This window comes from Rathayibacter sp. PhB179 (assembly GCF_004345345.1).
GTDB lineage: Bacteria > Actinomycetota > Actinomycetes > Actinomycetales > Microbacteriaceae > Rathayibacter > Rathayibacter festucae.
Window position 1 is genome coordinate 1 of sequence record NZ_SLVD01000001.1, and the last position, 111,535, is coordinate 111,535.

Genomic DNA, 111,535 nt, shown 5'->3' on the forward strand with positions numbered 1-111,535 from the left:
CGCCTCTGCCACGAACAACGAACCCGCGACTACCGCGACACCCACCTCGCCGACGGCAAAACCAAGAAAGACATCCTCCGCCTCCTCAAACGAGCTCTCTGCCGCGAACTCTTCCCCCTCCTCTGCCGACCTTGACAAATAGAAGCTTCGAGATCCACACACGTCAGGAGGGCGAGCCTGCAGACCCACCCTGCTGATGACGGTGGGTCTCGATACGCCCCTGCGGGGCTACTCGACCAGCATGCACTTCCCCGCGGGCTACTCGGCCGGCATGCACATCCCTGCAGGCTGGTCAGCCGGCATGCGCATCCCTGCGGCCTACTCGATCGGCATGCACATCCCTGCAGGCTGGTCAGCCGGCATGCGCATCCCTGCGAGCTACTCGGCCGGCGTGCACATCCCTGCGGGCTGCTCAACCGGCATGACGGCGGGATCGCGTGCTCGTCCTCGTCACCTGCCGGCGGAAGGCGTCGCCGCTCGATCGCGGTGGCGGAGGGCTAGGGATTCGAACCCTAGAGACATCTCTGCCCACCAGTTTTCAAGACTGGCTCCATCGGCCGCTCGGACAGCCCTCCCTGCCGCTCCCCGCGGGGAGAGACAGTCGATGGTAACCGACGGCCCGCGCGGCGCGGGAGCGGCGGGCGCCGCGTCGGGTCAGCGCAGGTCGGCGAGGGCGACGGCGACGCCGTCCTCGTGCACACCGGGGAGGATCGCGGAGGCGACCGCGAGGACCTCGGCGGGCGCCTGCCCCATCGCCAGGCCGGCGCCGTGCTCGGCGGCCCAGGTGAGCATCTCGATGTCGTTGCGGCCGTCGCCGAGCGCGACCACGTCGCTCCGCTCGATGCCGAGGCGGTTCCGGACCAGCTCGAGCGCGGTCGACTTGTTGACGCCGTGCGGGGCGATGTCGAGCCAGGCGGTCCAGCCGATGGCGTAGCTGACCTGGTGCAGGCCCATCCGCTCGACGAGCTCGGTGAACTCCTCGATGCCGGTGCCGGGCGAGATGACGACCACGCGGGTGGACTGCACGCCCAGCAGCTCCTCGAACGGGACGTGCACCGTCTCGGCGCCCATCACCGCTCCGCCGGGGAAGGCCTCGGTGTAGGAGAAGGCGCCGTCGGCGTCCTCGACGGCGTAGTGCGCGTCGGGCAGGTGCCGGCGGATGGTCTCGAGGACCTCGGTGGGGTCGAAGGTCTCGACGACGTCGGGGCGGTAGCCGCCCTCCGCCTCGGGGTCGCGGCGCAGGGTGACGGCGCCGTTGCAGCAGATGACGAACTCCGGAGCGATGCCCAGGCGCGCGACCACGGGCAGCGTGGTCGACGGCGAGCGGCCGGTCGCGAGCATGACCTCGTCGCCCTGGGCGACCACCCGCGTGATCGCGTCGACGACCGCGTCGGTGATGGTGCCGTCCTCGTGCATGACGGTGCCGTCGATGTCGAGGGCGATGAGGCGGCGGCCGGCGCTCATGCGGTGCGGACCGGCTCGAGGACCTCGAGGCCGCCCAGGTGCGGGCGCAGCGCCTCGGGGACGAGCACCGAGCCGTCGGCCTGCTGGTGCGTCTCGAGCAGGGCGACGATCCAGCGGGTGGTCGCCAGCGTGCCGTTCAGGGTGGCGACGGGCGCCGTCTTGCCCGACTCGGTGCGGTACCGGGTGTCGAGGCGGCGGGCCTGGAAGGTGGTGCAGTTCGAGGTCGACGTCAGCTCGCGGTAGGCGTCCTGGGTGGGCACCCAGGCCTCGACGTCGAACTTGCGCGCGGCGCTCTGGCCGAGGTCGCCCGCGGCGACGTCGATGACGCGGTAGTGCAGGCCGAGGCTCTGCAGCACGCCCTCCTGGTGGGCGAGCAGGCGCGCGTGCTCCGCCTCCGCGTCCTCGGGCAGCGTGTAGACGAACATCTCGAGCTTGTTGAACTGGTGCACCCGGATGATGCCGCGGGTGTCGCGCCCGCCCGAGCCGGCCTCGCGGCGGTAGCAGGTGCTCCAGCCGGCGTAGCGCTTCGCGCCGCCCGCGAGATCCAGGATCTCGTCGGCGTGGTAGCCGGCGAGCGCCACCTCGCTGGTGCCGGTGAGGTAGAGGTCGTCGTCGCGGAGGCGGTACACCTCGTCGTCGTGCTCACCGAGGAAGCCGGTGCCGTCCATGATCTCGGGGCGCACCAGCGTCGGCGTGATCAGCGGGGTGAAGCCGGCCTCGAGGGCGCGCTCCAGGCCGAGGTTCATCAGCGCGATCTCGAGACGGGCGACGAGGCCCTTGAGGAAGTAGAAGCGCGCGCCGCTGACCTTCGCGCCGCGCTGCATGTCGATGCCGTCGAGCAGCTCGCCGATCTCGAGGTGGTCGCGGGGCGCGAAGTCGAAGACCGGGCGCTCACCCACGGTGCGCACGAGCTCGAACTTGTCCTCGCCACCGGCGGGAACGCCGTCGATGATCGGGTTGGCCAGCCGCTTCACGAGCGAGCCGAAGCGCTCGTCGGCCTCGGCGGCCTCCTGCTGCGCCTGCTTGGCGGCGGCGGCGAGGCGCTGCGCCTCGGCGACCAGGGCCGCCTTCTCGTCCTTCGGCGCCTTCGCGACGGTCTTGCCGAAGGCGTTCTGCTCGGCGCGGAGGCGCTCGGCCTCGGTGATCGCGGCCCGGCGTGCGCGGTCGGCCTCGAGGGCGTCGTCGACGAGCTCGACGGAGTCGCCGCGCGCCTCCTGCGAGCGCTTGAGGACGTCCGGGTTCTCGCGGAGAAGTACGGGATCAATCACCCCAGCAGTTTAGAGGGGCCGGGAGGCGCGCCTGAGGATCGGCCGGGCGGACCGAACCGGCGGGGCCGGGGCTGCGAACCACTTCTGCGCCACCTCCCCCGACGGACGGCGCCGGCCCCCTCCGTTCCCCCGCGAGAGGGTCGCAGCTCTCCACCGCAGCTCCCGACCTCACCCCGAGAGGCCCCGCCATGACTCCCCGACCCCCGACCGTGCGCGTCGAGCGCTCCGGCCCCGTCGCCCGCCTGATCCTCGACCGGCCCGACGATCTCAACGCGCTCGACCTCGACACGGCTCTGCAGCTGGTGCGCGCCCTGATCACGCTGAACGCCGACGCGGGCTGCACCGTCCTCGTCGTCGAGTCCGCGGGTCGCGCGTTCTGCACCGGCGGCGACGTCTCGGCGATCCTGGGCGCCGACCGGCCCGACCAGTACCTCCGCGACCTCGCAACGACCGCGGGCGAGGCCTTCCGCCTCCTCGGCGAGAGCAGCGCCGTCGTCGTCTGCGCGATCGACGGCATCACCGCGGGAGCCGGGATCGCCTTCGCGCTCGCCGCCGACATCGTCGTCGCGACGCCCGCCGCCACCTTCGTCAGCGCCTACGGCGACGTCGGGCTGGTGCCGGACTGCGGCGTCACGGCGACCCTGCCCGCGACGATCGGCCGCCGCCGCGCCCTGGACTTCGTGCTCTCCGGCCGCTCGGTCCGCGCCGCCGAGGCGCTCGAGTGGCAGCTGGTCACCGAGGTCGTCCCCCGCGCCGAGCTCGCGGCCCGCGTCGACGAGCGCGTCCGAGCGCTCGCGGCCCGCCCGCCGCTGGTGGCCGCCGCCGCCAAGCGACTGCTGACCACCGAGCCGCTCGACCTGCGCGAGCGGATCGAGGAGGAGACCGACACCCTCGTCGAGCTGCTCTCCACCGAGCGCACCCGCGCGCTGCTCGAGGCCGAGCACGAGCGGCAGCAGCGCCGCCGGGCCCGCAGCAGCATCGCGGCCTGACCGGTGACCCCCGTCAGGACCGGGCGACGAGCCCGCCGAGATCGCGGATCGACGCCGCCCCCGACTGCTGCAGCATGACCCGGAACTCGCGGTCGAGGAGTCCGAGCAGCCCGGCGACCTCGTCGGCGCCGCCCACGGCGAGCGCCCACATCAGCGGCCGCCCGACGAAGACCGCGCGGGCCCCGAGCGCGAGCGCCGCGAGCACGTGCCGACCCGTGCGCACCCCGCTGTCGATGTAGACCTCGGCGTCGGCGCCGACCGCGTCGACCACCTCGGCGAGCGCCCCGACCGCGGTGATCGAGCCGTCCATCCACCGGCCGCCGTGCGTCGAGACGACGACCCCGGAGGCGCCCGCGTCGACCGCGCGACGGGCGTCCTCGCCGCGCAGCACGCCCTTCACCAGGACCGGCAGACCGCTGACCGAGCGGAGCCGGCCGATGTCGTCGAGTCCCGGGTTCGGCACGGGACGGCCGAGGACCAGGGCGCGCTCCTGCTCGGTCAGATTGCCGAGCCTCGCCTTGCCGGGGATCTCCGGCCAGGTCAGCGGCTCGATGCCGGGGCGCTCGCCGCGCAGCACCGGCATCTCGACCGTGAGCATCAGAGCGCGGGCGCCGTGCTCAGCGGCCCGCTCGACGAGCGCGTGCGTCACGTCGCGGTCCGCGAGCAGGTAGACCTGGAACCACCACGGCGCGCCCGCCGTGGCGATCCGCTCGAAGGGCAGCGCCGTGTTCGTCGAGACGCCGAGGAGGGTGCCGGCGCGCGCCGCCGCCTCCGCCATCGCGATCTCGCCGCGCGGATCCGCCGCGTTCTGCTGCGCCATCGGCGCGATCAGCACGGGGCCCCGCACCTCGGTGCCGAGGACCGAGGTCGTGGTGCCGCCGTCGAGCTCGCCTCGCAGCGCCGCCGGCCGGAAGCGGATCGCGTCCCAGGCCGCGAGGTCGGCGTCGCGCTCCGAGCGGCCGCCCGCGACGGCGCCGTAGTAGTCGGCGACGAACCAGGGCAGCACCTCGCGGGCGCGCTCCTCCAGCTCGGCGACGAGTCGGCGGGTCGGTGCGCTGTCGGCTGTCATGGGCGGCCTCCCCTTCGAGGGCGCCGGTGCGGCGCGGGGGCGGGGCCGGGAGGCTCCGCCGCGGCTCGACTGTACCCGCGAGCGCCGCCCTGCGATCGGAGAGGCGCCGCGCTGCCTTCTCGGCTACGGTGGTCCCTGCGAAGGGGAGTAGTTCCCACCGTCCGCCGAGCGGACGACGAGGCGCGTCGACATGCTGGTCCGGAGAGTCCCGGACCCGGCACGCCACCCGGATCCTCGCGGAACCGGGCGAACGAGACCTTCGGCCAGTCGACACGTGTCCTGGCCGGTCCTCTCGCGCGGGTCGGCCGGGGTGCCGAAGCCCAGGAGATCCCATGGCGACCACCGCCCGAGACACCCCTTCCTCCCCCACTCCCGTGCAGATCCGCCGCTGGCGGCGCTACCTCGCCGACGAGCTGGCCGAGGCCGCGAGCTATCGCGATCTCGCCGAACGCCGCTCCGGCGAGGAGCGCGAGATCCTGCTCGCCCTGGCCGCCGCTGAGGGCCGGCACGAGGAGCACTGGCGCGAGCTGCTCGGGCCGGCCGCCGAGCCGCAGCCCCGGCCGGACCTGCGCACGCGGCTGCTCGGCTTCCTGACCCGGCAGTTCGGCTCGGTCTTCGTCCTCGCGCTGATCCAGCGCGCCGAGGCCCGCTCGCCGTATGCCGACGACGACGATGCGACGGAGGCGATGGCCGCCGACGAGCGGATCCACGGCGAGGTCGTCCGCGGGCTCGCCGAGCGCGGCCGCAATCGGCTCTCGGGCACCTTCCGCGCGGCGGTGTTCGGCGCCAACGACGGTCTGGTCTCGAACCTGGCGCTCGTCCTCGGCGTCGGCGCGAGCGGAGTCGGCACCGGGGTCGTCCTGTTCACCGGCATCGCCGGGCTGCTCGCGGGCGCGCTCTCGATGGGCGCCGGCGAGTTCGTCTCGGTGCGCTCGCAGCGCGAGCTGCTCTCCGCCTCCTCCCCCGACCTCGACACCAACCACGTCGTCCCCGACCTCGACGTCGACGCCAACGAGCTCTCGCTCGTCTACCGCGCCCGCGGGCTCTCGCAGGAGGACGCGGACGCCCGCGCGGCCCGGGTCTTCGCGGGACTGCGCGGCGGCGCGGCGCCGACCTCGCCGATCACCATCGGCGGAGTGAAGGCCGACCCGTCGGTCGACGAGTACGAGTCGATCGGCACCGGCATGGGCGCGGCGCTGTCGAGCTTCTGCTTCTTCGCCTCGGGAGCGATCATCCCGGTCCTGCCGTACCTGCTCGGGATGTCCGGGCTGGCCGCGGTGGTCCTCGCATCGGTCCTCGTCGGCCTGGCGCTGCTCGCGACCGGCGCGATCGTCGGCCTGCTCTCCGGCGCGCCGCCCCTGGCGCGCGCCCTGCGCCAGCTCGGCATCGGCTACGGTGCGGCGCTCGTCACCTACCTGCTCGGGCTGCTGTTCGGCGCGTCGGGGGTGTAGAGAGGTTCGCACGGGAAGTGCCGGCGACGATGGGTCTCGATACGCCCCTGCGGGGCTACTCGACCAGCATGGCTGCGGCCGTCTCTTCCAAGGAGATCCCCTCTCCGCCGGAGGTGCGGGCGTCAGACGGTCGTCGCCTCGGACTCGGTCTCGACGTCGTCGGAGGGCGCCTGCTTCGCGGGCCTGGACCGCCAGCGCAGTGCTGCGACGCCCATCGCCAGCAGCAGCGCGAACGGCAGGCTGCCCAGCAGCGGGATCGAGGCGTAGTAGGTGATCTGGCGCTGGATCCACTCCGGTGACGGGGTGTCGGAGTCGCCGTAGTACGACGCGGGCGGCGAGGAGTAGCCGCTGTAGAGCAGCGCGACGCCGAGCACGCTGCCGGCCAGCCCCGCGAGCAGCAGGGCGAGCAGCCAGGGGTTCCGCCAGAGCGGCGCTGACGGCTCCACGGCGACCTCGACGCGGCGGACGGACGTCTCCTCGGGCGCGGGATCGGCGAACGGCTCCCGGTCCAGTGCCGCGTCCGAGGGCAGCCGGGCGGGTGCGCTGATCGGAGTGCCGCTCTCGGCCGCCCGCCGCGAGCGCCGGCTGTCGGCCGTGGTCGCGATGTCGGCGAGCGCGGGCGGCCGCCGACGCGCGATCCCCTCCGGTGCCGTCACCGGCCGGGCGAACGCGCGCTCGTCGCCGCGCACCCGGTCCACTCCCCCGGCGAAACCCCGCTGAAAGGCGGCGTCGTACCGCGGATCGACGCGCTCGCGCTCGGCTCCGCCTCGTTCAGTCATCGTCGACCTCCGGTTCGCTGCCGAGGATCCCGCGCAGCCAGTCGCGGGCCTCGATGAACACCTCGTCGTCGTAGCGTCGCACGTACGAGACCGGACGGCGATCCGCACGGGGATACGAGCCGAGGAAGATCACCCGCGGACTGAAGCGGCGGAGCCCCAGAAGGGCGTCGGCGACCCGCTCGTCGTGCACGTGGCCGTCGAGGTCGATGACGAAGCGGTAGCGGCCGAGGGCGTCGCCGATGGGCCGCGACTGGATCATGCTCAGGTTCACTCCGCGGGTCGCGAACTGCTCCAGCATGTCGAGCAGCGCTCCCGGGGCGTCGGAGGGCAGCTCGACGATCAGGCTGGTCTTGTCGGCGCCGGTGGCCTCGGGCAGCTCCCGCGAGCGGGAGACGTGGACGAAGCGGGTGACCGCGTTCGGGTTGTCGCCGATCCGCTCCGCGAGAACCTCGACGTCGTGGTGGGCGACGATGCCCGGCGGCGCGATCGCGGCCTGCGCGGGCGAGCCCGCGAGCAGGTCGATCGTGGCCTGCACGTTGCTCGACGCCGGCAGGTGCTCGTGGCTCGGGATCGTCCGGTCGAGCCACCCGCGGCACTGGCCGTAGGCGACCGGGTGCGCGGCGACGATCCGCACGTCCTCGAGCCGCGCGCCCGGGCGGCCGACCAGGATGAACGACACCGGCACGAGGTACTCGCCGACGATCCGCACGCCCGGGATCCGCGCCAGCGCGTCCTGCGCGGCCGTCACCCCGCCCTCGACCGAGTTCTCGATCGCGATCACCGCGCCGTCGCTGCGCCCAGAGACCAGGTCGTCGAGCGCCTCGCCGACGTTCCCGACGCTCCGCCAGACGTGCCCGCGCGCCTCGGGCACCTGCGCGAGCGCCGCCTCCGTGAACGTGCCGGAGGGCCCGAGATAGCTGTAGGTGCGGGGGGCGGGGGCGGTGTCGGGGACACCGTCGGAGGCGCGGTCGGGCATGGCGGACAGCCTAGCCAGCGCCTGTCCAGCCGGTATCGCGGCCCCGGCGCGACTGCCACTATGGACCCCATGACCGATCGCGCAGGGAAGCCGGCAGAGGCCTCCGATCTCATCGACGTCGAGGCCCTCGTGAGGGCGTACTACGAGAAGAAGCCGGACGTGTCCGACCCCTTGCAGAAGGTGGTCTTCGGCACCTCCGGGCATCGCGGCTCGTCGTTCGACACCGCCTTCAACGAGGACCACATCGCGGCGGTGACCCAGGCCATCGTCGAGTACCGGACGAACGAGGGCATCACCGGGCCGCTCTTCATCGGCGCCGACACCCACGGCCTCTCGCGCCCCGCGCTGACGACGGCGCTCGAGGTGCTGGTCGCCAACGAGGTGCGCGTGCTCGTCGACGAGTTCGACGACTACGTGCCGACCCCGGCGCTCAGCCACGCGATCCTCCGCTACAACAACGACCCGTCGCACACCGACCGGGCCGACGGCATCGTGGTCACCCCCTCGCACAACCCGCCCCGCGACGGCGGCTTCAAGTACAACCCGCCGCACGGCGGCCCCGCCGACTCCGACGCCACCGCCTGGATCGCGAACCGCGCCAACGAGCTGATCGCCGACGGCAACCGCGACGTGAAGTCGGCCGAGCCGAGCGCCGTCGAGACCTACGACTACCGCACCCACTACGTCGCTGACCTGAAGAACATCATCGACATCGACGCGATCAAGAAGGCCGGGGTGAAGATCGGAGCCGACCCGCTGGGCGGCGCCTCGGTGCACTACTGGCAGCTGATCGCCGAGATGTACGAGCTCGACCTGACGGTCGTCAACGGCGAGGTCGACCCGGCCTGGGGCTTCATGACCCTCGACTGGGACGAGAAGATCCGGATGGACCCGTCCTCCCCCAGCGCGATGGCCTCGGTCGTCGCCCGGGCCGGCGACTACGACATCCTCACCGGCAACGACGCCGACGCCGACCGCCACGGCATCGTCACGCCCGATGGCGGCCTGATGAACCCCAACCACTACCTGGCGGTCGCGATCGACTACCTGTACCGCCACCGCTCCGGTTGGCGCGAGGACGCGGCGATCGGCAAGACGCTGGTGTCGTCCTCGATCATCGACCGGGTCGCGGAGTCGCTCGGCCGCCGCCTCTGGGAGGTGCCGGTCGGCTTCAAGTGGTTCGTGCCCGGGCTGGTCGACGGCTCGGTCGGCTTCGGCGGCGAGGAGTCGGCGGGTGCGTCGTTCCTCCGCTTCGACGGGACCGTCTGGACCACCGACAAGGACGGCATCCTGCTGGCGCTGCTCGCCTCGGAGATCGTCGCCGTCACGGGCAAGAGCCCCTCGGCGCTGTACCGCGAGCTGACCGAGCGCTTCGGCGACCCGGTCTACGAGCGCGTCGACGCGGTGGCCACGAAGGCTCAGAAGGCGGCGCTGGGCAAGCTCGACGGCGACGCTATCTCGGCGACCACCCTGGCCGGCGAGGAGATCGTCGCCAAGCTCTCGAAGGCCCCCGGCAACGACGCGGCGGTCGGCGGCGTCAAGGTCGTCACCGAGAACGCGTGGTTCGCCGCGCGCCCCTCCGGCACCGAGGACGTCTACAAGATCTACGCCGAGTCCTTCCGCGGCCTCGACCACCTGCACGAGGTGCAGGCCGAGGCCCGCACCATCGTCGACGCCGCCCTGGGCTCCTAGCCCGCGCGCCGCCCGCGGCTCGCTACCGCTGAGTCGCCCGAGAAGGCTCGTTCCCCACCCCGGGAACGAGCCTTCTCGGGCGAGTCAGTGCTGCAGCGCCGCGCGCACCTGGGCGACGACGGAGGCGAGGTCGGCGAGGTCGTCGCCGGTGAGCTCGATCACGGTCCAGCCGGCCGCGCGGAGGCGGCGGGCGCGGGCGACGTCCCTGCGCCACTGGCCGGGCTCCGAGCGGTGGTAGTCGCCGTGGTACTCGATGATCAGGCGGGCCGTGGCGATGCACAGGTCGACCCGACCGAGGAAGGCGCCCGATTCGTCACGGATCTCGACGTTCGCCTCGAGACCCTGGATGCCTGCGAGCACGAGCGCGACGCGGACCTGCGACTCGGGCCGCGACTCCGCGCGGCCGTCGAGCAGCCCGAGGGCTCGACGCAGGCGCGCGATCCCGCGTCGACCCGGGTGCCGGGCGAGCGCGGCACGCAGGGACTCCTCGCCGACGAGACGCCGGTGGAGGAGATCGTCGCCGACAGCGACGAGGTCCGCCAGCTCGAGGACGGCACCGAGGTCGCACCAGGTGCGGGCCGGAGTGGTCAGCGCGCCTCGCTTGCCGAGGACGATGTCGACGTCGCGATCGACCGTGAGGCTGCGGCCCGCCAGCCCTCGCGCGTGCGGCGCCCTGGCCGGTGCGACGACGGCGACGTCCAGGACGGCGCGCTGCTCCCAGCACCGGTCGAGCGGAGCGCCCCACAGCAGCGCCGCGGTCGGCCCGCAGACGAAGACGTGGTCGCCGAGCCGGTGCTGCACCGCCGCACAGCGATCCGCGAGCGTGACGGCCGGAGCCGACGATCTGACTCCGTAGGCCGGCGACGAGAACTCCGCCGACCGCATCCGCGCCCGCGACAGCCCCGCGGCGCTCCCCTCCGCCACCCTGAAGAGGCCCTCCGGCCCGTCGCCACTCACCGCGCCATGCTGGCGCCCCTGAGCGACCCGTGCGTCGAGTTGTCCACAGGCACCACTGACTCGCCCGAGAAGGCTCGTTCTCGGGGTGGAGAACGAGCCTTCTCGGGCGACTCAGCGGGTGACGGCTACCAGCGGGGGTGGACCGTAGGGCGGAAGTGGGTGTCGTAGAGGGCGTTGACGGCCTCCATGAAGGCGGGGCCGAGGGGGGCGGCGTCCGCGGCGGTGGCGTTCGCCTTCGCCTGCTCGACGGAGCGGGCGCCGGGGATGACGGCGGTGACGCCGTCCTGCTGGATGATCCAGGCCAGCGCGGCGGCGGCGGGGGCGAGGCCGTGGTCGGCGGCCAGGAGGGAGAACTCCTGAGCGGCCTCGACGCCGGTCGCGAAGTCGACGCCGGAGAAGGTCTCGCCGACGTCGAAGGCGGAGCCGTCGCGGTTGTAGGTGCGGTGGTCGTCGGGTGCGAAGGTCGTCTCCGTCGTGTAGCGGCCGCTGAGGAGGCCGGACGCGAGCGGGACGCGCGCCAGGATCCCGACGCCGGCCTCGCGGGCCGCCGGCAGCACCGCGTCGAGCGGCTTGAGGCGGAACGCGTTCAGGATGATCTGGACGCTCGCCACGTTCGGCCGCGCGATGGCGGTGAGCGCCTCCTCCGTGCGCTCGACCGAGACGCCGTAGTGCGCGATGGCGCCCTCGTCGACCAGGGTGTCCAGTGCGTCGAAGACGGCGTCGTCGGAGTAGACGGAGGTCGGCGGGCAGTGCAGCTGCACGAGATCGAGCGTGTCGACGCCGAGGTTCGAGCGCGAGCGGTCGGTCCAGGCGCGGAAGTTGTCCAGCACGTAGTTCGCGGGGACCTGCTCGACGCGGCGGCCCATCTTCGTCGCGACGAAGACGCCCGCGTCGGGGTGCGCGGCGCGCCAGGCGCCGATGGTCCGCTCGCTGCGGCCGTCGCCGTAGACGTCGGCGGTGTCGAAGAGGGTGACGCCGGACTCCGCCGCGGCGTCGAGGATCGCGAGGGCGTCGCTCTCCGCGACGTCACCCCAGTCGGCACCGAGCTGCCAGGTTCCGAGGCCGACGACGGAGACGGGCGCACCAGTGCGGCCGAAGATTCGAGTTTCCATTCCTCCACCGTAGGTGCGGCCGGAGGATGCGAGCAGCCCCTTGCGCGTGCCCTACCGTCGGAGCATGAGCCTCGTCGTCCTCGGAAGCGCCAATCTCGATCACGTCCACCGGGTCGCCCGCATCCCCGCGCCCGGCGAGACCGTCCTCGCCCTCGACTCCCGCACCTTCCCCGGCGGCAAGGGGCTCAACCAGGCGGTCGCCGCCGCCCGCACGGTCGCGGGCAGCAGCTTCGTCACGAGCCTCGGCCGCGACGCCGCGGGCGACGAGCTCGCGGGGCTGCTGGCGGAGGAGCCGCTCGAGCTGCACGCGCGCCGCGGCGGCGAGCGCACCGGCACGGCGCAGATCACGGTGGACGACGCGGGCGAGAACGCGATCGTCGTCGACTCCGGGGCCAATGCCGCCTTCACCGACCTGACCGCGCAGGAGGAGGCGCTGATCGCCAGCGCCTCGGCGCTCCTGCTGCAGCTCGAGATCCCGGTCCCGACCGTGCTGGCGGCGGCGCGGGCCGGCCACGCGGCGGGGACCACCACGATCCTCAACGCGGCGCCGATCGGCCCGCTGCCCGAGGAGCTGCTCGCCGAGCTGGACGTGCTGATCGTCAACGAGCACGAGGCGCGCGAGCTCGGCGCGGAGCGCGGCATCGCGGCGGCGGACGACACGGCCCTCGCCGTCGCCCTCACGGCGCTCGTCCCGGTGGTGCTGGTCACCCTCGGTGCGGACGGCGTCGTGGTCGCCGTCCGCGACCAGGAGCCGGTGCGCGCACCGGCCTTCCGCGTCTCCGTCGTCGACACGACCGGCGCGGGCGACACCTTCTGCGGCGTCTTCGCGGCACGGCTCGCGAGCGGCGGCGAGAGGCTCGACGACCCGGCCGCACTGGTCGAGCTCGTCCGCTGGGCGACCGCCGCCGCGGCGATCTCGGTCACCCGGGCGGGAGCGGCGGTCTCGACGCCGACGGCCGCCGAGACGGAGGCCTTCCTCGCCGAGCACGGCGCCTAGCGGCGGCACCCTCAGCGACGACGCGCTTCAGCGTCAGTCGACGGAGGCGATCCTGACCGCGATGCGCGCGCGGCGCCCGGGGTGCTCGCGCCGGCACCACTCGCGCACCGCGGAGCCGACCGCGCGGGCGATGTCGGGCGCCGACGACTCCGCGGCGACGCAGACCTCCGCGGACACCGACACCTCGTCGCCGAGGACGCGCACGAGCACCGGCTCGGCGAAGGTGCCGCCGGAGACCGCACCGAGCGGGCCGTCGGCCGGATCGACGGTGGCGGGCGTCAGCGCGCCGGCCGCGTGCGCGAGGACGTCGCGCACCTGGCCGCGCGCCGGGACGAGCATCGCCACTCCCACGAGGGCGCGGATCTCGGCGGTGAGCACGGCGGCCGCGCTCGGCGCGGATCCGCCGAGGGCGACCGCGGGGACCAGCAGGGCCGGAGGGACGGGGATCGGCTCGGACCCGCTCACGACTCCTCCCCTCCCGGCACGTAGACGTCCTCGACGCGCACGTCGATCGTCGAGACGCGCAGCTCGGTCTGGGTGAGCAGCCGCGAGTGGATGCGCTCGCGCACCTGCTGGGCCGCGTCGGCGATCGGCACGCCCCAGAACACCGAGATCGTCACCTCGACCGCGATGTCGGCACCCGGATCGGCGACGTCGCCCTGCAGCCGGCAGCGGCCGACGAGGACTCCGGAGACGCTGTCGCCCGCCTCGCGGACGATGCCGCGGACGGCGCCCTCGGTGATCGTCAGCTCGACGTCGGGGTCGGTGCTCGCGAGCGGGATGTCGCGTCCGGCCCGCGCCTCGCGCCGCACCTGGGTGAGGATCGAGCCGAACCAGCTCTCGGTGGGCGCGGGCAGGTGCGCCGCGTCGTCGTCGATCAGCGCACCGGAGAGCGCGCGGACGCGCTCGAGGGCGCGCAGCGTGCGCCGGTGCTCCGGCGACTCCTCGATGGCGGGGTCGTAGGGCAGGCGGCCCCGGTCCAGGTAGTCGCCGAGCTCGTCGATGCCGATCGCGTCGGCGGAGCCGTCGTCCGGCTCGGCGTCGGCGTCGTCCGCGACCAGCGGCACGGGCAGCGGCAGCACGGCGTCCTCGCCGGTGCCGGGCAGGCCGGGCGTCCCGCCGGGCGTCTCGTCCGGGATCATCGCGCCGACTCCTTCATCGCGCCGACTCCTTCTCCGCGGGCCCTCATCGCCAGTCCTCCATCGCCACGACCAGCGACTCCCGTGCTCGGGCGAGCTTGCCGCGGACGGCGGTGGCGGTGATGCCGAGGTGCTCGGCGATCTCACTGTACGACTCGCCGCCGACCTCGCGGAGCAGCCAGCACTGCCGCTGGGTCTCGGGCAGCTCGGCCAGCGCCTGGGCGAGAGCGCGCATCGCGTCGCTCTGCTCGACCGACTCGAACGGCCCGGGCTCGCGCGCCGGCGGGTGCTCGACGGCGTCGACGTCGTCGACCGGCTTGCGCTGGCGGAGCAGGTCGACGCTGGAGCGGCTGACGATCCGCATCATCCAGCTCCGCACGCTCGCCGGCTCCTGGAGCTGCGGGAGCTGGGCCCAGACGGTGATCAGCGCGTTCTGCACCGCGTCGGAGGCGTCCGCCTGCGAGCCGGTCAGCCGCCAGGCGTAGGCGCGGAGGATCGACTGGTGCCGCTTGACCAGCACCTCGAACGCGCGGACGTCGCCCTCGGCGGAGCGCTCGGCGAGGAGCGCGTCGCTCGCCGTCTCCAGACCGGGCATGGGACTCCTCCAGCGGGCACCGGCTCGAGCCGGCATCGACCATCAGGTGACTATCAGGAAAAACTCCGGATCGCACCGTGACGAATCCCCGTCGGGCTCCGTCTCACTCATGAAAGCACAGCCCGACGGGAAATCCGCCGGACTCCCCGACCCCGGCCGCGCACCACCAGCGGCCGACGACACGCACAGGAGTCACCATGAGCGACAGCACGCGCACCCCCGCCACCCCCGTTACCCCCACCGCCCCCCGCGTCGACAAGGCGTCGGTCGACACCGTCACCAGCCTCGGCAACAGCGCCGCCTCGGGCACGGCCCAGGGCCGCACCGTCATCGACGACGCCGTGATCGCCAAGGTCGCCGGCATCGCCGCGCGCCAGGTGCCCGGCGTCTTCGCCCTCGGCAACAACGCCGCCCGTGCCTTCGGCGCGATCCGCTCGGCCGTCGGCGGCAACGACCACGCCCAGGGCGTCAGCGTCGAGGTCGGCGAGACCCAGGTCGCCGCCGACGTCACCCTCGTCGTCGAGTACCCGGTGCCGATGCAGTCGGTCGCCGACCAGGTCCGCGCCGCGGTCTCCGAGGCCATCACCGAGCTCGTCGGCATGTCCGTCGCCGAGATCAACGTCGCCATCGTCGACGTGCACATCCCCGGTGAGGACAAGGGCGACACCGAGACCGAGAGCCGCGTCCGATGAGCGAACCCCGCACCCCCGCCCCCGCCCCGGCCGGCCGCAGCACCACGCTCGGCCTCGTCGTCGGCGCGATCCTCGCCTTCGCCTCCCTGCTCTTCGGCTTCTGGGGCTTCGTCCTCACCGCCGTGTTCATGGCGCTCGGCGTCCTGATCGCGCGGATGCTGGACGGCTCGCTCGACGTGCGCAGCCTCGTGGACGTGTTCCGCGGCCGCACCACCTCCCGCTAGGAGTCGCCGTGACCGCACTCGACCAGCGTCCCGGCGAGCGGACCGCTCCGTCGGAGCCGGGGACCGTCACCATCTCCGTCCGCTCCCTCGAGCGGATGGCCGTGGCGGTCGTCCACGAGGAGCTGGGCGTCGAGGTCTCCGCGATCCGCGTCCGGCTGTCGGACGACAGCGGCGGCCTCGCGCTCGCCGTCTCCGCCCCGGTCCTGACCGAGGGCGCTTCCACCGCCGAGGGGAGCCTGCTCGATCGCCTCCACCGCGACCGGGCGGCCATCGCCTCCCGGATGGGCGCGCTCACCGGCCGCACCGTCAGCCGCGTGGACATCCGCGTGACCGGCACCCGCACCCCGACCCGAGCCACGAGGAGAGTCGCATGAGCCCCGCAGCCACACCGCGCGACGCGGCACCGGACGCGCGCTACCGCCGCTACCTGCGCCGCGAGACCCACAGCTCGCGCTCGGCCGCCCAGATCGTCGTGCTCGTGCTGATCATCCTGATCGCCGCGTACGTCGGAACGGAGGCGGTGCTCGCGATCTTCGGTGCCGCTCCGCTGCTGCTCGCTCCGTCCGCGCTCCTCGGCGCGATCGTCGGCGTGACCGATCTCGCCTCCGGCGCGATCATCGGCATCGCCGTCGGCACTGCGGTGCTGGCGCTGATCCTGCTGGTGCTCGCCCTCGCCCCGGGGGCCCGCGCCCGCCACACCGTGGCGGACGACCGGCTCGCCGTCGTGATCGACGACGGCGTGATCGCCTCCTCCCTCGCCCGCTCGGCCCGCTCGGCCGCCCGGTCGCGTCGCGAGGACACCCGCGCCTCGATCGGCCGCCGCACCGCCGTGATCGAGGTGACCCCCTCCTCGGGGATCACCGTCGACCGCGACTCCGTGCAGTCCGCGGTCGACGACGAGCTGAGCCGCATCGCGGCGACGCCCGCCACCCGCGCCACCGTCCGCATCTCCGAGTCCGGGAGGATCTGATGACCACGAGCAACCGGTTCGTGAACCGCCTGATCCTCTTCCTGGTCGGCCTGGTCCTCGCCGCCGTCACCGCAGGCCTGGTCCTGATCGCCGTCTCGCAGCCGGTCCGCGACGCGGTCGCGGACTTCGCGGACGGCCAGGGCGCGGCCCTCGTCTCCCGCATCTCGCCGGAGGACGGCACCGCCTGGAGCGACGCGGCCGTGCTGTGGCCGCTCTACGCGATCCTCGGCATCTGCCTGCTGGGCATCGTGCTCGCGATCGTCCTGATCTCCGCGCACGGCCACGGCCGCACGAGCACCGTCCTCACCGACGCGGGCTCGTCCAGCGGGGTCGCCGGAGAGGTCGAGATCGCCACCGGCTTCGCCGAGGACGTGCTCGAGAACGCGCTGGCCGGCCGCACCGACCTGATCGACGTCACGGTCTCGGCGTACCGCCACGGCTCGTCGACGGCGCTCAAGGTCCGGGTCCTGCCCCGCGGCGGGGTCTCACCCCGCACGGTCGTGGACGCCGTGCACCAGGAGGTCCTGGAGCTCGATCGCCTGCTCGGCGCGCGACTGCCCGTCGTGCTCGAGGTCGCCTCGAGCGCCCGGGCCGGGTTCTCCAAGGAGGACCGGGTCGCCTGACCCGCGAGCGCCCGCGCTCGCCCACCACTTCCTCCGGCGGCCGTCGCCGGAGGACGAACCGAATCGAACGGAAGGAGCCCCTCATGGGTGCTGACGACAAGATCCGCAACGCGGCCGAGAACCTGCTCGGCAAGGCCAAGGAAGCGGCCGGCAAGCTGACCGACAACGAGAAGCTCGAGGCCGAGGGCAAGGCCGACCAGACCAAGGCGCACACCAAGAAGGTCGGCGAGGACGTCAAGGACGTCTTCAAGAACTGACGCCCTCGTCGAACGACGAAGAGGCCGCCTGTCGCTGATGCGACGGCGGCCTCTTCCGCTGTGTCCGGGCTCCCTGCGGAGTCCTGGGCTCGCGGCCCCGGGGTTCCGGCTCAGACGCTCCAGAACATGATGCGTCCGGCCGAGGCCGAGTCGATGCTCTGGTCGAGGTTGTCGGCGGTGTGCGAGGAGTAGAGGATCGTGCTCCCCTTCACGCTCGTGACGACGCCGGTGTGGTCCCAGTCGCCCGAGCCGTCCCAGTCGAACTGCACGACGTCGCCGGGCTTGACCTCCGAGCGCTGCGCGTTCGTGAGGGGCGTCGCCCGCTCCGGGTGCGCGGCCAGGTAGGAGTTGAAGGCGGTCGAGGAGGCCCAGGCCGAGCTGTAGCCGCCGGTGCGCGAGTAGCTCCACTCGCCGTCCATCTCCCAGCCGCGGGCGATCAGCGACTGCGAGGTGAAGTTGACGCAGTCGTTGCCGCCGATGACGCCGTACTGCGCGGAGTTGTAGTCGGACCAGTAGGTCTGCAGGTAGTCGAGCTGCGACGCGAGGCGGCTGGCCTCGAGCGCGGCGGCGGCCTTCGCGGCCTCGATCGCCGGGTCGGGCGTGTAGGCGAAGGTGATCGCGGAGGCGACGACCTTGGTGGTCGCGAGGACGCCGGTGGCGGTCGGGCTGGGCGAGGCCGTCGCGGTGGGGGCGACGAGCTCGGCGGGCTGCGCCTCGGTGGCGGCGGCGGCCGGCGTCGCGGTCGGAGCGGCGGTCGCGTCGGCGGCCGTCGGAGTGGCCGCCGGAGTGGCCGTGGTCGCGGTCAGCGGCTCCTCGGTCGGAGTCGTGGTGTCCACGGCGGGCTGCACCGTCTCGACCGGCGTGCCGTCCACGGTCGCGGCGGCGACGGAGTCCGTGACGGCGTCGAAGGTGATCGGCGCTCCCCCGGCGTCGAAGAAGGCGACGGGGACGACACCCTCGGTCTCGCCGTCCGCGGGCGGAGCGGTGACGGTGATCTGGTCGGGGTTGTCGACGGTGACGCTGCCCTCGGCGTCGCCGAAGCGGACCGTGGCGACGGAGTCGAGGTTCGAGCCGGCGATGGTGACGCTCGTGCCGCCGGCGACGGTGCCGGTGGTGGTCGAGACGCTGCTGAGCACCACGCGGGCGTCGGCCGTGGTGGCCGGCAGCACGGTGACGGGAGCGGCCGTCACGGTCGAAGCGGCGGTGGAGGCGGTCGCCGACTCGGCGTCGGCGGAGGCGCCGACGGTGAGGCTCACGCCGGAGGCGGCGGCCACGAGGACGAGCCCGCCCGACATCGCCAGCACGAGGTGCCGGCGCGAGGGGCGGAAGAAGGAGGAGCCGCGACGAGCGGGCTCGACGCGCTGGCGGTGCCCCTCGGCGGCGCGACGGTCGCGGCGGGAGGGGAAGACGTCGCCGCTGGCGGGGTGCAGCGGCGCTCCGGCGGAGGGGCGGATGCCCTCGGCGGCCGGCGCGAGCGCGGCGGGAGCGAGGACGGCCGGGTCCGGGGCCTCGACGGCGGGGGCGGCGGCAGCGGCAGGAGCGGCGACCGGAGTCGCGCGGACGCGGCCCTCGCGCTCGCGCGCCTCACGGCGGGTCAGCGGCGGTGCGAGCTGAGCGTCGGCGGGGGCGACCTCGGCGGCAGCGGGCACGGTGGAACGGGTGGAACTGTGGGGCACAGGGGAACTCACGGGTCGGTGCGCACGGGGGCGGGGGCGTGCGGGATTTCAGGGGGAAGCGGCCATGTCACCACGCGGGAGTCGGAGTCCCCTAAGGGCGACCTCCGAAAGCACTCCGAGTAACGGTACGGTAACAACGCCCGTCTGTCACGTCCGGTTCTGATCACGGCCGCCTCCGCAAGCCCTTGCGGGCCGATTTCCGGACACATCCGGATGTCCGAACGGACACGCCTTCAGCCCTCGCGCCGCTCGATCCTGCGAACGGCCGCACGCCGCCGGTTGTGCAGCCACCCCCAGCTGGAGAAGTTCCGGGCGTAGAAGATCCAGATCCCCGGGATGGTCGGCAGACCCTCCTCCGCCAGGCGCGCGTTGATCCGTTGCCCGTCCTTCCCAGTGCCGTCGCTCTCGGCGAAGACCGATTGGAGGCGAACGAGCACGTCGGAGGAGAACGGATGTCCGGCGATCGCGGCGTCGATCACCTCCAGGTCGCGCTGCAGCTTCTCCCGCGTCGGTCTCCGGAGCACCGCGCTTCCCTTCCGCCTCTCGGCCACGCGGGCGGGAACCCCTCCCGCCCGCGTCTCAACAGGCTTGTCACCCTCCAGCGGATGCGCCGACAGCTCCCAGTCCGTTCGAGCGCAGGGCAGGCTCGCCGACGGACGACGGGCGGGTTCAACCCCGATGCCGCTCGATCTTCCGCACGGCCGCGCGCCGCCGGTTGTGCAGCCACCACCAGCTGAGCGAGTACCGCAGCGTGGAAGCTCCGATCGTCTGAAGTTCCGGCAGGCCCTGCTCACGGAGTCGCGCGCTGATCAGCTCCTTGTCCCCGTCGCCGTCCTCGATGACGGCGAAGGCGCGCGTGATCGGCTCGGACCTGAAGGGATGCGCTGCAATGGCGTCATCGATCGAGCGGAGCTCACGCAATAAGCACTCAGGTGAACGTCGGCGGAACACGCTCCGGCCCTACTTTCCCCTGAGGCAGACCATGATCGCGGACGAGCGCTTCGAGGAGGCGTGCAGCGGGAACGTCATGAGATCTCCTTCGATCGAAAGCGAGCCTGCCTCGCTTTGAAGGAGAGGTTAGGGACGTGCTCGTTCGAACGGAAGGCGTGGCGCGGGATGCCCGACAGGGCGCGCCGGGATGCGCGAGGAGGTGATCTCGAGCCCGCCGATCAGCCGACCGGGGGCGCGCTAGGAGACCGTGCCCGGCGCGTAGTCGGGGGCGTCCGGCAGACCGAACAGGCGCTCGAGGGTCGGGATGCCGGCGTCGTGCAGGTGCTGCGCGAGCTCCACGCCGATGTAGCGGAGGTGGTACGGCTCGGACTCGTAGCCGGTGATCGGCGTGGTGTCGGGCTTGTAGCGGACGAGGAAGCCGAAGCGGTGCGCGTTCGCGCCGACCCACTGGCCCTCGGGGGTATCGCCCCAGCAGATCTCGAGCGCGCAGGTCCCCGAGGAGCCGACGACGTCGACGGCCCAGCCGGTCTGGTGCTCGCTGTGCCCCGGGCGCGCGCTGGTCGCGTCCGCTCCGGCCTGGCCGCGCGAGGACACCCAGCCGGCGTAGACGCTGACCTGGGTGTCGTAGGAGCGGTAGGCGCTCTGCACCGCGAGCGTCAGGCCGGCCTCGCTCGAGGCCGCCGCGAACATCGGCACCAGCGCGTCCGCGGTCGCCTGGCGCATCGGCTGGCGGTTGACGTAGCGGACGTCCGGGGAGACGAGGTCGGCCGGCACGTAGTCGACCGGGTTCAGGGTGCGGAGCTTGTTGACGACCACCCAGATGCTGGCCGGGTCGTCGTTCGAGTGGGCGGAGAGGTCGATCCCCGGCGTCGCGGTCGGCGTCGGCGTGGGCGTCTCGGTCGGGGTCTCGACCGGAGCGGCGCTCGCCGTGGCGGAGGCGCCGGCCGACGCGCCCGGGGTGGCACTCGGAGTCGCGGACGCGGTCGGAGCGCTCGCGCGCCCCGCACCGAGGGCCGCGTTCACGCCCACGGCGGCGATCCCGGCGGCCACGGCGACTCCCCCGATCACCAGGGCTCGGCGCCGTACGGGGCGCCCGTCGGGGGCCGGGTTCTCGTCCGAGGTCATGCTCCGAGCCTACGCGGGGCCCCGTTCGCGCCCGCGGAGAGCCCTGTCAAGCACTGAGGGGTGTATCCGTTCAGCACTGCTCCTCCATGGGGGTGTCGAATATCCTCAAAGGATTCACATAAGCAGACCCCCTAGCTTGAGTGACAGCCTCGGCGACCGCGCGCATCCGCCCCCTCGGATGAGCCGCCCACCGGTCCCGATGACGAGAGGACCCCATGCTGCGCCCCCTGCACGTCCGAGCAGTCCCCCTCCCCGCCCTCGCCCGCGCGATCGAGCTGCCCGACGGCGACGTCCCGCCCGTCGAGGTGACCGGGATCACGCTCACCGCCTCGGACGTCGAGCCGGGCGACCTCTTCGTCGCCCTCGCCGGCGTCCACCGCCACGGCTCCGACTTCGTCGCCGAGGCCGCCGAGCGCGGCGCCGTCGGCGTCCTCACCGATCCGGCCGGCGAGTCCGCCTCGCGCGCCACCGGTCTGCCCGTGCTGGTCGTCGACGACCCGCGGGCCCGCCTCGGCGCCGTCGCCGCCGTCGTCTACGCGACCACCGAGCGCGCCCCCCTGCTCCTCGGCGTCACCGGCACCAACGGCAAGACCTCGACGGTGCACATGCTCGAGGGGATGCTCCGCCAGCTCGGCGTCGTGCCGGGCCTGAGTTCCACGGCCGAGCGCCACATCGGCGACACCTCGGTGACGAGCGGGCTGACCACTCCCGAGGCCACCGAGCTGCACGCTCTCATCGCCCGGATGCAGGAGGAGGGCGTCGGCGCCGCGGCGATCGAGGTCAGCGCGCAGGCCCTCACCCGGCACCGCGTCGACGGCGTCGTCTTCGACGTCGCGGCGTTCACGAACCTGAGCCACGACCACCTCGACGACTACGGCGACATGGACACCTACTTCGCCCAGAAGGTGCAGCTGTTCCAGCCCGACCGCTCCCGCCGCGCGGTCGTCTCGCTCGACTCGCCCGCCGGGCAGCGGGTCGTGGCGGAGGCGGGCGTGCCCGTCACCACGATCACCTCGCTCCCCGACGTCGACGCCGACTGGCGGGTGAGCATCCTCGAGCAGGAGTTCGGCCGCACCCACTTCCGCGTCGAGAACCGGGAGAACCGGGCGATCACCACCTCCGTCCCGATCATCGGCTCGCACATGGCGGCCAACGCCGCCCTGGCGATCGTGATGCTGATCGAGGCGGGCCGGCCGATCGGCGAGATCCGCGCCGCCCTGCACCGCGACGGCGGCCTCGACGTCTCGCTCCCCGGCCGCACCGAGCGCGTCTCGGGCGAGCGCGGCCCCACCGTCTACGTCGACTTCGGTCACAGCGCCGACGCCTTCGCTCGCACGCTCGAGGCGGTCCGCGAGGTCACCCCCGGCCGCGTGATCATGGTCTTCGGCGCCGACGGCGACCGCGACGCGCTGAAGCGGCCCGCGATGGCCGAGGCGGCGGTCTCGGGCAGCGACGTGCTGGTGATCACCGACCACCACCCGCGCTTCGAGGATCCGGCGTCGATCCGAGCCACGCTGCTGGCGGCGGCTCGGGCGGCGCGTCCCGACGGCGAGATCCACGAGGTCGACGACCCCAAGCGGGCGATCCGCGTCGCGGTGTCGCTGGCGCACGAGGGCGACTCGATCCTCTGGGCGGGACCCGGGCACCAGAACTACCGCGATATCGAGGGCGTGCGGACGCCGTACTCGGCGCGAGCGGAGGCGCGGGCGGCGCTCCGCGAGGCCGGCTGGGCCGAGGCGGGGGTGCCGGCGCACAGCTGATCGCCGGCGCTCCGGGCCCTCGATCGCCGGCGCTCCGGGCCCTCGATCGCCGGCGCTCCGGGCCCTCGACCGCCGGCGCTTCGGACCCTTGATCGGCGGCACTCCCGGACCCTGATCGACGGCCTCGGACCGCGGATCGGGCGGTCCCCTCTGAGATCCTCCACAGGCTCGCCGGAAGCAGTGCCGGTGAGCTCGCACGCGGTGTAACTTTGCGCAGCACGCAACGTTTGCGGCGGTCCGCCGTGCCCTGGCGGCGTCCGCCAGACAAGGGGACCCCCGTGACCGATTCCGCCCGCCCGCCCGCGACCGCCGCCTCCCCGTCGGGCGCGATCATGACGCACCGCCAGATCCTCTTCGTGATCTTCGGCCTGATGGCGGGGATGTTCCTGTCCTCGCTCGACCAGACCATCGTCGGCACGTCGATGCGCACCATCGCCGACGACCTCGACGGCCTCTCGCAGCAGGCCTGGGTCACCACCGCGTACCTGATCGTCTCGACGATCGCGACGCCGATCTACGGCAAGCTCTCCGACATCTTCGGCCGCCGCCCGCTCTACCTGATCGCGATCGTCCTGTTCCTGATCGGCTCCCTCCTGGCCGGCTTCGCGACCTCGATGCTCGGCCTCGCCGGCTTCCGCGCGGTGCAGGGCCTCGGCGCCGGCGGACTGATGTCGCTCGCCCTCACCGTGATGGGCGACATCCTCCCGCCGCGCGAGCGCGCCAAGTACCAGGGCTACTTCCTCGCCGTCTTCGGCATCTCGAGCGTCGTCGGTCCGCTGATCGGCGGGCTCCTCGCCGGCACCCCCGAGATCCTCTTCATCACCGGCTGGCGCTGGGTCTTCCTGATCAACCTGCCGATCGGCGCCGTCGCGCTCTTCATCGTGGTGCGCTTCCTGCACCTGCCCAAGCCCGCCGCCCGCCGCTCCGTGCGGATCGACTGGTGGGGCGCCGCGCTCGTCATCGTCGCCGCCGTCCCGCTCCTCCTGGTCGCCGAGCAGGGCCGCGAGTGGGGCTGGGGCTCGCCGATCGCCTGGGTCTGCTACGTCGTCGGCGTGCTCGGCATCGTCGGCTTCATCGCCGCGGAGCGGATGATGGGCGACGACGCGCTGATCCCGCTCAAGCTCTTCCGCTCGCCGACCTTCTCGATGGCGACCGTCCTGGGCGTGCTCGTCGGCTTCGGCATGTTCGGCGGCATGATGGCGCTCCCGCTCTACCTGCAGCTCGTCAACGGCGCGACGCCGACCGAGTCCGGCTTCCTGATGCTGCCGATGATCCTCGGCCTGATGATCGCCTCGATCGTCTCGGGCCAGATCATCTCGCGCACCGGCCGCTACCGCGCCTTCCCCATCCTCGGCACCTTCCTGATGTCGGCGGCGTTCTTCTACCTGTCCTTCGTCTCGATCGACAAGCCGGTGATCTTCGTGATGGGCGGCATGCTGCTGCTCGGCCTCGGCCTCGGCCAGATGATGCAGACGCTGACCCTCGCCTCGCAGAACTCGGTCGACACGGCGAACATGGGCGTCGCGACCAGCGCCTCGACGTTCTTCCGCCAGATCGGCGGCACGCTGGGCACCGCGGTCATCTTCTCGGTGCTGTTCAGCCGCATCCCGGAGACGATCGCCGCGGCGTTCAAGAACCCGACGATCGCTGCGAACCTGCAGGCCGCCGCCTCGGACCCGACCATCGCGGCCGACCCGGCCAACGCCGGCATCCTGAAGCTGCTGCAGTCGCAGGACTCGTCGGCGATCGGCTCCGCACTCGACGGCGACACCTCGTTCCTGAACACGGCGAACGACGCGCTCTCGGCGCCGTTCCTCACCGGCTTCAACGACGCGACGGTGACCGTGTTCCAGGTCGCGCTCGGCGTGGTCCTGCTCGCCTTCGTGCTCTCCTGGTTCCTGAAGACCCCGCCGCTGCGGGCGAAGTCGGCCATGCAGGAGGCTCACGACCTCGCGAACGAGGACGCCGCGGCCGAGCTGCGCCGCACCGACCCGCAGATGGCCGCCCGCGCCGGTGCCGATCTCGCCGCCGGGAGCATCGAGCCCGACGTGCGGACCGACTCCGTCGCCACGGCGCCCCGGCGCACGGAGGACGGCGACCGGCGGGCCTGAACCCTCCGACTGCCTCGGCAGCCACCCCTGACGGCCCGGACGCCTCGGCGTGCCGGGCCGTCGGCGTTCCCGGAGCCACGCCACCGCCCGCTGTGCGGCCCGGCCCACCGCCCACCCCGCCAGCGCGGTGAGAGAGCGCTCCACCGGGATGGTCGTAGGATGACGGGACAGCCGCCGAAGGAGTCCGCAGTGACCGTTCCCCCCTCCCCCGCCTCGCCGACCCTGCCGGAGCAGATCGCCCTGGCCGAGCGCCTCGCCGCGCGCGACTGGCCCGCCGGCTTCCTCTGGGGCTCCGCCACCGCCGCCGCGCAGATCGAGGGCGCCGGCCACGAGGGCGGCAAGGAGGACAGCATCTGGGACGCCTTCTCCCGCGTCCCCGGTGCCGTCGCGAACGGCGACACCCCCGAGGTCGCCGTGGACCACTACCACCGCATGCCCGCCGACGTGCAGCTGATGAAGCGCCTCGGCCTCGACTCCTACCGCTTCTCGGTCAGCTGGTCGCGGGTGAAGCCCGGCGACCGCGCCGTCAACACCGAGGGACTCGACTTCTACTCCCGCCTCGTCGACGAGCTGCTCGGCGCCGGCGTCCTGCCCTGGCTGACCCTCTACCACTGGGACCTCCCGCAGGCCCTCGAGGAGACGGGCGGCTGGACGAACCGCGACACCGCCCAGCGCTTCCGGGACTACGCGGAGGCCGTGCACGCGCGCCTCGGCGACCGCGTGGCGCACTGGACCACCTTCAACGAGCCGTTCTGCTCGACCCTGCTCTCCTACGGCGCCGGGATCCACGCGCCCGGCGTGATCTCGCAGCAGGCCGCTCTCGCCGCCGTGCACCACACCCACCTCGCGCACGGGCTCGCCGTCTCGGCCCTGCGCGAGCTCGGCGCACAGAACCTCGGCATCACGCTCAACCTCTCCAACGCCGTCCCCGACGACCCGGAGGACGAGGTCGACCTCGACGCCGCCCGCCGCTTCGACGCGCTGCAGAACCGCATCTTCCTCGACCCGCTGCTGCTCGGCGAGTACCCCGAGGACCTGCTCGAGGACGTCGCGGGCCTGGGCCTGGACGAGCTGATCCAGGACGGCGACCTGGCGACGATCGCACAGCCGCTCGACTTCCTCGGCGTGAACCACTACCACGACGACAACGTCTCCGGGCACCCGCTGCCGGCCGGCGCGGAGGACTTCGCCCAGGCCACCGAGCGCGAGGTCGGCTCGCCGTGGGTCGGCTCGGAGTCGATCACCTTCCCCTCGCGCGGCCTCCCCCGGACCGCGATGGACTGGGAGGTGCACCCCGACGGGCTGCGCTACCTGCTCACCCGGCTGGGCCTGGAGTACGAGAACCTGCCGCCGCTCTACGTCACCGAGAACGGCGCCGCGTACGACGACGTCGTCGAGGACGGCCGCGTGCACGACGTCGACCGCACGCAGTACGTGCTCGACCACGTCGAGAAGGTCGCCGACGCGATCGACCAGGGCGCCGACGTCCGCGGCTACTTCGTCTGGTCGCTGCTCGACAACTACGAGTGGGCCTGGGGCTACGAGAAGCGCTTCGGCATCGTCCGCGTCGACTACTCCAGCCAGGAGCGGCTGATCAAGGACTCGGGACTCGTCTACTCGCGCCTCATCGGCGGCGCCGCGGCCGAGGCGCTGGACTAGACCGTGTCCGAGGGGATCAGGGGAGGCGGGCGCTCGCCGACGCTCGAGGCCGTCGCCGCGCGGGCAGGCGTCTCCCGCGCCACGGTCTCGCGGGTCGTCAACAACGCGCCGCAGGTCGCCGCCGAGATCGTCGCCGCCGTGCAGAAGGCCATCGCCGAGCTCGACTACGTGCCCAACCGGGCCGCGCGGATGCTCGCCTCCCGCCGCACGCAGTCCATCGCGCTGATCGTGCCGGAGTCGACCGCGCGCGTCTTCGCCGACCCGTTCTTCGCCGCGATCGTGCAGGGCGCCGCGATGCGCCTCGCCGACACCGACTACACGCTCTCGATGCTGATCGCCTCGGAGACCAGCGGCGAGAAGACCCGGCGCTATCTCCTCGGCGGCAACGTCGACGGCGCCCTGGTCGTCTCGCACCACTCCGGCGACCACTCCTACGCCGCGCTGTCGAACTCGCTGCCGATCGTCTTCGGCGGCCGGCCGCTCTCGCCGGACGAGCGCGACTCCTACTTCGTCGACGTCGACAACGCCGACGGGGCCGCCGTCGCGACCGCGCACCTGATCGCGGGCGGCTGCCGCCGCATCGCGACCATCGCCGGCCCTGCCGACATGCCGCCGGGCGTCGACCGGCTGATCGGCTGGCGCAGCGCCCTCACCGACGCGGGGCTCGACGACTCGCTCGTCGAGTGGGGCGACTTCTCGCCCGAGAGCGGCACGGAGGCGATGCGCCGCCTCCTCGAGCGCGACCCCGCCATCGACGGGCTCTTCGCCGCCAACGACCAGATGGCCGTCGGCGCCTACGCCGCGCTGCGCGAGGCCGGCCGCCGCGTCCCCGAGGACGTCGCCGTCGTGGGCTTCGACGACGACATCTTCGCCCGCTCCGCGGTGCCCGCCCTCAGCACCGTCCGCCAGGTCCCCGTCGAGCTCGGCGCCCGCATGGCCGAGCTGCTGACCGCCCGCATCGAAGGCGCCGACGTCGAGCACCGCACCCTGATGCCCACCGAGCTGATCGTCCGCGCGAGCTCCTGACCGCGCCCGCTCTCCTCCCCTCCTCCTCGCCACTCTCCAGAAGTTGTCGTATTCGATGGCCGAGTACGACAACTTTCGAGGACCCGGCGGAGTGAGTGAGCTCTCGGTGAAGGCAGGGCGGGTCATGGCCGCCAGCCGTGCGCCATCAGGGCGGCCCGGATCTCGGCGACGGTGCGCGCGCGGTCCCGCTCGAGGCCGTCGGCGCGGACCACGACCTGGATCCAACCCGCCAGCTGGAGCGCCAGGGAGCGCTCGCGATCGCGCGCATACTGCGCATCGTTCGTCTGGTGCTGACGGCCGTCGTACTCCGCGAGCACCTTCCACCGGCGGAAGACGAGGTCGCCGATCGCGATGAGCCGGCCGCCGACCGTGATCTCGACGTTGACCTCCGGGGCGGGGAGTCCTGCCTCGCGAACCAGCGATCGCAGGGCCGTCTCCCTGCAGGAGGCGGCCGCGGTCGAGACGAGCCGCAGCACGCTCTCGAGCCGTCTTCGTCCGGGCCCGTGGTACCCGTTCACTCGGTCCTGCAGGTCGGAGAGTCCCGCGTACGGACGCGGATCGACCTCGTCCGGGTAGCGAGGCACGAGGAGGAGGTGATCGGCGGCGGCCAGGAGGTCGCGGTCGGGAAGGAGCATCCCGAGCGAGACCCATGTCGACGCCGCATCGGCCACCGGCAGTCCGAACCTCGTGGACACGGCGACGTTCTGCGGCAGAAGGACGTGCCCGACGACGCCCCGAGTCCGCGGCGGTCGCCGCGGGGAGAACGTAGCGACGTGGATCGGATCGTCCTCCGGCCGTCGGAAGGGAAGCGGCACCGACCAGAGCTCGGCCGCCGTCAGATGCGAGAAGAACTGCCCCGGACGCAGTCTTGGCCGGTAGGCCAGAGCACGCTCGACGTGCGTCACCGGCATGACGCGTGTCCTCACTCCGTGGAACGGGCTCGCCAGTCGCGGCGACCGCAGTTCGCCGTCCGTCGCGCCTTCGCGCAGGGCCGCACGGCGGGTGAACGCTCCGAGATCGATGTCCGTCATGCGCCGATCGTGCTGCACCCGAGCCGACGCCATGGCTCCGTTCCCTCCGACCGACGGACAACTCCCTCCGGCCGCCCCTGTGGAGGACTACCGCCCCGACCTCTCCTCAAAAGTTGTCGTACTGGGCGCTCCTCTACGACAACTTCTGGAGAGCGGATCCGCACGCCGACGAGGTGGCCATCAGGTCCGCAGAAGTTGTCGTAGGGGGTACGCGAGTACGACAACTTTTGGAGAGGGGGCGGCGGGCGTCAGAGGTACAGCGGCTCCGGGTCGTGGGCGGCGAAGCGGCGGCGCATGACGGCGATGGCGTCGGCGTGCTCGTCGACGAGGACGAAGCGGCGGCCGAGGGCGTGGGCGACGGCGCCGGTGGTGCCGGAGCCGGCGAAGAAGTCGAGGACGGCGTCGCCCTCGCGGCTGGAGGCCTGGACGATGCGACGGAGCACGCCCTCGGGCTTCTGGGTGGGGTAGCCGGTCTTCTCGCGGCCGGTGGGCGAGACGATGGTGTGCCACCAGACGTCGGTGGGGCGCTTGCCGCGCTCGGCCTTCTCGGGGGTGACGAGGCCGGGCGCCATGTACGGCTCGCGGTCCACGGCGGCGGAGTCGAAGTGGTAGCCGCGCGGGTCCTTGACGTACACGAGGATCGTGTCGTGCTTGGTCGGCCAGCGCTTGGTGGCCTTGGCGCCGTAGTCGTAGGCCCAGATGATCTCGTTGAGGAAGCACTCGCGGCCGAACAGAGCGTCCAGCAGCACCTTGGCGTAGTGCGCCTCGCGGTAGTCGAGGTGCAGGTAGAGGGTGCCGTCGTCGGCGAGCAGGCGCCAGGCCTCGGCGAGGCGCGGCTCGAGGAAGGACCAGTAGTCGTCGAAGCGGTCGTCGTAGCGGAGGAGGTCGCCGCGGATCCGCTCGTAGCTGCGGCCCTTGAAGCCCGAGATGGTCCCGGTCGCCGAGCGGACGGAGGTGGTCGACGTCCGCACCTGCGCGCGCCCGGTATTGAACGGCGGATCGAGGTACACCACGGTGAAGGACCCGTCCGCGAGCAGCGGCAGGACCTCGAGGTTCTCGGCGTGGATCACCGCGCTCCGGGTCGCCGGGACGCCGTCCGCGATCTGGATCGTCCTGGGCACTCCGCAATGGTGTCACGGGGGCGGCGGCCCCTCCGACACGGCGCCGACCCCTCCGACACGCCCCGGCGGGCGGGTGCCCGGGCCGCCGCGGGCCCCGGCGTAGAGTGACGCGATGATCTCCGAGGTGCGCCACGACGAGGACCGGTCCCAGTACACGCTGTGGGTCGACGGCGAGAACGTCGGCCTCGCCGACTACGCGGTCCGCGGCGCGGACGTGGTCTTCCTGCACACCGAGATCGCCCCCGAGCACCGGCACGAGGGCCTCGGCGACCGCCTGGTCGAGGCGGCCCTGGACGACGCCCACGAGCGGGGAGCGCACGTCGTCCCGCTCTGCCCGTTCGTCGCCGACTTCATCGCCGAGCACCCGGACTACCAGGAGCTCCTCGCGAGCTGAGCGGAGCGGAGCCCGCGCCCCGGAGGGCGCCCCGCCTCACGGCACCCGGCGCAGCCACTCCGGCGTCGAGTACTTCGACGTCACGAGCTCCTCGGCCTCCGCGTACTCCTCGGCCGTCAGGTCGCCCGCGGTCCCGCCGTGCAGCTGGACGAACGTCGCCTTCATCCGCTCGATGATCTCGGCGCGGCTGAGCCCGGTCTGGCTGCGCAGCGGATCGACGCGCTTGACCGCGGAGGCGATGCCCTTGTCGGAGAGCTTCTCGCGCCCGATCCGCAGCACCTGCACCATCTTCTCGGCGTCGATGTCGTAGCTCATCGTCACGTGGTGCAGGACGGCGCCGGAGCCGAGCCGCTTCTGCGCCGCTCCGCCGATCTTGCCGGAGGGCGAGGTGATGTCGTTGAGCGGCTGGTAGACCGCGTCGATGCCGAGCGACTGCAGCGCGCTGACGGCCCACTCGTCGAGGAAGGCGTAGGAGTCGGCGAAGGTGAGGCCCTGCACCAGGTCGCCGGGCACGTAGAGCGAGTAGGTGACGACGCTGCCCGCCTCCATGAACATCGCGCCGCCGCCGGAGATGCGGCGGACGACCTCGACGCCGTACTTCTCCGCGTTCTCGAGGTCGACCTCGTTGCGCAGCGACTGGAAGCTGCCGATCACCACGGCGGGCTGGTCCCACTCCCAGATCCGCAGCGTCGGCTCGCGGCGCCCCTCGCCGACGGCGGCGGTGAGCACCTCGTCGAGCGCGAGGTGCATCGACGGCGAGACCGCCTTCGCGTGCACGATCCGCCAGTCGTAGTCGCGCCAGCTGGTCGCCTTCTGCAGCGAGCGACGGATCGCCACCGCGACGGCCTCGGGCGTGAAGCCGAGCAGCACGGCGTCGGCCGGCAGCGCCTGCCGGATGGCCGCGGCGATCGTCTTCGCGTCGCTCTCGGCGGGGAGCCCCACGACCGCGCGGTCGATGTCGTCGAGCGCCGTATCGGGCTCGAGGAAGAAGTCGCCCGCGAGCCGGAAGCCGGCGAACCTCCCGTCGACGACGTCGAGGTCGACGACCACGAGCTTTCCACCGGGGACCTTGTACTCGCCATGCATGACGTCAGCCTAGGCCGGAGGAGCGACGTCCTCCCCTGCCGCCGGGAAACGGTCGTCGAGCCAGCCGACCAGGTCCGCCGTGACCTCGACGCGGTTGAGCTCCTGGAACAGCTCGTGCCGCGCCTCCGGGTAGACCCGCACGCTGACGTCGGTGTAGCCGGCCCGGCGGCGGTAGGCCTGGGCGAGCGCGCGCACCGAGCGCTCGCCGCCGAGGGTGTCGTCCGCGCCGACCACGAGCAGCAGCGGCAGCGGGTGCTCGGGCCGCCGGGCGGGCCGGCCGATCAGCCGGAGCGTCTCGCGCAGCCCGATCCGCTTCGCGAGCGGAGTGGTGAAGGTCAGCGGGTCGTCGTGGAAGAGCTGCCAGACCGCCGGGTCGCGCGAGAGCCACTCGAGCCCGAGCCCGCCGGGCACCCGGTGCCGGCGCGCCAGATCGCCGGCGTTCATGAAGCCGGGGAGGCGGTAGGCCGTCCCGCTGAGGATCAGGGCCGCGTAGTCGGCGGAGCGGTGGTCGACGATCCGCTGCGCCATCAGCGAGCCCCAGGAGTGGCCGAGGAGGACGATCGGGACGCCGCAGTTCTCGCCGGCGAGTTCGCGGGTGAGCCGATTGATCGCCTCCTCCGCCGCGCGCAGACCGCCCGGGCCGAGCCGGCCGAGCTCGGCGACGTCGCCGCCGTGCTGCTCGAGGCCGGTGCGCCCGTGTCCGCGGTGGTCGTCGGCGGCGACGGCGTAGCCGGCGTCGACGAGCGCCTCGGCGAGCTCGACGTAGCGGCCGGAGTGCTCGCCCACGCCGTGCGCGATCTGCACGATCGCCCTCGGGCGCGGGTGCGACCACCAGCGCCAGTGGATGGTCACGCCGTAGGCGTCCTGGAAGGTCCTGTCGACCGCGGTGCCGGGCATGGGACCAGTGTGGCCCCCCGGCCGCTGAGCGCGAAGACGAGCGGAAGAACTGAGAAGATACTCACGATCCGTCGGACAACGGTCCCGCCCGCCCGCCGGATCGCTAGCGTTCTACCGCCGTGCGGAGCCCCCACGACCGTCCCCATCCCCCTTCTCGAGCGAGGCCAGCCCCCACATGACCGTGTCGCCCCTGATCTGGACCCTGACGATCGTCTTCATCGTCCTGCTCCTGCTCTTCGACTTCTTCTTCCACGTGCGCAAGGCGCACGAGCCGACCCTCAAGGAGTCGGCGCTGTGGTCGGCCCTCTACGTCGGCATCGCCGTGCTCTTCGGGGTCGGCGTCCTCGTCTTCGGCGGACCGACCCCGGGCTCCGAGTACTTCGCCGGCTACATCACGGAGAAGGCGCTGTCGGTGGACAACCTCTTCGTCTTCCTCATCATCATGGCGAGCTTCAAGGTGCCGCGCGCCGACCAGCAGAAGGTGCTGCTCTTCGGCATCGTCTTCGCGCTGATCGCCCGCACCGGGTTCATCTTCCTCGGCGCCGCGCTGATCAACTCCTTCGCCTGGATCTTCTACCTCTTCGGCCTGATCCTGCTGCTGACCGCCTTCAACCTGGTGAAGCCCGGCGACGAGCACGCCGGCGACAACGTGATGGTCCGCCTCGCCAAGCGCGTCTTCAAGACGAGCGACCAGTACGACGGCGACAAGTTCTACACGCACATCGACGGCAAGAAGGTCCTCACGCCGATGATCCTGGTGATGGCGGCGATCGGCGGCACGGACATCCTGTTCGCGCTCGACAGCGTCCCCGCGATCTTCGGCCTCACCAGCGACGTCTTCCTGGTCTTCACCGCCACGGCGTTCTCGCTGCTGGGCCTGCGCCAGCTCTACTTCCTGATCGACGGCCTGCTCGACCGCCTCGTCTACCTCAGCTACGGCCTCGCCGCGATCCTCGCCTTCATCGGCGTGAAGCTGATCCTGCACGCGCTGCACGAGAACAACCTGCCGTTCATCAACGGCGGCGAGCACGTCGAGGTCTTCGAGATCGGCACCGGCCTCTCGCTCACCGTGATCATCGGAGTCCTGGCCGTCACGGTCGTCGCCTCGCTGGTCAGCCCGAAGGGCCGCCGCATGGCCGCCGAGGCCGCGGAGCGCAAGCGCCTCGCCGCCGAGACCGGAGCGGACGTCGAAACGGGGCACTGAGTTCGTCGGTGCGCCGCACGGCGGCGCACCGCGGTCGGCTCGCGACGGCGGTCGCGTCCCGCAGAGCGTGGTACCGCCGGCTAGCACGATTCGCTGACACGCGAATCGCACGTTCGCCTCGTGGGCATCGCCGATTCTGAAGGCCCCTGGATCCGATCCGGGGGCCTTCTTCGTGCCGCTACTTCGCTCGGTACCTGTGCTCAGGGCGGCCGGTGGTGCCGTAGCTGAGGGTCATCTCCACCAGGCCGCGGCCGGCGAGGCCCGAGAGGTAGCGCTGGGCGGTCGCGCGGGAGATGCCGGCGCGCTCCGCGACCTCGAGGGCCGACAGCTCCGCGCCGGACTCGGCCAGCCGCGCCAGCACCAGCTGCTCCGTCGCCGAGCGGGAGGGCTGCGCCGCCGCCGCGTCGCCCGAGTGCAGGATGCGCAGCGCCCGCTCCACCGCCTCCTGATCGGCGACCCGGTCCTCGCGCAGCACGTTGCGGAAGCGCACGTAGGCGTCGAGGCGCTCGCCGAGCAGCCGCGCGTCGAACGGCTTGATCAGGTAGCCCAGCGCCCCGGCGTGCAGGGCCTTCCGCACCGTCGCCCCGTCGGAGGCGGCGCTCACCACGAAGGCGTCCGTCTCCAGCTCGCGCAGCAGCGCGATCCCGCTCAGGTCCGGCAGGTGCACGTCGAGGAGCAGCAGGTCCGGCGCGTGCTCGAGCACCGCGGCCCGCGCGGCCCGGGCGGTGTGCACCGGCGGGAGCGCCCGCAGGCCCTGCCGGGTGTCGACCAGATCGGCGTGCAGCTGCGCCACCCGGAAGTCGTCGTCCACGACGAGCACGGTCCGCTCCTGCTGATCCGGGGTCATCGGTCCTCCTCCTCGCGCTCGAGCCGTTCGTCCTCGTCGGGCGGCCGCACCGCGCCGGGCAGTCGCGCGCAGAGCACCGCTCCCGCCGAGGCGCCGCCCGCGTCCGCCAGCCAGACCTCGCCGCCGCGCCGCGCCGCGACCTCGCGGCAGAGCGGCAGCCCGAAGCCGCGGCCGTGCACGCGGTCGTCGTCCTCGTCCACCGCGCCCGGCCCGCGCGCGAAGAGCGACTCCGGATCGGCGACGCCGTCCCCCGAGTCGGCGACCGTCACGAAGAGCGCGTCCCCGTCGTCCAGCAGCTCGACCTCGACGAACCGGACGTCCCGGCTCCCCTCGACCGCCGCGCGCACCGCGTTGTCGACCAGATTGCCGACCACGGTCGCGACGTCCTCCGGCTCGATCACCGTCCCGCGCACCAGCGTCTCCTCCCCCAGGGTCAGCAGCACGCCGCGCTCGGCGGCCTCGATCCCCTTCGCCCCGACCAGCGCCTGGAGGTAGGGCTCCTGCAGCCGGTCGGCGTGCTGCACCGGATACTTCAGCGGCCCGCGGGTCAGCACCTCGTCGAGGTACTCTCGCGCGGACCCGGTGCGGCCCGCATCGAGCAGCCCGGCCACCACGTGCAGCCGGTTGGCGAACTCGTGCCGCTGCACCCGCAGCGCGTTGGTCATCGCGCCGACCGCGTCGAGCCGCCGGCTGAGCGCGGCGAGCGCCGTGCGGTCACGGAGCACCACCACGACTCCGAGATCGCGGTCGCCCCGGGTCACCCTCCGGATGTCGACGTAGACGATGCGCGAGCGCACGACGAAGCCCTCCTCGCCGGTCCGGCGGGAGGGCTCGCTCGAGGCGAGGGCCGCGGCGATCGCGTCGGCGAGCGGCTGCGGCAGCCCGAGATCGCCCAGCGCCCGCCCGTGCAGCGCGCGCCCGGTGGGATCCTCCGAGCCGAGGATCGCCGCGGCACGGGCGTTGCAGACGCCGACCCTCCCGTCGCGGTCCAGGGCGAGCACCCCCTCGTCGACCCCGTCGAGCACGGCGGCCTGGTCCTGCACCAGCGCAGTGAGCTCCTCCGGGGCCAGCCCGAGGGTGAGCCGCAGCAGCCGGCGCCGGATGAAGACGGAGGCGACGGCCGCGAGCACCAGCCCGGCGAGCGCCGCCGCGAGCACGCCCAGCAGCGCGGTCGGCAGATCGTCGAAGACGCTGGAGCGGGCGAAGCCGATGCTCACCTCGCCCACCACGCGGGAGTCGTCCGGCCCGTACACCGGCACCTTGGCCCGCGCGGACTCGCCGAGCGTCCCGGTGCCCCACGACACCGACTCCCGCCCCGCGAGCGCCTCCTCCGCACTCGTCGAGACGACCTCGCCGAGCCGCTCGGGGTCGGGGTGCGCGAGCCGGATGCCGCGGTCGTCGGTGATCACCACGAAGAGTGCGCCCGTGCGCTCCTCGATCGCCTCGGCGGCGGTCTCGAGTGTCCCGCCCTCCAGCTCGGCGCGCGACGGCACGGCCGGGTCGGCGGAAGAGGCGGCGACCGCGTCGCGCACGTCGGCGTCCTCGGCGACGGTGCGGGCGATGGCGAGCGCCGTCTCCTCCGCCTCGCCCTGGAGCTGCTGCACGCTCAGCGCGGTGACGAGGCCCGCGCAGACCAGGACGGCCGCCGTGACCGTCGCGAGCTGCAGCACGAGCACGTGGGTCGCGAAGCGCATCGAACTCCTCGTCGTCGAGACGGTCGGGCCGGCGGGGCTGGTCGGGCTGGTCGGGCTGGTCGGGCTGGTCGGGCTGCGCAGAATGCGCAGAACCCACACTATGCGCAGATCGCGCGCTAATGAGCGATACCCGGGCCGGGCGGCCGCGGCTGCCTAGTGTGTCCACGACCTGGAGAGCCCGCCGCGGGATCCCGGACGCACGACGACGAAGGAGTCAGCAGTGTTGGTAGTACTCGGATTCACGATGATCCTGGCCTTCATGGCCCTGATCATGACCAAGCGGCTCACGCCCATGGTCGCCCTGATCGTCGTCCCGACGATCTTCGGGCTCTTCGCCGGCGCCGGTCTCGGCATCGGCGACATGGTGCTCGAGGCGATCGGCAGCCTCGCCCCCACGGCCGCGCTGCTGATGTTCGCGATCATGTACTTCGGCATCATGATCGACGTCGGCCTGTTCGACCCGCTGATCCGCTTCATCGTCCGCGCGCTCGGCGACGACCCGGCGAAGGTCGTGCTCGGCACGGCCCTGCTCGCCGGCGCGGTCTCGCTCGACGGCGACGGCTCGACCACCTTCATCGTGACCACCGCCGCGATGCTGCCGATCTACCTCCGGCTCGGGATGAACCCCGTCGTCCTCACCTGCGTCGCCGGCCTCGCCAACGGCACGCTCAACATCGTCCCCTGGGGCGGCCCCACGGTGCGCGCCGCCGCGGCGCTGCAGGTCTCGCCGAGCGAGATCTTCGTGCCGATGCTGCCCTCGCTCGCGGTCGGCCTCGCCGTCACGCTGGTCTTCGCCTGGTTCCTCGGACTCGGCGAGCGCCGCCGCCTCGGCTCGCTCGCCCTCGCCGAGCCGATGCTCGAGCAGGAGCTCGTCGGCGCCGGCTCGTCCCGCGGCGGCGCGGCCCGCTCCGGCGCCCGCGCCGGCGGCCTCGCCGCCCTCACCGGCGGCATCCGCACCGTCGCCCGCGAGCGCTTCTCCTTCCTCCGCGGCCCCGAGTCGCTGCGCGGCGCCCAGGTCGCCGTCGCCGCTCGCGTCCAGGCCGACGACGCCGACACCGCCATGGCCGACACGATGCTCGACCCCGAGCGCGAGACGCTCCGCCCGAAGCTGATCTGGGTCAACCTCGTGCTGACCCTCGCCGTGATGACCCTGCTGGTCGCCGACGTCCTCCCGCTCCCCTACGTCTTCATGGTCGGCTCCGCGGTCGCGCTGCTGATCAACTTCCCGAAGATGAAGGACCAGGCGTCCGAGATCGTCAAGCACGCGCCGAGCATCGTCGGCGTCGTCTCGATGGTCCTCGCGGCCGGCGTGCTGATCGGCGTCCTCAACGGCACCGGCATGGTCGACGCGATGGCCGAGTGGGTCGTCGACGTCATCCCGCCCGCGCTCGGCCCGTTCCTCGCCGTGATCACGGGCGTGCTGAGCATCCCGATGACGTTCTTCATGTCGAATGACGCCTTCTACTACGGAATCCTCCCGGTGCTCTCCGAGAGCGCCGCGCAGTACGGCATCGACCCGGTCGAGATGGCCCGCGCCTCGATCACCGGCCAGCCCGTCCACCTGCAGAGCCCGCTCGTGCCGGCGATCCTGCTGCTGGTCTCGCTCGCCGCGGTCAACCTCGGCGACCACCACCGCAAGGTCCTCTGGCGCGCGGTGATCGTGTCGCTGGTGATGCTCGCGGTCGGCGTGCTGGTCGGCGCGATCCCGTTCGGCTGATCCGGGGACCTGGCGTCAGCCCAGCAGCGGCGCCAGGTTCTCCGTCCAGACGTCGAAGCCGAGCTTCACGATCAGCGCGCCGACGACCACGAGGAACGCGATCCGGATGAACCGGCTGCCCTTCGCGACCGCCATCCGCGAGCCGAGGTAGGCGCCCGCCACGTTCGCGAGGCCCATGAACAGCCCGAGCACCCAGATCACGTGGCCGCCCGGCACGAAGTACAGCAGCGCACCGAGGTTCGTCGCGACGTTGACGATCTTCGCCTTCGCGCTCGCGAGCAGGAAGTCGTAGCCCAGCGCCGTGATCAGCGCGATGATCAGGAACGTCCCCGTGCCGGGTCCGATCAGCCCGTCGTAGAACCCGATGACGAGCCCGAGCACCCCCGCCGTCACCAGGTGCCGGCGCCCTGCGTGCTTGAGCGCGGTGACAGCGCCCATCGCCGGCCGCGCGATCGTCACCACGGCCACGACGATCAGGGCCACGACGATGATCGGCTTGAAGACGGAGGCGGGCAGCAGCCCCGCGAGATTCGCTCCCCCGTAGCTGCCGGCCAGAGCGACCGCGGCCATCGGCAGTGCCGTCCGCAGGTCCGGCCTCGCCCGCCGGTAGAAGGTGATCGCGCTCGTCGTGGTCCCGAAGATCGAGGCGAGCTTGTTGGTCGCGAGCGCCTGCACAGGCGAGATGCCCGGCACGAGCAGCAGGGCGGGGAGTTGGAGCAGGCCGCCGCCGCCCACCACCGCGTCGATCCAGCCGGCGGCGAACGCGGCCAGGATCATCAGCAGGATGACGGGGAGGGCGAGGTCCTCGGTGAACGTCAGCATCGGTCGGAAGCGTATCCGGCCGCCGCCACCCCCTCGACCCGGGCGTCGCGCCACCCTAGGGTCGGCGGCATGCGATTCGGACTCTTCATCCCCCAGGGCTGGCGCCACGACCTCGTCGGCATCGATCCCGCCGACCAGTGGCGCACCATGCGCGACCTCGCCCAGCACGCCGACGCCGGCCCGTGGGAGTCGGTGTGGGTCTACGACCACTTCCACACCGTCCCGGTGGTGACGGAGGAGGCGACCCACGAGGCCTGGACGCTGATGGCCGCGTTCGCCGCCGCCACCTCGCGGGTGCGGCTCGGCCAGATGTGCACCTGCATGAGCTACCGCAACCCCGCGCACCTCGCGAAGATCGCGACCACCGTCGACATCGTCTCCGGCGGCCGCGTCGAGATGGGCATCGGCGGCGGCTGGTACGAGCACGAGTGGCGCGCCTACGGCTACGGCTTCCCGCCGATCGCCGAGCGCCTCGGCCGCCTCGACGAGGGCGTGCAGATCATGCGGCAAGCCTGGACCGAGGGCGTCTCGACGCTCGACGGCCGCTACTACCAGGTGGACGGCGCGGTGAACCGCCCGCTCCCCCTGCAGGAGGGCGGGATCCCGCTGTGGGTCGCCGGCGGCGGCGAGAAGGTGACGCTGCGCATCGCGGCTCAGTACGCGCAGTACACGAACTTCGCGGGCGCCCCGGAGGCGTTCGACCACAAGAGCGCCGTCCTCCGCGGCCACTGCGAGCGACTCCGCACCGACTACTCCGCGATCACCCGCAGCTCCAACTACAACGTGATGATCGCCGAGTCGGAGGCGGAGGTCGAGAAGGGCCTGCAGCGCCTGGAGGAGCGCGTCACCCCCGCCCTCGGCGCCGAGGCGGCCGCGGCGTTCGTGGCGGAGTACCGCAGCCCCGACGCCCTCGCGGTCGGCACCCCCGCGCAGATCGTCGACCGCCTCGGCGACATGCGCGACCGCGGCATGGACTACGCGATCACGTACTTCCCGGACGCCGCCTACGACCGCTCCGGCCTCGAGCTCTTCGAGCGCGACGTCGTCCCGCACCTGGCCTGACCCGCGCCGTCGATCCGTCGCGAACGGCTCACGCCACACGGGCGAGACGACCTTTCCCGACGGATCGGCACCGCGCCTACGCCTCGCTCGCGCGGTCCGCAAGTCCCTGCGTCGGGGCGGGCCGCCCGCCTACGGTCGAGGCATGGACGCACAGGACATCCGCTGGAACGACGAAGCCCGCGACAAGATCCTCGAGGACTCGGACAGGGTCCTCCGCGAGGCGGTGCTCGACCTCGCGAAGACCAAGAAGGGCGAGCCCTGGGAGGACGTCTTCGCCGAGCTCAACGCACGACTGAAAGATCAGTTCATCGACTTCGAGCCCGGCCCGGACCTCCGCAAGTACGCCGAGGCCGTCTCCGCGGGAGAGATCGAGTCGTGAGTGCCGACGACGGCGACACCGGCCGAGCCGTGGACCCGGCGCTCGCCGACGAGCTGGCCTCGATCCGCGCCGTCGGCGAGGGCCGCCGCGGCGACGCCGCCGACGAGTCGGACGTCGAGCACGGCGACCCGCAGACCGTCGAGCAGGTCGAGCAGGAGCTCAAGGGCGGCCTCGACCTCGACTGACCGTCAGTGACATGCGGAAGGCCCGCTCCCCCGTTGAGGGAGCGGGCCTTCTTGCGTGCTCGGGTGACTACGCCGAGAGGCGCTCGTAGTCGGTGTAGCCCTCGGCGCCACCGCCGTAGACGGTCTCCTGGACGAGCTCGTTCTCGGGGTGGCCGCCCTGCCAGCGCTCGACGAGGTCGGGGTTGGCCATGACCGGGCGGCCCACCGCGACGGCGTCGGCGTGGCCCTCGGTGATCAGCGACGTCGCCTCCTCGCGGGAGGTCGGGCTGCCGAAGCCGCTGTTCGCGACGAAGACGCCGCCGAAGCGGGTGCGCAGGTCCTGGACCAGCTCGCCGGCGGGCTCGGCGTGCAGGACGCTGAGGTAGGCGAGGCCCAGCGGCGCGAGGCCGTCGACGACCGCCTCGTAGGTGGCGCGCACGTCGGCCTCGTCGGTCTCGACGACGTCCTGGATGTTGTGCGCGGGCGAGAGGCGGATGCCGACGCGGCCGGCACCGATCTCCTCGGCGACCGCGCGGGTGACCTCGACCACGAACGCGGCGCGGGCGGCGGGGCTTCCGCCGTAGGCGTCGGTGCGGACGTTGGACACCGGCGAGAGGAACTCGTGCAGCAGGTAGCCGTTGGCTCCGTGCACCTCGACACCGTCGAAGCCGGCATCGACGGCGCGGCGGGCACCGGCGACGAACTCGTCGCGGACGGTGGCGAGCTCCTCGGTGGTCAGCGCGTGCGGCACCGGGAACGGCTTCTTCTCGCCGCTCGGGACGCGGACCTCGCCGTCGATGGCGACGGCGCTCGGCGCGACGATGCGGTCGGTGCCGGTGACGTCGGTGTGCGTGACGCGCCCGCCGTTCATGACCTGCATCACGATGCGGCCGCCGGCGGCGTGCACGGCGTCGGCGACGCCCTTCCAGCCCTCGGCCTGCTCGGCGGTGACGATGCCGGGCTGGCCCGGGTACGCCTTCGACTCGGCGCTCGGGAAGACGCCCTCGCTGATGATCAGGCCGAGGGAGGCGCGCTGGGCGTAGTGCTCGGCGATGAGGGCGCCGGGGACGCCCTGCTCGTCGGCGCGCAGGCGCGTCATCGGCGCCATCACGAGACGGTTCGGCAGCTCGAGGTCGCCGGCGGTGAGGGGGGAGAAGGGATCCACGGATCGCCTTTCGATCGGAGAGCGGGGGGAGGGCACGTCACCGTTCCCGGGACGCACCCCGGAGGCAACGGCGCCCAGCGCTCGCGCATTCCGCCTCCCGGCGTTCTCCCACCCGCGGTGCGCGGGCCGGCCGGGCGTCGCGCGACAGCACTCCACGCCAGACGGCTCCTCGGCGAGCCGGTCGACCTACGGTTGCGCCGTTCTCTGCACCAGATCAACGAGGAGTCGTGCAATGAAACGATCGACCGCTCTCTGTCTCGCCGCGGCGCTGGTCGTCGTGGGTGGAGCAGCCGTTCCCACTGTGATGAACGCTCTCGAGCGCTCCGAGTTCCAGACTTCGGTGGAAGCTCACATCTACACGGCGAATGCGAAGTGCCAGCTCGTCCGCATCATGCCCAACGAGACGATCGGCTACATCGAGGGCTACGGCGAGGGGAACACCGAGGCGTCCGCGAGGTCGAGCGCTTCAAAGGATGTGGACAGTCTCGTGCCTGAAGGACACTACAAACGGCACTGCTCGTACTCAGGAATCGGCCGCCGTGGTGGCGGAGGTCGATTCTGATCGCCGTTGCAGACACTGAGAACGACGACTCCCGCGACTGACCACTCGATCACGCATCGTCGACCGGCCTGGCTCTGAAGACTCCGGACCCCGGTGCGCACTGCCCACCTCTCCGCTCTCCCCTCTCGGACAGCCCTCGCTCGGGTGACACCCGGGCTGTCTACACTCGGGAGGCGAACGACGAGGGAGTGCGCGATGCCGAACGATTCATCCCCGACGAGGGCCGCGGCCCGCCAGGGCGCCCGCCGATCGCCGATCGCAGCGCTCCTCGCCCTGCTCGCCGCCGCCGCACTCGCGCTCGTCCCTGCCGCCGGCGCCGCGGCCGAGCCGCCCGCGACGCTCGGCTCCTCCGTCGTCCTCGACTCGGCCGGGGTCCTCGACTCCGCGGAGATCGGCGACATCGAGGCCGCCTCCGCCCAGCTCTACCAGGAGCACAGCGTCCAGCTCTTCGTCGCCTACGTCGACACCTTCACCGGGACCACCGGCAACGAGCGCTGGTCGGACGCGACCGCCGAGCTCAACGGACTCGGCACGAACGACGTCCTCCTCGCCGTCGCGGTCGAGTCCCGGCAGTACCAGGTGTCCGTCGACAACGGCTTCGCCCTCGACGCCGGCCAGGTGTCCGCGCTGGAGACCGACGACATCGAGCCCCAGCTCGTCGACGGCGACTGGGCGGGCGCCGCGGTCGCCGCCGCCCAGGGCATCGGCACCCGCCTCGACGCCCCGAGCGCGGGCGAGTCGCTCGGCTCCGGCCTGCTGGTGGTCCTCGCCGTGCTGGCGGCGCTGGTCGTCGTCGGCGTGATCGTCTGGCTCCTCGTCCGCCGCGCGCGCCGCCGGAAGGCCGCCGAGGCCGTGGAGGCGTCGATCGACGAGCTCGCCACCCGCGCCGGCTCCGCCCTCGTGCACGCCGACGACGCCGTGCGCACCAGCGAGCAGGAGGTCGGCTTCGCGGAGGCGCAGTTCGGCTCGGACGCGACCGGCCCCTTCCGCGAGGCGCTCACGACCGCGAAGCGGCTCCTCGGCGAGGCCTTCGCCCTCCAGCAGCGGCTCGACGACGCGGAGCCGGAGACCGACCAGGAGCGCCGCGACGGCTACGGCCGGATCCTGCAGCTCTGCGCCGACGCCGAGCAGGTGCTGGACGAGAAGGCGGAGGCCTTCGAGGAGCTCCGCGCCCTCGAGAAGAACGCCCCGGAGGTGGCCGCCCGCCTCACCGCGCGCACCGCGGAGGTCCGGGCCCGCCTCTCCCCCACCCGCGCCCTGCTCGCCGACCTCTCCACCCGCTACGCCCCGACGGCGATCGACGACGTGGAGGACGACGCCGACCAGGCCGAGGACCGCCTCCGCTTCGCCGACGACCAAATGACCGAGGCGCGGACGGCCCTCACCGCCGGCGACTCGGGCCGCGCCGCCGTGCTCCTGCGCGCCGGCCAGCAGGCGGCGGAGCAGGCCTCGGGCCTCCTCGACGCCGTCGCCACCCGCTCCACCGATCTGCAGGAGGCGGAGCGCACCCTCGCCGGGCGGGTCGCCGAGATCCGCGCCGACGTCGCCCAGGGCCGCACGATCGTGGCGGCGGGCGACTCCGCCGACGCCGCGAGCGCGCCCCTCGTCGCGAACGTGCAGTCCGCGGTCGCCACGACGGAGGCCGCCCTCGACGCCGTGGAGCGCGACGCCGCCGCGAGCCCGCGCGACCCGCTCGCGCTCCTGGAGCGCCTCACCGCAGCCGACGCCACCATCGACGCCGCGGTCGGCGGCTACCGCGACGCCCAGGCGCAGCGCGAGCGCCAGCGGGCCGCCCTCGCCGCCGAGATCGGCGCCGCCCGCAGCCGCGTCTCCGCCGCGGAGGACTTCATCGCCGCCCGGCGCGGAGCCGTCGGCTCGCAGGCGCGCACCCGCGTCGCCGAGGCCGCGCGCTCGGCGGAGTACGCCGCGCAGATCGCGGCCACCGACCCGGCCGAGGCGCTCGCCTCCGCCCAGCGCGCCTCCGCCCTCGCGCAGCAGGCGCTCCAGGCCGCCCGCTCCGACGCGAGCGCCTACTCCGCCCCCGGCCTCGGCGGCGGCTACGGCGGCAACACCACCGGCGCCTTCCTCGGCGGCATCCTCGTCGAGTCGCTCTTCGGCGGCGGCGGCCGGCGCTCCGGCTACCGCTCCGGCGGCTTCGGCGGCGGCGGCTTCGGGGGCGGTGGCGGCTTCGGCGGCGGCGGCTCCCGTCGCTCCTCCGGCGGCGGCTTCGGCGGCGGTGGCGGCGGAGGCCGTCGCGGCGGCGGCGGACGCTTCTGACCCGCTCCGGACCACCCGCTCGATCCGACGACCCCGCTCACAGACCCCGGGCCCGCATCCGCTCGGCCCCCGCCCGCAAGCACCTCACCCAAGGAGAGACAGCATGGCCCAGAAACAGTCGATCTTCGGCCGCATCGCGCAGCTCGCGAAGGCCAACATCAACGCGCTCCTCGATCAGGCCGAGGACCCGCAGAAGATGCTCGATCAGATGGTCCGCGACTACACCGACAGCATCCGCGACGCCGAGGCCGCCATCGCGCAGACCATCGGCAACCTGCGCCTGCTCGAGGACGACTACCGCGAGGACGTCCAGAACGCCGACGAGTGGGGCGGCAAGGCCCTCGCCGCGAGCCGCAAGGCCGACGAGCTCCGCACCTCCGGCAACGCCGGCGACGCCGACAAGTTCGACGCGCTCGCCAAGGTCGCCCTGACCCGCCAGATCCAGTCCGAGAAGGAGGCGAAGGACGCCGAGCCGACCATCGCCTCGCAGACCGAGGTCGTCGACAAGCTCAAGTCGGGTCTCAACCAGATGCGCGAGAAGCTCCACCAGCTCTCTTCCAAGCGCGACGAGCTGATCGCGCGCTCGAAGACCGTCGAGGCCCAGTCGCAGGTCCAGGACGCGATCAAGAGCATCGACATCATGGACCCGACCAGCGAGGTCAGCCGGTTCGAGCAGAAGATCCGCCGCGAGGAGGCCCGCGTCCGCGGCGCCGAGGAGCTCGCCTCCTCGAGCCTGGACGCGCAGTTCGAATCGCTCGAGGACCTCGGCGAGATGACCGAGGTCGAGGCGCGCCTGGCCGCCCTCAAGTCGGGCCGTCCGCAGGACTCGATCGGCTCCTGACCGCGCGGGGAGCTCCGGGCCGACGATCGCCTGGTCGGCCCGGAGTTCTCCTCATCGCATACCCCCTCCGGCATGCCTCTCGAAGACTGGCAATCGCCCTGATGCGGGGCCGCGCGGCACCCCATAGTGTTGACCTCGGTCGCCCCGGAACCCGGTTGGCCGCAGCCTCGTCCGGCCCCTACCGACGCGGTGAACACCATGAGCGGACCCGGACCTCCCGGGGATCGCTCACCGAGCGGCCGTCGACGAGGACGGCCACCCCGAACGAGCGAGGCGCCGATGAGCACCCCCACCGCACTGTCCGACGGAAACACCCCCTCCGCCCCCCGGGTCGAGACCTCCCCCCGGGTCCAGGCCTCCCCCCGCGTGATCCGCACCCGCCCGCGCGGCGAGGGCAACACGAATCCGACGACCGAGTACTCCGGTCTGCTGAGCACCGTCCGCGACGCCGGGCTCCTCCGCCGCCGCCGCGGCTTCTACTACATCCTCTTCTCCGTGCTGACTCTCGCCCTCGGCGGCATCGTCACCGGCTTCGTCCTGCTCGGCGACTCCTGGTTCCAGCTGCTGCTCGCCGCCGCACTGGGCATCGTCCTCACCCAGTTCGCCTTCCTCGCGCACGAGGCCTCGCACCGCCAGGTGTTCGAGTCCGGCAAGGCCAACGACGTCGCCGGCCGCACGCTCGCGAACCTCGTCGTCGGCATCAGCTACTCCTGGTGGATGAACAAGCACAGCCGCCACCACGCCAACCCGAACGTGCTCGGCAAGGACCCGGACATCGTCCGCGACGTCGTGTCGTTCACTCCGGAGGACGCGGCCCGCTCGCGCGGCGCCTACGCCTGGCTCACCCGCCGTCAGGGCTACGCCTTCTTCCCGCTGCTGCTGCTCGAGGGCATCAACCTGCACCTGCACGGCTTCCGCACCGTGTTCGGCAAGGGCAAGGTCGACAAGCGCTGGGTCGAGATCTCGATGCTGGTCGCCCGCGTCGGCCTGTACCTCGCCGTCGTCTTCTGGGCGCTGCCGCTCGGCATGGCCTTCGCCTTCGTCGGCGTGCAGATGGCCGTCTTCGGCCTCTACATGGGCGCCTCGTTCGCCCCGAACCACAAGGGCATGCCGATCCTGCCCAAGGAGGCGCGCGTCGACTTCCTGCGCCGCCAGGTCCTCACCTCGCGCAGCATCCGCGGCAACTGGTTCAACGACTACTTCATGGGCGGCCTGAACTACCAGGTCGAGCACCACCTCTTCCCGAACATGCCCCGCCCCGCCCTGCGCGAGGCCCAGGTCATCGCCAAGGAGTACTGCGCGACGCACCAGATCCCCTACACCGAGACCTCGCTGCTCGAGTCGTACGGCATCGTCGTCCGCTACCTCAACCGCGTGGGCCTCTCGGCCGGCGGCGATCCGTTCGACTGCCCCGCCGCGGGCGCCTACGGGCGCTGACCCGCCGCTCCGCACCGCAGCAACGGCGAAGGCCCTCCCCTCCGAGAAGGAGGAGGAGGGCCTTCGCCGTTCCGCTCGTCAGTTCGCGGAGCAGAGGATGAGCGTGCTCGACACGTTTGCCGCGGTCTTCGAGCCGGTCCCGCTGTAGCCGGAGGGCAGCGTCGAGACGGCGTTCAGCTGGAAGGCGACGCTGATCGAGAGCGTCGTGCGGAGGGCGATGGTCGCTCCCGCTGCCAGCGGGGCGGTCAGCGTGATCTGACGGGACGTGTTGCTCAGCACGTTCACGGTGGCCGTGCCTCCCGAGACCGAGAAGACGCCGATGTTGGCGACCCCGGAGCCGGTGATGAGGACGGTCGTGCCGGTCGGCAGCGGCTCCGTGGGGCCCGCCTGCAGCAGGAAGCCGGGACCGATCAGGCCGAGGGTGCCGCAGGTGCCGCGGAGCGCGTAGGCGCCGAGATCGACGATCGACGCCGCAGCGGACGGGGTGGCGACGGCGACGGCGACGACCGGCACGGTCCACGCGGCGGCCGCGGTGACGGAGCGGCGGGTGACCAGGCGGTCGGAATCGGGGCGGGGCGAGGAGTCGTGGGTCACGGTGTGGCCTTCCGGTCGAGGTGCGCGGGCTTCGGCGCCACACCGGCGACGGTGACGGGTGGTCCGGCTCGATGCTCGCGAGAGGCGCAGGCCGGCGCCAGCGCCCGGAGCCTGTCCCCCGTCAGTGGGACGGCGTTCGATGGCAGCCGCTTCCGGGCGAGACGCAAGGGGCTTCCGGGCGCGGAGGAGGCGTCCTAGCGTTGCCCCATGAGCAGCTCCGAGAACGACATCGAGACCACCCCCGTCGACCCCGAGGAGACCACCGGCAGCGCCGGCACCGGGAACCCCGCCGGACTCGACGAGGTGGGCAGCCCGTCCCCCGATGGACCCGACGGCGTCGGCGCCGCGGGCGAGGAGCAGAACCCGCCCCTGCCCGACTGGGGACCCACCGACGGCGTCCACGGCACCGACGCGGAGACCGCCGACGGCACCGACGCGTCGGGCACCGCCGGGCACTGACCGCCCCTCCGCAGGGCCCTCGCACCTCCCCTCCGGCACCGCGCCGGCCGGGAAGCGCGGGGGCCCTGCGCCGTCCCTCCGTGTTCGCCGGAACGTCGCCGGAGGCCCCCGCCGGCGGCCCTACACTGGCGCAATGCAGCCGAACGAACGCGCTCTCCGCGTGATCTCCTACAACCTCCGGGAGCACCGGGCGCACGGCGAGATCGCCCCTCTCGCCGCCCGGCACGACGTCGACGTCCTCTGCCTCCAGGAGTGCGACACCACGAAGCTCCCCCAGGAGCTCGGCGATCTGCGGCTCGCCTCGGTGACCGCGCGCAACCGCCTCGGGCTCGCCGTCTACTACTCTCACGCCCGCTTCGAGCTCCTCGGCAGTGCCGCGTTCGAGCTCAGCAAGTCGATGCACGACCGGGTGATGTCCCCCGCTCACGAGCGCCTGCTCGCCGTCCGGCTCGAGGACCGGGAGGGCGGATCGATCGCCGTCTCGTCCTTCCACGCGGCCCCGCTCTCGGCCGGCAACGCGCTGCGCCGGAAGCAGATCGGCGAGGCGCTCGACCGCCTCCGCGACTACGCCCCGGACACCCCGTCGCTGATGGTCGGCGACTACAACTACCCCTGGTTCTTCCGCGGACTCGACCGCAAGATGACGCGGAACGGCTACCTCGTGTCGCGCAGTGATTCCCCGACCTACGCGCGGTACCGCTACTTCAGCGGGCACTTCGACTTCGCGATCAGCGACTCGGTGCGGATCGAGCGGGTCTCGACCCTGCCGCAGGGCGTCTCCGACCACCTCCCGGTGCTGGTCGACGCGCACTACGACGTGCGCGCCGCATGACCGGTCGGGCTCCCAGGGGCAGCCTCGGTAGGCTCGTCGAGTGACGACCCTGATCCTCGCCCGGCACGGAGAGACCGTCTGGCACGCCGAGAACCGCTACGCGGGCTCCTCCGACATCGCGCTGACCCCGCTCGGCCAGGATCAGGCGGCGACGCTCGCCTCCTGGGCCGTCGACGCCGAGCTCGACGCGGTGTACTCCTCCACCCTCGTCCGCGCCGTGCGCACCGCTGTGCCCGCCGCCCGGGCCGCCCACCTCGAGGTGAAGCTCGACCCGGCCCTCGTCGAGGTCGACTTCGGCCAGGGCGAGGGGCTGACGAACGCCGAGATGGAGAAGCGCTTCCCCGACGAGTACCGCGCCTGGGTCGCCGCGCCCGCGATCCAGCCGATGCCCGGCGGCGAGTCCGGCCTCGACGCCGTCGCCCGCGCCAACACGGCGCTCGCCCGCATCCACCGCGACCACCCGGACGGCCGCGTGCTCGTCGTCGCGCACGGCACCCTCATCCGGCTCCTGCTCTGCGCCTACCTCGGCATCAATCCCGAGACCTACCGGCACACCTTCCCCTCGGTCGACAACGTGTCGCTGACGACCCTGCTCTGGGACGAGACCGGTGTCGGACTGCTCGGCTACAACGTCCCTCCCGTGCAGAAGCAGCGGCGCTCGAGCTGAACGCCGTCCCGCCCGCCCGGGCGAGCGCGGGGTCGATCGGCCTCGTGCTCGGCTCGATCGCGAGCGTGCAGCTCGGCGCGTCCTTCGCCGTCCTGCTCTTCCCCGCCGCCGGGCCGATCGGCACGGTGACCCTGCGACTGGTCTTCTCCGCGCTGGTGCTGCTCGTCGTCTGCCGGCCGCGGATCCGCGGCTACTCGCGCTCGGACTGGGCCACCGTCGGCGCCTACGGCCTCGCCCTCGGCGGGATGAACGCCTGCTACTACGAGGCGATCGCCCGGATCCCGCAGGGCGCGGCGGTGACGCTCGAGGTGCTCGGTCCGCTGGTGCTCTCCGTGATCGCCGGGCGGAGCCTCGTCAGCCTGCTCTGGGCGGCCCTCGCCCTCGGCGGCGTGGTCGTGCTCTCGCAGGGCGGCTTCTCCTCGCTCGATCCCGTCGGCGTCGCCTTCGCGCTCGGCGCGGCGGCGCTCTGGGCCACCTACATCGTCTTCGCCGGGCGCACCGGCGGGCGCTTCCCGCGGCTCGACGGCCTCGCGCTCGCGCTGACCGCCGGCGCGATCGTGTCGCTGCCGTTCGGCATCGCCACGGCCGGGCCCGCGCTCGTGCTGCCGCCGGTGCTGCTGCTCGGACTCGCGGTCGCCGTGCTGTCGTCGGCACTGCCCTACGCACTGGAGCTGCTGGCGCTGCGGCGCCTGCGCTCGTCGACCTTCTCGATCCTGATGGCGCTGGCGCCCGGCGCTGCGGCGCTCTCGGGGTTCCTGGTGCTGGGCCAGCGGCTGACCGCGATCGAGGCGGTCGGCATCGCCCTCGTCGTGGCGGCGAGCGTCGGCGCGGTGCGCACCGCCCGTCGGACCTGACCCGCACGTCCCGCTGCCGTCGCGGAACGACGGGAGGCGGAGGCCAGGCCGGGGCGCGGGAGCCGCCCTTTCGGGTCGGGCGGCCGATCGGACCAGGTCACCGTACGCGATGTGTCCCGGCCTGGTCTGCCTCCGACGGTACTGAGCGCCTCCCGTCCCGCCAAGCTGTCGCGAACGGTGTGGCCACAACGGGGGGGATCGGCGAACCCGGGGTCTCGATACGCCGCTGCGCGGTCCACTCGATCAGCATGGGGGCGCCCGCTGCGCGGTCCACTCGATCAGCATGCAGCGGGCCAACTCTTTTGTTAGGCTAACTATGTGACTCCTGCCGACACCGATCTCCCCGCCCTCGCCGGCGAGACGCGCATCGCCGTGGGCCGGCTCGGCCGCCGCCTGCGCCAGGAGAAGGCGGAGCACGAGCTGAGCGACGCGCAGTTCGGCGTCCTCGCCCTCCTGCACCGGGAGGGACCGCGGACCCTCGGCGAGCTCGCCGAGGCGGAGCGCGTCCGTCCGCCCTCGATGACCCGCACCGTCGGCTGCCTCGCCGACGACGGACTCGTCGAGCGCCTCGCCGATCCGGCCGACGGCCGCGTCACCCGCATCCGCGCGACCGCGCGCGGCTCCGAGCTGGTCCTCGACGTCCGGCGCAGCCGCGACGCCTGGCTCATCGCCCGCCTCCGCGAGCTCGACCCCGACCAGCGCCGGCTGCTGCACGACGCCGCCGCGCTCCTGCGCGAGGTGGCGGACCGATGAGCGCGATGTTCCGCTCGCTCGCGGTGCCGAACTACCGCATCTGGTTCGCCGGTGCGATGGTCTCCAACATCGGCACCTGGATGCAGCGCACGGCCCAGGACTGGATCGTCATCAACGATCTGACCGACCACGACGCGACCGCGCTCGGCGTGACGATGGCGCTGCAGTTCGGCCCGCAGCTGCTGATGGTCCCCTTCTCCGGCTTCATCGCCGACCGCTTCGACCGCCGGAAGCTCCTGATGGCGACGCAGGCCGCGATGGCCGTCCTCGGCCTCGCGCTCGGCCTGATCGTCGTGACCGGGATCGTCCAGCTCTGGATGGTCTACGTCTTCGCGCTGCTCCTGGGCTTCGCCGCCGCGATCGACGCTCCGGTGCGCCAGACCTTCGTCTCCGCGCTGGTCGAGGAGCGCGACCTCTCCAACGCGGTGTCGCTGAACTCGGCCTCCTTCAACTCCGCGCGGATGATCGGCCCGGCCCTCGCGGGCGTGCTGATCGCGGCCGTCGGCTCCGGCTGGGTCTTCCTCCTCAATGCGGCGAGCTTCCTCGCGGTGCTGGTCTCGCTGCGCTTCCTGCACCGGGAGCAGCTGCGCTCCGCCCCGCGCGCGACCCGCGGCCCCGGTGCGCTGCTCGAGGGCTTCCGCTACGTCTCCCGGCGGCCGGACATCCTGGTCGTGCTCTCAATCGTCTTCCTGATCGGCACCTTCGGCCTGAACTTCCCGATCTTCGCGTCGACGATGGCGACGGTCGAGTTCGACATGGGAGCGAGCGAGTTCGGCCTGCTCTCCTCCGCCATCGCCGTCGGCTCGGTGGTCGGCGCCCTGCTCTCGGCCCGTCGCGACCGCCCGCGACTGCGCCTGATCGTCGGCGCCGCCGCGGCCTTCGGCGTCGCGCTCGCCCTCGCCGGCCTGATGCCGACCGTCTGGGCCTTCGCGATCCTGCTGCCCTTCGTCGGCATCGCCGCGCAGACCCTGATGACCTCGGCCAACGGCTACGTCCAGCTCTCGACCACGCCGGAGATGCGCGGCCGGGTGATGGCGCTCTACATGGCGATCTTCATGGGCGGTACCCCGATCGGCGCCCCGCTGATCGGCTGGGTCGCGAACGCCTACGGCCCGCGCTGGGCGATGCTCGTCGGCGCCGCCTCCGGAGCGCTCGCCGCCGGCGTCGGCCTCGGCTGGTACCTGCGCACCCGCCGCCGCGCCCGCGCCGGCGAGCCCGCCGCCCAGGAGGAGGTCGCCCTCGTGACGACCCCCGCCCTCACGCCTCGCGCGTGATCTCCACGCGGACGAACAGCTTCGAGGAGTGCGGACCGGCGTAGACGCCGCGCAGCGGGGCGATGTCGTTGTAGTCGCGGCCGCGGCCGACGATCACGTGGCGGTCGCCGATGTCGATCAGGTTGGTGGGGTCGTAGCCGCGCCAGGCACCGCCGCAGAACCACTCGACCCAGGCGTGCGACTCGCCGACGACGGTCTCGCCGATCGCCGCGTTCGGCTTGGGGTGCAAATAGCCGGAGACGTAGCGCGCGGGAATGCCCGTCGAGCGCAGCGCGCCCAGGACGATGTGGGTGATGTCCTGGCAGACGCCCTCGCGGGCGGTCCACGACTCGGTCGCCGTCGAGTGCACGCCGGTGACGCCCTGGCGGTAGGTCATCTCGCGGCCGATCGTCTCGGCGATCGACAGGGCCGCGTCGCACGGGCCCTCCGCGGCGTCGGCCAGCCGGCGGGCCAGCTCGACGAGGTCCTCCGGCGGGGCGGTGCGGTTGGTCTGCTTGAGCTGCTCCACGTACTCGGTGAGCGTCTCGACCTGGTCCGCGAGCTGCTCCCAGCCGACCGGGTGGTCGGGGTGCGCCTTCGGCCGGATCTCGACGAGCGAGGTCGCCGTCAATGAGAGCTCCTGGTGCGGGTCGAGCACGTCGAACGACGAGACCCGGGTGCCCCAGTAGTCGGTGTAGGTGTGGGCGGAGGTGACCGGGCGGATGACGAGGTTCGACGAGAGCACGAGCTGCCCGTCCGAGGAGGCGGGGAGCATCCTCGCCTCGTTGTAGGACGCGACGACGTCGCCCCGGTAGGTGAACCCCGTCGTGTGCGTGATGCGCAGCCTGCTCACAGCGCCTCCCCGATCCAGCTCGGCATGACATTGGTGGGGAAGTAGCGCTGGCGGATCGCCTCGGAGGCCGACGAGGTCGCCTCCTGCACGCTGTCCATGTGCCGGGGCAGGTCCTCGAGGATCTCGGCGATCGGCCGGTACTCCAGCTCGCTGCGGATCTGGCCGAGCACCCGCTGGGCGTCGCCGGTGTGCCCGACGCGACCGGTGCGCGGCTCGATGTCGCGCATGCACATCTCGGCACGCGAGACCGAGAAGAGGATCGAGCGCGGGAAGAGGCGGTCGAGCAGCAGGAACTCCGCCGCGTTGCGAGCACTGGGCACGCCGCGGTAGGTGCGGAGGTACGCCTCGTACGCCCCGCAGGAGCGCAGGATCGTCGTCCAGGACGGGCCGCTCGCCTCGGTCAGCGACCGGGTGGCCAGGAGTCGCGCCGTCATGTCGGCGCGCTCGATCGAGCGGCCGAGCGTGAAGAACTGCCAGGCCTCGTCGCGCGAGGTGGCCGACTCGATGATGCCGACGGCGAGCGCCGAGCGCTCGCGCACCCAGCCGAAGAACTCCGACACCCGCTCCCCCGTGACCCGGCGGGGCATCCGGGTGCGCGTGGTGTTGAGGCACTCCCACAGCTCGGTCGAGACGATCTCCCGCGCGCGCCGGGCGTTCTCGCGGGCGGCGCCGAGCGAGTACGCGATCGAGGCGGGGTTCGTGCGGTCGATCGCGAGGATGGTCAGCACGTCGGCGCGGGTGACCTCCTTCATGTCGTCCGGCGCGGTGGACCCCATCACCGACAGCAGCGAGCGGCAGGCGGTGTCCTCGTCGATCCACGGGTCCTCGAGCAGGAGCTGCAGGTGGACGTCGAGGATGCGGGCGGTGCCGTCCGACCGCTCGATGTAGCGGCCGATCCAGAACAGCGACTCGGCGATCCGGGAGAGCATCAGGCGTCCTCCCCCGCGGCGAGCGTCTGCTGCTGCTGCTGGTCCTGGTCGTGGTTGGCCGCGTCCTGCGGCGACTGGTCGGGCGTGTGGTTCAGCGGGTAGACGATCGGGATCGAGCTGGTCACGGCCGCCTGGTCCTCGACGAGCCCGGAGATGTCGTGGGCGTCCGGCTCGGTGAGCGGCGCGCCCTCGAGGCCGACGACCCAGGTGTCCTTCGAGCCGCCGCCCTGCGACGAGTTGACGACGAGCTGGCCCTCGGGCAGCGCGACCCGGGTCAGACCGCCGGGCAGCACCCAGATGTCCTTGCCGTCATTGACCGCGAAGGGACGGAGGTCCGCGTGCCGCGGCCGCATCCCGTCGTCGACCAGGGTCGGGATGGTCGAGAGCTGCACCACCGGCTGAGCGATCCAGCCGCGCGGGTCGGCCTGCAGCCGCGAGCGCAGCTCGGCCAGCTCTTTCGCGGAGGCCGCCGGCCCGACCACGAGGCCCTTGCCGCCGGAGCCGTCGACCGGCTTCACGACGAGCTCGTCGAGGCGGTCGAGCACCTCCTCGAGCGCGCCCGGATCCTCCAGGCGCCAGGTGTCGACGTTCTTGATCACCGGCTCCTCCGAGAGGTAGTAGCGGATCAGGTCGGGCAGGTAGGTGTAGACGAGCTTGTCGTCGGCGACGCCGTTGCCGACCGCGTTCGCGATCGTGACGTTGCCCAGGCGCGCGGCGAGCATCAGTCCGGGCGAGCCGAGCATCGAGTCGGCGCGGAACTGCAGCGGGTCGAGGAACTCGTCGTCGACGCGGCGGTAGATCACGTCGACGCGGGTGGGCCCGGAGGTGGTGCGCATGAACACCTTGCCGCCGGTGCAGAAGAGGTCGCGCCCCTCGACCAGCTCGACGCCCATCAGCCGGGCGAGCAGGGTGTGCTCGAAGTAGGCCGAGTTGTAGACGCCCGGCGTGAGCACGACGACGGTGGGGTCGTCGACGCCCTCCGGCGCGGAGGCGCGCAGGGCCTGGAGCAAGCGGTTGGGGTAGTCGCCGACCGGGCGCACCCGCATCGACACGAACAGCTCGGGCAGCGTCTGCGCCATCACCCGGCGGTTCGAGATGACGTAGGAGACGCCGGAGGGCACGCGGACGTTGTCCTCGAGCACCCGCCAGTCGCCGACCTCGTCGCGGATGAGGTCGATGCCGGAGACCTGGATCCGCACGCCGTTGGCCGGCTCGATCCCGGCGGCCTGGCGGTGGAAGTGGCTGGAGCTGGAGAGCAGGGCGGCGGGGATCACGCCGTCCTTCACCGCGTTCTGCGGGCCGTAGACGTCGGCGAGGAAGGCCTCGAGCGCGCGGACGCGCTGCTTGATGCCGCTCTGCACCTCGTTCCACTCGGCGCTCTCGATCACGCGCGGGACGGCGTCGAGCGGGAAGGGCCGCTCCTCGCCCGCGAAGTCGAAGGTCACGCCCTGCGCGAGGTAGGAGGAGGCGAGCGCATCGGTGCGACCGCGCAGCTCCTCCTGCGTCATCCGCGCGAGCGAGGAGTAGATGTCGCGGTACGAGTCACGGACGCCGGCGGGGCCGCTCGTCGCCGCGACATCGGCGAACATCTCGTCCCAGGGTGAGGCGCCCGTGCGGGGCCGCTCGACCTTCTGGGACCCGTATCCGTCGAAGAGGTCACCCATGGCACGACTCTAGTGCGGGGCAGATTGCGGGGATGTTTCGGGCGGCCGGAGGGCGAGGAGGCCGCCCGTCACTCGAGAGTGAGCGCCCGCCGGCCCGGCGGTCACAGGGAGCCGCCGGCGCCGAGGATCGCGTCGATGCGGGCCCGTGCCGTCTCGCTGCGGTAGGGGTCGGTCGCCTGGACGAGGGAGTCCGCGATGCCGAGCGCCCCGAGGACCGCGACGACGGAGTCGAGCCGGGCCGAGCCGTCTCCCGCCTCAAGCCGGCGCAGCGTCTCGCGGGTGACGCCCGCCCGCTCGGCGAGCGAGGACGCGGTCATCCCGTTCACGGCTCGCCAGCGCCGGATGTTGGCGCCGATCTCGGCCAGCTGGAGGGAGCGGCGAGGCGATCGTCGTGCGACCATGCGATCCTCCTGAACTCTGTAGGTTACAGACTATCGCCGATTGGCACCTCTACCGTTCAGACTTCCTACCGCTCCCTCATGGCTGAATGCGCGGGAATATCCCCAGCCGCACGTGGTTGGATGAGGATGTACATGCGAACGCATGAATCAGGTCTCGCCAGCACGGGGCCACAGAGAGAAGGAGCGCCCGATGCAGTTCGGCATCTTCACGGTCAGCGACATCACCACCGACCCCACGACCGGCCGCACCCCGACCGAGTCCGAGAAGATCGCGGCCACCGTCGCGATCGCCCAGAAGGCGGAGGAGATCGGCCTCGACGTCTTCGCGCTCGGCGAGCACCACAACCCGCCGTTCTGGTCCTCCTCCCCCACGACGACCCTCGCCTACATCGCGGCGAAGACCGAGCGGCTGCAGCTCAGCACCGCGATGGCCCTGATCACCACGAACGACCCGGTGAAGCTCGCCGAGGACTACGCGATGCTCCAGCACCTCAGCGGCGGCCGCGTCGACCTGATGCTCGGCCGCGGCAACACCGGCCCGGTCTACCCGTGGTTCGGCAAGGACATCCGCCGCGGCATCGAGCTCACGATCGAGAACTACGACCTGCTGCACCGCCTCTGGACCGAGGAGTTCGTCGACTGGGAGGGCCAGTTCCGCACGCCGCTCCAGGGCTTCCAGTCGACCCCGCGCCCGCTCGACGGCGTCGCCCCGTTCGTCTGGCACGGCTCCATCCGCTCGCCGCAGATCGCCGAGCAGGCCGCGTACTACGGCGACGGCTTCTTCGCGAACCACATCTTCTGGCCCGCCTCGCACACCGCGAAGATGGTGCAGCTCTACCGCCAGCGCTTCGAGCACTACGGCCACGGCAGCGCCGACCAGGCGATCGTCGGACTCGGCGGCCAGATCTTCCTCGCGAAGAACTCGCAGGACGCGGTCTCGCAGTTCCGCCCCTACTTCGACAACGCCCCGGTCTACGGCCACGGCCCCTCGCTGGAGGACTTCACCGAGCAGACCCCGCTCACCGTGGGCTCGCCGCAGGAGATCATCGACCGCACCCTCGGCTTCCGCGAGTACGTCGGCGACTACCAGCGCCAGCTGTTCCTGATGGACCACGCGGGCCTGCCGCTGAAGACCGTCCTCGAGCAGATGGACATGCTCGGCGAGATCCTGCCCGCTCTGCGCGCCGGCTTCGCCGAGGGCCGCCCGGCACACGTGCCGGACGCGCCCACCCACTCCTCGCTCGTCGCCGCCCGCGCCGAGCAGCCCGTCCCCGTCAGCGCCTAGGAGGCCCGCCCATGGACACCCGCAGGATCACCGTCCTCTCGGCCGGCCTCAGCACGCCGTCCTCCACCCGCCTGCTCGCCGACCGCCTGGCCGACGCGGCCGAGGCCTCGCTCACCGAGCAGGGCTTCGCCGTCGAGCGCAGCGTCGTCGAGCTGCGGGACCTCGCGCACGACGTCACGAACAACCTGCTCACCGGCTTCGCGAGCCCGGCGCTGCAGACCGCGCTCGACGCGGTGGCCGGCGCGGACGGCCTGATCGCCGTGACGCCGATCTTCACGACGAGCTACAGCGGGCTCTTCAAGTCGTTCGTCGACGTGCTCGACACCGAGGCGCTCCGCGGCCTGCCCGTCCTGCTCGCGGCGACCGGCGGCTCGCCCCGCCACTCGCTCGCGGTCGACTACGCCATGCGCCCGCTCTTCAGCTACCTGCACGCCGCTCCCCTGTCGACGACGGTCTTCGCCGCGACCGAGGACTGGGGCGGAGCCACCGAGGACGGCCGCGCGCTGCCCTCGCGGATCGAGCGGGCGGGCCGCGAGCTCGCGACCGAGGCGGCACGCACCTCGCGCGCTCCCGCGGACCCGTGGGCGCTCGACGGCTCGTTCGAGGGGATGCTCGGCCGCCGGAGCTGACCGGGCCGTCTCACAGGATCGGCGATCCGTCCAGTAGGTCCGCGCTGCCGTTGCGCGGGGTTAGCCTCCCTCGGGGAGCCCGCCCGTGGCCCCCGAGGGGAGGCCATGATGGCTCTGGACAGGACCGCGCTCGGCACGAGCGTCTTCGACCGCGCGATGCTGGACCGCCGCCGCTTCCTCAGCGCCCTGGGCGTCGCCGCCTCGGTCCCGGTGCTCGCGGGCTGCGGCTTCGCGCCGGCCCGCCCGGCGGCGAGCGCCGACAGCGGCACGCTGACCTTCACCACCTGGGGCACGGATGCGGAGCTCGCCGGCTTCCAGCGGGCGATCGACCGCTTCCAGGAGGCGAACCCCGGCTCGACCGTGGCGCTGAACTCGGTGCCGTACGAGCAGATGTTCACCAACATCGACGCGCAGCTGCAGGCGGGGAACCCGCCGGACGTCTTCCGCGTGCCGTACTACACCTTCGGCAGCTACGCGGGTCGCGACCAGCTGCTCGACCTCACCCCGCACCTCGAGGCGGACGTGGCCGACCGCTTCACCGACCCGGCCTGGGCCGCGGTGCAGAGCAATGGCAGCCCCTTCGGCGTGCCGCACCACACCGACACCTCGCTGATCCTCTACAACACGGAGGCGCTCGCCACCGCGGGCATCACCGACTTCCCGGCCTCGCCGGAGGAGGCGTGGACCTGGGAGGAGTTCACCGAGGTCGGCCGCACGCTGCGCGCCTCGCTCCCCGCCGAGCGCTACCCCTTCGCCTACAACTGGCAGGGCAACGGCGTCACCCGCTGGCTGAGCCTGCTCTTCCAGGCCGACGGCCGCTTCCTCACCGAGGACCTCTCCGCCCCGGCCATCGACTCCGACGCGGGTCGCGCGGCGATCGACTTCAGCCGCAGCTTCTTCACCGACGGCCTCGTGCCGCCGAGCAGCTCGATCCAGGCGACGACCTACGCGAGCGACCTCTGGTACTCGCAGACGACCGCGATGACCTTCGGCGGGGCGTTCCTCATCCCGGACGCGGAGTCGACGCTCGACTTCGAGTGGGGCGCGACCTACTCGCCGCGGAACGTGCGCGGCGGCGGCGACTTCGGCGGCAACGCCCTCGTCGCGACCAAGGCGACCGCGAACCCCGAGCTCGCGGCGGCGTTCCTCGCCTTCGTGACCGAGGAGGAGTCGATGCGCGACTTCTGCGCCGGCGCCTCGCTCCTGCCCACCCGCCGCGACCTGACCGAGTCTGGCATCGAGTTCGAGGTGCGCCCCGAGCTCGCGGAGGTCTTCCTCGGCCAGGCGGGCACCGTGCAGGCGTCCGACGCGGCGCAGGTGGCCTCGCCGGACATGGCCGCGATCATCGCGGTGCTGAAGGACCAGCTGGAGCAGGCGTTCGTCGGCGGCCAGAGCACCGAGGACACGATCGCGAAGCTCAGCTCCGGCATCGCCACCGCCGTGCAGTGAGCGGCAGGATCCGGTGACCCGCACCCTCCCCGCGCCCGAGGAGGTGACGGCGCGACCGCGCCGCTCCTCCCGGGCGCCCGCCGCCCGCGAGACCGTCGCGGCCTACGGGTTCCTCGCGCCGAATCTGCTGATGCTGGCGCTGTTCGTCTTCGTGCCGCTGGTCGGTGCGTTCCTGCTCAGCTTCCAGCGCACCAACGGCTTCGGCGACGGCGTCTTCATCGGCCTGGACAACTACGCGCGGCTGCTCAGCGACCCGCTGTTCTGGCGCTCGACCCTCAACACCGCGCTGTTCACGCTGATCGTCACGCCGCTCTCGATGGCTCTCGGGCTGGGCGCCGCGGTGCTGCTGAACTCCGTGCTGCCGGCCCGGCCCGTCTTCCGCTCGATCCTGATCCTGCCGATGGCCGTCTCGGGCGTCGCGACGGCGCTGATGGGGGTGCTGATCTTCGACGAGAACAGCGGTGTGCTCGACGGGCTGCTGCAGACGATCGGGCTGCCGCGCATCGCCTGGCAGTCCGGCGGAGCCGCGGCCTTCGCCTCCGTGATCCTCGTCACCCTGTGGTGGCGGGTCGGCTTCAACATGCTGATCTACCTGGCCGGGCTGCAGGGCGTGAACCCCGCGCTCTACGAGGCGGCGCGGCTGGACGGCGCGAACGGCTGGCAGCAGTTCCGGCACGTGACGGTGCCGCTGGTCGGCCCGTCGACGTTCTTCCTGCTCATCCTCAACGTCATCTACTCGTTCCAGGTCTTCGACATCGTCTTCGTCCTCACCGGCGGCGGGCCGCAGAACTCCACCTCGGTGCTGGTGACCTACGCCTACGACACCGGCTTCGTCACCCGCGATCAGGGCTACGCGGCGGCGATCGGCATCGTCCTGCTGATCCTGACGATGATCTTCACCGCCGTGCAGTGGCGCACGAACCGCTCGAGGGACCTCGTCGAATGAACCGCGTCTCCCGCTCGACGACCGTGCTCCGGCTCGTCCTGGCGATCCTCGTCTCCCTCGTCATCCTCTTCCCGCTCTACTGGATGCTCGTCGTCGCGTTCTCCTCGCGGGCCGAGCTGCTCGGCGGCACACTGCGGCTCTGGCCGCGCGAGTTCACGCTGGCCAACTTCGAGCGCGTCTTCGACTCGTTCCCGGTCGCGACCTGGTTCGGCAACTCGCTCGCGATCAGCCTCACCACCGCGCTGATCACCGTGGCGATCAACCTGCTCGGCGGCTACGCCTTCGCGCAGCTGCGCTTCCGCGGCTCCGGCGTGCTCTTCCTGCTGGCCCTGTCGACGCTGACGCTCCCCGTGCAGGTGATCATGGTGTCGCTCTTCCGGCTCGTCACCGATCTCGGCCTCTACGGCAGCTACTGGGCGGTGATCCTGCCGACGGCGGCCTCGGCCTTCGGGCTGTTCCTCGCGCGGCAGTTCATCCTCGCGATCCCCCGCGACCTGATCGAGGCGGCCCGGATCGACGGGGCCGGCCACTTCCGCGTCTTCACCCGGATCGTGCTCCCGCTCTCGAAGCCGCTGATCGCCGTTCTGTTCTTCATGTCGCTCCTCGGCTCCTGGAACGACTTCGCCTGGCCGCTGATCGCCCTCAAGGAGAACGCCCTCTTCACCCTCCCGATCGGGCTGCTCTACCTGCAGGGGCAGTTCGGCAGCGACTACGGCGGAACGATGGCCTTCGCGCTGGTGAACGTGCTGCCGATGGTCGTGCTGTTCCTGATCTTCCAGCGTTACTTCGTGCAGGGCTTCGCCCGCAGCGGACTGCGCTGAGCGGTCCCGCTCGGCGCCGGATCGACTGCTTCTATCACGGCAGTATGTCAATCCCGGCTATTGCGCTCCCCGTTGTCGCGGCACCGCGGTACCGTCTACCCAGGCGCTCGTCCTGAGCGCCGCGGAGCACGTCGCTCCAGCAGAAGGCGGGGTCGTCGTGAGCACCATCGCCGCCAATGCCGCCCAGCAGCGGGTGGCCGGGCGCTACTTCCTGATCGAGCGCATCGGCTCGGGCGGGATGGGCTCGGTGTACCGGGCCCGCGACGAGACCGTGCAGCGCGAGGTGGCCGTGAAGGTCTTCCGCGCCGAGGCCTCCAACCCCGAGGACGTCGCCCGCCAGGAGCGCGAGGTGCGGATGCTCAGCTCCTTCGCGCACCCCGGCATCGTCAACCTCTTCGACGCCGGCCTGCACAACTTCGGCGGCGAGGTGCGCCGCTACGTCGTGATGGAGCTCGTCGCCGACCCGACCCTCGAGGCGCGGCTCGAGCCCGGCCCGATGGCGCCGGACGAGGTCGCCGCGATCGGCACGCAGCTGGCCGAGGCGCTCGCCTACCTGCATGAGCGGGGCGTCGTGCACCGCGACGTGAAGCCCGCGAACATCCTGGTCAGCGAGGTGGCCTCCAGCGGCTACGCCCGCACCGCCAAGCTCACCGACTTCGGCGTCGCCCACTTCATGGACGGCTCGCGCCTCACCAGCGACGGCATCGTGATCGGCACCGCCAGCTTCGTCAGCCCCGAGCAGGTCGCCGGCGAGCCGATCAGCGGCGCCAGCGACGTCTTCTCGCTCGGCCTCGTGCTGCTCGAGGCGATCACCGGGCACCGCGAGTACTCCGGCACCGTCCTCGAGGCCGCGATCGCGCGCCTCAACCGCTCCCCCGTCGTCCCGGCGACGCTGCCCGCACCCTGGCGCGCGCTGCTCACCTCGATGACCGAGCGCGACCCGGCGAAGCGGCCCACGGCCGACCAGGTCGCGCACCGGCTGCGCGCGGGCATGACCGCGTCGACCGTCTCCGGGCTGGATGCGGCGTCGGCTCCCGACGGCCGCGCCGTCCGCCTCCGCCGCGCCGTCATCATCGGCTCGAGCGTCGTCGGCGTCGGCGCCGTCGCCGCCCTCTCCTGGATGCTCGGGATGCTCGCCGGCCGCTGAGCCGCACCCCCGGCGGCCGAGCAGCCGCCACCGCACACGCTGGTGGAGCAGCCGCGCAACGGCCGCCTTGCATGCTGGTCGAGTAGCCGCGCAGCGGCGTATCGAGATCCGCCCCTCCCTGACGTGGGCCCGGCGGCTCAGGTCTCGGTGACGGTGGATCCACTGGGCAGAGACGCCCGCAGACATGCTGGTCGAGTAGTCGCGCAGCGGCGTATCGAGACCCACCGACTTCAGAACGCAGGCCCGACGGCTCAGCTCTCGGGGACGGTGGATCTCGATACGCCCGCTGCGCGGGCTACTCGATCAGCATGCAAGCGGGTCAGGCCTCGCCCGGGAGGGCCTGGCGGAGGACGATGCGGGTCCAGGCGCCGACGTAGACGCGGTCGCCCTCCTCGATCTCGCGGCGCTGGCCGGTGGGGATCGGGGTCTGCGGGAGCGGAGCGCCGGCCGCGGCGAGGTAGGTGCCGTTCGCGGACTGCAGGTCCTCGACCCACCAGCGGTAGCCGTCGGTGTTGAGCTGGCAGTGGCGGCGGGAGACGCCGGAGTCGGTGCCGCAGTCGATCTGCGGCGAGATGCCGCGCGAGACGGAGGGTCGGCCGACGAGCACCGAGCGCTCGCGCAGCACGACGATCGTCGGCGGGCCGGCCGAGGGCATCGGGTCCTCGGCGCGCTGCTCCGTGTACCAGTCGGGGTCGACCCAGATCTCGGCGATCCAGGGGTCGCCCTCCTCCGGGGCCGCGGGCACGGCGGGCGCGGCCGTCGGCGTGCTCCCGGTGACCTCGGCGAGGACCTCCGTGGCAGGCGCGGCGGGCGGTGCGGTCGCGATGGGCACGTCGAAGCCGGCCGCCTCCTCCGGAACGAGTTCGGGCGGCGCACCGGGAGCGGCCGACGCGGGCGCCTCGCCCAGGTGGGCGGCGGGGTCGCCGGCCGCCGAGGCGGAGCCGCCGACCTCGCCGGGTGCGCGGACAGCGCCGGACTCGGTGAAGGGGTCGGCCTCGGGGAGCGAGCCGGTGGTGAAGTCGTAGCCGCAGTTCTCGCAGAACAGCGCGCCGGCCTCGTTCGGGTACGAGCAGTTCGGGCAGACGGCGGGACCGGTCGGGATCGCCGTGGTCGGGTCGGCGGCGCGGGGCGCGGGGGCGGACGGCGCGGCGGGCGCGATCGGCGCACCGCAGACGTCGCAGTAGTCGCCGGACTCGGAGGTGTGCCCCTCGGGGCAGCGGTAGCTCACTTGCGCACCCGCGTGGTCTTCGTCGAGGCGGTGTCGAGCGCCATCTCGTCGAGGCGGGCGACACCGCGCTTCAGCCGCACCGTCCCCTCGTTCGGGTCGTCGATCTCGACGACCTTGCGCAGCTTCGCGGTCGCCTCGTCGTTGCCGGTGGCGGTGGCGAGCTGCACGGCACGGCCGAGCTTGACGGTCGCGGTGGCGTCGTCGCCGACGGCCTTCGCGGCGAGGCCGTCCTGGATCGCCGAGGCGAGCTCGGTCTGGCCGGTGTAGTGCGCGACCGCCGGGTCGATCCGGGCGGTGAGTGCGGAGTCGTCGGTCCAGCGGGCCTTCACCAGCGCGGAGGCGACGACCTCGTCGCGCACGCTGAGCTGCACGCGGGCGGCGAGCTGCTCGGCGCCGACCGGCTTCGAGGCGACGCGCACGGCCACGTGGTACTCCCGCGACTCGTCGCCCCAGGCGCCGGTCGGGTAGGAGCCGGTCAGCGGGTTGACCGCGGTGCGACGCGAGCTCAGGTCCTCGAGGTTCGGTGCGACCTGGCGGACGAAGAGCAGCTGCGAGCCCTGCGGGGTCCAGACGCGCAGCTCGCCGTCGGCGACACCGCGGCCCATCGACGCCTGGATCAGCTGCTCGAAGTCGGCGGCCATGTCGGCCGGGTTCGCGATCAGGCCCACGGTGCCCAGCAGCGCGCTGGCGATGGTGCGCGCCTCCTCGACGACCCAGCGGGAGCCGACGCCGCGGACGTCGCACTGGAAGACGCCGCCGGCCGCGCGGATCGCCGCGTCGAGCTGCATCCGCGACTCGTGCTCGTTCTTGCCGTCGGTGAGCAGGATGGCGTGCCGCTGCTTCGCCTCGGGGACGCTGGAGAAGAGCTGGCGGGCGAGGGTCAGCCAGGTGCCCATCGCGGTGCCGCCGTCGGCCTGGAGGAAGCCGATGGCCTCCTTCGCGGCCGCGCGGGCGCCGGGCTCCATCCGCACCATCGAGACGGAGGCGTTGGGGTACGGGAAGGCGCGGTCGGCGCGCTCGGAGCCGGCGACGACGGCGAAGAAGGTGCCGTCGAGGATCTGGTCGACCGCCACGGCGGCGGCGCGCTTGGCCGCGGTCATGTTCTCGCCGGTCATCGACCCCGAGCAGTCGACGATGATGATCTCGGCGGCCGCTCCGTCGCTGCCGGCCGCGCCGGTGCCCGAGGCGGTCACCGTCACGATCGCGTGCACATCCGTCGCGCCGTCCGAGAGGAACTCGTTCTGAAAGACACTCGCGCTGAACTCCGCCATTCGGCCAGTTTATTGTGCTGCCTGGCCGCGACGGCCCTCCTCCTCGCCGGATGCGCAGCAACCGTCGGACAGCCGACCCCTCCCCCGGCGGGCGCGGGCTTCGACTACCAGCTCGGCGGCAGCTACCCGCCGGCCGACGGCGTCGAGCTCGTCGTCCGCGACCGCGAGGCCGAGCCCGCGCCCGGCGTGTACTCGGTCTGCTACGTCAACGCGTTCCAGACGCAGCCCGGCGAGGAGGCGGAGTGGGCGTCGCGCCCCGAGCTGCTGCTGCGGGACGCCGCGGGCGAGCCGATCACGGATCCGGACTGGCCGGACGAGACGCTCCTCGACGTGTCGACGGAGACGAAGAGGGAGGCGCTGGTCGAGGTGGTCGCGCCGTGGCTCGAGGGCTGCGCCGAGAGCGGCTTCGACGCCGTCGAGGCCGACAACCTCGACTCCGCCACGCGTTCCGAAGGGCTGCTGACCGACGACGACACGGCGGCGTTCGCGAGTGATCTCGTCGACGCGGCGCACTGGGCCGGCCTCGCGATCGGCCAGAAGAACGCCGCGGAGCGGGCGGCGGAGATGCGCGGGCTCGGCTTCGACTTCGCGATCACGGAGGAGTGCGAGGTGTTCACCGAGTGCGACGTCTACACGGACGTCTACGGCGAGCGCGTGTACGAGGTGGAGTACACGGACGTCGACGATGCGGACGCGGTCTTCGCGCGGGCGTGCGCGCGCGGCGACGGCATCGGCGTGCTGCTGCGCGACCGCGACCTGCTGACGCCGGAGGACGAGGGGTACGTCTCGGAGCGGTGCTGAAGCACGAGAGAGTCTGCACGGCGAGAAATACCGCCCGACCTCGGGCCGTTCGGCGGGTCAGGCGGACGGAAAGGACGGGACCGCCGACGCCGGGCGGGCCGCCTCCCACCAGGCCGCGTGGCGGAGCACGTCGAGGTCGGCGAAGCGGCGGCCGGAGATCTGCAGGCCGATCGCGCGACCGTCGGCCGTGCGGCCGGCGTTGATGCTCGCGGCCGGCTGGCCGGACATGTTGTAGGGCAGCGTGAAGGCGATGTGCGCCATCCCGCGGTCCTCGTGTCCCCACGGCATCGGCCACTCGGCCGGGAACGCGGCGACCGGGGCGACGGGAGACAGGACCGCGTCGAACGGCAGGGTCGCCTCGACGGTGCGGCGCCGCAGCTCGCTGATCGCCTCCGTCGCCTCGAGCACGCGCCGACCGGAGACGTCCGCCCCGCCGTGCACCCAGGTGGTGATGAAGGGGAGGGCGCGCGCCTTCGCCTCGGTCGGGAGGTCGTAGTAGGTGCGCCAGAACCGCACGCGCCAGAACAGGTCGACCTGCTCGAGCACGCCGTCGTCGATGAACGGGGGCAGCGCGACGACCTCCGCGCCGGCGTCGGAGTAGGCGTCGGCGGCGGCGAGCACCGCCGCGCGGATCTCGGGGTCGAGGGGCATGCCCGCGCCGGCGTCCGTGTGCACGCCGATCCGGGTGCCGCGCACGTCGAGCCCGAGGTCGTCCCACGCGATCGCCTCGGGCGGCAGCGAGGTGTAGTCGCGCGCGTCGGGGCGGGCCAGCACCGACATCGCGAGCGCGACGTCGGCGACCGACTGCGCGAGCGGGCCGGCGGCGCGGCCCTGGTAGGGGTTGTCCAGCGGGATGCGGCCGTCGCTCGGCTTGAGCGTCGCGAGGCCGAGCCAGGCGGCGGGCAGCCGCACGGAGCCGCCGATGTCGGTGCCGACGTGGAAGGTGCCGAAGCCGGCCGCCGCTGCGGCGCCCGCACCCGAGGACGAGCCGCCGACGGTGAGGGCGGGGTCGAGCGGGCTGCGGGTGATGCCGTGCGCACTCGAGACACCGGAGGAGAGCATCCCCCAGTCGGGCATCGTGGTGGAGCCGACGATGACGGCCCCCGCCTCTTTGAGACGGGCCACGATCGGCGAGTCCTCGCGGGGCACGACGGCGGCGGCCGCCGCGGTGCCGGCGCGGGCGGGCAGGCCGGCGCGGGAGAGGTTCTCCTTGACCGTGACAGGCACACCGTCGAGGGGGCCGAGCGGCTCCCCCGCGCGCCGGCGCCGCTCGCTCGCGGCGGCCTGAGCGCGCACATCCGCCGGGTCGAGGTCGCTGAAGGCGTTGATCGCGCTTTCGCGCACGGCGATGTCGGCGAGGATCTCGTCCGCCACATCGACGGGCGAGAGCTCCCCCGAGGCGAAGGCGGCGGCGAGGCGCGCGCCGTCGTAGCGCGAGAGGGCGGTCGAGACGGAGGTGTCGGTCATCGGATCTCCTGGCGGTGGCGGATCGAGGGCGTCGCAGCGATCAGCGCCCGGGTGTAGTCATCGGCGGGGTTCTCGTAGATCTCGCGGGTCGAGCCCTGCTCGACGATCTCGCCGCTGCGCATCACGGCGACGCGGTCGCAGAGGTAGCGGACGACGCCGAGGTCGTGCGAGACGAAGATCAGGGTCAGCCGGTACTCCTCGACCAAGTCGGCGAGCAGGTTGAGCACCTGGGCGCGCACCGAGACGTCGAGGGCGCTCACCGGCTCGTCGGCGACGAGAATCCTCGGCCGGCAGACCAGGGCCCGCGCGATCGAGATGCGCTGGCGCTGCCCGCCCGAGAACTGGTGCGGGTAGCGGTCGACGGAGTCGGCGGGCAAGCCGACCGCGCGGATCATCTCGGCGACGCGCGCCTCCCGCTCGGCCTTCGGCACGGCGGCGCCGGTGTTCGCGGCGTTGAGCAGCGGCTCCGCGACGATGTCGCCGACGCGCATCCGCGGGTCGAGCGAGGCCATCGGGTCCTGGAACACGATTTGGAGGCTGCTGCGCAGCTCGGCGAGATCGGCGCGGCGGTGCGTGGTCAGATCGCGGCCGACGACCTCGATCGCTCCGGCGGTCGGGGTGTCGAGGCCCGAGAGGATCCGCAGCAGGGTCGACTTGCCGGAGCCGGACTCCCCCACGATGCCGAAGCGGTCGCCCGCGCGGATCTCGAAGTCGAGTCCGCGGAGGGCCTCGACCTTCTGCGGTGCGGCGAAGAGGGAGGAGCGGCCGCGCGTGTAGGTCTTGGTCAGCCCGGAGGCGCGCACGACGGCCGGCGCCGCGGGGGCGGCCTCGCGCTCGGCGCGGCCCGCGTCCATCCGCGCGACCGAGCGACCCGGGGTGTAGCCCTCGGCGGTGGCGACGGTGAAGAGACGCCCGGCCGCGTCGGTCGCGTCGAGGTCGGAAGCGGCGAGCAGGCCGCGGGTGTACGGGTGCTCGGGCCGGGTGAAGACACGATCGATCGGCCCCTCCTCGACGACGACTCCGGCGTTCATCACGAGCACCCGGTCGCAGGTCTCGCCGACCACGGCGAGGTCGTGGGTGATGAAGAGGAGCCCGGTGTCGCGCTGCGAGACGGTGCGCAGCACGAGGTCGAGCACCTGCTTCTGCACCGTGACGTCGAGCGCGGTCGTCGGCTCGTCGGCGACGAGCAGCGCCGGATCGTTGGCGAGCGCGATGGCGAGCACGACGCGCTGCCGCTGACCACCGGAGAGCTGGTGCGGGTAGGCGCGCGCCGCCTCCTCCGGCGAGGGCAGCCCGACGTCGGCGAGCATCTCGACCGCGCGGCGGCGCGCGGCGCGGCGGTCGGGCTGGGTGCGGTGGATCTCCATCGCCTCCGCGATCTGGCGGCCGACTCGCATCAGCGGATTGAGCGCGGTCATGGGCTCCTGGAACACCATCGCCACGGCGGAGCCGCGGAGGCGGGCGGCCTCCCGCTCGCCCAGGCCGACGATGTCGGTGTCCGCGCCGCCGACCCGCACGCGGCCCGTCGCGGTGACGGTGTCCGGCAGCAGGCCCATGACGGCGAGCGAGGTGAGGGACTTGCCGGAGCCCGACTCGCCGATCAGGCCGACGCGCTCGCCGGCGCCGATGCGGAACGTGAGGTCGTCGACGAGGAGGCGCTCGCCGGCCCGCACCGAGAGACCGGCGACGTCGAGGGCGGACGGACGTGCTTCGGAGGTGCGGGACTCGGGCATCAGCGGTTCCTCATCTTCGGGTCGAAGCGGTCGCGCAGACCGTCGCCGAGCAGGTTGAAGCCGAGGACCGCGATTGCGATCGCCAGGCCGGGCACGATCGCCAGGTAGTCGTAGGCGCCGAGGAACTGCTGCGAGTCCTGCAGCATCCGGCCCCAGGAAGGTGTCGGCGGCTTCGTGCCGAGCCCCAGGAACGACAGCCCGGCCTCGGCGAGCACGGCGATGCCGAAGTTGACCGAGCACTGCACGACGAGAAGGCCGGCGATGTTCGGCAGCACGTGGCGGATCGCGATGGCGAACCCGGAGCGGTTCGCCGCGCGGGCGGCGAAGACGTAGTCCGTCCCCATCACCTGGAGAGTGCCGGCCCGGGCCACCCGGGCGAACGCCGGGGCCGCGCCGATGCCGAGGGCGACCATCGCGGTCGTGGTGTCCGCCCCGAAGACGGCGCCGAAGACGATCGCGAGCAGCAGCCCGGGGAACGCCATCACGACATCGCTGCCGCCCATGATCAGCGAGCCGACGCGCTTGGGCCGCATTCCCGCGAGGATCCCGAGCGGGACGCCGAGGATCGCCGCGATCGCGACCGCGACGGTGCCGACCAGCAGGGTGATCTGCGCGCCGACCATGATCTGGGACAGGACGTCGCGACCGTAGCGATCGGTGCCCAGGAGGTGCGCCGGGCCGGGGAACAGCAGCCTGTCCCCCGGGACGGAGCGCTCCGGGTCGTACGGGGTCCAGACCAGCGAGACGAGCGCGACGACCAGCACGAGCAGGATCAGCGCGGCGCCGATCCAGAGCTGGGCGTCCGCACCGAGGCGCGATCGGCGGAAGCGGCCGGGGACCTTCGGGATCAGCGTGGTCCGCGGCGGGACCGAGCGGCCGGCCGGCGAGCCGGTGCCGGGCGGGAGCATGGCGGTCATGCGGCCCTCCTGAGTCGGGGATCGAGGAACGTGAAGGCGAGGTCGACCAAGAAGTTGATCGCCACGATCGCGACGACCAGCACGGCGACCACGGCCTGCACCGCGAGCAGGTCGCGGTTGCCGACCGAGTCGACGAGATAGCTGCCGAGACCGGGGATGCTGAAGACGCGCTCGATCACGACAGCGCCGATGAAGAGTCCCGCGAGCTGGACGCCGACGATCGTGAGGACAGGGATTCCCGCGTTGCGCAGCCCGTGCTTGACCAGGGCGGCGCCCGCGGTGAGCCCCTTCGAACGGGCGGTGCGGAGGAAGTCCTCGCGCATGATCTCCAGGACGGCCGAGCGCACGTACCGGGTCAGGATCGAGGCCTGCACCGAGCCGAGCGCGATCGCCGGCAGCGCGATGTGCGACAGGAACTCCGGGTCCGAGGGTGGCACCCACCCGCCGGAGGGGAACCAGCGCAGGTCGATCGCGAACACCGCGACGAGCAGCACGCCCACCAGGAAGTTCGGCACCGCGACGCCGAGCTGCGAGACGCCCGAGATGACGACTCCCGAGGCGTGCCGCTGCCGCATCGCGGCCAGGGTGCCCAGCGGGATCGCGACGACCAGGGCGATCAGCATCGCGACCACCACCAGGATCAGCGTCACCTGGAACCGGTCGGAGACGATCGGCGAGATGTCCTGCCCGCTCACGTAGGAGGTGCCGAAGTCGCCGCGGACGAGTCCGCCCAGCCAGTCCAGGTACTGCACGACGAGCGGAGCGTCGGTCCCGTTCGCGTCCCGCCAGGCGGCGAGCTGCTCGGGAGTGGCCTCGATGCCGAGCGCGACCGTGGCGGGGTCGCCGGGCATCACCCGCAGCAAGAGGAAGACGACGATCGTCGAGACGAGGACGGTGGCGAGGAAGTTGCCGACGAGGGCGAGCATCCGCAGCGCCATGGTCAGGACCAGGCCAGCCCGGTGAGATCGAGCGACTCCGTCACCGAGTTGCCCGCGATGCCGGTGAGCCCGGAGTCGGCGATCACGATGTTGGGGAAGAGGAAGAGCGGCACTGCGGGCACGTCGGCCGCGACATCGGCGACCACGTCCTGCATCCCGGTGACCCACTCGTCCTGCGAGGCGGCGTCGGCGGCGTCGGCGGCGGTCCGGACCTCGGCGTTGTCGTAGCCCAGGTAGTAGTCCGGGTCGCCGAAGTTGGCGAGGAAGTCGCGCGGCTCGACGGCCAGGATGACGGACATCTCGTAGTCGTGGCGGGTGAAGACCTTGTCGAGCCAGACGGCGGGGAACTCGTCGGAGGCGATCGTGGCGTCGATCCCGACGTCGGCGAGCTGCGAGACGACGACCTCCGAGACAGCGGTGGCGTAGGGGCGGGTCGGCACGTCGAAGGTGATCGAGAGGTCCTCGGCGCCGGCCTCGGCGAGCAGCTCGCGGGCCTTCTCCGGGTCGTAGGCGTACTCGCCGGTCAGGTCCTCGTAGTACGGATCGGTCGGCGGGACCATCGCGCCGATGAGCTTGCCGTAGCCGGCCCACGCGGTGTCGATGATCGCCTGGCGGTCGAGGGCGTAGGCGACGGCCTGGCGGACCTTCAGATCATCGAACGGCGCCTTCGCGTTGTTCATCGAGAGCATGATCTCGCCGTTGGAGGTGCCCTGGATCACCTGGAAGTCGTCGTTCGTCTCGAACTGCGCGACCAGATCGGGGGCCTGCATGTTGTAGAGCATGTCGACGTCGCCGGCGCGCAAGGCGTTGGTCGAAGCGACGGCGTCGGCGAAGTAGCGCAGCGTCACGTCGGTGACCGCGGGCGCCTCGCCCCAGTAGCCGTCGCGGGCGGCGAGCTCGATTCGGTCGCCGGTGACGCGCTCGGTCACCGTGTAGGGGCCGGTGCCGACCGGCGTGTTAGCGAGATCCGCGACTCCGCTCTCGTCGAACATCAGACCGACGCTGCCTCCCATGTCGAAGAGCCAGGAGTTGCTCGGGCGGCTGAGGACGACCTTCGCCTCGGTCGGCGAGACGACGTCGACGCGGTCGAGCACGGCCATCTTCGCCTGGTTGATCGCCCAGTCCGTCTTCACCCGCTCGAGCGAGAACTTGACGTCATCGGCGGTGAACTCGGCGCCGTTCGAGAACGTGACGCCCTCGTTCAGCACGAAGTCGTACTCCAGGCCGTCCTCGCTGACCGTCCAGGAGGAGGCGAGCTTCGGCTCGAGCTGCCCGTCCTGGCCGACGGCGACGAGGCCCTCGTAGACGTTGTTCATCAGCGCCTGCGGGATGGCCGCCCCCGCGGTGGTCGTGAAGTCGAGGTTGGCCGGCTCGCCGGTGAGGCCGATGATCGCGGTCGGAGCGTGCGCCTCTCCGTCGGATCCGGAGGACGAGGCCCCGGCTCCGGCGCTGCACGCGGAGAGCACGAAGGCGGAGGCGAGAGCGGTCGCGGCGAGCGCGAGGCGGCGGGTTCTGGTGATCACGGGTGCGGCTCCGGGGGTCTGGCGGTGCGTGAGTCGGGAGGGGTGGTCGTCGATCCGAGCTACTGGTCTGACCAGTAGAAGGAACGCTAGGATGGCGTCGCGATACGGGTCAAGCGAGGAAACAAAGATGTAACACCCCTCGATCCGGTCGGCGGAGGGAGAGCAGTGGCGTTCAGTCCCGTTCAGAAGGTCAGCGCGTACGAGTCGATCGTCGAGCAGATCGAGCGCGCCGTCGAAGCCGGCGACCTCAAGCCCGGCGACCGCCTGCCCGGCGAGCGCCAGCTGATGGCGGACTTCTCCGTCAGCCGCGCGGTCGTGCGCGAGGCGCTGCGCGTGCTGCAGGCGACGGGCCTGCTGGAGTCGCGACCCGGCGACCCGCGCGGCCCGATGATCACCGCGTACTCCCCGCGCATGCTCGAGAAGTCGATGGCGCGGCTCGCGCACCTCGAGAGCATCAGCCGTGTCGAGCTGCTGCAGTTCCGCCTGCTGCTCGAGGGCCAGTCCTGCCTGCTCGCCGCCGAGAACCGCACGGCCGACGATCTCGCGGCGATCGAGGAGCACCTCGCCGGTCTGCACGAGGTCGCCCGCGGCGAGGCCGACGGCTTCGGCGAGCGCGTCAACCGCTTCCACGCCGCGATCCGCCGCGCCTCGGGCAACCAGCTGATCGAGGTCTGCGGAAACGTCGTCGGCGGCGTGATGGCGCATCTCGCCGACGGCCGGCTCACCACCGAGACCGACCGCCTCGCGCGGATGCGCCGCAGCGCCGCCGACGCCGAGACGCTCGTCGATGCCCTTCGCCGCCGCTCGGCGCGCGAGGCGGCCGACGTCTCGCGCCGGAACATCTACCGCTACTACGCCGACGACCTCTCCCCCGCCGAGACGGCCGCGCTCGCGAGCTCGCTGCCCGACGCCGTCGATGCGGCGGTCTGACCGGCAGCCGAGTCGCGCAGGTCAACCCCGGAGCCGCACGGCCCGGCGAGTGACAGGCTGGGCGCCGTGCCTTCCTGGTCCCTCGCGCTGCTCAGCGGCGCCATCGGCGGCGCGACCCTCCTCGTCGGAGCGGCGCTCGCCTGGTTCGTCCGTGTCCCGCCCAAGCTGACCGCCGCGATCTCGGCGTTCGGCGCGGGGGTCCTCATCTCGGCGCTCGCCTACGAGCTGGTGCAGGAGGCGGCCGACGACGGCGGACTGCTGCCGACGATCCTCGGCACGCTCGCCGGTGCCGTGGTCTTCGTCGGGGCGGACGGGCTGCTCACCCGCGCCGGCGCCGGGAATCGCAAGAGCGCGAAGGGCTCCGGCTCCGCGGGCGGCGGCACCGCCATCGCCGCGGGCGCCCTGATCGACGGGATCCCGGAGTCGATCGTGCTCGGCCTCTCGGTGGCGCAGGGCGGCGCGGGAGCGGCGATCAGCGTGCCGATCGTGGCCGCCGTGGCGATCTCGAACCTGCCGGAGGGGCTCTCCTCGACCGTCGGCATGAAGGCCGACGGACGCTCCGCCCGCTACGTCTTCACCGTCTGGGGCGGCATCGCGGCGCTCTCCGCGATCGCCGCGCTCGTCGGCTTCCTCGTCTTCGCGAGCGCACCGGGAGCGGTCGTGGCGTTCGTGACGACGGTCGCGGCCGGCGCGATCCTCGCGATGATCTCGAACACGATGATCCCGGAGGCGTTCGATCGGGACGATGTGCTGACGGGGCTGTACGCCGTCCTCGGGTTCGTGACGGCGTTCGCGCTGCACAGTGTTTCTTGAGGACGCCGCGGGGCGGCGTCCTGCGGTCGGCAGAGCGCGGGGGGTGTTTCGCAGAGCCCGGTGCGTGCGCCGACGGGAATCCGCTGGGACGCGGATTCCCGGATACGGCTCGTGCGTGGCCGGGTGGTTCGGAGGACCGCCGGCCGATGGTCGGGGAGAGAAGCATGCTGGTCGAGTAGCCCCGGAGGGGCGTATCGAGACCCGGCCTCTGCAGAGCGGCGGATCTCGATACGCCCGCTCCGCGGGCTACTCGATCAGCATGGGGAGGCCCGCCGCGCGTGCGGCTCGATCAGCATGGGGAGGCCCGCCGCGCGTACGGCTCGATCAGTGTGTGCCGCCCGTGCTGGTGATCAGCACGACCGCAGCATGCTGGTCGAGTAGCCGCGCAGCGGCGTATCGAGACCGGGCGCGTCAGCCGCTGAAGGCGGTCAGGGCGTCGTCGAGGATCGCGAGGCCGCGGGCGACCTCGGCGGGGGTGACCACGGCGGGCGGGACGACGTGGATGCGGTTGTCGGCGGTGAAGGGCAGGAGGCCGCGGGAGAGCAGGTCGGCCTTCAGGCGGCCGACGGCGGCGGCGGGCAGCGGCTCGCGGGTGGCGCGGTCGGTGACGAGCTCGAGCGCCCAGAAGACGCCGGAGCCGCGGACCTCGCCGATCAGGTCGTGCTTCGCCTCGAGGGCGGCCAGGCCGGGGGCGAGGTGCTCGGAGCCGATGGTCTTCGCGTTGTCGACGATGCCCTCCTCCGCCATGGCCTCGAGAGTCGCGACGACGCTCGCCGCGGCGAGCGGGTGACCGGAGTAGGTCAGCCCGCCGGGGAAGACGCGCTCGTCGAAGTGGTGTGCGATCGGGTCGTCGATGAGGACGCCGCCGATCGGCACGTAGCCCGAGTTGACGCCCTTGGCGAAGGTGATCAGGTCGGGCCGGACGTCGAAGGCGTCGAACGCGAACCACTCGCCGGTGCGGCCGAAGCCGGCCATCACCTCGTCGAGGATCAGCAGGATGCCGTAGCGATCGGCGAGCGCCCGCACGCCGGCGAGGTAGCCGGGCGGCGGCGTGAGGATGCCGGCCGTGCCGGGGATGGTCTCGAGCAGCAGCGCCGCGATCGACTCGGGGCCCTCGGCCTGCACGACGCGCTCGAGGTGGTGCAGCGCGCGCTCGCACTCCTGCTCGGGCGTCTCGGCCCAGAACTCGGAGCGGTAGAGGTACGGGCCGAAGGCGTGCACGTGCCCGCGGGCGTACTCGTTGGGGATGCGGCGCCAGTCCCCGGTGGAGACGATCGCGGCGCCGGTGTTGCCGTGGTACGAGCGGTAGAAGGAGACGATCTTGTCGCGACCGGTGTAGAGGCGCGCCATCCGGATCGCGTTCTCGTTGGCGTCCGCGCCGCCGTTGGTGAAGAAGACCTTCTCGAAGCCCTCGGGCGCGCGCTCGGTGATCAGACGTGCCGCCTCGGCCCGGGTCTCGTTCGCGAAGGCCGGGCCGACGGTGGTGAGCACGGCGGCCTGCGCCTGGATCGCGGCGACGACCTTGGGGTGCTGGTAGCCGATGTTGACGTTCACGAGCTGGCTGGAGAAGTCGAGGTAGCGGGTGCCGTCGACGTCCCAGACCTCGGCGCCGAGGCCGCCGGCGATCGGCAGCGGGTTCAGCGCGCCCTGCGCGGACCAGGAGTGGAAGACCCGTGAGCGGTCGGCGGCGGTGACGGAGGCGTTGGTGCTGCCGGTGGGAGTCGTGTCCGAGGGTGTCGTGTCCGAGAGCGTCATACCTCCATCGTGCCGCGCGGGGGCCCGTCGCGGGCGGCCCGCTTTGTCGAAGCGTCGGCCCTACGATGGACAGAACGTCGAATCCCGAGGGAGCCGCCCGTGCCCGCGACCGTCCGCGATCTGCTCGCCGAGCCGGCCTTCCGCCTCCACGTCCTCGCGGGCGTGCACGACGAGGCGGCCCTCGACGCCCCGCTGGTCTGGGCGCACTCCTCCGACCTCGTCGATCCGACGCCGTGGCTCGAGTCGGGGCAGCTGCTGCTCACCGACGGGGTGCACTTCGAGCAGAGCCCCGAGACGCAGGGCGCCGACTTCTCGGAAGCGTACGTCGCGCGCCTGCGCGGCCGGGGCATCCGCGCCCTCGGCTTCGCGACCGGCATCGTGCACGACGAGGTGCCCGCTCCGCTCGTCGCGGCCTGCGCCCGGCAGGGGCTGCCGCTGCTCGAGGTCGCCGATCTGACGCCCTTCATGGGGATCATCCGCTTCGTCGCCGACGTCATCTCGCGCGAGCAGCGCGAGCGACTGGAGTGGTCGCTGGAGGCGCAGCGCCGGGTCGCGCGGGCGGCGCTGCGCCCGGACGGCCTCGCGGCGATCCTCTCGGAGCTGGAGCGCCAGCTGGACTGCTGGGTCGCGCTCTACGACGCGGTCGGACAGCGGGTGCACCTGCCGACCCGGCTCGACGTTCCGGAGGCGGCGGAGCGCTCGGTCGCGGCGGCCGTGCGCCAGGCGCTCGCCCGGGGCAGCCGCGCGGGGCTCCGGCTCGACGACGGCGGCGGCGTCACCCTGCAGACGCTCGGGCAGCGCGACCACCTGCGCGGGGTGCTCGCGGTCGGCACCGGCACTCCCCTGGATCCGGCCGGCAACGACCTGGTGGCGAGCGTCATCGGGCTCGCGAGCATCGCCCTCGAGCAGCGGCGCGCCCTCGACACCTCGCGGCGGCAGCTGCGCTCGGGTCTGCTCGAGCTGCTCGTCGCCGGGGCCTTCGACGTCGCGGCCCGCACGGCGCGGCAGCTCTGGGGCACGCTGCCCGCCGAGCCGGTCCGCGTGAGCGTGCTGAGCGAGCCGGTGCGCGGCGACTCGCTGCTCGACGAGCTGGAGGTGTTCGCGGAGGAGAACGGGGCGCGGCTGTTCTTCGCCGAGCGCGACGGGGCCCTCGTGGTGATCACGGGTGCGGAGGATCTGGCGCTGATCGCGGGGGTGCTGGAGCGGCACGGTGCGCAGGCGGGGTCCTCGGCGCCGATCGCCTGGTCGGAGCTGGAGCGGGGGCTGGTGGAGGCGCGACGCGCGGCCGACCGGGCGACGGCGGAGCATCCGCTGCTCCGCTTCGAGGACGTGTCGGCGCAGGGGATGCGCGGCCTGCTCACGGCTGCGGGTGCCGAGCCGCTCGCGCGGCGGCTGCTCGCGCCGCTGCTCACGCCCGAGGGCGGCGTGCTGCTCGAGAGCGCCCGCGTCTGGCTCCGCTGCAACGGCGCCTGGGAGCCGGCCGCCCGCGAGCTCGGCGTGCACCGGCACACGCTGCGGAACCGCATCACGGCGGTCGAGCGGGCGCTGGGTGTCGACCTGGACGACGTGGACGCACGCACCGAGCTGTGGCTGGCGCTGTGCTTCTCGGCGCCGGTCTCCTCCTCCGTCGTCGATCGGCCGCGGTCGGCCGAGCGAGAGGGGGACGCCCCACAGAGCGACGCACGTCCGCCCACGACGAATCGCTGACACGCGATTCGCCGGTTGCGCTCGACCTTGCGATGGTCGGTGCGCGGTGGCCCCGCGAGATGCCACTTATGAGCAGGACACGCCGTAGAAGTCGCTCATAAGTGGCATCTCGCGGCCCGGCTCAGTTCTGAGGGAAGCCGAGGTTGATGCCGCCGTGCGACGGGTCCAGCCAGCGGCTCGTGATCGCCTTCTGCTGCGTGAAGAAGCGGACGCCCTCCGCGCCGTGGGCCTTGGTGTCGCCGAACAGGGACGACTTCCAGCCGCCGAAGGAGAACGTGGCGACGGGCACCGGGATCGGCACGTTGATGCCGATCATGCCGACCTCGACCTCGTTCTGGAAGCGGCGGGCCGCTCCGCCGTCGTTGGTGAAGATCGCGGTGCCGTTGCCGAAGGCGCCATTGTTGATCAGCGCGACGCCCTCCTCGTAGGACTGCACCCGGACGATGGAGAGGACCGGGCCGAAGATCTCCTCGGTGTAGGCCTTGGAGGTGATCGGGACGTCGTCCAGCAGGGTCGGGCCGAGCCAGAAGCCGTTCTCGTCGCCGTCGACCTCGATGCCGCGCCCGTCGACGACGACCTTCGCGCCGTCCTCCTCCGCGATCGCGATGTAGGAGGCGACCTTGTCGCGGTGCGCCTCGGTGACCAGCGGGCCCATGTCGCAGCCGCGGCGGCCGTCGCCGATCCGCAGGGTCGCGGCGCGCTCCTGGATCTTCGCGATCAGCTCGTCCGCGACCGGCTCGACCGCGACGACGACCGAGATGGCCATGCAGCGCTCCCCCGCCGAGCCGAAGCCCGCGTTGATGGCGGAGTCGGCGACGAGGTCGAGGTCCGCATCCGGCAGCACGAGCATGTGGTTCTTCGCCCCGCCGAGGGCCTGGACGCGCTTGCCGTGGCGGGTGCCGGTCTCGTAGACGTACTGGGCGATCGGGGTGGAGCCGACGAAGGAGATCGACTTGACGTCCGGGTGCTCGAGGAGGCCGTCGACCGCGACCTTGTCGCCGTTCAGGACGGTGAAGACGCCGTCGGGGAGACCGGCCTCCTTCCAGAGCGCGCCGAGCCAGATCGCCGACGACGGGTCCTTCTCGGACGGCTTCACGACCACCGTGTTGCCGGCGGCGATCGCGATGGGGAAGAACCACATCGGCACCATCGCGGGGAAGTTGAAGGGGCTGATGATGCCGACGACGCCGAGCGGCTGCTTCACGGAGTAGACGTCGACGCCGGTGGAGACCTGCTCCGAGTACTCGCCCTTGAGGTGGTGCGCGAGGCCGGTCGCGAACTCGACGACCTCCTGGCCGCGGGTGATCTCGCCCATCGCGTCGGAGAGGACCTTGCCGTGCTCGGAGGTGATGATCTCGGCCAGCTCGCCCTTCTTCGCCTCCAGCAGCTCGCGGAACTTGAACACGATCTGCTGGCGCTTCGCGAGGGACGTGTCGCGCCAGGCGGGGAACGCGGCCTTGGCGGAGGCGACGGCCGCATCGATCTCGGCGGCGTCGGCCAGCGCGACCTCCTTGGTCGCGACGCCGAGCGCCGGGTCGTAGACCGGCGCGGTGCGGCCGGACGACGAGGGCGACGCGGCGCCGTCGATCCAGTGGCCGACGGTGGACAGCGAGGTGGCGGGCGACTCGGCGATGCTCATGGAGTCGAGGGTAGGCGGGGACGGCGCGGACGCGGGGAGCGGATGTGTCCAGGTACCGGCACCTCGGATGGACGGAGCGGCACGGCGGGGGGATCTCGATACGGCCGCTCCGCGGCCTACTCGATCAGCATGGAAGGGGGCGGCGCAGCCTCCGCCGCCGGAGCGAAGCGCGCCAGGGCCGCCGTGATGTTGTCCTGGCCGCCGCGCTCGTTGGCCCAGGCGACGAGCGCCTCCGCCAGCGCGACGGGGTCGTCGCCGACCCGGGCGACGGCGTCGTGCAGCACGGCCGCGAGCTCGTCCGCGGGCGAGGCGTAGTTCCAGAGGCCGTCGGAGCAGACGAGCACCCAGCCGGGCTCGTCGAGCACGGTGGAGGCGAGGGTCGGCGACTCGTCATGGGCGTCAGCACCCAGCCACTTGGTGATGGCATGCGCATCGTGCGCGGACTCGGCCTCGGCGCGGGGGACGCCCGAGGCGATCTGCTCCTGCGCCCAGGAGTCGTCGACGGTCAGCTGCCGGGCGGGGCCGGCGTCGGGGACCCAGTAGCTGCGGCTGTCGCCGACGTTGCCGGTGACCAGCAGCGCGCCGTCGAGGATCGCGGCGGTGAAGGTGCAGGAGGGCGGGTTGTCGCGCTTCTCGGGCACCGCGGCGTCGATCGCCCCGGAGGCGCGCGCGACCGCCATCTGCAGCAGCGCGCCCCAGCGCTCGGCGCCGTGCACCTCGCCGCCGACCTCGGACCGCAGCGCGCTCAGCGCGGCGCGGGCCGCGGCAAGGGAGGCGGTGTCGGAGTCGGGGGTCGAGGAGACGCCGTCGCAGACCACCAGAAGCGCCGTCCGCAGGCCGCCGTCCTCGCCGGCCGTCGCGCCGAGCGCCATCGCGTCCTCGTTGGCCGCGTGCCGGATCCCGCGGTCGCAGACACCGCCGACCAGCGCGTGCGGCGCCTCCGCCCAGTGCTCGCGCTCGGTCGGCGCGCGCTGCCCGCACTGCTCGCAGTAGCCGTCGTCGGCGATCGCTCCGCCGCAGTGCAGGCAGGCGGTCGGGCCCTCGGAGCCGGCGGCGGGCGGTGCGGCCGCGGCGGCCGGGACGATCAGCGTCGTCCCGCAGGCCTCGCAGAAGGCGTCCCCGGTGGAGACCGGTTCGCCGCAGTTCGGGCAGGGCGTGGACAGCTCGGCGCTCACGGAACTCTCCCCGCTCACGTCGCTCTCCCCGCTCACGTCGCTCTCCCCGCTCACGTCAGCGTCCAGCGGCGCACGGCGTTCGCCCGGTCGACGAGGCGCAGGCGCTCCTCCTTGTCGCGGGTGGCGGCCGCGAGCGAGCGGTAGGAGGTCTCGAGGCCGTCCCGGAGGGCGGGCTCGGTGGCGTCGATCCCGCCGATCGTCGCGCCCTCGGCGGGCCCGTCGCGGCGGACCAGCTCGAGCGCCGACTCCAGCACCCCCGTCGTCAGCTCGAGCCGGGTCCGCGAGTCGATCGCCACCGTGTCGACACTGGCGAGCGCGGCGGAGAGCGCCGGCAGTCCGCGGCCGGAGCCGGCCAGCAGCTCGGCGCGGCGGCGGCGGGCGTCGACGTAGGAGGAGCGGGTCGGCGTGACGATGTCGAGCGCGTCGAGCGCGCCGTCCAGGTCGGCCCGGTGCTGCCGGACCCGGGCGAGACCGAAGGCGGCCGGCGCGGTGTAGTTGGCGTCGGCACGGGCGCAGATCACGTAGAGCGACTCCGCCACCTCGGGCTCGCCGCTCGACTCGCAGGCCGCGGCGAGCGCGAGCTTCGGCGCGAGCTCGCCCGGCACCTGACCGTAGACGGTGTTGAACGAGGCGCGGGCGCCGATGTCGTCGTGGCGGGCGAGCTGGGCCAGCCCGCTCATCCAGACCGCGCGCCACTCCCAGGGGTCCTCGGTGAGGATCTCGCCGGTCGCGCGGGCGACGTCCTCCCAGCGCTCGGCCTCGATCGCCGCGCGGGCGCGGGCGAGCCGCACCTCGACGGTGACGGTCGGCGCGAGCGCGAGGGCGCGCAGCCGCACGATCGGGTCGGCGACGTTGACGCCCGCGAGCCAGGCGCGGGCCGGGTCCGACTCGTCGGTCTTGAGCCCCGGCAGCGCGTCCCAGGGCAGCGGACGGTCGACCACGTCGGCGACGGGCGCCTCGAAGAGCGCGGACTCGGTCGAGTGCAGCGCGGGGTGACCCGGCCCGCGGTCGGTCGCGACGACCTCGCGCAGCACGCCGAGCAGCTGCCCGCGCATCTCGTCGACGGTGGCGAAGCGGTCCTGCGGGTCGGGCGCGCAGGCCTTCGCGACCAGGCGGTAGAACGAGTCGTACTTCTGGAACAGCGGCGTCTCGGACACCGGCGGCAGCGAGGCGACGTAGGTGGTCTGGTTGCCGCGGAAGTCGAGGACGAGCGAGGCGATCGTCCGCCCGATCGTGTAGACGTCGGAGGCGATCGACGGCCCGAGCTCGGGGACCTCGGGCGCCTGGTAGCCGACCGTGCCGTAGATCGCCGACTCCTCGTCGTCCGCGCGGCGCACCCCGCCGAGGTCGATCAGCTTGACCTGGTCGCCGACCTGGATCATGTTGTCCGGCTTGAAGTCGCAGTAGAGCAGCCCGTGGTCGTGCAGGTAGGCGAAGGCGGGCATCACCTCGAGGACGAAGGCGAGCGCCTGGTCGACGGGCAGCGGATCCGCGGAGCCGCCGTTCGCGTCGCGGCGCTCCTGGAGGATCTGCTTGAGGCTCGGTCCGCCGACGTACTCCATCACGATGTAGCCGGCGCCCTCGTGCAGGACGAAGTTGTAGATCTCGACGATCAGCGGGTGCTCGACCTCGGCGAGGTACTGCCGCTCCGTCACCGCCGCGGCGTACGCGTCCGGGTCGCCGGAGTTGAGCAGGCCCTTGAGCACGACCCAGCGGCCGGAGACGTTGCGGTCGCGGGCGAGGTAGATCCAGCCGAGTCCGCCGTAGGCGAGGCAGCCGACCACCTCGTACTGCCCGCCGACGACGTCGCCCTTCGCCAGCTGCGGCGTGAAGCTGAACGGGGTGCGGCAGTTGGGGCAGAAGCCCTCGGTGCGGCCGGGCTTGCCGTCGCGGCCGCGGCCGACCGCGGTGCCGCAGTTGGAGCAGAAGCGCTTGCGCTCGGGGAGCACCGCCTCCTTCATCAGCGCGGCCATCGGGTCGGCGGCGGGGCGCGAGGGGACGGTCGTCAGCCCGGCGCCGAGCCGCGGTCCGCGCAGGCGGGTGGAGGTGGTGCCGACGCGGCGGGTGGTCTTCGAGCCGGTCTGCGCCGTGCGGGCCGAGCCGAGCGCGGCGGTCGCGAGGCGGGCGGAGGAGGTGCGGCCGCTGCGGGCGGTCGCCGCCTCCTCGGTGCTGGACCCGACCGGGGCCTGCGCGTTCGGCGCGCCCTCGGCGAAGCCGGTGCCGAAGGCGGCGGAGGCGGTGGCGGGAGTGGGGCCGGCCGCGGGAGCGGGGCGGCGCGCGGTGGGAGTGGAGACGGCGGGAGCGGACACCGCGGCCGCCGGCGCCTCCGCCGGCAGCCCGCAGACGTTGCAGTAGCCGTCCTCGATGACGCCGGTGCAGCCCGGGGTCGAGGTGCAGGGGTCGCCGTTCATGAGCTGGCCTTCCGGTGGTGCGAGGGAGACGGGGCGGTGGGCAGATCGCGGGTGACCACGTCGTACTGCTCGACCAGGTGGCGGGCGAGCGGCACCGAGCAGGGCACCGCGTCGAGCGCGGCGCGGACCTCGGCGTCGGCCGCGACGCCGACGGCGGAGGCGGCCCGGCCGTTGGCGGCGGCGCGCTCGCGTAGGGCCCGCAGCCGGAAGCCGAGGGCGGCCCGCTCGCGCAGCGGCGAGGTGTAGGCGGCCTCGACGGCGTCGAACGCCCGGCCGACGGCGGTGAGGCGGGCGAGGTGCGCGTCGAGCGCCTCCCGACCGCTCGGCGGCTCGCCGAGGCGCGAGACGTCGGGCACGGCGAGGCGGGGCGGATCCGCGATCTCGCGGCGGCAGCGGGCGACCAGCTCGCGCAGCGGCGCCTCGCGCAGCTCCGCGGCGGCGGCCAGCTCGCGGGCGCGGACCCGGTCGTGCTCGAGGCCGCGGCGCTCGGATGCGGCGATGATCAGGTCGCGCTCTAGCCGGGCGGAGTCGCTCTCCAGCTGGCCGAGCGGCCCGGACACGTCGGCGCCGCGGCCGGCCTTCTCGGCGAGGGCGTCCAGCCGCGAGCGGAGCACGGCGACGCGCTGGGCGGCGGCCTGGTCGACGGTGCCGCGCGCGTCGCGGGTGAGGTCGCGGCAGCGCTCGATCTCGGCGCGCACCCCGACGATCCGGCCGGCGACGTCGGTGCCGCTCGGGTCGAGCTCCAGGCGCGACTTCAGCTGGCCGATGACGGCGTCGCAGAGCCGGACGGCCTCGACCAGCGAGACGGCGGCACTCCCGCCCGAGCCGGAGGAGTCCAGCCGCCCCCAGATCAGCTGCGACATCCGCTCGCGCGCGACGGCGTCCACGCGGCCGGAGTCCCAGACGACCTCGAGCTCGGCCAGCCGACGGGTGACCGACTCGCGCAGCGACTGCGCGAGGACGACGTCGGCGGTGTAGCTGTCGGCCTGCGGCGAGGCGAGCGCGGCGGCGTCCAGCCGCGAGAGCTCGCGGGTCGTCCGCTCCAGCCAGCGGCCGAGCTGGGCGAGGTAGTCGAAGAGCTCGCGCTGCGGGATCGCCTCGCCCAGGCGCCCCGGAGCGACGGGCGTCCCCTCCGAGACTCCCGCCCCCGAGACCCCCTGCGCGCTCGTCCCGGCCGCCATCAGCGCCCGTACACGGCGGCGGGCGGCGTCGCCGTGCCGAGATCGCCGAGCCAGCGCTGGTAGATGCTCTGCCAGCGGCCGTCCGCGCGGATGCTCTCGAGCGCCGCGTTGACGAAGCGCACGTAGTCGGTGTCGCCGGCCGGCATCCCGAGGCCGTAGGGCTCGGAGCTGAGCTGGTCGCCGATGACCTCGGCGTACGGGTCCTGCGCGACGAAGCCGGCGAGGATCGTGTCGTCGCCGGCGATGGCGTCGACGGAGCCCTCCTGGAACTGCGCGAGGCACTGGGTGTGCGTGTCGGCGGCGACCGCCTCCACGTCGGGGTAGTCGCTCTCGAGCCGGCTGAGCGTGGTGGTGCTGCGCGGCGCGCAGACCTTCGCGCCGGCCAGCTCGTCGATGCTCTTCGCCTTGTTCTTCTCGGAGACGAGCACCTTCAGCCCCGCGGCGTAGTACTCGGAGGAGAAGGCGATGCTGTCCCAGCGGTCGCAGGTCATCGTCAGCGTCCGGGCGACCAGGTCGACCTGCGGCGTCGCGGCGTCGCCGCTGAGGGCGGGCAGGCGCTGAGCCGAGGTGATCACGACGAACTCGATCTCGTCGGGGTTCCCGAGGATCGCGCCGGCGATCTCGCGGGCGATGTCGATGTCGAAGCCCTCGATCGTGCCGGTCAGCGGGTTGCGGGAGGACATCAGCAGGGTGTCGGCCGAGACGCCGACGCGGAGCTTCCCGTTGTCCCGGATCTGCGCGAGGCGGGGGCTGTCGGTGACGCCGGTGGGCGCGTAGGAGGTGACCGCCGAGGGCGAGCACTCGGCCGTGGCCGGAGCGGCGGTCGACGGCGCGGACGCCGTGGGGGTCGGCGTGGTCGCCTCGGTGATGCTGCCGAGGTCGCTCGCGCCGCTGGTGCAGCCGGAGACGGCGAGCACGGTGCCGAGCAGGAGCGCGACGGCGCCCGTGCGCAGGGTGCTGAGGCGGGTCATCGGTACTCCTCCAGTCGCTGCGCGACGCCGCGCCAGGCGAGCAGGGCGCCCACCAGGCCGGCGGCGAGCAGTATCCAGGAGGCGATCGAGGCGGTCGCGCTCCCGTCGTCGAGTTCGGTGCGGGTCGCGTTCGTGTCGTCGACGATCGCCGTGCGCGCATCGTTCGCGAAGGCGGTGAACGCGCCGTTGGCGGTGCCGTCCCCGGTGGCGGTGGCGAGCTTCACCGCCTCGTCCCAGTTCCCGCCGTCGTCCTGATCGCGGATCGCCGCGTGCAGATCGAGCCACGCGTTCAGCTCCGTCAGCAGCGCCCCGTCGACGATGCCGTCGTCGACTCCGGCCTGCAGACGGTCGCCCGCGTCCTTCGCCGCCGCCTGGAACTCCGCCTCGAGCGCCGCTCCCGAGCCGCGCTTGATCAGCGTGAAGCTCTCCAGCGACTTCGCGTCGCTCGCCGCCGTGAGCGCCTGCGAGACGACGAGGGTCGCCTGGTAGGAGTCGGCGCGCACCGCCGCCGCGCGCCCGCCGATCGAGCCGAGCAGGATCGTGCCGCCGATCCCGACCAGCAGCAGCAGTCCGGTGGCGGTCGCGAGCGGCCGGTTGAGGTAGCGGTGCGTCCTGCGCGCCAGCCAGACCTGCGCCGCGACGAGCAGGAGCAGCATCGCGAGCGAGCCGATCAGCAGCAGCACGCTGAAGCGCACGGTGTCGTAGGCGGCGGCGACGCGGTCCGCCCCGCGGGTGACCAGCCCGTTGAGATCCGTGAGGATCCCCTTCTCGGCATCGGTCAGCTGCGCCGAGGCCTGGTCGAGGTACGCCGAGCCGACCGGGAAGCCCTGCCGGTTGTTGGCGCGGGCCTGCTCGATCAGTCCGCTGTAGGTGGTCAGCTTGGTGGCGACCTTCGCGAGGGTCTCGGCGTCGTCGGGCTGCGTCGCGGCGAGCCGGGCGATCCGCGAGGACGCGCCGGCGAGGTTGTCCACGTAGGTCTGGCGCTGCTCCGCGGGCTCGAGACCGCCGACCAGGAAGGTGTTCGCCGCGATCGCGTTGGCGTCGACGAGCAGGTTCCGCACGTCCTGCACGCCGATCAGCTGGGCGGCCTGCTCGCGGGCCTCCTGCGCGGCGCGCGCCTGCAGCGACGCGGCCTGCTGGGCGAAGACACCGAACAGCACGGCGGCGAGCGCCGTCAGCACCAGCAGCAGGCGGAGGGTGCGCGGAGTGGTCGAGGTCGCGCGGGCGAGGAGGGTCGGTCGCCGAGCGGCAGACGCAGTCTGCGCGGGTGCGGGCGGAGCCGGCGGCGCGGCAGTGGCGATGCTCATGCGATCTCCTCGGTCGATGCGTCGGTCTCGGACTCCGCTGCCGGGGACTCCGCGTCCGGCAGCTCCGCCTCCACGACGTCCTCCGCCTCCAGGGTCCGCAGCTCGTCGAGCGTCGGCTCCTCGGTGTCGCGCAGGCGCCAGGCGTGACGCGCGATGGCCGCGTCGAGCACGTTGCGCACCCAGCGCCCGTTGCCGAACGCCTCGGTGCGCTCCTGCGCGGCAGCGACGTCGGCGAAGGCGGCGACCGCCTCCTCCGTCGGCGTGAAGTCGGCGGCGGCGGCGAGGCGCGCGAAGATCGCGGACAGCTCCTCGTCGCTGTAGTCCGCGAAGTCGATGGTGGTGGAGAAGCGGCTCGCGAGCCCGGGGTTGGTGTCGAGGAAGCCCTGCATCGGCCCGGAGTAGCCCGCCACGATGACGACCAGGTCGCCGCGGTGGTCCTCCATGTCCTTGACCAGGGTGGTCACCGCCTCCGCGCCGTACTGGTCGAGCGCGAGCGCGTAGGCCTCGTCGATGAAGAGCACGCCGCCGCGGGCCGAGGCGATCACCTCGGCCGTCTTCATCGAGGTCTGACCGAGGTAGCCGGCCACCAGCTCGGAGCGGTCGACCTCGACGAGCACGCCCTTCGAGAGGATGCCGAGCGAGCGGTAGATGCGCGAGACGAGCCGCGCGACGGTGGTCTTGCCGGTGCCCGGGTTGCCGGTGAAGACGAGGTGCCGGGTGAGCGTCGGCGTGGTCAGCCCCGCGGCCTGGCGCAGCGTGTCGATCCGAAGCAGCTGGGTCTGCCGCTTGATCTCGCTCTTCACCCGGTCGAGGCCGATCAGCGCGTCGAGCTCGGCGAGCAGGTCCTCGATCGCCTCCGGCGGCTCGAGCGGCTCGGGCTCGGCTTCCGGCGCGGGAGAGGCGGGCGGCGCGGCGGCGGCCGGCCCCGGCTCGTCCTGCGGCCCGTCGTGCTCGGTCCGCCGCAGCCGCGCGAGGATCTCGTCGACCCCCGGCACTCCGGCAGGAAGATCGCGCCGGAGTTCGGGCGCGGAGGACCCGGCCGGCGAAGCCGCCGCTCCCTGGACCGCCCCCAGCTGCGCCGCCGCCGTCGCCGACGCCGCCGCGATCCCGCCGATGCCCGGCTGCCCGAGCGAGCTCGCCGCGGATACGACCTCGGTCAGCGCCCGCGCATACGCCCCGGCCTGCTCCGAGCGCGCCGCGACCAGCCCGGCGAGCAGATCGGTCGGCGAGCTGCGCCAGCGCCGCGCGCTCGACGCCGCGGTGAAGAACGCCTCGAGGCCGCCGGTCGTCCCGGTCTCGGCGAGCCAGTCCTGCCCCGCCCCGGTGATCGACTCGGCGACCGCGGCCGCGAGCCGGGCGCCCTCGGCGCGCACGGCGGCGCCGTCGAGCCCGGCCGCGGATCCGACCAATACGAGCGCGTCGAGCGACGCCGGCAGCGTGCTCACGAGGCGCTCGGCGGGGTCAGCGAGCCGGGGGCGGCGGGCGTCGTCGGAGCAGCAGGCGCGTCGAGCCCGCTCGACAGCGACGACTCCGAGAACTTCTCGGCGAGGAACTGCCCGTGCGCGATCAGCGCCGAGGCGTCCTGCCGCGAGACGGCGTCGGAGATCCGGTCGAGGGTGCCCCCGAGCAGGTCGAGCTGGTCGCAGAGGATCATCAGCGAGGTCTTCCCCTTGTAGACGGCGCGGCGGTCGGCGAAGTCGCGCGGCAGGCGCAGATAGCCCTCGACCGCCTCGGGCAGGTAGCTGGTGGCCGTCGCCACGACGGTGTGGCCCTGCCGGCTCATCCCGCCGAGGCGGTCCAGGCGCGGCACCATCTCGCGCACCGTCTCGTCGACCCGGCGGATGCGTGCCGCGACGATCGCCGGGACCTTGCCCGCGGTCTCCGCCGCGACCCGGTCGAGCGCCGCGAGGATGTCGTCGCTGGACGGCACGCGCGGGAGTGCGGGCGCGGTCTCCTCCGGCACCGGATCGGTGCCGCCGAACAGGCGGGAGAGCCAGCCCATCGGCTAGCGGCCGAGATCGAGCGAGGAGGCCGCGTCGATGTCGGAGTTGCTGCGCCGGGCCCGCTCGACGTACTCGCCGGCCTTCGCGGTCTCGACCTGGAGGACGCCGACGGTCTGCGCCATGCTGTCGAGCGCCTTGATCTTGAAGTCCGAGATCGAGTCCATGGTCTGGTAGATGTTCGCGAACGCGGCCTGCAGCTGCGGGAGCCCGACCGTCGCCGACGCCGCCTGCGACTGGATGCTCGCGGACTGCTCGGCGAGCATCCGCGACGTCGCCTCGATCATGTTCGAGGTCGTCGTGTTGAGCGCGGTGATCTGGTCGAGCACGAGCCGCTGGTTGGCGAGCGCCTGCGCGACGATGACCGCCGTGCGCAGCGCCGACACGGTCGTCGTGGTCGCGCGGTCGACGCCCTTGATCAGTTCGACGTTGTTCTTGATCACGACGTCGATCGCCAGGTAGCCCTGGATCGAGACGGCCAGCTGGGTCAGCAGGTCCTGGTGCTTCTGCCGCGCGTAGAAGAGGACGTCCTCGCGCAGTGCGCGGGCGCGGTCCGGGTCGGTCGCGTCGAGCTCGGCGATCTTCGCGGACAGCTTCACGTCGAGGCGCTCGGCGACGTAGATGTACTCGTTGAGGCGCGTCATCGTGTCCCAGAGGTTCTGCTTCTCCAGGTTGAGCGCCGCGTTGTCCTTCCGCAGCTCGTCCTGGCCGTCGTAGAGCGCCTGGATGATCGCGTTGAGGTGCGACTGCGCGCTCTCGTAGCGGCGGAAGTAGTCCGTGATCTTGTTGCCGAAGGGGATGAAGCCGAGGATCTTCTTCTGGATGTTGTCCTCGGAGGGGTCGAGGTCCTCGACCGTGCGGCGCAGCTCCAGCAGTGTCTTGCCGATGTTCGAGCCCTCGGAGAGCCCGCCCTCCTGCAGCGCCCGGACGGGCGTCTTCAGCAGCCGGTTCGAGGAGTCGGCGGCCGAGCGGATGTCGGCGTCGCCCATCGTGCGAATGTCGTTGGCCTTCGCCGCGAACTCGGGGCTGCGCGCCTCCGCGGACATCAGCGACGCGAGATAGCCGTCGACCTTCGCCTCGAGCCCGGGCAGCGCCTGCTCGGGCACCTTCGGCGCGATCGACGGCGCCGAGGTGGTCGCGACGGCGGCGACGGGCTCGGGCGGCGTGAGCGAGAGAGCGTTCTGGGGCGGCTGCAGGGCCTCGGTCATCGGGGGATCCTCACCGTAACGGGCGCGCACCGTGACCGGCGCTCGGCGCCGACTGGACGAACGTGGCCCCAGCATATCGCCGGGGAGTGAGCGCTCCCTCAGACTCCCGCGGGCCGCCGCCGGAGCGTGGCGACCGCGACTCCGCCCAGCGCGATCGCGCCGCCGATCAGCGCGGCGGCCGGCGGGGTCTCGGCGAGCAGGAGCCAGGACAGCAGCACCACGACGGCCGGGACCGCGTAGGTGGTGGCGGCCGTGCGGCCGGCGCTGGAGCGGGAGAGGACGTAGCCCCAGGTGGTGAAGGCGACGGCCGTCGGGAACACGCCGAGGTAGACGACGGCGGCGATCGAGGAGGCGGGCGCGGCCTGCAGGGAGGCGAGCAGCTCCGGGGCGAACGGCAGGCAGGCGACGGTGGCGGCCAGGCAGCCGATCCAGGTCATCGTCATCGCGTCGACGTGCCCGAGCAGGCGCTTCTGCAGCGTCGCGGCGCTGCCGTAGAGGACCGCGGCGGCGAGGCCGAGGACGACGCCGATCACGTCGAACTGCCCCGAGGAGGTCGAGAACGCGATGACCGCGACTCCGGCGAGCGCCACCGCCATGCCGCCGAGCAGCCGCCGCGGGAAGCCCTCGCCGAGGAGGAGGCCCGCGAGGACCGCGGTGATCATCGGCGCGATGTTGACCAGGAGCGCCGCGGTGCCGGCGTCGACGTGCCGCTCGGCCGCGTTGAGCGCGAGGTTGTAGACGCCGAACCAGGCGACACCCCAGACGAGCACGAGCAGGAGGATCCGGCCGCGCGGCACCCGGCTGCGCTCCGGCCGGTCGCCGCGGCGGCGCGCCGTGATCACCAGGCGCACGACCGTCAGCGCGATCGAGCCGACGACGATCCGGCCGAGGGTGAGGGCGCCGGGGCCGAAGTCGTCCGCGGCGAAGCGGATCCCGACGAAGGCCGAGGCCCAGAGCAGCACCGTCACCGCGATCGCCGACCAGAGCAGGACCGCGTCGCGGCGGCTCGGGGCGGCGGCGGTGCGGGAGGGCGCGGTGCTGGTCATGGACTCATCGTGGCGGGACGGCGGGCGTCAGCACCAGTCCACGGTTCTACCGGATCGTGCAGTGCGGCTTCATGATCGCTAGGGTCGGCGCATGCTCGACGTCCAGCGCCTCCGGGTCCTCCGCGCCGTCGTCGCGGCCGGCTCGATCGTCGGAGCCGCGTCGTCGCTCGGCTACACGCCCTCGGCGATCAGTCAGCACCTCGCCGCGCTGCAGCGCGAGACCGGGCTGACCCTGCTCGAGCGGGTCGGCCGCGGCGTCCGGCCGACCGCCGCGGGCCGCACCCTCGCCGAGCAGGCCGACCGGGTGCTGGAGCGGCTCGGCGAGGCGGAGGCGGTCGTCGCCGACCTGCGCGCAGGCCGGGCCGGGCGGCTCTCGATGACCTACTTCGCCTCCGTCGGCAGCGCCTGGATGCCCGAGGTGGCGCGGCGGCTGATCGCCGGCTTCCCGCAGCTGGCACTCGATCTGCGCCTGGGCGAGGAGGTGGCGGAGGACCCGGCGGAGCGGCCGGACGTGCAGCTGCTGGTCGCGGAGCCGGGTGGGTCGGCGGACTCCCCCGGCTTCACGGCGCACCATCTGATCGACGATCCGTATCTCGCCGTGCTGAGCCGGTCGCACCCGCTCGCCGGGCGCGCCGAGATCGAGCTGGCCGAGATCGCGGGCGACCGCTGGATCGACAACGACCTGCCGACCGGCTGGTGCCGCCGGACCCTCGTCGACGCCTGCGCGGCGGCGGGCTTCACACCGCGCTTCCACGTGCAGGCGAACGATCACGTGACGGCGGTCGCCTTCGTGGCGGCGGGGATGGGGCTCACGGTGCTGCCGGCGCTGGCCGCCCAGCCCCTGCCGGCCGGGCTCGTGGCGGTGCCGCTGGTGCGGCCGCGGCCGCTGCGGTCGATCCACGCGGTGGTGCGCGGGTCGGTGGCGTCGTCCGCACCGGTGCGGGTCGCCGTCTCGGCGCTGGTGGAGCTCGCGGGAGCCGGCTCCGGGCGGTGAATCGCGCCGCGGATGCCGCGGGGCGCGCCGATACTGCGCAGCACAGGCCGGTTCGCAGCAGCGGGGAGCACGATGGCCGCGTGACCTCCGTCGAATCCGTGACCCGCTCCGCGCCCGCGCTCGGCGGGCCGCGCATCCTCCGCCAGCGCTGGACCGAGGCCGCCTTCCTGCACTGGCGCGTCGACCCGGCGCTGGTCGCGCCCCACCTGCCGCCCGGAGTGCGCCCGGACGAGCACGACGGCGCCTCCTGGGTGGGCCTCATCCCGTTCCGGCTGTCGCGGACGGCGTTCCTCGGCGGGCCGCGCGTGCCGTGGCTGGGGACCTTCCCCGAGGTGAACGTGCGGCTCTACTCGATCGACCGGCACGGGCGACGCGGAGTCGTCTTCGTCTCGCTCGAGGCCTCGCACCTGCTCCCGGTGCTGACCGCGCAGGCCGTCTTCGGCCTGCCGTACCGCTGGGCGCGGATGGGGATCGAGCACCGCCACGGAGCGGTCATCTACACGACCGAGCGGATCGGCGATCCCGCCGCGCGCTCGCGGATCGTGGTGCGGCCGACCCCCGGCACCGACGCGTCCGAGGACCCGCTCGCCGGCTTCCTGACCTCGCGCTGGGCCTACCACGAGCGCCACCTGGGCTCGACCTGGTACGGCCGCAACCTGCACCGGCCGTGGCCGCTGCAGCGCGCGGAGCTGCTCGCGCTCGACGACGGGCTCCTCGAGGTCGCCGGCTTCCCGGGGCTGGCGACGCGGGCTCCGGACTCGGTGCTGTACTCGCCGGGCGTGGAGACGGTGTTCACGGTGCCCCGGCGGGTCTGAGGCGGGCGCCCGTACCCTGACGGCATGCGTCCGTCCGCGACCGTTCCGCTCCGCCTGATCGGCGCGCTCGCTGCGCTGCTGACGCTGGGCGGCTGCACGACCGGTGGGTCGCCGGGCCCTGTCGGGACCGCGGCCTGCGTGCCGCTCGTGCGGGTCGAGCCGGCGGTCGTCGCTCCGGGCGGGACGGTGACGGTGGTGGTGAACGACGACTGTGATCGGGACGCTCCGGACGGCGGCTGGGTCGTGGTCGCGGCACCGGTGGGGCCGGGCGAGGAGGACCGGGTCCGGGTGGGCGTCGACGGTCGGCTCTCGGAGGGGTTCTCGGCCGAGGTGCGGATTCCGGAGGACTTCCCCGTCGGCGAGGCCTTCGCAGGGATCGACGCGTGGGACTTCTCGGCGTGCTCCGACGGCGCGAGCTGCGCGAGCCCGATCGGGGGCTTCCGGGTCGCGATCGGCGGGTGACGACGGCTCCGGAGTGGTGCGGCGCTCCTCCACAGGATCGACTTCGGCGAGTTCTCCGACGATCCGTCGGAGGAGGCGACCGCGCGTCGGTGGTCTCTGGAACCATTCTCGTATGGTTCAGAACGAGGACGGGGAGCGACCCCGCGAGGGGTGCAGGGGCGCGGATGCTGTGCTCGCCTCCGCGGTCGAGGCGGTGTGCGCGGCCGATCCGCTCCGGGCGCGAGCGGAGGCGCAGCGTGCCGAGCTGGTCGAGCGCGCCCGGCTCGCGGCGGCGGCGTCGTACGAGGTGCTGGTCGATCCGATGGTGCGCAGCCGCGCGGAGCGGCGGGAGGCGGCACAGCGGGCGCTCGTCGCCGAGCTCGCCACCGCGCTGCGGATGTCGGAAGCGCACGTCTGCGGGCTGATCGAGGAGAGCCGGCTGCTCGTCAACGAGCTCCCGCTCACCCTCGCCGCACTCCGTGAGGGTCGGATCTCGCCCGAGCACGCGCGGGTGATCCTCCGCGCCGCCGCCGAGCTGCCGCCCGAGGTGCGCGGGCGCCTCGACGAGGAGGCCGCCGTGGTCGCGGCCGACCGCACTCCCCCGCAGCTGCAGCGTCGCCTCCGGACCCTGCGGGAGCGACTGCATCCCGAGTCGCTCCGCGAGCGCCACCGGCGCTGCGCCGCGCGGCGAGGCGTCTGGCTCGACGGCGGGAGCGACGGCATGGCCACCCTGCTCCTGCACCTCCCCGCCCCCGAAGCGCACGGCGCCTTCGACCGCATCGACCGCGTGGCGCGCTCCCTGCGCGAGCTGCCCGGCGAGAAGCGGACGATCGGGCAGCTGCGGGCCGACGTCGGAGCGGCGCTCCTGATCGACGGCGAGACCGACGGCGCGGAGCGGCGCTCGACCGGCACCGCCGTCCCCGTCGGGATCCGGCCGCGGGTCGCCGTCACCGTCCCCGTCCTCACGCTCCTCGGCCGCTCCGACGAGCCCGGCACCCTCGAGGGCTACGGGCCGATCGACCCCAAGACCGCGCGCCGGCTCGCGGCCGATGCGCCCTCCTTCACGCGGATCCTCACCCATCCGGAGACCGGCGCGGTGCTCTCCGTGGGACGCACCTCGTACCGGGTGCCCGCCGATCTGCGACGCCACCTGCTGCACCGCGACGAGACCTGCCGCTTCCCCGGCTGCACGCGCGCGGCCTCCGCGGGCGACGTCGACCACGGCGTCGAGTGGCAGCACGGCGGCCGCACCGACGCCGACAACCTCGCCCACCTCTGCCGCCACCACCACCGGCTCCGGCACACCAGCACCTGGCAGGTCGAGCACCGGGCCGCCGGAGTCCTGCACTGGACGAGCCCGACCGGCAGGCGGCACGTCACCCGTCCCGCGCGCACCGGGCCGCCGAGAGGCCGTGCGGCACCGGGCAGAGAACCGGACGCCGTGAAGGACGAGCCACCGCCGTTCTGAGGTCGGGAGGGTGTCGGTGCGAGGATCGAAAGGGGGACGTCTTCAGCGAGAGAACGGGATCGGGGGCACAGATGATCGCTTCTTCGACGCGCCTGATCGAGGTCGTCCGCGAGGGCTGGGAGATGGACTGCTGCGGCGCGCCGTTCGCGGTCGGGGATCGGGTCGCCTGGTCGCTTCTCGCCTCTCCGGCCCGACCGACGGGTCCGGCCCGCTACGCGGAGGAGCACCACCAGGACCTGCCCAACGCACTCACGGTGACCGGGGTCGTGCGCGGGATCGTCGACGAGACGGTGCTCGGCGCGATCCCGGCGATCGGCGAGGGCGTCTTGGTCCCCGATCCCTCCCGGCGGAGGCTGCGGCGACTCGCGTCCTGGGACCGCTCCACCGGCGGCGCGACCCTCCGCGTCGCCCTCGAGATCGACGCGGACGCCGAGCTCCCGCCGCCGTGGGAGCCGCCGGAGTCCACCCCCGACACTCGGATGCCGGACCCGGAGGTCGTCGCCGCTCTGCACGCGCTGCTCGTCCGTCTCCACGGCACCTGGCGCGGCCGGGTCGGCATCCGCTCCATCGAGCGCGGCAGGAAGGCGAGCGTCGTCCCGCACACCGCGGGCGCCGGCGAACTGCACTGGGCACTCGGACCCGAGCACCTCGTCGTGAACCTCGGCTACGACCGCGTGATCCTGCCCGGCGATCTCGAGGGCGCCGCCCGGCTCGAGGTCCTCGCCGACGAAGTCTCCCGCGGCGTCGCCCGTCAGGACCCGCCGATCACGAGTCAAGGGGTCCTGCTGATGCCCGCGCGCAGGCGTAGGGTTCCCACTTCGGCCTGGTGAGACACTCGGCTCCCGCACTCGGCTTCCACGACCAGCAGAGGACGACCCACATGCCCACGACACCGACCGCCGTGCTCTTCGACATCGACGGCACGCTCGCCGACACCAACTTCCTGCACGTGGAGGCGTGGTCGCGCGCCTTCTGGCAGGCGGACCTCGACGTCGCGACCTGGCGGATCCAGCGGGCGATCGGCGCCGACTCGTCGGAGCTGCTCGACCTGCTCCTCGAGGACGACGTCGACGACGACGCGCGCACCCTGGTGAAGGGTCTGCACGCGAAGAACTACGCCGAGGCGTCCGCCCGGATCGCCCTCCTGCCCGGCGCGCGCGAGCTGATCCGGGCGCTCGCCGGGCGGGGCGTCCGCATCGTGCTGGCGACGTCCGCGCCGCAGAACGAGCTGGAGATCCTGCTCGACGTCCTCGACCTCGGCGACGCGGTGCACGCCGTGACGAGCGGCGAGGACGTCGAGACCGCGAAGCCGTCGCCCGATGTGATCAGCATCGCGCTCGAGCGCGCCGGCGTCTCGACCGATCGCGCGATCATGATCGGCGACGCGACCTGGGACGTCCTCGCCGCCGAGCGGGCCGGCCTCGCGACGGTCGCGGTGCAGTCGGGCGGCACCGGCGAGCACGAGCTGCGCGAGGCCGGCGCCGTCGCGGTCTACGAGGACGCCGCGGCGATCCTCGCGGACCTCGACGGCGGACCGCTGGCGAGCCTCCTGCGCTGACCCCGGGAGGAGAGCAGGAGGCCCGCCCCGCGGTCAGCTCTGCGGACGCCTCCGCAGCACGAGCAGCGTGATGCCGATCGCCGCGACGACGGCCACGAGCGCGCCGCCGATCCACAGCACGTCGCCGAGCAGCGCCGGGTCCGACCCCGTCGCCGCCTCGGCCTCGTCGGCGGACGGCGCCGAGGCGTCGGACACCGCGACGGTGCCGTTGCAGTCGGGGACCGACTCCGAGCCCTCGGCGAGGGCGACGTCCGCTCCCGGCTGCCAGTCGAAGCCGTACTGCCCGGAGACGGGGTGCCCGTCGGTCGAGACGACCTGCCAGGTCACCTCGTAGGCACCGGCCGCGCCCAGCTCGAGCGGCATCGACGCCTCCGGTCCGACGACGCTGACGCAGCCGTCGCCGTAGTAGAGGCCGTCCGGCCCGACGACGCGGAGGGCAGCCGCGGCGCCGTCGTTGCCGAGGACCAGCAGGTCGTCATTGGTCGTCAGAGCGAGGGTGCCGGGCTGCTCGGTCACCGTCGAGTCGACGGCGGGCGTCGTCGAGACGAGGTAGTTGTGCGCGCTGGCGGGCGCCGCCACCGCGACCGAGCCGATCAGCCCGATCGCGGCGGCGGCGAGGACGAGGCGTCCGCCCTTCCGGTGAGCGACCGTCACGCGGACGCCTTCGGGCTGCGGCGGCGCGAGGCGAGACCGAAGGCGACGCCGACAGCGCCCAGGACGAGTCCGCCGACGCCGAGGACGCGCGCGAGCACGTCGTCGCTCTGGCCGGCCGCGGTGGTGGCGGAGGCGGTGGTCGCGACCGCGTCGTCACCGTCGCCGTCGTCGTCGTGGTGGCCGGAGCCCTCCATCGCCGCGGTCACGGCGACGGTCGGCGCGGGCAGCTCCGGCTCGTCCTCGCCCTCGACGGTGGGCTGGTCCCAGGCAGTCGAGCCGGTCTCGCAGGTCTGCAGCACCGGGAACTCGAGGGTCGAGCCGGCCGCGTCCTCCGGCAGCTGCAGCTGCAGCGAGACGGTGTCGCGGTAGCCGTCCGCGAGCGCGGTCTTCGCGGTGTAGACGACGTCGGAGACGCGCTGGGTCGCGGTGTTGCCGTGCGAGTCGGTCACCGGGTCGGCGATCTCGACCTCGTTCTTCACGACGTCCCAGTTGGGGTTCACGGTCGGGCTGACCGAGTTGATGCCCTCGGGGATGGTGATGCTGAGCCCGGTGGTAGGCGAGCCCTCGCAGCCGTGGGCGAGCGAGAAGGTGACGACCGTGTACGAGCCGGCGGCCGTGCTCGACGCCGCGGCGGTGACGTGCGCGCTCGCGGCCGTCGGAGCGGCCAGCGCGAGGGCGACGGAGCCCGCGGCGACGAGAGCACCGCCGCCGACGAGGCGGATGCGGGAGGAGAAGGCGGAGGCAGAGGAGGAAGAGGTGCGGGTGGTGGTCATGATCGTGAGGAGTCCTAGCGGGAGTCGGCGCAGCCGTGAGAGGGCGGCACCGAGAAGGGTGAGGGCGCAGCGCGGGATCGCGGTGCGCGCGGGCTCACCGGCGGACACGGCCCACTCGAGCGGGCAGGACGTCAGACGGCGAGCAGGGCGCGCACGGGCGGGCCGCGGTGCCGCAGGACCCGCAGGACCGCGTCGAGGGCGCGGGGCGCGCTCGGCTCGACGGCGCCGAGGACGGCCACCGAGGCGCCGAGCGGCGCCAGCAGGGCGGACGCTCGCGCGACCAGGCGCACGACGACGCGCAGCACTGCGGTGCCGAGGGTCCAGAAGACGCGCTCGCCGTGGCGGAGCGCCGCGACGGTGACGACGGCGGCCACCAGGTGCGAGAGGAGCATCAGCGGGGTGTGCGCGGCGTGACCCGACGCCCCCGCGATCAGCTCGACCGTTCCGCCGCCGTGGAAGTGGCCGCCGGCGGTGGCGCCCACGACGCTGACGTCGCCGCCACCGCCGGTCACCAGGAACAGGGAGTGGTAGGCCAGCTGGCTGAGCAGCACCGCGACCGCGAGGCGCGCGAGCGAGAGCGTGCGACCGGCGAGCAGGACGCAGACGACGGCCGCGAAGGCGGTGGCGAGCGCGAGGATCGCCGGAGCGGGGGCCTCAGCGCCGGCGAGGGTGTGCGAGGCGGCGGCGGTCGCGGTCGCGGCGACGGCGGCGACGACTCCGCGTGCCGTCCGTGCCCTGCGCGTCTGCACCTGCTCGACTCCTGGTCTCTCGTGCCACTGGTCTCTCGTGCCGCACAGCGTGCGCGGACCGACATCCAGGGTAATCGCCCTGCCTCCGCCGTTATGAACCCGTGACCGGATTGCTCCGATCGATTCCAAACCCCCTCGGGGAGGGCTCCGAAGACTGTTCAACGGCCGCGAAACGGTCCACACACAGCCAGGTCCTCCGCATCCCGTGGGGGCCGTATCACGAAGGAGCATCCCCATGCGATCCACCAAGCGCACCACCCTCGCCGCGTTCGCCCTGCTCGGCACCGCCGCCCTCGGCCTCACCGCCTGCTCGTCCGGCGCCGGCACCACCGACGCCGCCAGCGACACCGCTTCCGAGATGTCGACCCCGATGATGACCGAGTCCGCCACCCCCATGGCGACCATGGACCCGGCCGCCAACCTCGTCGGCTCCGGCTGCGCCGCGTACGCCGAGCAGGTCCCGGACGGCGCCGGCTCGGTCGGCGGAATGGCCCTCGACCCGGTGGCCACCGCCGCGTCGAACAACCCGCTGCTCACCACCCTGACCGCTGCGGTCTCGGGTCAGCTCAACCCCGACGTCAACCTCGTCGACACGCTGAACAGCGCCGAGTTCACCGTCTTCGCCCCCGTCGACGACGCGTTCGCCAAGCTCGACGCCGCGACGCTCGAGACGCTGAAGACCCCCGAGGGAGCGGCCACGCTCTCCTCGATCCTGACCTACCACGTCGTCCCCGGCCAGATCGCCCCTGACGACATCGACGGCACGCACGCCACCGTCCAGGGCGGCGACGTCACCGTCACCGGTTCCGGCGACAACATCATGGTCAACGACTCGAAGGTCATCTGCGGCGGCGTCCAGACCGCCAACGCGACCGTCTACCTCATCGACACCGTTCTGACCCCCCCGGCCTCCTGAGCCGGCGCGATCCTCGGATCGCACCCCTGAAACGCCGAAGGGCGGGCACCCACCGGGTGTCCGCCCTTCGGCGTTCCTGCGCGAGCAGGGAGACGGCGACTACTCGCCGGCGCTGATCTCGGCCAGCACCCGGTCGCCCGGGTAGGCCTGGATCATGTCGGCGCGGATCTCGGCGCGCTCGAGCAGCTCCTCCATGCGGTGACGGCGGTTGCGCGTGATCAGCGTGACGACCGTGCCCTTCTTGCCCGCGCGGCCGGTGCGGCCGGAGCGGTGCAGGTAGGTCTTGTACTCGTCGGGGGCGTCGGCCTGGATGACCAGGTCGATGTCGTCGACGTGGATGCCGCGCGCGGCGACGTCGGTCGCGACGAGGACGTCGACCCGGCCGCTGGTCAGCAGCGCGAGGTTGCGCGTGCGGCGCGACTGGTTGAGGTCGCCGTGCAGGCTGGTCGCCGGGATGTCGGCGTGCTCGAGCTGCTCGGCGAGCTGCTCCGCGAACGCGCGGGTGCGGGCGAAGATCAGCGTCTTGCCGGCGCGCGCCGCGAGTTCCTCGATGATCGCGCCCTTGTCGCGGTGCTCGATCAGCAGGACGCGGTGGTCGATGCTCGAGGACGCCTGGTCCTCGCCCGCGACCTCGTGCACGCTCGGCTCGACGAGGAACTCGTCGACGAGCGTCGCGACGCCCTTGTCCAGGGTGGCCGAGAACAGCAGGCGCTGGCCGCCGCGCTTGGTCTGGCGGAGGATGCGCTGCACCGGCTCGAGGAAGCCGAGGTCGCACATGTGGTCGGCCTCGTCGAGGACGGTCACCGTGATGGTCGAGAGGTCGAGGCGACCCTGCTCGATCAGGTCCTCGAGGCGGCCGGGCGTGGCGATGATGATGTCCACGCCGCGCTGGAGGGCGCCGACCTGCTTGTACTGCGGCACGCCGCCGAAGATCGTCGCGGTGAACAGGCCCACGGAGCGGGCGATCGGCTGGATGGTGCGGTCGATCTGCATCGCCAGCTCGCGGGTCGGCGCGAGGATGAGGGCACGCGGGGCGCGGCCGGGCTTGCGGCCCTTGGCTCCGTCGTTCTCCATCAGGCGCTCGACGACGGGGGCGCCGAACGCGATCGTCTTGCCCGAGCCCGTCTTGCCGCGGCCGAGGACGTCCTTGCCGGCGAGGACCTCGGGGATCGTCGCGGCCTGGATCGGGAACGGCGAGGCCGCGCCCATCTGGGTCAGCTGGCGGACGATGTTCGCGCCGAGACCGAGGTCGCCGAAGCTGACGCCCTCGACGTCGACGGCGAGCGTGGCGGTCGCCTCGAGGCGCTCGAGCACGACGTCGTCGGCCTGGTGCGAGGCGCGGCCGTCGCGCTTGGGGTAGAAGTCCGAGCCGGAGTCGCGGCGCGGGCCGCGGTCGTTCCGGTCGTAGCCGCCGCGGGCGGGGCGCTCGGTGCCGCGGTCGAAGCCGCGCGCCGGGCGCTCGGTGCGGTCGGAGCTGCGGGCCGGGCGGTCGGAGCGGTCGAAGCTGCGGGCGGGACGGGCGTCGCGGTCGTTCGTGCGGGCCGGGCGGGCGTCGCGGTCGAACGAGCGGGCCGGGCGGTCCGTGCGGTCGAAGCTGCGGGCGGGGCGGTCGGTGCGGTCGGTGCGGTCGTAGGAACGGGCCGGACGGTCGTCGCGGTCGTTCGAGCGGGCCGGACGCGCGTCGCGATCGAACGAGCGGGCCGGGCGGTCCGTGCGGTCGAAGCTGCGCGCGGGGCGGTCGGTGCGGTCGTAGGAACGCGCCGGACGGTCGTCGCGGTCGTTCGAGCGGGCCGGACGGTCGGTCCGGTCGTAGGAGCGGGCCGGACGCGCGTCGCGGTCGAAGCTGCGCGCCGGGCGGTCGCTGCGGTCGTAAGAACGCGCCGGACGGTCGTCGCGGTCGTTCGAGCGCGCGGGGCGGTCCGTCCGGTCGTACGAGCGGGCCGGACGGTCGTCGCGGTCGTAGCTGCGGGACTCGCCGCGGGTCTCGCCGCGCTCCGTCAGCTTGGCGGCGCGCTCCTCGGCGTTCCAGCGCGCCTTCTTGGGCGCGTTCTCGTCGACGGGGCGGTAGCCGCGGTGGCCCTCGCTGCGGGAGCCGGTCTTCGGCGCGGCGAAGCGCGGGCGGCCGCCGAGCTGGGACTTGCCGCTCGAGGCGCCGAAGCGGTTGGGCTCGAAGTTCTTGGCGGGGCGTCCGCCGGCGGGCTTCTTGTTCTTGGGCATGGCTGCTTCCTGGGTTCAGGTCTTGCGCGAGCAGGCACACGCCGATCGATCACCCTCGTGGGGTGCGAACGGACAGGGCGCTGCGGGAACCCGGGTGAGTCGCTGCTCTGAGACGCTGACCGGGGCCGATTCACACATGTGATTCATCTCGCGACGACTGTCGGAGATCCGGCCCGCTTGACTGACAAACCCATCCGCGCGGCGACGCACGGAGTCAAGAGCCGACCAGGGGAGTTTACACGCGACCCCGGGCGCTGGCTAGGGCACCGCCTGGCCGCAGCGCAGTCAGCTCGACGCCCGCCGCGCCCGGTACGCCGCGACGTTCGCGCGGTTGCCGCAGTTGCCGGTGTCGCAGTAGCGCTTCGAGCGATTGCGGGAGAAGTCGACGAGCACCGCCTCGCAGTCGTCCGCCGCGCAGATCCGGATGCGGTCGCGCTCGTCGCCGCGGATCACGTCGACGAAGCCCATCGCCGCCTCCACCACGATGCGGGTGGCCAGCGGGCTCTCGTCGCGGGTCGCGTGCAGGTGCCAGCCGAAGATGCCGTGCCGCACCAGCTGCGGCAGCGCACGGCCGTCCTCGAGCATCCCGTTGACGACGGCGACCATGTCCTCCTCGGCGCGGCTGCGCCAGAGCGAGCGGAGTGGCGCGCGCACCGAGCGCACCGCCTCCAGCTCGGCGGTCGAGCCGTCGCGGCTGCCGGTGTAGCGGTTGTCCAGCAGGAACTCGTCCAGCTGCTCGATCGACGCCATCTCGTCCTCGCCGGACTGCGACAGCTCAGGGAGGGTGTTGACGAGGACGGCCGTCGAGGTGAGTGCCGCTTCCACGTCATAGGCGAAGACCATGTTGACTCCTGACACGTTCGCTCAGTACTGTCACGAGCATAACGACTTTGACTCCTGAAAGAGGCTGACGTGACTCCCACTGCGCCACCGCGGCAGCTCGGCTCCGGCCTGCTCCTGGCCCTCACGGCCGCCGCCGCGTTCGGCCTGGGCGGGCCCTTCGTGAAGCCGCTGCTCGAGGCGGGCTGGAGTCCCTCCGCCGCCGTGCTCTGGCGGGCCGGCGGTGCGGCGCTGATCCTCGCGATCCCGGCCGCGCTGTCGCTGCGCGGCCGCTGGCACGTGCTCCGCCGCAACCTCGGCACGGTCGGCCTCTACGGCGTCTTCGCCGTGATCGCCGCGCAGCTCTGCTTCTACAGTGCGATCGAGCACATGTCGGTCGGCGTCGCGCTCCTGATCGAGTACCTCGCTCCGGTGTTCCTCGTCCTCTTCGCCTGGGCGCGCACCCGCCGCCACCCCGGGCGCTTCACGCTCGCCGGCTCGGCGCTGGCACTGGCCGGTCTCGTGCTCGTGCTCGACCTCTCGGGCGAATCCACTCCCGAGCTCGTCGGCGTCGCCTGGGCGCTGACAGCGTCGCTCGGCCTCTGCGTCTACTACGTGATCGCCGGCCGGATCGATCCGGAGCTGCCGCCGATCGCGCTCACCGCGGGCGCGATGACGGTCGGCGCCGGACTCCTGCTCGTGCTCGGCGTCACCGGGCTCGTGCCGCTGCGGGCGACCTTCGGCGACGTCGTCTTCGTCGGGAACGAGGTGCCGTGGTTCCTGCCCGCGGCGGTCATCCTCGGCATGTCCACGGTGCTCGCCTACCTGCTCGGGATCGAGGGCGGCTCGCGGCTCGGCACCCGGATCGCCTCCTTCGTCGGGCTGACCGAGGTGCTGTTCTCGATCGTCGCCGCCTGGGCCCTGCTCGGCGAGCTGCCGGCGCCGATCCAGTTCGGCGGCGGGGCGCTGATCCTGGTCGGCGTGGTGCTGGTGCGGCTGCAGGCGGAGGCGCCTAGTGCCGTCGCACCGGAGCCGCTGGAGTCGGACGAACGGCCACCGGTCCCGCTGTCCACCCCCTGATCGCGGGGTCGCTCTAGGCGGGCGCCGCCTTCTCCTTTATGCTCGCCTCACCCATGCGCGAGCCCAGCCGACCCACGCGACCGATCGCCCTCTCGTCGGCGATCCTGACGCTGCTCGCGGTCGGCCTCGCCGGCTGCTCGAGCGCCCCGGTCTCGCAGCCCGTCGCCCAGGCGGCCGGCGTCGCCGCGGTCACCGCGTACGACGACATCCCCGTCACTGCTGACCTCGTCTACGACGAGGCGACCGGCCAGGCGCTCGACGTCTGCTCGCCGGTCGACGCCGCGGCCGGAGCCGCCCTCCCCGCGGTGCTCGTCGTGCACGGCGGCAGCTGGACCCGCGGCGACAAGGCCGACCCCAACTGGCGCCCGCTCTGCCAGTGGCTCGCCTCCGAGGGCTTCGTCGCCGTCTCGGTGAACTACCGCCTCGCCCCGGCCGACGTCTTCCCCGCGCAGATCGAGGACGTCTCGGCCGCCCTCGACTGGATCCTCGAGCCGGCGCAGACCGAGCGCTTCGGGATCGATCCGTCGAGGGTCGCCGCGTTCGGCGGCTCGGCCGGCGGCAACCTCGTCTCGCTGCTCGGCACCGACGACGCGCTGACGGCCGACGACGCCGGCACCTCGCGCCTCACCGCGGTCGTCGACCTCAGCGGCCCCGCGGATCTCACGGCGGCGGGCCTGGCGGACGACGACCCGATCGTCGGCGTCGGCGCGGCGGTCCGCGGCTACCTCGACTGCGCCGACCTCGACGACTGCGCGGCCGCCGGTGAGGCCTCGCCGATCGCGCACGTCGACGGCTCCGAGCCGCCGTTCCTCATCGCCCACTCGGCCGGCGAGCGCGTGGCGCTCAGCCAGTCGCAGGACTTCGCCGAAGCGCTGGACGCGGCCGGCGCGAGCGTCGACTTCGTCCTCGTGCCCGGCACCCGGCACTCGATCGCGATGCTCGACGACTCGCTCCGCCGCACCGTCGTCGACTTCCTGCACGAGCAGCTCGACGCGCCGGCCGAGCAGACGCTCTCGCTCGAGCCCGCCGAGCAGACCGAGTCGGCCGCGGCGCCGTCGTCGTGACCGCCGGGGTCGTCGTCCGGCTGGAGCGGCCGGGGACGGGAGCGCTCGCCTCGCTGCTCACCGCCGAGCTTCCGCCGCACGCCCGCCTCCTCGTCGCCCGCGACGGCGCCACGCAGCAGCCGATCGGCGTGCTGGCGCTGACGCCCGGGCCCGACGACTTCGCCGAGCTGCTCGCCCTCGAGGTCGCCCCGGAGTCGCGGCGGAGCGGAGTCGCCCGCCGGCTCGTCGCCGCGGCGCTCTCCTACGCGAGCGTGCAGCGCATCCGCACGCTCCGCTTCCGCGTGCCGGTCCAGGCGGAGGCGGCCCTCGCCGCCGCCCGCGCGCTCGGCTTCACCGAGATCGACGGCTTCGGCGCGCACGTGGGCGACGCGTCGGGCGTCTGCTTCGCACGCTCGGTGCGATGACCGACGCCGTCTCACCCCGCGACCTGGTCGCCTCTGCACTCCGCCGCGAGCGCGGGCGCCTCGGCCTGAGCATCTCCGAGATCGCCCGCCGCGCCGGGATCGCCAAGTCGACGCTCTCGCAGCTCGAGGCCGGCGAGGGCAACCCGAGCCTCGAGACGCTCTGGGCGCTCGGCGGCGCGCTCGGCGTGCCGTTCTCGCACCTGGTCGAGCCGCCGCGCCGCGCCGTGCAGCTGATCCGCGCCGGGGACGGCCCGCGCAGCGCCTCGGCGGCCGCCGACTCCGCGGCCACCCTGCTCAGCGCCTGCCCGCCGGGAGCCCGCCGCGACGTGTACCGCCTCACCGCCGAGCCCGGAGCCGCGCGGAACTCGGAGCCGCACGCCCGCGGCACCGTGGAGCACCTGATCCTCTCCACCGGACGCGCCCTGGCCGGTCCGGCCGACGCCCCGGTCGAGCTCGCGCCCGGCGACTGCCTGTCCTACCCGGGCGACGAGCCGCACGTCTTCGACGCCCTCGAGCCCGGGACGAGCGCCGTGCTCGTCTCGGAGCAGGTCTGAGAAGGCGCCGGCGCTCAGTCGAAGGCGCTCGCGCTCAGTCGAAGGCGCAGGCCGTCTCGTCGGACAGTGCGCGGCTGATCCGCTCGCGGTGCTCGGCGCTCATCGGCGGCAGCGCGTCCGGGGCGAACCAGCCGACCTCGGTCGACTCGTCGTCGGCGACGTGCGCCTCGCCCGAGAGGTAGCGGGCGCGCAGCACGTGGTCGAGGTACTGGGCCCGGTCGCCGTTCGGGTACTCCATCGGCGGCAGCGTGTGCAGCCAGACGACGCGCTCGACCTCGATCTCGACGCCCGCCTCCTCCAGCGCCTCGCGCCGCGCGGTGCCGGCGACCGTCTCGCCGGGGTCGATGATGCCGGTGACCGCGGTCCAGGCGCCGGTGTCGGCGCGCCGGACCAGGAGGACCTGGCGGACCGGCTCCTCGCGGACGATCACCGCGGTGACGCCGGTCAGCCAGAGCAGCTCGGTGCCCACCTGCTCGCGGAGCCGGAGGACGAAGTCGGGGGTCGCCATCGCGCGCGCTCCCGCGCCTAGCCCGCGAGCGCGCCGGCGTCGAACGGCTCGGGACGGAAGTCGAAGGCGACCACCCCGGCCGTGTCGAGCAGCGGGCCGACGAGGCCCTTGAAGGCGTCGTGCGCGGGATCGAACAGGCCGGGGCCGTCGACCGCCGGGCGGCCGATGTAGTAGTTGAGGTCGCCCTCGGACGCGAAGGTCAGCAGGAACGCGCGGTCGAAGCCCTCGCCCGCGCCCTCGGTGCTGAGCTGCGGCCCGTTCTCGATCGAGACGATGTACGGGCGGCCGTCGCGCAGGCACTCCTCGCCGAGCGCCAGAAAGGACGCGATCACGCCGTCCACCTCGGCGACGAGCGCCGTCGGGCGGAAGCGGAACAGCACGATGTGTCGAATGGTCCCGGGCCGGTGGTCCGCGGCGACGAAGCGCTCGGGGCCGACCTCGGCGATCGCGCGGGCGGCGCGGTCCGGGCCGCTCGTCCAGCGGGAGCCGATCGTCTCGGGGGCCGCGGCGACGACCTCCGCGGCCGTGGTCTCCACTGCCGGGGTGCTGAATCCTGTGTCGCTCATGCCGACGCCTCTCCGGCGCGGGCGGCACGCCGCCGCTCACGATACCCCTCGACCAGGTTGTAGACGACCGGCAGCACCACCAGCGTGAGCACCGTCGAGGACACCAGGCCGCCGATCACGACGATCGCGAGCGGCTGCGAGATGAAGCCGCCGTGGCCGGTGATGCCGAGCGCCATCGGCAGCAGCGCGAAGATCGTCGCGAGCGCCGTCATCAGGATAGGCCGGAGCCGCCGCTCGGTGCCGTGCAGCAGCGCCTCGCGCACGGGCATCCCCCGCTCGCGGTACTGGTTCACCAGGTCGATCAGCACGATCGCGTTGGTGACCACGATGCCGATCAGCATCAGCACGCCGATCAGCGAGGGCACGCCGAGCGGCACGCCGGTGAGCACCTGCAGCAGGATCGCGCCGGTCGCCGCGAACGGCACCGACACCAGCAGCAGCAGCGGCTGCAGGAGCGAGCGGAACGTCGCGACCATCACGACGTAGACGATCAGGATCGCCACCAGCAGCGCGATCCCGAGCTGCGAGAACGCGTCGCTCTGGTCGGCCGTGACGCCGCCGAGCGAGGCGGTGACGCCGGCCGGCAGCTCCGTGTCGTCGATCGCGCTCTGCACCGCGACGTTCGCCGAGGCGAGATCGTCGCCCTCCGGGGTCACCGTGATGGTGGCGGTGCGCTGCCCGCGCTCGGTGGTGATGCTCGCGGGCCCGTCGGTCTGCTCGACGACGGCGAGCGAGGTGAGCGGCACCGTGCCGGTGCGCGTCGGGATCTCGAGCGCCGACAGCTCGTCGAGGGTGGCCGGCGGCTGCGCGTCGGCGAGGTAGACGGAGAGCGTGCGGTCGTCGATCACGACGCTGCCCGTCTGCGTCGGCTGCAGCGCCTGGCTGACCAGCGTGCCGACCGCGACCTCGGTGAGTCCGGCGTCTGCGGCGGCGGCGCGGTCGACTCGCACTGCGATGTAGGGCAGCGAGGAGGAGAGGTTGCTCTCGGCCTGGCTGATCCCGTCGGTGCCGCGCAGCGCCGCGAGCAGCGCGTCGTTCGCGCTCTGCAGGTCGCTCTGCGAGGCGGTGGAGAGGTCGACCTCGATGTTCGAGGAGGCGCCGAAGCCGGAGGAGGCGGCGACGCTGATGTCGTCGGCCGAGGCGACCGAGCCGAGCGCCGTGCGGACGTCGGCCTGCACGGTCTCCTGGTCGGCCGACTCGTCGGTGGTGACGGAGTAGCGGATCGAGGTGCCGCCGCCTCCGCCGCCGAACGCGCTCTGCAGCCCGCCGCCCGCCGAGCCGATCGAGAGCTGCACGGTCTCGACGCCGCCGACCTCGAGGATCGCCGCGCTGGCCTGCTGCGCGGTCGCGTCCTGCGCGTCCAGGCTCTGGCCGTCGGGCACGGTCTGGGTGACGGTGAAGGTGTTCTGACCGCTCGCGCCGAGGAAGCTCGTCTTCATCAGCGGGTAGAGCGCGCCGGTGCCGACGAGCACCAGCAGCGCGAGCAGGACGGTCGCGACGGAGTGCTGGAGGGTCCAGGCGATCACGGGGCCGTAGACCCGCTGCAGGCCCGCCGCGCGGCGGGGCGTCGCGCGGGCGCTGTGGCGCGCGTGCTCGGGCTCGGCCTCGGGAGCCGCGGCCGCCGTCTCGCCCGCTGCGCCGCGCTCCTCGGCGAGCGCCGCCTGCGCCGCCTCGCGCACGCCGGGGCGCTTGGAGGGCCGGAGGAACCAGTACGCCAGCACGGGCACGATCGTCAGCGCGACGAGCAGCGAGGCGAGCAGCGCGATCGACACCGTCAGCGCGAACGGCCGGAACAGCTCGCCGGTCGTGCCGCCGACGAACGAGATCGGCAGGAACACGGCGACCGTGGTGATCGTCGAGGCGGTGATCGCGCCCGCGACCTCGCGCACCGCGACCGCGATGGTCGCCGCGCGCTCCTCCCCCGCGTCCAGGTGCCGCTTGATGTTCTCGATCACGACGATGGAGTCGTCCACCACGCGGCCGATCGCGATCGTCAGCGCGCCCAGGGTGAGGATGTTCAGCGTGTAGCCCGCGGTCTGCAGGCCGATGAAGGTGATCAGGACCGAGGTCGGGATCGAGATCGCGGTGACCAGCGTCGAGCGCACCGAGAGCAGGAACAGCAGGATCACGAGCACCGCGAAGACGAGGCCGAGCGCCCCCTCCTGCGCGAGCGACTCGATCGAGTCCTGGATGTAGGGGGCCTGGTCGAAGACCGAGGTGAAGGTCGCGTTCTCGCCGAGCGACGCCTCGAGATCCGGCAGCAGCGCCGTGACGCCGGTGGAGACCTCGACGGTGTTCGCCGCGGGGAGCTTGGTGATCGAGAGGGTCAGCGCCGGCTGGCCGTTGACCCGCGAGATCGAGGTGATCGGGGCGTCGGTGACGGCGACGGTGGCGACGGAGCCGAGGGTGGGGGCGGTGGCGGGCGCCGTGGGAGCGAGGGCCGCAGCGCTCGCGGACGGGATCAGCGGCAGCGCCGCGATCGCGTCGGTCGAGTCGAGCTTGACGCCGGACTGCACCGAGAAGGTGCTGCCGTCCTGGGTGATCTCGCCGCCGGCGACCAGCACGCCGTTCTGCTGCAGCGCGGTGCGGATGTCGGCGGTCGAGAGACCCGCCGCGGCGAGCGCCGTGTCGTCCGGGGTGATCGTGACGCGCTGGGCGCTCTCGCCGACCAGCGCGACCTCGCGGACGCCGTCCACCTTCTCCAGGTCCGGGATGACGCTCGTGCGCAGCCGGTCGGCGAGCGCCTTCGCGTCGCCGTCGCTGGAGACGGCGAGCTGCAGCACCGGCAGGTCGTCGAACGAGCCGGTCACGACCTGCGGGTCGACGCCGTCCGGGAGCGTGCTCTTGATCCGGTTGATCGCCTGCAGGATCTTCTGCTCGGCGGTCGCCAGGTCGGTGCCGTAGGCGAAGGAGGCGGAGATCAGCGACGAGTTCGTGGACGAGGTCGCGCTGGTCGTCTCGAGCCCGGGAACGCCCTGGATGGCGGTCTCGATCGGCGTCGAGACGTCGTCGTTGACCACCTCCGGAGCGGCACCCGGGTAGCTCGAGATCACCGCCAGCTGCGGGAAGGAGATCGACGGCGCGACCTCCTGCTTCAGCCCGGTGAGGGCGACGCCGCCGAAGACGGCGATGACGACCGTGACGAGCGCGATGAGCGCCCGGTTCTTCATGCTGAGGACCGCGAGGAGATGCACGCCGTGAGTCTTCCATCAGCTGGCTGAGTATTCGTCCCCCTCCGGGAGGACCTGGAGGATCAGACGACGTCGGCGAGGTAGCCGGTGTCGGCCGCCGGGTGGCGCGCGACCTGGCTCCAGGCGACGGCGAGCGCGTCCACGGCCCGGTCGGTGATCTCCGGCGAGTAGCCGATCGGGATGCGCAGGAAGCGCTCGAAGGCGCCGTCGATCCCGAAGCGCGGGCCGGCGGTGATCAGCAGGCCCGAGGTGCGGGCGGCGAGCGCCAGCTGCGAGCTGGCCGGGCGGCCGAGGCCGACCCAGGTGGAGAGGCCGCCGGAGACCCGCGGCACGCTCCACTCCGGGATCGCGCGGGCGAGCGCCGCCTCGAGGTGGTCGCGGCCGGCCCGCAGCTGCTCGCGGCGCAGCTCCAGCACGCCGTCCATCCGGCCGAGCATGTCGGCGACCAGGAGCTGCTCGACGATCGGGCTGCCGAGATCGCCGGCCGAGCGCGCGGCGACGAGCTTCCGGATGACGCTCCGCTCGGCGCGGATCCAGCCGATGCGGATGCCGCCCCAGAGCGTCTTGCCGACCGAGCCGATCGAGATCACCGTGCCCTCGGGCCCGTAGGAGGCGAACGGCAGCGGCGACATCCGCCGGTCGATGTCGAGCTCGGCGGTGGTCTCGTCGGCGATGATCAGCGTGCCCTGGCGCGCGGCGGCCGCGATCGCGCGCTCGCGCAGGTCGACGGCCATCGAGCGGCCGGTCGGGTTGTGGAAGTCGGGCATCAGGTAGGCGAGCGTCGGGCTGGTGCCGCGGATCGCCGCGATCAGGCCCTCGCCGTCCCAGCCGTCGGCGCCGTCCACGTTGACCGGCACCAGGCGGGCGCCGGCGAGCCGGAGCGCCTCGTAGGCGTGCGGGTAGGTCGGCGCCTCGATCAGGGCGCGGTCGCCGCGGGCGAGCAGGGTGCGGGCGACGAGCGCGATCGCGTGCTGCGCGCCGATGGTCACCATGATCTGGCCGGGCTCGGTGCGCAGCCCGCGGCGGGTGTAGCGCTCGGCGATCGCGCGGCGCAGCAGCGGCAGGCCGACGGTGTCGTAGGAGCCGTCCTCGAAGTACTCCGGCGCGAGGCGCGCGGCACGGGCGTAGGCCTCGGCGAGCTCGGGCACCGCGGGCAGCGCCGCCTTGGTGAAGTCGACGAAGTCGGGCGCGAGGGTCGGCACGGCGTGCACCGCGGCGCCGGGGAGGCGGGTCGCGCTGCCGGAGCCTCGGACGCTGACGAGGTAGCCGCTGTCGCGCAGCTCGCGGTAGGCGGCGGCCACGGTGGTGCGGCTCACGCCGAGCCGCGCCGACAGCTCGCGCTCGGCGGGGAGCCGGCTGTCCGTCGGGATGCGGCCGTCGATGCTGAGCAGGCGGATGCGGTCGGCGAGGGCGAGGTACGCCGGGCGGGTGCCGCGCTGCTCGCGCCAGTCGCCGAGGAGGGTCTGCAGGGCGCGCACGCCGAAGTGGACATCAGCCATGCGTCCAAGATAGCCGGATTGGACCGCGCGAAGAAGGCCACCCCTGCGATGGGATTCTCGGCATGACGATCACCGCGCCCCTCGCCGTCCCCGCTCCCCCGGTGAGCCAGTGGCGGCTGCGACCCGTGCCGCGGCTGCTGGTCGGGCTCGTGCTCTACGGCTTCGCCGACGCGATGATGATCCGCGCGTCGATCGGCGTGGACCCGTGGACCGTCTTCGCCCTCGGCGTCGCCCGCCAGACCGGACTGGGGATCGGACTGCTCACCAACGTGATCGGACTGCTCGTCCTGCTGCTCTGGATCCCGCTGCGGCAGCGACCCGGCCTCGGCACCGTGCTGAACGTGCTGGTGGTCGGCACGACGATCGGCGTCGGGATCGAGCTGCTCGCCGTCCCCGCCGAGTGGTGGGGGAAAGCGCTGCTGTTCGCCGGCGGGCTGGTGCTGCTGGCCGTCGCGAGCGGGATCTACATCGGCGCCCGCCTCGGCGCCGGCCCGCGCGACGGCCTGATGACCGGGCTCCACCACCGCCTCGGGCTGCCGATCTGGGCGGCCCGCGGCGGCGTCGAGCTCACCGTGCTCCTGATCGGCTGGGCCCTCGGCGGCGACGTCGGCCTCGGCACCCTCGCCTTCGCCCTGCTGATCGGCCCCCTCTGCGCGGTGACGCTGCCACTGCTGGGCGTCCGCCGCCACTGACGCTGACGGCACATGCTGGTCGCGCGGCCTGCGCCTTCATGCTGATCGAGTAGCCCGCACAGCGGGCCCCCCTTCATGCTGATCGAGTAGCCCGCGCAGCGCGCCCCCTTCATGCTGATCGAGTAGCCCGCGAAGCGGGCGTATCGAGATCCACCACCGCCGGCAGGACGAGTCCGCAGACCGCCCTGCTGAGGACGGCGGGTCTCGATACGCCGCTCCGCGGCTGCTCGACCACCATGTGGCCGCACAACATCAGCTGAGACGAGGGGGCATCCCCTGACAGCGGAGGCCCACCCTTCTCAGCTGATGTTGTGCGGCGCCCCGCCGTCGAGCCGCCCGCGGGGCGGGTCCCTTCATGCTGAGCCGCCCGCGGGGCGGGTCCCTTCATGCTGATCGAGTAGCCCGCGAAGCGGGCGTATCGAGATCCACCGTGGTGCAGACGGTGGGTCTCGATACGCCCCTGCGGGGCTACTCGACCAGCATGAGGGGGCCGCTCCGCGGCTGCTCGACCAGCATGTGGCTGCGCCGGCTAGCGCTTCGCGCTCAGCTCCGCGCGGGTGCGCTCGGCCTCGTCCGAGTCCTGGATGGAGGCGATGCCCTCGGTGATCGAGGTGCCGGAGGCGGGGGCCTCGTGCTCGTCCGCGCCGAGGGTGGCCTCGTCGAAGGGGGCGCGGCCGCCGAGCACCTCGCGGACCTGCACCATGTCGATCTGCTTGGTCCAGGTGCCGACGAGGAGGGTCGCGACCGCGTTGCC

107 protein-coding genes and 1 tRNA gene (1 of these 108 cut by a window edge) are annotated in these 111,535 nt (G+C 73.0%); 52 read left to right on the forward strand and 56 right to left on the reverse strand.

Annotation, left to right across the window (positions count from 1 at the left end; genetic code table 11):
- Window positions 1-487: 487 nt before the first annotated feature.
- The 3 genes from EDF43_RS00005 to serS all read right to left on the reverse strand — a co-directional run bounded on the left by EDF43_RS00005 (window position 488) and on the right by serS (window position 2,732).
- A tRNA-Ser gene (locus EDF43_RS00005) sits at window positions 488-575 on the reverse strand.
- 79 nt (window positions 576-654) lie between these two features.
- Complete coding sequence (locus EDF43_RS00010) at window positions 655-1,464, reverse strand: HAD family hydrolase (protein ID WP_123734998.1); 810 nt, start codon at window positions 1,462-1,464, stop codon at window positions 655-657.
- Complete coding sequence (serS, locus tag EDF43_RS00015) at window positions 1,461-2,732, reverse strand: serine--tRNA ligase (RefSeq protein WP_132434677.1); 1,272 nt, start codon at window positions 2,730-2,732, stop codon at window positions 1,461-1,463. Before serS ends, EDF43_RS00010 begins: the two co-directional genes overlap by 4 nt.
- Before the next feature lie 188 nt (window positions 2,733-2,920).
- Here serS and EDF43_RS00020 point away from each other — a divergent pair, with 188 nt between their 5' ends.
- Window positions 2,921-3,721 carry an enoyl-CoA hydratase/isomerase family protein gene (locus EDF43_RS00020; RefSeq protein ID WP_132434679.1) on the forward strand — a complete coding sequence of 267 codons (801 nt, stop codon included), beginning with the start codon at window positions 2,921-2,923 and terminating at the stop codon, window positions 3,719-3,721.
- A 13-nt stretch (window positions 3,722-3,734) separates the two neighbouring features.
- Here EDF43_RS00020 and EDF43_RS00025 read toward each other — a convergent pair whose 3' ends face one another.
- Window positions 3,735-4,790, reverse strand: coding sequence for an alpha-hydroxy-acid oxidizing protein (locus EDF43_RS00025; protein ID WP_132434681.1), 1,056 nt, complete (start codon window positions 4,788-4,790; stop codon window positions 3,735-3,737).
- Window positions 4,791-5,122: 332 nt separating this feature from the next.
- Between EDF43_RS00025 and EDF43_RS00030 the strand changes: the two genes are divergently transcribed.
- Window positions 5,123-6,241, forward strand: coding sequence for a VIT1/CCC1 transporter family protein (locus EDF43_RS00030; RefSeq protein WP_123445000.1), 1,119 nt, complete (start codon window positions 5,123-5,125; stop codon window positions 6,239-6,241).
- A gap of 122 nt (window positions 6,242-6,363) precedes the next feature.
- Here the strand turns inward: EDF43_RS00030 and EDF43_RS00035 are convergent, their stop codons facing one another.
- Both EDF43_RS00035 and pheA read right to left on the reverse strand, forming a co-directional pair.
- Window positions 6,364-7,020 carry a hypothetical protein gene (locus tag EDF43_RS00035; protein ID WP_132434683.1) on the reverse strand — a complete coding sequence of 219 codons (657 nt, stop codon included), beginning with the start codon at window positions 7,018-7,020 and terminating at the stop codon, window positions 6,364-6,366.
- Window positions 7,013-7,996, reverse strand: coding sequence for a prephenate dehydratase (gene pheA / locus EDF43_RS00040; protein WP_132434685.1), 984 nt, complete (start codon window positions 7,994-7,996; stop codon window positions 7,013-7,015). Before pheA ends, EDF43_RS00035 begins: the two co-directional genes overlap by 8 nt.
- A gap of 69 nt (window positions 7,997-8,065) precedes the next feature.
- Here pheA and pgm point away from each other — a divergent pair, with 69 nt between their 5' ends.
- Window positions 8,066-9,688: a phosphoglucomutase (alpha-D-glucose-1,6-bisphosphate-dependent) gene (gene pgm / locus EDF43_RS00045; RefSeq protein WP_132434687.1), complete on the forward strand. Its 1,623-nt coding sequence runs from the start codon at window positions 8,066-8,068 to the stop codon at window positions 9,686-9,688.
- 84 nt (window positions 9,689-9,772) lie between these two features.
- Here pgm and EDF43_RS00050 read toward each other — a convergent pair whose 3' ends face one another.
- Together EDF43_RS00050 and EDF43_RS00055 are read right to left on the reverse strand one after the other, a co-directional pair.
- Window positions 9,773-10,645, reverse strand: coding sequence for a DUF559 domain-containing protein (locus EDF43_RS00050; protein ID WP_132434689.1), 873 nt, complete (start codon window positions 10,643-10,645; stop codon window positions 9,773-9,775).
- Window positions 10,646-10,770: 125 nt separating this feature from the next.
- Window positions 10,771-11,757, reverse strand: coding sequence for an aldo/keto reductase (locus EDF43_RS00055; protein WP_123734990.1), 987 nt, complete (start codon window positions 11,755-11,757; stop codon window positions 10,771-10,773).
- Between the two features lie 64 nt (window positions 11,758-11,821).
- On the opposite strand from EDF43_RS00055, the gene EDF43_RS00060 reads away from it, so the two are divergent.
- The gene (locus EDF43_RS00060) at window positions 11,822-12,754 is read left to right on the forward strand and encodes a ribokinase (protein WP_123734989.1); all 933 of its coding nucleotides are present in this window, start codon (window positions 11,822-11,824) and stop codon (window positions 12,752-12,754) included.
- 33 nt (window positions 12,755-12,787) lie between these two features.
- On the opposite strand, the gene EDF43_RS00065 is transcribed toward EDF43_RS00060, so the two are convergent.
- The 3 genes from EDF43_RS00065 to EDF43_RS00075 are packed head-to-tail and all read right to left on the reverse strand — an operon-like array spanning window position 12,788 to window position 14,488.
- Window positions 12,788-13,219: a hypothetical protein gene (locus EDF43_RS00065; protein ID WP_123734988.1), complete on the reverse strand. Its 432-nt coding sequence runs from the start codon at window positions 13,217-13,219 to the stop codon at window positions 12,788-12,790.
- Window positions 13,216-13,896: an Asp23/Gls24 family envelope stress response protein gene (locus EDF43_RS00070; RefSeq protein WP_132434691.1), complete on the reverse strand. Its 681-nt coding sequence runs from the start codon at window positions 13,894-13,896 to the stop codon at window positions 13,216-13,218. The genes EDF43_RS00065 and EDF43_RS00070 overlap by 4 nt, the downstream gene beginning before the upstream one ends.
- Before the next feature lie 43 nt (window positions 13,897-13,939).
- The gene (locus tag EDF43_RS00075; RefSeq protein WP_123444992.1) at window positions 13,940-14,488 is read right to left on the reverse strand and encodes a sigma-70 family RNA polymerase sigma factor; all 549 of its coding nucleotides are present in this window, start codon (window positions 14,486-14,488) and stop codon (window positions 13,940-13,942) included.
- Between the two features lie 197 nt (window positions 14,489-14,685).
- Between EDF43_RS00075 and EDF43_RS00080 the strand changes: the two genes are divergently transcribed.
- The 6 genes from EDF43_RS00080 (at window position 14,686) to EDF43_RS00105 (ending at window position 17,254) form a co-directional block, all read left to right on the forward strand.
- Window positions 14,686-15,180 (forward strand): Asp23/Gls24 family envelope stress response protein, encoded by a 495-nt coding sequence (locus EDF43_RS00080; protein WP_123734986.1) that lies wholly within the window; start codon window positions 14,686-14,688, stop codon window positions 15,178-15,180.
- The gene (locus tag EDF43_RS00085) at window positions 15,177-15,404 is read left to right on the forward strand and encodes a DUF2273 domain-containing protein (RefSeq protein WP_123734985.1); all 228 of its coding nucleotides are present in this window, start codon (window positions 15,177-15,179) and stop codon (window positions 15,402-15,404) included. The genes EDF43_RS00080 and EDF43_RS00085 overlap by 4 nt, the downstream gene beginning before the upstream one ends.
- Window positions 15,405-15,412: 8 nt before the next feature.
- Complete coding sequence (locus EDF43_RS00090; protein WP_123734984.1) at window positions 15,413-15,778, forward strand: hypothetical protein; 366 nt, start codon at window positions 15,413-15,415, stop codon at window positions 15,776-15,778.
- Entirely contained in the window at window positions 15,775-16,374 is a 600-nt protein-coding gene (locus EDF43_RS00095) for a hypothetical protein (protein ID WP_123734983.1), read from the forward strand. Before EDF43_RS00090 ends, EDF43_RS00095 begins: the two co-directional genes overlap by 4 nt.
- The gene (locus EDF43_RS00100) at window positions 16,374-16,997 is read left to right on the forward strand and encodes a hypothetical protein (protein ID WP_123734982.1); all 624 of its coding nucleotides are present in this window, start codon (window positions 16,374-16,376) and stop codon (window positions 16,995-16,997) included. Before EDF43_RS00095 ends, EDF43_RS00100 begins: the two co-directional genes overlap by 1 nt.
- Before the next feature lie 83 nt (window positions 16,998-17,080).
- Window positions 17,081-17,254 (forward strand): CsbD family protein, encoded by a 174-nt coding sequence (locus EDF43_RS00105; RefSeq protein WP_123702005.1) that lies wholly within the window; start codon window positions 17,081-17,083, stop codon window positions 17,252-17,254.
- 110 nt (window positions 17,255-17,364) lie between these two features.
- Here EDF43_RS00105 and EDF43_RS00110 read toward each other — a convergent pair whose 3' ends face one another.
- The 4 genes from EDF43_RS00110 to EDF43_RS00125 form a co-directional block, all read right to left on the reverse strand.
- Window positions 17,365-18,930 carry an amidase domain-containing protein gene (locus tag EDF43_RS00110; protein ID WP_132434694.1) on the reverse strand — a complete coding sequence of 522 codons (1,566 nt, stop codon included), beginning with the start codon at window positions 18,928-18,930 and terminating at the stop codon, window positions 17,365-17,367.
- 233 nt (window positions 18,931-19,163) lie between these two features.
- Entirely contained in the window at window positions 19,164-19,454 is a 291-nt protein-coding gene (locus EDF43_RS00115) for a hypothetical protein (protein ID WP_123734980.1), read from the reverse strand.
- Between the two features lie 145 nt (window positions 19,455-19,599).
- On the reverse strand, window positions 19,600-19,881 hold the full coding sequence (locus EDF43_RS00120) for a hypothetical protein (protein ID WP_243580969.1): 282 nt from the start codon (window positions 19,879-19,881) through the stop codon (window positions 19,600-19,602).
- A gap of 237 nt (window positions 19,882-20,118) precedes the next feature.
- Window positions 20,119-21,006, reverse strand: a complete 888-nt coding sequence (locus EDF43_RS00125) for a M15 family metallopeptidase (RefSeq protein WP_165908962.1) — start codon at window positions 21,004-21,006, stop codon at window positions 20,119-20,121.
- Window positions 21,007-21,221: 215 nt separating this feature from the next.
- Here EDF43_RS00125 and EDF43_RS00130 point away from each other — a divergent pair, with 215 nt between their 5' ends.
- The 4 genes from EDF43_RS00130 (at window position 21,222) to EDF43_RS00145 (ending at window position 27,562) form a co-directional block, all read left to right on the forward strand.
- A complete protein-coding gene (locus EDF43_RS00130) occupies window positions 21,222-22,766 on the forward strand; it encodes a UDP-N-acetylmuramoyl-L-alanyl-D-glutamate--2,6-diaminopimelate ligase (protein WP_123734977.1) in 1,545 nt (514 codons plus the stop codon).
- A 332-nt stretch (window positions 22,767-23,098) separates the two neighbouring features.
- Window positions 23,099-24,877, forward strand: a complete 1,779-nt coding sequence (locus EDF43_RS00135) for an MDR family MFS transporter (RefSeq protein ID WP_123735569.1) — start codon at window positions 23,099-23,101, stop codon at window positions 24,875-24,877.
- A 240-nt stretch (window positions 24,878-25,117) separates the two neighbouring features.
- Window positions 25,118-26,536 carry a GH1 family beta-glucosidase gene (locus EDF43_RS00140; protein WP_243581131.1) on the forward strand — a complete coding sequence of 473 codons (1,419 nt, stop codon included), beginning with the start codon at window positions 25,118-25,120 and terminating at the stop codon, window positions 26,534-26,536.
- Window positions 26,537-26,539: 3 nt separating this feature from the next.
- A complete protein-coding gene (locus EDF43_RS00145; protein ID WP_123734975.1) occupies window positions 26,540-27,562 on the forward strand; it encodes a LacI family DNA-binding transcriptional regulator in 1,023 nt (340 codons plus the stop codon).
- A gap of 122 nt (window positions 27,563-27,684) precedes the next feature.
- Here EDF43_RS00145 and EDF43_RS00150 read toward each other — a convergent pair whose 3' ends face one another.
- Together EDF43_RS00150 and EDF43_RS00155 are read right to left on the reverse strand one after the other, a co-directional pair.
- Entirely contained in the window at window positions 27,685-28,593 is a 909-nt protein-coding gene (locus tag EDF43_RS00150; protein ID WP_165908963.1) for a DUF559 domain-containing protein, read from the reverse strand.
- A 248-nt stretch (window positions 28,594-28,841) separates the two neighbouring features.
- Window positions 28,842-29,714 (reverse strand): site-specific DNA-methyltransferase, encoded by an 873-nt coding sequence (locus EDF43_RS00155; RefSeq protein ID WP_123701986.1) that lies wholly within the window; start codon window positions 29,712-29,714, stop codon window positions 28,842-28,844.
- Between the two features lie 112 nt (window positions 29,715-29,826).
- Here EDF43_RS00155 and EDF43_RS00160 point away from each other — a divergent pair, with 112 nt between their 5' ends.
- Entirely contained in the window at window positions 29,827-30,108 is a 282-nt protein-coding gene (locus tag EDF43_RS00160; RefSeq protein WP_123701984.1) for a GNAT family N-acetyltransferase, read from the forward strand.
- Window positions 30,109-30,144: 36 nt separating this feature from the next.
- Here EDF43_RS00160 and EDF43_RS00165 read toward each other — a convergent pair whose 3' ends face one another.
- Window positions 30,145-31,194 carry a biotin/lipoate A/B protein ligase family protein gene (locus EDF43_RS00165; protein ID WP_123734972.1) on the reverse strand — a complete coding sequence of 350 codons (1,050 nt, stop codon included), beginning with the start codon at window positions 31,192-31,194 and terminating at the stop codon, window positions 30,145-30,147.
- Window positions 31,195-31,203: 9 nt separating this feature from the next.
- The gene (locus tag EDF43_RS00170; protein ID WP_132434696.1) at window positions 31,204-32,091 is read right to left on the reverse strand and encodes an alpha/beta fold hydrolase; all 888 of its coding nucleotides are present in this window, start codon (window positions 32,089-32,091) and stop codon (window positions 31,204-31,206) included.
- 175 nt (window positions 32,092-32,266) lie between these two features.
- On the opposite strand from EDF43_RS00170, the gene EDF43_RS00175 reads away from it, so the two are divergent.
- Window positions 32,267-33,295 carry a TerC family protein gene (locus EDF43_RS00175; protein WP_132434699.1) on the forward strand — a complete coding sequence of 343 codons (1,029 nt, stop codon included), beginning with the start codon at window positions 32,267-32,269 and terminating at the stop codon, window positions 33,293-33,295.
- A gap of 178 nt (window positions 33,296-33,473) precedes the next feature.
- Here the strand turns inward: EDF43_RS00175 and EDF43_RS00180 are convergent, their stop codons facing one another.
- Both EDF43_RS00180 and EDF43_RS00185 read right to left on the reverse strand, forming a co-directional pair.
- Window positions 33,474-34,142 carry a response regulator gene (locus tag EDF43_RS00180; protein ID WP_132434701.1) on the reverse strand — a complete coding sequence of 223 codons (669 nt, stop codon included), beginning with the start codon at window positions 34,140-34,142 and terminating at the stop codon, window positions 33,474-33,476.
- Window positions 34,139-35,836 (reverse strand): ATP-binding protein, encoded by a 1,698-nt coding sequence (locus tag EDF43_RS00185; RefSeq protein ID WP_132434703.1) that lies wholly within the window; start codon window positions 35,834-35,836, stop codon window positions 34,139-34,141. Before EDF43_RS00185 ends, EDF43_RS00180 begins: the two co-directional genes overlap by 4 nt.
- 244 nt (window positions 35,837-36,080) lie before the next feature.
- Between EDF43_RS00185 and EDF43_RS00190 the strand changes: the two genes are divergently transcribed.
- A complete protein-coding gene (locus EDF43_RS00190) occupies window positions 36,081-37,553 on the forward strand; it encodes a CitMHS family transporter (RefSeq protein WP_132435625.1) in 1,473 nt (490 codons plus the stop codon).
- A 15-nt stretch (window positions 37,554-37,568) separates the two neighbouring features.
- Here the strand turns inward: EDF43_RS00190 and EDF43_RS00195 are convergent, their stop codons facing one another.
- Window positions 37,569-38,375 (reverse strand): TSUP family transporter, encoded by an 807-nt coding sequence (locus tag EDF43_RS00195; protein ID WP_123444970.1) that lies wholly within the window; start codon window positions 38,373-38,375, stop codon window positions 37,569-37,571.
- A 69-nt stretch (window positions 38,376-38,444) separates the two neighbouring features.
- Between EDF43_RS00195 and EDF43_RS00200 the strand changes: the two genes are divergently transcribed.
- The 3 genes from EDF43_RS00200 to EDF43_RS00210 all read left to right on the forward strand — a co-directional run bounded on the left by EDF43_RS00200 (window position 38,445) and on the right by EDF43_RS00210 (window position 40,001).
- On the forward strand, window positions 38,445-39,437 hold the full coding sequence (locus EDF43_RS00200; protein WP_132434705.1) for an LLM class F420-dependent oxidoreductase: 993 nt from the start codon (window positions 38,445-38,447) through the stop codon (window positions 39,435-39,437).
- Between the two features lie 142 nt (window positions 39,438-39,579).
- Window positions 39,580-39,816 (forward strand): hypothetical protein, encoded by a 237-nt coding sequence (locus tag EDF43_RS00205; RefSeq protein WP_123444967.1) that lies wholly within the window; start codon window positions 39,580-39,582, stop codon window positions 39,814-39,816.
- Entirely contained in the window at window positions 39,813-40,001 is a 189-nt protein-coding gene (locus EDF43_RS00210) for a hypothetical protein (protein ID WP_123444966.1), read from the forward strand. Before EDF43_RS00205 ends, EDF43_RS00210 begins: the two co-directional genes overlap by 4 nt.
- 67 nt (window positions 40,002-40,068) lie before the next feature.
- Here the strand turns inward: EDF43_RS00210 and EDF43_RS00215 are convergent, their stop codons facing one another.
- Window positions 40,069-41,145: an alkene reductase gene (locus tag EDF43_RS00215; protein ID WP_132434707.1), complete on the reverse strand. Its 1,077-nt coding sequence runs from the start codon at window positions 41,143-41,145 to the stop codon at window positions 40,069-40,071.
- 232 nt (window positions 41,146-41,377) lie between these two features.
- Between EDF43_RS00215 and EDF43_RS00220 the strand changes: the two genes are divergently transcribed.
- From EDF43_RS00220 to EDF43_RS00235, 4 genes are all read left to right on the forward strand, one after another.
- Window positions 41,378-41,707 (forward strand): hypothetical protein, encoded by a 330-nt coding sequence (locus EDF43_RS00220; RefSeq protein WP_132434709.1) that lies wholly within the window; start codon window positions 41,378-41,380, stop codon window positions 41,705-41,707.
- A 195-nt stretch (window positions 41,708-41,902) separates the two neighbouring features.
- Window positions 41,903-43,984, forward strand: coding sequence for a TPM domain-containing protein (locus EDF43_RS00225; protein ID WP_132434711.1), 2,082 nt, complete (start codon window positions 41,903-41,905; stop codon window positions 43,982-43,984).
- Window positions 43,985-44,087: 103 nt separating this feature from the next.
- Window positions 44,088-44,825, forward strand: coding sequence for a PspA/IM30 family protein (locus EDF43_RS00230; protein WP_132434713.1), 738 nt, complete (start codon window positions 44,088-44,090; stop codon window positions 44,823-44,825).
- 279 nt (window positions 44,826-45,104) lie between these two features.
- Complete coding sequence (locus EDF43_RS00235) at window positions 45,105-46,262, forward strand: acyl-CoA desaturase (protein WP_132434714.1); 1,158 nt, start codon at window positions 45,105-45,107, stop codon at window positions 46,260-46,262.
- Between the two features lie 78 nt (window positions 46,263-46,340).
- On the opposite strand, the gene EDF43_RS00240 is transcribed toward EDF43_RS00235, so the two are convergent.
- Window positions 46,341-46,856, reverse strand: coding sequence for a hypothetical protein (locus tag EDF43_RS00240; RefSeq protein WP_148060208.1), 516 nt, complete (start codon window positions 46,854-46,856; stop codon window positions 46,341-46,343).
- A gap of 207 nt (window positions 46,857-47,063) precedes the next feature.
- On the opposite strand from EDF43_RS00240, the gene EDF43_RS00245 reads away from it, so the two are divergent.
- The 6 genes from EDF43_RS00245 to EDF43_RS00270 all read left to right on the forward strand — a co-directional run bounded on the left by EDF43_RS00245 (window position 47,064) and on the right by EDF43_RS00270 (window position 51,695).
- Entirely contained in the window at window positions 47,064-47,315 is a 252-nt protein-coding gene (locus EDF43_RS00245) for a hypothetical protein (RefSeq protein ID WP_123733456.1), read from the forward strand.
- A 133-nt stretch (window positions 47,316-47,448) separates the two neighbouring features.
- On the forward strand, window positions 47,449-48,147 hold the full coding sequence (locus EDF43_RS00250; RefSeq protein ID WP_123444958.1) for an endonuclease/exonuclease/phosphatase family protein: 699 nt from the start codon (window positions 47,449-47,451) through the stop codon (window positions 48,145-48,147).
- A gap of 40 nt (window positions 48,148-48,187) precedes the next feature.
- Entirely contained in the window at window positions 48,188-48,814 is a 627-nt protein-coding gene (locus tag EDF43_RS00255) for a histidine phosphatase family protein (protein ID WP_132434716.1), read from the forward strand.
- Window positions 48,815-48,858: 44 nt separating this feature from the next.
- Window positions 48,859-49,668, forward strand: coding sequence for an EamA family transporter (locus tag EDF43_RS00260; protein WP_243580972.1), 810 nt, complete (start codon window positions 48,859-48,861; stop codon window positions 49,666-49,668).
- 318 nt (window positions 49,669-49,986) lie between these two features.
- Window positions 49,987-50,421 (forward strand): MarR family transcriptional regulator, encoded by a 435-nt coding sequence (locus EDF43_RS00265; protein ID WP_123734961.1) that lies wholly within the window; start codon window positions 49,987-49,989, stop codon window positions 50,419-50,421.
- Entirely contained in the window at window positions 50,418-51,695 is a 1,278-nt protein-coding gene (locus EDF43_RS00270) for an MFS transporter (protein WP_123734960.1), read from the forward strand. Before EDF43_RS00265 ends, EDF43_RS00270 begins: the two co-directional genes overlap by 4 nt.
- Here the strand turns inward: EDF43_RS00270 and EDF43_RS00275 are convergent.
- The 4 genes from EDF43_RS00275 to EDF43_RS00290 form a co-directional block, all read right to left on the reverse strand.
- Entirely contained in the window at window positions 51,679-52,527 is an 849-nt protein-coding gene (locus EDF43_RS00275) for a transglutaminase family protein (RefSeq protein WP_123734958.1), read from the reverse strand. The two genes, EDF43_RS00270 and EDF43_RS00275, sit on opposite strands and share 17 nt — an antisense overlap.
- Complete coding sequence (locus EDF43_RS00280; RefSeq protein WP_123444951.1) at window positions 52,524-53,456, reverse strand: alpha-E domain-containing protein; 933 nt, start codon at window positions 53,454-53,456, stop codon at window positions 52,524-52,526. Before EDF43_RS00280 ends, EDF43_RS00275 begins: the two co-directional genes overlap by 4 nt.
- Entirely contained in the window at window positions 53,456-55,120 is a 1,665-nt protein-coding gene (locus tag EDF43_RS00285; RefSeq protein WP_123734957.1) for a circularly permuted type 2 ATP-grasp protein, read from the reverse strand. The genes EDF43_RS00280 and EDF43_RS00285 overlap by 1 nt, the downstream gene beginning before the upstream one ends.
- 101 nt (window positions 55,121-55,221) lie before the next feature.
- Window positions 55,222-55,521, reverse strand: coding sequence for a helix-turn-helix transcriptional regulator (locus tag EDF43_RS00290; protein ID WP_123444948.1), 300 nt, complete (start codon window positions 55,519-55,521; stop codon window positions 55,222-55,224).
- Between the two features lie 190 nt (window positions 55,522-55,711).
- On the opposite strand from EDF43_RS00290, the gene EDF43_RS00295 reads away from it, so the two are divergent.
- The 6 genes from EDF43_RS00295 (at window position 55,712) to EDF43_RS00320 (ending at window position 61,798) form a co-directional block, all read left to right on the forward strand.
- Window positions 55,712-56,806 (forward strand): LLM class flavin-dependent oxidoreductase, encoded by a 1,095-nt coding sequence (locus EDF43_RS00295; RefSeq protein ID WP_132434718.1) that lies wholly within the window; start codon window positions 55,712-55,714, stop codon window positions 56,804-56,806.
- Window positions 56,807-56,817: 11 nt separating this feature from the next.
- On the forward strand, window positions 56,818-57,435 hold the full coding sequence (locus EDF43_RS00300; protein WP_123734953.1) for an FMN reductase: 618 nt from the start codon (window positions 56,818-56,820) through the stop codon (window positions 57,433-57,435).
- A gap of 108 nt (window positions 57,436-57,543) precedes the next feature.
- Complete coding sequence (locus EDF43_RS00305) at window positions 57,544-58,884, forward strand: sugar ABC transporter substrate-binding protein (protein WP_243580973.1); 1,341 nt, start codon at window positions 57,544-57,546, stop codon at window positions 58,882-58,884.
- 13 nt (window positions 58,885-58,897) lie between these two features.
- On the forward strand, window positions 58,898-59,830 hold the full coding sequence (locus EDF43_RS00310) for a sugar ABC transporter permease (RefSeq protein WP_243580974.1): 933 nt from the start codon (window positions 58,898-58,900) through the stop codon (window positions 59,828-59,830).
- A complete protein-coding gene (locus tag EDF43_RS00315; RefSeq protein ID WP_132434720.1) occupies window positions 59,827-60,651 on the forward strand; it encodes a carbohydrate ABC transporter permease in 825 nt (274 codons plus the stop codon). Before EDF43_RS00310 ends, EDF43_RS00315 begins: the two co-directional genes overlap by 4 nt.
- A gap of 157 nt (window positions 60,652-60,808) precedes the next feature.
- Window positions 60,809-61,798, forward strand: coding sequence for a serine/threonine-protein kinase (locus EDF43_RS00320; RefSeq protein WP_132434722.1), 990 nt, complete (start codon window positions 60,809-60,811; stop codon window positions 61,796-61,798).
- A gap of 319 nt (window positions 61,799-62,117) precedes the next feature.
- Here the strand turns inward: EDF43_RS00320 and EDF43_RS00325 are convergent, their stop codons facing one another.
- Window positions 62,118-63,026, reverse strand: a complete 909-nt coding sequence (locus EDF43_RS00325; RefSeq protein WP_132434724.1) for an FHA domain-containing protein — start codon at window positions 63,024-63,026, stop codon at window positions 62,118-62,120.
- Window positions 63,023-64,297, reverse strand: coding sequence for a VWA domain-containing protein (locus EDF43_RS00330; protein WP_132434726.1), 1,275 nt, complete (start codon window positions 64,295-64,297; stop codon window positions 63,023-63,025). The genes EDF43_RS00325 and EDF43_RS00330 overlap by 4 nt, the downstream gene beginning before the upstream one ends.
- A gap of 12 nt (window positions 64,298-64,309) precedes the next feature.
- Between EDF43_RS00330 and EDF43_RS00335 the strand changes: the two genes are divergently transcribed.
- Window positions 64,310-65,098, forward strand: a complete 789-nt coding sequence (locus tag EDF43_RS00335; protein WP_207901587.1) for an endo alpha-1,4 polygalactosaminidase — start codon at window positions 64,310-64,312, stop codon at window positions 65,096-65,098.
- Between the two features lie 57 nt (window positions 65,099-65,155).
- Here the strand turns inward: EDF43_RS00335 and EDF43_RS00340 are convergent, their stop codons facing one another.
- From EDF43_RS00340 to EDF43_RS00360, 5 genes are read right to left on the reverse strand one after another with little or no spacing between them, the layout of a single operon-like run.
- Window positions 65,156-66,565: an amidase gene (locus EDF43_RS00340; protein ID WP_132434728.1), complete on the reverse strand. Its 1,410-nt coding sequence runs from the start codon at window positions 66,563-66,565 to the stop codon at window positions 65,156-65,158.
- Entirely contained in the window at window positions 66,562-68,298 is a 1,737-nt protein-coding gene (locus EDF43_RS00345) for an ABC transporter ATP-binding protein (protein ID WP_132434730.1), read from the reverse strand. Before EDF43_RS00345 ends, EDF43_RS00340 begins: the two co-directional genes overlap by 4 nt.
- On the reverse strand, window positions 68,298-69,215 hold the full coding sequence (locus EDF43_RS00350; RefSeq protein ID WP_243580976.1) for an ABC transporter permease: 918 nt from the start codon (window positions 69,213-69,215) through the stop codon (window positions 68,298-68,300). Before EDF43_RS00350 ends, EDF43_RS00345 begins: the two co-directional genes overlap by 1 nt.
- The gene (locus tag EDF43_RS00355) at window positions 69,212-70,153 is read right to left on the reverse strand and encodes an ABC transporter permease (RefSeq protein WP_132434732.1); all 942 of its coding nucleotides are present in this window, start codon (window positions 70,151-70,153) and stop codon (window positions 69,212-69,214) included. Before EDF43_RS00355 ends, EDF43_RS00350 begins: the two co-directional genes overlap by 4 nt.
- Window positions 70,154-70,155: 2 nt before the next feature.
- Window positions 70,156-71,676 (reverse strand): ABC transporter substrate-binding protein, encoded by a 1,521-nt coding sequence (locus tag EDF43_RS00360; RefSeq protein ID WP_132434734.1) that lies wholly within the window; start codon window positions 71,674-71,676, stop codon window positions 70,156-70,158.
- A 165-nt stretch (window positions 71,677-71,841) separates the two neighbouring features.
- Between EDF43_RS00360 and EDF43_RS00365 the strand changes: the two genes are divergently transcribed.
- Together EDF43_RS00365 and EDF43_RS00370 are read left to right on the forward strand one after the other, a co-directional pair.
- A complete protein-coding gene (locus tag EDF43_RS00365; protein ID WP_123701916.1) occupies window positions 71,842-72,606 on the forward strand; it encodes a GntR family transcriptional regulator in 765 nt (254 codons plus the stop codon).
- A gap of 66 nt (window positions 72,607-72,672) precedes the next feature.
- On the forward strand, window positions 72,673-73,419 hold the full coding sequence (locus tag EDF43_RS00370; RefSeq protein WP_132434736.1) for a ZIP family zinc transporter: 747 nt from the start codon (window positions 72,673-72,675) through the stop codon (window positions 73,417-73,419).
- Between the two features lie 411 nt (window positions 73,420-73,830).
- Here the strand turns inward: EDF43_RS00370 and EDF43_RS00375 are convergent, their stop codons facing one another.
- The gene (locus EDF43_RS00375; RefSeq protein WP_132434738.1) at window positions 73,831-75,174 is read right to left on the reverse strand and encodes an aspartate aminotransferase family protein; all 1,344 of its coding nucleotides are present in this window, start codon (window positions 75,172-75,174) and stop codon (window positions 73,831-73,833) included.
- A gap of 99 nt (window positions 75,175-75,273) precedes the next feature.
- Here EDF43_RS00375 and EDF43_RS00380 point away from each other — a divergent pair, with 99 nt between their 5' ends.
- Window positions 75,274-76,881, forward strand: coding sequence for a PucR family transcriptional regulator (locus EDF43_RS00380; protein WP_132434740.1), 1,608 nt, complete (start codon window positions 75,274-75,276; stop codon window positions 76,879-76,881).
- 121 nt (window positions 76,882-77,002) lie between these two features.
- On the opposite strand, the gene EDF43_RS00385 is transcribed toward EDF43_RS00380, so the two are convergent.
- The 10 genes from EDF43_RS00385 to EDF43_RS00430 all read right to left on the reverse strand — a co-directional run bounded on the left by EDF43_RS00385 (window position 77,003) and on the right by EDF43_RS00430 (window position 89,819).
- A complete protein-coding gene (locus EDF43_RS00385; protein WP_123444932.1) occupies window positions 77,003-78,520 on the reverse strand; it encodes a CoA-acylating methylmalonate-semialdehyde dehydrogenase in 1,518 nt (505 codons plus the stop codon).
- 116 nt (window positions 78,521-78,636) lie between these two features.
- On the reverse strand, window positions 78,637-79,695 hold the full coding sequence (locus EDF43_RS00390; RefSeq protein ID WP_207901588.1) for a protein phosphatase 2C domain-containing protein: 1,059 nt from the start codon (window positions 79,693-79,695) through the stop codon (window positions 78,637-78,639).
- A 50-nt stretch (window positions 79,696-79,745) separates the two neighbouring features.
- Window positions 79,746-82,106: a serine/threonine-protein kinase gene (locus tag EDF43_RS00395; RefSeq protein WP_132434744.1), complete on the reverse strand. Its 2,361-nt coding sequence runs from the start codon at window positions 82,104-82,106 to the stop codon at window positions 79,746-79,748.
- Complete coding sequence (locus tag EDF43_RS00400; RefSeq protein WP_132434746.1) at window positions 82,103-83,287, reverse strand: hypothetical protein; 1,185 nt, start codon at window positions 83,285-83,287, stop codon at window positions 82,103-82,105. The genes EDF43_RS00395 and EDF43_RS00400 overlap by 4 nt, the downstream gene beginning before the upstream one ends.
- Window positions 83,287-84,258, reverse strand: coding sequence for a glutamate ABC transporter substrate-binding protein (locus EDF43_RS00405; RefSeq protein WP_132434748.1), 972 nt, complete (start codon window positions 84,256-84,258; stop codon window positions 83,287-83,289). Before EDF43_RS00405 ends, EDF43_RS00400 begins: the two co-directional genes overlap by 1 nt.
- A complete protein-coding gene (locus tag EDF43_RS00410; protein WP_123734943.1) occupies window positions 84,255-85,565 on the reverse strand; it encodes a hypothetical protein in 1,311 nt (436 codons plus the stop codon). Before EDF43_RS00410 ends, EDF43_RS00405 begins: the two co-directional genes overlap by 4 nt.
- On the reverse strand, window positions 85,562-87,010 hold the full coding sequence (locus EDF43_RS00415; RefSeq protein WP_132434750.1) for an AAA family ATPase: 1,449 nt from the start codon (window positions 87,008-87,010) through the stop codon (window positions 85,562-85,564). The genes EDF43_RS00410 and EDF43_RS00415 overlap by 4 nt, the downstream gene beginning before the upstream one ends.
- Window positions 87,007-87,567: a hypothetical protein gene (locus tag EDF43_RS22060; RefSeq protein ID WP_207901589.1), complete on the reverse strand. Its 561-nt coding sequence runs from the start codon at window positions 87,565-87,567 to the stop codon at window positions 87,007-87,009. Before EDF43_RS22060 ends, EDF43_RS00415 begins: the two co-directional genes overlap by 4 nt.
- A gap of 3 nt (window positions 87,568-87,570) precedes the next feature.
- Window positions 87,571-88,773, reverse strand: coding sequence for a toxic anion resistance protein (locus tag EDF43_RS00425; RefSeq protein ID WP_123701898.1), 1,203 nt, complete (start codon window positions 88,771-88,773; stop codon window positions 87,571-87,573).
- 98 nt (window positions 88,774-88,871) lie between these two features.
- Window positions 88,872-89,819, reverse strand: coding sequence for a DMT family transporter (locus tag EDF43_RS00430; protein ID WP_132434752.1), 948 nt, complete (start codon window positions 89,817-89,819; stop codon window positions 88,872-88,874).
- 91 nt (window positions 89,820-89,910) lie between these two features.
- On the opposite strand from EDF43_RS00430, the gene EDF43_RS00435 reads away from it, so the two are divergent.
- From EDF43_RS00435 to EDF43_RS00460, 6 genes are all read left to right on the forward strand, one after another.
- Window positions 89,911-90,813: a LysR family transcriptional regulator gene (locus tag EDF43_RS00435; protein WP_132434754.1), complete on the forward strand. Its 903-nt coding sequence runs from the start codon at window positions 89,911-89,913 to the stop codon at window positions 90,811-90,813.
- 80 nt (window positions 90,814-90,893) lie between these two features.
- Window positions 90,894-91,628 carry a DUF2071 domain-containing protein gene (locus EDF43_RS00440; RefSeq protein WP_207901590.1) on the forward strand — a complete coding sequence of 245 codons (735 nt, stop codon included), beginning with the start codon at window positions 90,894-90,896 and terminating at the stop codon, window positions 91,626-91,628.
- Between the two features lie 24 nt (window positions 91,629-91,652).
- Complete coding sequence (locus tag EDF43_RS00445; RefSeq protein WP_132434756.1) at window positions 91,653-92,090, forward strand: hypothetical protein; 438 nt, start codon at window positions 91,653-91,655, stop codon at window positions 92,088-92,090.
- A 169-nt stretch (window positions 92,091-92,259) separates the two neighbouring features.
- Window positions 92,260-93,537, forward strand: a complete 1,278-nt coding sequence (locus tag EDF43_RS00450) for an HNH endonuclease signature motif containing protein (RefSeq protein WP_165908964.1) — start codon at window positions 92,260-92,262, stop codon at window positions 93,535-93,537.
- 71 nt (window positions 93,538-93,608) lie between these two features.
- Window positions 93,609-94,367, forward strand: coding sequence for a DUF6578 domain-containing protein (locus EDF43_RS00455; protein ID WP_132434760.1), 759 nt, complete (start codon window positions 93,609-93,611; stop codon window positions 94,365-94,367).
- Between the two features lie 50 nt (window positions 94,368-94,417).
- The gene (locus tag EDF43_RS00460; RefSeq protein ID WP_132434762.1) at window positions 94,418-95,095 is read left to right on the forward strand and encodes an HAD family hydrolase; all 678 of its coding nucleotides are present in this window, start codon (window positions 94,418-94,420) and stop codon (window positions 95,093-95,095) included.
- A gap of 33 nt (window positions 95,096-95,128) precedes the next feature.
- Here EDF43_RS00460 and EDF43_RS00465 read toward each other — a convergent pair whose 3' ends face one another.
- From EDF43_RS00465 to EDF43_RS00475, 3 genes are all read right to left on the reverse strand, one after another.
- Entirely contained in the window at window positions 95,129-95,749 is a 621-nt protein-coding gene (locus EDF43_RS00465) for a copper resistance CopC family protein (RefSeq protein ID WP_123734935.1), read from the reverse strand.
- Complete coding sequence (locus EDF43_RS00470) at window positions 95,746-96,522, reverse strand: YcnI family protein (protein WP_132434764.1); 777 nt, start codon at window positions 96,520-96,522, stop codon at window positions 95,746-95,748. The genes EDF43_RS00465 and EDF43_RS00470 overlap by 4 nt, the downstream gene beginning before the upstream one ends.
- A 131-nt stretch (window positions 96,523-96,653) precedes the next feature.
- Entirely contained in the window at window positions 96,654-97,271 is a 618-nt protein-coding gene (locus tag EDF43_RS00475) for a hypothetical protein (protein ID WP_132434766.1), read from the reverse strand.
- A 235-nt stretch (window positions 97,272-97,506) separates the two neighbouring features.
- Here EDF43_RS00475 and EDF43_RS00480 point away from each other — a divergent pair, with 235 nt between their 5' ends.
- The gene (locus EDF43_RS00480; protein ID WP_123701880.1) at window positions 97,507-98,187 is read left to right on the forward strand and encodes a fasciclin domain-containing protein; all 681 of its coding nucleotides are present in this window, start codon (window positions 97,507-97,509) and stop codon (window positions 98,185-98,187) included.
- A gap of 99 nt (window positions 98,188-98,286) precedes the next feature.
- On the opposite strand, the gene EDF43_RS00485 is transcribed toward EDF43_RS00480, so the two are convergent.
- Window positions 98,287-100,404, reverse strand: coding sequence for a DEAD/DEAH box helicase (locus EDF43_RS00485; protein WP_132434768.1), 2,118 nt, complete (start codon window positions 100,402-100,404; stop codon window positions 98,287-98,289).
- Between the two features lie 285 nt (window positions 100,405-100,689).
- On the reverse strand, window positions 100,690-101,247 hold the full coding sequence (locus tag EDF43_RS00490) for a CGNR zinc finger domain-containing protein (RefSeq protein ID WP_132434770.1): 558 nt from the start codon (window positions 101,245-101,247) through the stop codon (window positions 100,690-100,692).
- A 69-nt stretch (window positions 101,248-101,316) separates the two neighbouring features.
- Here EDF43_RS00490 and EDF43_RS00495 point away from each other — a divergent pair, with 69 nt between their 5' ends.
- From EDF43_RS00495 to EDF43_RS00510, 4 genes are read left to right on the forward strand one after another with little or no spacing between them, the layout of a single operon-like run.
- A complete protein-coding gene (locus tag EDF43_RS00495; protein ID WP_132434772.1) occupies window positions 101,317-102,303 on the forward strand; it encodes a DMT family transporter in 987 nt (328 codons plus the stop codon).
- Between the two features lie 53 nt (window positions 102,304-102,356).
- Window positions 102,357-103,367, forward strand: a complete 1,011-nt coding sequence (locus tag EDF43_RS00500) for an alpha/beta hydrolase (RefSeq protein WP_165908965.1) — start codon at window positions 102,357-102,359, stop codon at window positions 103,365-103,367.
- The gene (locus tag EDF43_RS00505; RefSeq protein WP_132434775.1) at window positions 103,364-103,771 is read left to right on the forward strand and encodes a GNAT family N-acetyltransferase; all 408 of its coding nucleotides are present in this window, start codon (window positions 103,364-103,366) and stop codon (window positions 103,769-103,771) included. The genes EDF43_RS00500 and EDF43_RS00505 overlap by 4 nt, the downstream gene beginning before the upstream one ends.
- Window positions 103,768-104,325, forward strand: a complete 558-nt coding sequence (locus tag EDF43_RS00510; protein ID WP_132434777.1) for an XRE family transcriptional regulator — start codon at window positions 103,768-103,770, stop codon at window positions 104,323-104,325. The genes EDF43_RS00505 and EDF43_RS00510 overlap by 4 nt, the downstream gene beginning before the upstream one ends.
- 34 nt (window positions 104,326-104,359) lie before the next feature.
- On the opposite strand, the gene EDF43_RS00515 is transcribed toward EDF43_RS00510, so the two are convergent.
- The 4 genes from EDF43_RS00515 to EDF43_RS00530 are packed head-to-tail and all read right to left on the reverse strand — an operon-like array spanning window position 104,360 to window position 110,089.
- Window positions 104,360-104,833 (reverse strand): NUDIX domain-containing protein, encoded by a 474-nt coding sequence (locus tag EDF43_RS00515; RefSeq protein ID WP_132434778.1) that lies wholly within the window; start codon window positions 104,831-104,833, stop codon window positions 104,360-104,362.
- A gap of 17 nt (window positions 104,834-104,850) precedes the next feature.
- Window positions 104,851-105,399, reverse strand: coding sequence for a Dabb family protein (locus EDF43_RS00520; protein ID WP_132434780.1), 549 nt, complete (start codon window positions 105,397-105,399; stop codon window positions 104,851-104,853).
- The gene (locus tag EDF43_RS00525) at window positions 105,396-108,593 is read right to left on the reverse strand and encodes an efflux RND transporter permease subunit (protein WP_132434782.1); all 3,198 of its coding nucleotides are present in this window, start codon (window positions 108,591-108,593) and stop codon (window positions 105,396-105,398) included. The genes EDF43_RS00520 and EDF43_RS00525 overlap by 4 nt, the downstream gene beginning before the upstream one ends.
- Before the next feature lie 59 nt (window positions 108,594-108,652).
- Complete coding sequence (locus tag EDF43_RS00530) at window positions 108,653-110,089, reverse strand: PLP-dependent aminotransferase family protein (protein ID WP_123734923.1); 1,437 nt, start codon at window positions 110,087-110,089, stop codon at window positions 108,653-108,655.
- A 62-nt stretch (window positions 110,090-110,151) separates the two neighbouring features.
- Here EDF43_RS00530 and EDF43_RS00535 point away from each other — a divergent pair, with 62 nt between their 5' ends.
- Window positions 110,152-110,781, forward strand: a complete 630-nt coding sequence (locus EDF43_RS00535) for a hypothetical protein (protein WP_347812530.1) — start codon at window positions 110,152-110,154, stop codon at window positions 110,779-110,781.
- A gap of 529 nt (window positions 110,782-111,310) precedes the next feature.
- Here EDF43_RS00535 and EDF43_RS00540 read toward each other — a convergent pair.
- Window positions 111,311-111,535 carry the 3' portion of a cation:dicarboxylase symporter family transporter gene (locus EDF43_RS00540; RefSeq protein ID WP_123734922.1) on the reverse strand. 1,227 nt of this gene lie beyond the right edge of the window, so 225 of the gene's 1,452 nt are visible here — the last part of the coding sequence; its start codon lies beyond the right edge, outside the window — the gene reads right to left on this strand; it ends in the stop codon at window positions 111,311-111,313.

What these genes read in the sequence shown, in the direction of transcription:
- EDF43_RS00535 (WP_347812530.1), top strand. Translation starts at nt 110,152, where the DNA reads ATGACGATCACCGCGCCCCTCGCCGTCCCCGCTCCCCCGGTGAGCCAG.
- EDF43_RS00355 (WP_132434732.1), bottom strand. Translation starts at nt 70,153, where the DNA reads ATGGCGCTGCGGATGCTCGCCCTCGTCGGCAACTTCCTCGCCACCGTC.
- EDF43_RS00515 (WP_132434778.1), bottom strand. Translation starts at nt 104,833, where the DNA reads ATGGCGACCCCCGACTTCGTCCTCCGGCTCCGCGAGCAGGTGGGCACC.
- pheA (WP_132434685.1), bottom strand. Translation starts at nt 7,996, where the DNA reads ATGCCCGACCGCGCCTCCGACGGTGTCCCCGACACCGCCCCCGCCCCC.
- EDF43_RS00225 (WP_132434711.1), top strand. Translation starts at nt 41,903, where the DNA reads ATGCCGAACGATTCATCCCCGACGAGGGCCGCGGCCCGCCAGGGCGCC.
- EDF43_RS00345 (WP_132434730.1), bottom strand. Translation starts at nt 68,298, where the DNA reads ATGCCCGAGTCCCGCACCTCCGAAGCACGTCCGTCCGCCCTCGACGTC.
- EDF43_RS00305 (WP_243580973.1), top strand. Translation starts at nt 57,544, where the DNA reads ATGGCTCTGGACAGGACCGCGCTCGGCACGAGCGTCTTCGACCGCGCG.
- EDF43_RS00035 (WP_132434683.1), bottom strand. Translation starts at nt 7,020, where the DNA reads ATGACTGAACGAGGCGGAGCCGAGCGCGAGCGCGTCGATCCGCGGTAC.
- EDF43_RS00165 (WP_123734972.1), bottom strand. Translation starts at nt 31,194, where the DNA reads ATGCATGGCGAGTACAAGGTCCCCGGTGGAAAGCTCGTGGTCGTCGAC.
- EDF43_RS00245 (WP_123733456.1), top strand. Translation starts at nt 47,064, where the DNA reads ATGAGCAGCTCCGAGAACGACATCGAGACCACCCCCGTCGACCCCGAG.
- EDF43_RS00085 (WP_123734985.1), top strand. Translation starts at nt 15,177, where the DNA reads ATGAGCGAACCCCGCACCCCCGCCCCCGCCCCGGCCGGCCGCAGCACC.
- EDF43_RS00160 (WP_123701984.1), top strand. Translation starts at nt 29,827, where the DNA reads ATGATCTCCGAGGTGCGCCACGACGAGGACCGGTCCCAGTACACGCTG.
- EDF43_RS00375 (WP_132434738.1), bottom strand. Translation starts at nt 75,174, where the DNA reads ATGACGCTCTCGGACACGACACCCTCGGACACGACTCCCACCGGCAGC.
- EDF43_RS00180 (WP_132434701.1), bottom strand. Translation starts at nt 34,142, where the DNA reads ATGACCCCGGATCAGCAGGAGCGGACCGTGCTCGTCGTGGACGACGAC.
- EDF43_RS00290 (WP_123444948.1), bottom strand. Translation starts at nt 55,521, where the DNA reads ATGGTCGCACGACGATCGCCTCGCCGCTCCCTCCAGCTGGCCGAGATC.
- EDF43_RS00405 (WP_132434748.1), bottom strand. Translation starts at nt 84,258, where the DNA reads ATGACCCGCCTCAGCACCCTGCGCACGGGCGCCGTCGCGCTCCTGCTC.
- EDF43_RS00270 (WP_123734960.1), top strand. Translation starts at nt 50,418, where the DNA reads ATGAGCGCGATGTTCCGCTCGCTCGCGGTGCCGAACTACCGCATCTGG.
- EDF43_RS00195 (WP_123444970.1), bottom strand. Translation starts at nt 38,375, where the DNA reads ATGCTGACGTTCACCGAGGACCTCGCCCTCCCCGTCATCCTGCTGATG.
- EDF43_RS00430 (WP_132434752.1), bottom strand. Translation starts at nt 89,819, where the DNA reads ATGACCAGCACCGCGCCCTCCCGCACCGCCGCCGCCCCGAGCCGCCGC.
- EDF43_RS00300 (WP_123734953.1), top strand. Translation starts at nt 56,818, where the DNA reads ATGGACACCCGCAGGATCACCGTCCTCTCGGCCGGCCTCAGCACGCCG.
- EDF43_RS22060 (WP_207901589.1), bottom strand. Translation starts at nt 87,567, where the DNA reads ATGGGCTGGCTCTCCCGCCTGTTCGGCGGCACCGATCCGGTGCCGGAG.
- EDF43_RS00280 (WP_123444951.1), bottom strand. Translation starts at nt 53,456, where the DNA reads ATGCTCTCCCGGATCGCCGAGTCGCTGTTCTGGATCGGCCGCTACATC.
- EDF43_RS00350 (WP_243580976.1), bottom strand. Translation starts at nt 69,215, where the DNA reads ATGACCGCCATGCTCCCGCCCGGCACCGGCTCGCCGGCCGGCCGCTCG.
- EDF43_RS00175 (WP_132434699.1), top strand. Translation starts at nt 32,267, where the DNA reads ATGACCGTGTCGCCCCTGATCTGGACCCTGACGATCGTCTTCATCGTC.
- EDF43_RS00080 (WP_123734986.1), top strand. Translation starts at nt 14,686, where the DNA reads ATGAGCGACAGCACGCGCACCCCCGCCACCCCCGTTACCCCCACCGCC.
- EDF43_RS00485 (WP_132434768.1), bottom strand. Translation starts at nt 100,404, where the DNA reads ATGCCCAAGAACAAGAAGCCCGCCGGCGGACGCCCCGCCAAGAACTTC.
- EDF43_RS00425 (WP_123701898.1), bottom strand. Translation starts at nt 88,773, where the DNA reads ATGACCGAGGCCCTGCAGCCGCCCCAGAACGCTCTCTCGCTCACGCCG.
- EDF43_RS00385 (WP_123444932.1), bottom strand. Translation starts at nt 78,520, where the DNA reads ATGAGCATCGCCGAGTCGCCCGCCACCTCGCTGTCCACCGTCGGCCAC.
- EDF43_RS00020 (WP_132434679.1), top strand. Translation starts at nt 2,921, where the DNA reads ATGACTCCCCGACCCCCGACCGTGCGCGTCGAGCGCTCCGGCCCCGTC.
- EDF43_RS00490 (WP_132434770.1), bottom strand. Translation starts at nt 101,247, where the DNA reads ATGGTCTTCGCCTATGACGTGGAAGCGGCACTCACCTCGACGGCCGTC.
- EDF43_RS00330 (WP_132434726.1), bottom strand. Translation starts at nt 64,297, where the DNA reads ATGGCGGAGTTCAGCGCGAGTGTCTTTCAGAACGAGTTCCTCTCGGAC.
- EDF43_RS00235 (WP_132434714.1), top strand. Translation starts at nt 45,105, where the DNA reads ATGAGCACCCCCACCGCACTGTCCGACGGAAACACCCCCTCCGCCCCC.
- EDF43_RS00295 (WP_132434718.1), top strand. Translation starts at nt 55,712, where the DNA reads ATGCAGTTCGGCATCTTCACGGTCAGCGACATCACCACCGACCCCACG.
- EDF43_RS00130 (WP_123734977.1), top strand. Translation starts at nt 21,222, where the DNA reads ATGCTGCGCCCCCTGCACGTCCGAGCAGTCCCCCTCCCCGCCCTCGCC.
- EDF43_RS00105 (WP_123702005.1), top strand. Translation starts at nt 17,081, where the DNA reads ATGGGTGCTGACGACAAGATCCGCAACGCGGCCGAGAACCTGCTCGGC.
- EDF43_RS00410 (WP_123734943.1), bottom strand. Translation starts at nt 85,565, where the DNA reads ATGAGCATCGCCACTGCCGCGCCGCCGGCTCCGCCCGCACCCGCGCAG.
- EDF43_RS00200 (WP_132434705.1), top strand. Translation starts at nt 38,445, where the DNA reads ATGCGATTCGGACTCTTCATCCCCCAGGGCTGGCGCCACGACCTCGTC.
- EDF43_RS00190 (WP_132435625.1), top strand. Translation starts at nt 36,081, where the DNA reads ATGATCCTGGCCTTCATGGCCCTGATCATGACCAAGCGGCTCACGCCC.
- pgm (WP_132434687.1), top strand. Translation starts at nt 8,066, where the DNA reads ATGACCGATCGCGCAGGGAAGCCGGCAGAGGCCTCCGATCTCATCGAC.
- EDF43_RS00135 (WP_123735569.1), top strand. Translation starts at nt 23,099, where the DNA reads ATGACGCACCGCCAGATCCTCTTCGTGATCTTCGGCCTGATGGCGGGG.
- EDF43_RS00395 (WP_132434744.1), bottom strand. Translation starts at nt 82,106, where the DNA reads ATGAACGGCGACCCCTGCACCTCGACCCCGGGCTGCACCGGCGTCATC.
- EDF43_RS00220 (WP_132434709.1), top strand. Translation starts at nt 41,378, where the DNA reads ATGAAACGATCGACCGCTCTCTGTCTCGCCGCGGCGCTGGTCGTCGTG.
- EDF43_RS00250 (WP_123444958.1), top strand. Translation starts at nt 47,449, where the DNA reads ATGCAGCCGAACGAACGCGCTCTCCGCGTGATCTCCTACAACCTCCGG.
- EDF43_RS00500 (WP_165908965.1), top strand. Translation starts at nt 102,357, where the DNA reads ATGCGCGAGCCCAGCCGACCCACGCGACCGATCGCCCTCTCGTCGGCG.
- EDF43_RS00010 (WP_123734998.1), bottom strand. Translation starts at nt 1,464, where the DNA reads ATGAGCGCCGGCCGCCGCCTCATCGCCCTCGACATCGACGGCACCGTC.
- EDF43_RS00510 (WP_132434777.1), top strand. Translation starts at nt 103,768, where the DNA reads ATGACCGACGCCGTCTCACCCCGCGACCTGGTCGCCTCTGCACTCCGC.
- EDF43_RS00530 (WP_123734923.1), bottom strand. Translation starts at nt 110,089, where the DNA reads ATGGCTGATGTCCACTTCGGCGTGCGCGCCCTGCAGACCCTCCTCGGC.
- EDF43_RS00025 (WP_132434681.1), bottom strand. Translation starts at nt 4,790, where the DNA reads ATGACAGCCGACAGCGCACCGACCCGCCGACTCGTCGCCGAGCTGGAG.
- EDF43_RS00285 (WP_123734957.1), bottom strand. Translation starts at nt 55,120, where the DNA reads ATGGGTGACCTCTTCGACGGATACGGGTCCCAGAAGGTCGAGCGGCCC.
- EDF43_RS00315 (WP_132434720.1), top strand. Translation starts at nt 59,827, where the DNA reads ATGAACCGCGTCTCCCGCTCGACGACCGTGCTCCGGCTCGTCCTGGCG.
- EDF43_RS00100 (WP_123734982.1), top strand. Translation starts at nt 16,374, where the DNA reads ATGACCACGAGCAACCGGTTCGTGAACCGCCTGATCCTCTTCCTGGTC.
- EDF43_RS00070 (WP_132434691.1), bottom strand. Translation starts at nt 13,896, where the DNA reads ATGATCCCGGACGAGACGCCCGGCGGGACGCCCGGCCTGCCCGGCACC.
- EDF43_RS00460 (WP_132434762.1), top strand. Translation starts at nt 94,418, where the DNA reads ATGCCCACGACACCGACCGCCGTGCTCTTCGACATCGACGGCACGCTC.
- EDF43_RS00170 (WP_132434696.1), bottom strand. Translation starts at nt 32,091, where the DNA reads ATGCCCGGCACCGCGGTCGACAGGACCTTCCAGGACGCCTACGGCGTG.
- EDF43_RS00230 (WP_132434713.1), top strand. Translation starts at nt 44,088, where the DNA reads ATGGCCCAGAAACAGTCGATCTTCGGCCGCATCGCGCAGCTCGCGAAG.
- EDF43_RS00340 (WP_132434728.1), bottom strand. Translation starts at nt 66,565, where the DNA reads ATGACCGACACCTCCGTCTCGACCGCCCTCTCGCGCTACGACGGCGCG.
- EDF43_RS00480 (WP_123701880.1), top strand. Translation starts at nt 97,507, where the DNA reads ATGCGATCCACCAAGCGCACCACCCTCGCCGCGTTCGCCCTGCTCGGC.
- EDF43_RS00400 (WP_132434746.1), bottom strand. Translation starts at nt 83,287, where the DNA reads ATGGCGGCCGGGACGAGCGCGCAGGGGGTCTCGGGGGCGGGAGTCTCG.
- EDF43_RS00205 (WP_123444967.1), top strand. Translation starts at nt 39,580, where the DNA reads ATGGACGCACAGGACATCCGCTGGAACGACGAAGCCCGCGACAAGATC.
- EDF43_RS00150 (WP_165908963.1), bottom strand. Translation starts at nt 28,593, where the DNA reads ATGACGGACATCGATCTCGGAGCGTTCACCCGCCGTGCGGCCCTGCGC.
- EDF43_RS00060 (WP_123734989.1), top strand. Translation starts at nt 11,822, where the DNA reads ATGAGCCTCGTCGTCCTCGGAAGCGCCAATCTCGATCACGTCCACCGG.
- EDF43_RS00435 (WP_132434754.1), top strand. Translation starts at nt 89,911, where the DNA reads ATGCTCGACGTCCAGCGCCTCCGGGTCCTCCGCGCCGTCGTCGCGGCC.
- EDF43_RS00095 (WP_123734983.1), top strand. Translation starts at nt 15,775, where the DNA reads ATGAGCCCCGCAGCCACACCGCGCGACGCGGCACCGGACGCGCGCTAC.
- EDF43_RS00075 (WP_123444992.1), bottom strand. Translation starts at nt 14,488, where the DNA reads ATGCCCGGTCTGGAGACGGCGAGCGACGCGCTCCTCGCCGAGCGCTCC.
- EDF43_RS00520 (WP_132434780.1), bottom strand. Translation starts at nt 105,399, where the DNA reads ATGAGCGACACAGGATTCAGCACCCCGGCAGTGGAGACCACGGCCGCG.
- EDF43_RS00055 (WP_123734990.1), bottom strand. Translation starts at nt 11,757, where the DNA reads ATGGAAACTCGAATCTTCGGCCGCACTGGTGCGCCCGTCTCCGTCGTC.
- EDF43_RS00125 (WP_165908962.1), bottom strand. Translation starts at nt 21,006, where the DNA reads ATGACCTCGGACGAGAACCCGGCCCCCGACGGGCGCCCCGTACGGCGC.
- EDF43_RS00185 (WP_132434703.1), bottom strand. Translation starts at nt 35,836, where the DNA reads ATGCGCTTCGCGACCCACGTGCTCGTGCTGCAGCTCGCGACGGTCACG.
- EDF43_RS00445 (WP_132434756.1), top strand. Translation starts at nt 91,653, where the DNA reads ATGCGTCCGTCCGCGACCGTTCCGCTCCGCCTGATCGGCGCGCTCGCT.
- EDF43_RS00030 (WP_123445000.1), top strand. Translation starts at nt 5,123, where the DNA reads ATGGCGACCACCGCCCGAGACACCCCTTCCTCCCCCACTCCCGTGCAG.
- EDF43_RS00455 (WP_132434760.1), top strand. Translation starts at nt 93,609, where the DNA reads ATGATCGCTTCTTCGACGCGCCTGATCGAGGTCGTCCGCGAGGGCTGG.
- EDF43_RS00470 (WP_132434764.1), bottom strand. Translation starts at nt 96,522, where the DNA reads ATGACCACCACCCGCACCTCTTCCTCCTCTGCCTCCGCCTTCTCCTCC.